At 71.8% G+C, this 112,537-nt stretch carries 103 protein-coding genes and 3 pseudogenes (2 of these 106 running past the window's edge); 58 read left to right on the top strand and 48 right to left on the bottom strand.

What is annotated here, in order from left to right; genetic code table 11:
• The 7 genes from AB0N16_RS06260 to rhaI form a co-directional block, all read right to left on the bottom strand.
• On the bottom strand, positions 1–786 hold the 5' portion of the coding sequence (locus AB0N16_RS06260) for a betaine/proline/choline family ABC transporter ATP-binding protein (protein ID WP_365793592.1). The gene continues 369 nt to the left of window position 1, outside the view; the window shows 786 of its 1,155 coding nt (coding positions 1–786); the start codon lies at positions 784–786; its stop codon lies beyond the left edge, outside the window.
• 166 nt (positions 787–952) lie between these two features.
• Positions 953–1,612: an LUD domain-containing protein gene (locus AB0N16_RS06265; protein ID WP_365793594.1), complete on the bottom strand. Its 660-nt coding sequence runs from the start codon at positions 1,610–1,612 to the stop codon at positions 953–955.
• Complete coding sequence (locus tag AB0N16_RS06270; protein WP_365793596.1) at positions 1,609–3,087, bottom strand: LutB/LldF family L-lactate oxidation iron-sulfur protein; 1,479 nt, start codon at positions 3,085–3,087, stop codon at positions 1,609–1,611. The genes AB0N16_RS06265 and AB0N16_RS06270 overlap by 4 nt, the downstream gene beginning before the upstream one ends.
• Positions 3,084–3,839 carry a (Fe-S)-binding protein gene (locus AB0N16_RS06275; protein ID WP_365793598.1) on the bottom strand — a complete coding sequence of 252 codons (756 nt, stop codon included), beginning with the start codon at positions 3,837–3,839 and terminating at the stop codon, positions 3,084–3,086. Before AB0N16_RS06275 ends, AB0N16_RS06270 begins: the two co-directional genes overlap by 4 nt.
• Positions 3,840–3,910: 71 nt before the next feature.
• The gene (locus tag AB0N16_RS06280; RefSeq protein WP_365793600.1) at positions 3,911–5,356 is read right to left on the bottom strand and encodes a rhamnulokinase family protein; all 1,446 of its coding nucleotides are present in this window, start codon (positions 5,354–5,356) and stop codon (positions 3,911–3,913) included.
• Positions 5,353–7,392: a bifunctional aldolase/short-chain dehydrogenase gene (locus tag AB0N16_RS06285; protein ID WP_365793602.1), complete on the bottom strand. Its 2,040-nt coding sequence runs from the start codon at positions 7,390–7,392 to the stop codon at positions 5,353–5,355. Before AB0N16_RS06285 ends, AB0N16_RS06280 begins: the two co-directional genes overlap by 4 nt.
• A 118-nt stretch (positions 7,393–7,510) precedes the next feature.
• Positions 7,511–8,680 (bottom strand): L-rhamnose isomerase, encoded by a 1,170-nt coding sequence (gene rhaI / locus AB0N16_RS06290; RefSeq protein ID WP_365793604.1) that lies wholly within the window; start codon positions 8,678–8,680, stop codon positions 7,511–7,513.
• Between the two features lie 255 nt (positions 8,681–8,935).
• Between rhaI and AB0N16_RS06295 the strand changes: the two genes are divergently transcribed.
• The 13 genes from AB0N16_RS06295 (at position 8,936) to AB0N16_RS06355 (ending at position 22,327) form a co-directional block, all read left to right on the top strand.
• On the top strand, positions 8,936–10,453 hold the full coding sequence (locus AB0N16_RS06295; protein WP_365793606.1) for a sugar ABC transporter ATP-binding protein: 1,518 nt from the start codon (positions 8,936–8,938) through the stop codon (positions 10,451–10,453).
• A gap of 28 nt (positions 10,454–10,481) precedes the next feature.
• The gene (locus tag AB0N16_RS06300) at positions 10,482–11,555 is read left to right on the top strand and encodes an ABC transporter permease (protein WP_365793608.1); all 1,074 of its coding nucleotides are present in this window, start codon (positions 10,482–10,484) and stop codon (positions 11,553–11,555) included.
• Positions 11,548–12,525 carry an ABC transporter permease gene (locus AB0N16_RS06305; protein ID WP_365793610.1) on the top strand — a complete coding sequence of 326 codons (978 nt, stop codon included), beginning with the start codon at positions 11,548–11,550 and terminating at the stop codon, positions 12,523–12,525. Before AB0N16_RS06300 ends, AB0N16_RS06305 begins: the two co-directional genes overlap by 8 nt.
• Positions 12,526–12,639: 114 nt before the next feature.
• Positions 12,640–13,722, top strand: a complete 1,083-nt coding sequence (gene rhaS / locus AB0N16_RS06310; protein ID WP_365793612.1) for a rhamnose ABC transporter substrate-binding protein — start codon at positions 12,640–12,642, stop codon at positions 13,720–13,722.
• Positions 13,723–13,739: 17 nt separating this feature from the next.
• Positions 13,740–14,060 (top strand): L-rhamnose mutarotase, encoded by a 321-nt coding sequence (locus AB0N16_RS06315; protein WP_365793614.1) that lies wholly within the window; start codon positions 13,740–13,742, stop codon positions 14,058–14,060.
• 29 nt (positions 14,061–14,089) lie between these two features.
• Positions 14,090–15,502, top strand: coding sequence for a BNR repeat-containing protein (locus AB0N16_RS06320; protein ID WP_365793616.1), 1,413 nt, complete (start codon positions 14,090–14,092; stop codon positions 15,500–15,502).
• 102 nt (positions 15,503–15,604) lie between these two features.
• Positions 15,605–16,630 carry a LacI family DNA-binding transcriptional regulator gene (locus tag AB0N16_RS06325; RefSeq protein WP_360493814.1) on the top strand — a complete coding sequence of 342 codons (1,026 nt, stop codon included), beginning with the start codon at positions 15,605–15,607 and terminating at the stop codon, positions 16,628–16,630.
• Between the two features lie 93 nt (positions 16,631–16,723).
• Entirely contained in the window at positions 16,724–18,025 is a 1,302-nt protein-coding gene (locus AB0N16_RS06330; protein ID WP_365793618.1) for an alpha/beta fold hydrolase, read from the top strand.
• A gap of 111 nt (positions 18,026–18,136) precedes the next feature.
• Positions 18,137–19,030 (top strand): RNA polymerase sigma factor SigJ, encoded by an 894-nt coding sequence (gene sigJ, locus AB0N16_RS06335; RefSeq protein WP_365793620.1) that lies wholly within the window; start codon positions 18,137–18,139, stop codon positions 19,028–19,030.
• A gap of 88 nt (positions 19,031–19,118) precedes the next feature.
• Positions 19,119–19,817, top strand: coding sequence for an NAD(P)H-binding protein (locus tag AB0N16_RS06340; RefSeq protein ID WP_365793622.1), 699 nt, complete (start codon positions 19,119–19,121; stop codon positions 19,815–19,817).
• A 47-nt stretch (positions 19,818–19,864) separates the two neighbouring features.
• Complete coding sequence (locus AB0N16_RS06345; RefSeq protein ID WP_365793624.1) at positions 19,865–20,329, top strand: cupin domain-containing protein; 465 nt, start codon at positions 19,865–19,867, stop codon at positions 20,327–20,329.
• A gap of 40 nt (positions 20,330–20,369) precedes the next feature.
• Entirely contained in the window at positions 20,370–21,380 is a 1,011-nt protein-coding gene (gene sigJ, locus AB0N16_RS06350) for an RNA polymerase sigma factor SigJ (protein ID WP_365793626.1), read from the top strand.
• Positions 21,381–21,493: 113 nt separating this feature from the next.
• Positions 21,494–22,327, top strand: coding sequence for a pentapeptide repeat-containing protein (locus AB0N16_RS06355; RefSeq protein WP_365793628.1), 834 nt, complete (start codon positions 21,494–21,496; stop codon positions 22,325–22,327).
• Here AB0N16_RS06355 and AB0N16_RS06360 read toward each other — a convergent pair.
• Complete coding sequence (locus AB0N16_RS06360) at positions 22,286–23,827, bottom strand: cytochrome P450 (RefSeq protein ID WP_365793630.1); 1,542 nt, start codon at positions 23,825–23,827, stop codon at positions 22,286–22,288. The two genes, AB0N16_RS06355 and AB0N16_RS06360, sit on opposite strands and share 42 nt — an antisense overlap.
• A 108-nt stretch (positions 23,828–23,935) precedes the next feature.
• Between AB0N16_RS06360 and AB0N16_RS06365 the strand changes: the two genes are divergently transcribed.
• Positions 23,936–24,541, top strand: a complete 606-nt coding sequence (locus tag AB0N16_RS06365; RefSeq protein WP_365793632.1) for a TetR/AcrR family transcriptional regulator — start codon at positions 23,936–23,938, stop codon at positions 24,539–24,541.
• 149 nt (positions 24,542–24,690) lie between these two features.
• A complete protein-coding gene (locus AB0N16_RS06370) occupies positions 24,691–25,419 on the top strand; it encodes a DUF2470 domain-containing protein (RefSeq protein ID WP_365793634.1) in 729 nt (242 codons plus the stop codon).
• On the opposite strand, the gene AB0N16_RS06375 is transcribed toward AB0N16_RS06370, so the two are convergent.
• The 3 genes from AB0N16_RS06375 to AB0N16_RS06385 all read right to left on the bottom strand — a co-directional run bounded on the left by AB0N16_RS06375 (position 25,387) and on the right by AB0N16_RS06385 (position 29,011).
• A complete protein-coding gene (locus tag AB0N16_RS06375; RefSeq protein ID WP_365793636.1) occupies positions 25,387–26,586 on the bottom strand; it encodes a lactonase family protein in 1,200 nt (399 codons plus the stop codon). The genes AB0N16_RS06370 and AB0N16_RS06375 overlap by 33 nt on opposite strands.
• A 107-nt stretch (positions 26,587–26,693) precedes the next feature.
• Positions 26,694–27,734, bottom strand: coding sequence for a hypothetical protein (locus tag AB0N16_RS06380; RefSeq protein ID WP_365793638.1), 1,041 nt, complete (start codon positions 27,732–27,734; stop codon positions 26,694–26,696).
• Positions 27,731–29,011, bottom strand: a complete 1,281-nt coding sequence (locus AB0N16_RS06385; RefSeq protein ID WP_365793640.1) for an FUSC family protein — start codon at positions 29,009–29,011, stop codon at positions 27,731–27,733. The genes AB0N16_RS06380 and AB0N16_RS06385 overlap by 4 nt, the downstream gene beginning before the upstream one ends.
• A 198-nt stretch (positions 29,012–29,209) precedes the next feature.
• Here AB0N16_RS06385 and AB0N16_RS06390 point away from each other — a divergent pair, with 198 nt between their 5' ends.
• Positions 29,210–29,431, top strand: coding sequence for a hypothetical protein (locus AB0N16_RS06390; protein ID WP_365793642.1), 222 nt, complete (start codon positions 29,210–29,212; stop codon positions 29,429–29,431).
• On the opposite strand, the pseudogene AB0N16_RS06395 reads toward AB0N16_RS06390, so the two are convergent.
• A pseudogene (locus tag AB0N16_RS06395) lies at positions 29,428–29,829 on the bottom strand (LuxR C-terminal-related transcriptional regulator); the annotation flags it as partial. The gene AB0N16_RS06390 and the pseudogene AB0N16_RS06395 overlap by 4 nt on opposite strands.
• Positions 29,830–29,832: 3 nt before the next feature.
• Between AB0N16_RS06395 and AB0N16_RS06400 the strand changes: the two are divergent.
• The 3 genes and pseudogenes from AB0N16_RS06400 to AB0N16_RS06410 form a co-directional block, all read left to right on the top strand.
• Positions 29,833–30,360: pseudogene (locus AB0N16_RS06400) on the top strand (reductase); the annotation flags it as partial.
• Positions 30,361–30,663: 303 nt separating this feature from the next.
• On the top strand, positions 30,664–31,953 hold the full coding sequence (locus AB0N16_RS06405; RefSeq protein ID WP_365793644.1) for an ROK family transcriptional regulator: 1,290 nt from the start codon (positions 30,664–30,666) through the stop codon (positions 31,951–31,953).
• Between the two features lie 117 nt (positions 31,954–32,070).
• Entirely contained in the window at positions 32,071–32,253 is a 183-nt protein-coding gene (locus tag AB0N16_RS06410) for a hypothetical protein (RefSeq protein ID WP_365794049.1), read from the top strand.
• A 151-nt stretch (positions 32,254–32,404) separates the two neighbouring features.
• Here AB0N16_RS06410 and AB0N16_RS06415 read toward each other — a convergent pair whose 3' ends face one another.
• Together AB0N16_RS06415 and AB0N16_RS06420 are read right to left on the bottom strand one after the other, a co-directional pair.
• Positions 32,405–33,367 carry an SDR family NAD(P)-dependent oxidoreductase gene (locus AB0N16_RS06415; RefSeq protein ID WP_365793646.1) on the bottom strand — a complete coding sequence of 321 codons (963 nt, stop codon included), beginning with the start codon at positions 33,365–33,367 and terminating at the stop codon, positions 32,405–32,407.
• A gap of 292 nt (positions 33,368–33,659) precedes the next feature.
• Complete coding sequence (locus tag AB0N16_RS06420) at positions 33,660–34,670, bottom strand: PHP domain-containing protein (RefSeq protein ID WP_365793648.1); 1,011 nt, start codon at positions 34,668–34,670, stop codon at positions 33,660–33,662.
• A gap of 67 nt (positions 34,671–34,737) precedes the next feature.
• Here AB0N16_RS06420 and AB0N16_RS06425 point away from each other — a divergent pair, with 67 nt between their 5' ends.
• On the top strand, positions 34,738–34,986 hold the full coding sequence (locus tag AB0N16_RS06425) for a hypothetical protein (RefSeq protein ID WP_365793650.1): 249 nt from the start codon (positions 34,738–34,740) through the stop codon (positions 34,984–34,986).
• A gap of 194 nt (positions 34,987–35,180) precedes the next feature.
• On the opposite strand, the gene AB0N16_RS06430 is transcribed toward AB0N16_RS06425, so the two are convergent.
• Both AB0N16_RS06430 and AB0N16_RS06435 read right to left on the bottom strand, forming a co-directional pair.
• The gene (locus AB0N16_RS06430; RefSeq protein WP_365793652.1) at positions 35,181–36,422 is read right to left on the bottom strand and encodes a family 16 glycosylhydrolase; all 1,242 of its coding nucleotides are present in this window, start codon (positions 36,420–36,422) and stop codon (positions 35,181–35,183) included.
• Positions 36,423–36,627: 205 nt separating this feature from the next.
• Positions 36,628–37,089 carry a VanZ family protein gene (locus AB0N16_RS06435; protein ID WP_365794051.1) on the bottom strand — a complete coding sequence of 154 codons (462 nt, stop codon included), beginning with the start codon at positions 37,087–37,089 and terminating at the stop codon, positions 36,628–36,630.
• A gap of 534 nt (positions 37,090–37,623) precedes the next feature.
• On the opposite strand from AB0N16_RS06435, the gene AB0N16_RS06440 reads away from it, so the two are divergent.
• From AB0N16_RS06440 to AB0N16_RS06465, 6 genes are read left to right on the top strand one after another with little or no spacing between them, the layout of a single operon-like run.
• Positions 37,624–37,806: a hypothetical protein gene (locus AB0N16_RS06440; RefSeq protein WP_365793654.1), complete on the top strand. Its 183-nt coding sequence runs from the start codon at positions 37,624–37,626 to the stop codon at positions 37,804–37,806.
• The gene (locus AB0N16_RS06445; RefSeq protein WP_365793656.1) at positions 37,803–38,255 is read left to right on the top strand and encodes a monovalent cation/H+ antiporter complex subunit F; all 453 of its coding nucleotides are present in this window, start codon (positions 37,803–37,805) and stop codon (positions 38,253–38,255) included. Before AB0N16_RS06440 ends, AB0N16_RS06445 begins: the two co-directional genes overlap by 4 nt.
• Positions 38,248–38,502 carry a hydrogenase subunit MbhD domain-containing protein gene (locus AB0N16_RS06450; protein WP_365793658.1) on the top strand — a complete coding sequence of 85 codons (255 nt, stop codon included), beginning with the start codon at positions 38,248–38,250 and terminating at the stop codon, positions 38,500–38,502. The genes AB0N16_RS06445 and AB0N16_RS06450 overlap by 8 nt, the downstream gene beginning before the upstream one ends.
• Positions 38,499–39,239 (top strand): hydrogen gas-evolving membrane-bound hydrogenase subunit E, encoded by a 741-nt coding sequence (gene mbhE, locus AB0N16_RS06455; protein ID WP_365793661.1) that lies wholly within the window; start codon positions 38,499–38,501, stop codon positions 39,237–39,239. Before AB0N16_RS06450 ends, mbhE begins: the two co-directional genes overlap by 4 nt.
• A 7-nt stretch (positions 39,240–39,246) precedes the next feature.
• Positions 39,247–39,597, top strand: a complete 351-nt coding sequence (locus AB0N16_RS06460; protein ID WP_351747717.1) for a sodium:proton antiporter — start codon at positions 39,247–39,249, stop codon at positions 39,595–39,597.
• On the top strand, positions 39,597–41,348 hold the full coding sequence (locus AB0N16_RS06465) for a proton-conducting transporter membrane subunit (protein WP_365793663.1): 1,752 nt from the start codon (positions 39,597–39,599) through the stop codon (positions 41,346–41,348). Before AB0N16_RS06460 ends, AB0N16_RS06465 begins: the two co-directional genes overlap by 1 nt.
• Before the next feature lie 14 nt (positions 41,349–41,362).
• Here AB0N16_RS06465 and AB0N16_RS06470 read toward each other — a convergent pair whose 3' ends face one another.
• Positions 41,363–41,995, bottom strand: a complete 633-nt coding sequence (locus AB0N16_RS06470) for a DUF4230 domain-containing protein (RefSeq protein ID WP_360494031.1) — start codon at positions 41,993–41,995, stop codon at positions 41,363–41,365.
• A 214-nt stretch (positions 41,996–42,209) separates the two neighbouring features.
• Here AB0N16_RS06470 and AB0N16_RS06475 point away from each other — a divergent pair, with 214 nt between their 5' ends.
• Complete coding sequence (locus tag AB0N16_RS06475) at positions 42,210–43,400, top strand: cytochrome P450 (protein ID WP_365793665.1); 1,191 nt, start codon at positions 42,210–42,212, stop codon at positions 43,398–43,400.
• 252 nt (positions 43,401–43,652) lie between these two features.
• On the opposite strand, the gene AB0N16_RS06480 is transcribed toward AB0N16_RS06475, so the two are convergent.
• The gene (locus AB0N16_RS06480) at positions 43,653–44,468 is read right to left on the bottom strand and encodes a helix-turn-helix transcriptional regulator (RefSeq protein WP_365793667.1); all 816 of its coding nucleotides are present in this window, start codon (positions 44,466–44,468) and stop codon (positions 43,653–43,655) included.
• 73 nt (positions 44,469–44,541) lie between these two features.
• Here AB0N16_RS06480 and AB0N16_RS06485 point away from each other — a divergent pair, with 73 nt between their 5' ends.
• From AB0N16_RS06485 to AB0N16_RS06495, 3 genes and pseudogenes are all read left to right on the top strand, one after another.
• Positions 44,542–45,258 (top strand): SDR family oxidoreductase, encoded by a 717-nt coding sequence (locus AB0N16_RS06485; protein ID WP_365793669.1) that lies wholly within the window; start codon positions 44,542–44,544, stop codon positions 45,256–45,258.
• Between the two features lie 59 nt (positions 45,259–45,317).
• On the top strand, positions 45,318–46,274 hold the full coding sequence (locus tag AB0N16_RS06490) for a ribose-phosphate pyrophosphokinase (protein WP_365793671.1): 957 nt from the start codon (positions 45,318–45,320) through the stop codon (positions 46,272–46,274).
• Between the two features lie 26 nt (positions 46,275–46,300).
• Positions 46,301–46,411, top strand: a pseudogene (locus tag AB0N16_RS06495) (hypothetical protein); the annotation flags it as partial.
• Positions 46,412–46,439: 28 nt separating this feature from the next.
• On the opposite strand, the gene AB0N16_RS06500 reads toward AB0N16_RS06495, so the two are convergent.
• The gene (locus AB0N16_RS06500; RefSeq protein WP_365793673.1) at positions 46,440–46,832 is read right to left on the bottom strand and encodes an anti-sigma factor antagonist; all 393 of its coding nucleotides are present in this window, start codon (positions 46,830–46,832) and stop codon (positions 46,440–46,442) included.
• A gap of 174 nt (positions 46,833–47,006) precedes the next feature.
• Positions 47,007–47,435, bottom strand: coding sequence for a MarR family transcriptional regulator (locus tag AB0N16_RS06505; protein ID WP_365793675.1), 429 nt, complete (start codon positions 47,433–47,435; stop codon positions 47,007–47,009).
• Between the two features lie 144 nt (positions 47,436–47,579).
• Between AB0N16_RS06505 and AB0N16_RS06510 the strand changes: the two genes are divergently transcribed.
• Complete coding sequence (locus AB0N16_RS06510) at positions 47,580–49,037, top strand: aldehyde dehydrogenase family protein (protein ID WP_365793678.1); 1,458 nt, start codon at positions 47,580–47,582, stop codon at positions 49,035–49,037.
• Positions 49,038–49,061: 24 nt separating this feature from the next.
• The gene (locus AB0N16_RS06515; protein WP_365793680.1) at positions 49,062–50,168 is read left to right on the top strand and encodes an NAD(P)-dependent alcohol dehydrogenase; all 1,107 of its coding nucleotides are present in this window, start codon (positions 49,062–49,064) and stop codon (positions 50,166–50,168) included.
• Between the two features lie 28 nt (positions 50,169–50,196).
• Here the strand turns inward: AB0N16_RS06515 and AB0N16_RS06520 are convergent, their stop codons facing one another.
• The 3 genes from AB0N16_RS06520 to AB0N16_RS06530 form a co-directional block, all read right to left on the bottom strand.
• A complete protein-coding gene (locus AB0N16_RS06520; protein WP_365793682.1) occupies positions 50,197–51,147 on the bottom strand; it encodes an NADP-dependent oxidoreductase in 951 nt (316 codons plus the stop codon).
• Positions 51,148–51,267: 120 nt separating this feature from the next.
• Complete coding sequence (locus tag AB0N16_RS06525) at positions 51,268–51,831, bottom strand: TetR/AcrR family transcriptional regulator (protein ID WP_365793684.1); 564 nt, start codon at positions 51,829–51,831, stop codon at positions 51,268–51,270.
• Positions 51,832–51,839: 8 nt separating this feature from the next.
• The gene (locus AB0N16_RS06530; RefSeq protein ID WP_365793686.1) at positions 51,840–52,202 is read right to left on the bottom strand and encodes a DUF1304 domain-containing protein; all 363 of its coding nucleotides are present in this window, start codon (positions 52,200–52,202) and stop codon (positions 51,840–51,842) included.
• Between the two features lie 343 nt (positions 52,203–52,545).
• Between AB0N16_RS06530 and AB0N16_RS06535 the strand changes: the two genes are divergently transcribed.
• Genes AB0N16_RS06535 through AB0N16_RS06555 form a run of 5 tightly spaced genes read left to right on the top strand, consistent with a single transcriptional unit; the run spans position 52,546 to position 57,016 of the window.
• Entirely contained in the window at positions 52,546–54,363 is a 1,818-nt protein-coding gene (locus AB0N16_RS06535; RefSeq protein WP_365793688.1) for an ATP-binding protein, read from the top strand.
• Positions 54,364–54,368: 5 nt separating this feature from the next.
• Positions 54,369–54,779: a roadblock/LC7 domain-containing protein gene (locus AB0N16_RS06540; protein WP_046733906.1), complete on the top strand. Its 411-nt coding sequence runs from the start codon at positions 54,369–54,371 to the stop codon at positions 54,777–54,779.
• On the top strand, positions 54,776–55,186 hold the full coding sequence (locus tag AB0N16_RS06545; RefSeq protein WP_365793691.1) for a DUF742 domain-containing protein: 411 nt from the start codon (positions 54,776–54,778) through the stop codon (positions 55,184–55,186). The genes AB0N16_RS06540 and AB0N16_RS06545 overlap by 4 nt, the downstream gene beginning before the upstream one ends.
• Positions 55,167–55,772 (top strand): ATP/GTP-binding protein, encoded by a 606-nt coding sequence (locus AB0N16_RS06550; RefSeq protein WP_365793693.1) that lies wholly within the window; start codon positions 55,167–55,169, stop codon positions 55,770–55,772. Before AB0N16_RS06545 ends, AB0N16_RS06550 begins: the two co-directional genes overlap by 20 nt.
• Entirely contained in the window at positions 55,769–57,016 is a 1,248-nt protein-coding gene (locus tag AB0N16_RS06555; protein ID WP_365793695.1) for a cytochrome P450, read from the top strand. Before AB0N16_RS06550 ends, AB0N16_RS06555 begins: the two co-directional genes overlap by 4 nt.
• A gap of 191 nt (positions 57,017–57,207) precedes the next feature.
• Here the strand turns inward: AB0N16_RS06555 and AB0N16_RS06560 are convergent, their stop codons facing one another.
• The 3 genes from AB0N16_RS06560 to AB0N16_RS06570 form a co-directional block, all read right to left on the bottom strand.
• Positions 57,208–58,935, bottom strand: a complete 1,728-nt coding sequence (locus AB0N16_RS06560; RefSeq protein WP_365793697.1) for a hypothetical protein — start codon at positions 58,933–58,935, stop codon at positions 57,208–57,210.
• 903 nt (positions 58,936–59,838) lie between these two features.
• A complete protein-coding gene (locus tag AB0N16_RS06565; protein ID WP_365793699.1) occupies positions 59,839–61,473 on the bottom strand; it encodes an amidohydrolase in 1,635 nt (544 codons plus the stop codon).
• Positions 61,474–61,485: 12 nt separating this feature from the next.
• Entirely contained in the window at positions 61,486–62,979 is a 1,494-nt protein-coding gene (locus AB0N16_RS06570) for an APC family permease (protein ID WP_365793701.1), read from the bottom strand.
• A gap of 126 nt (positions 62,980–63,105) precedes the next feature.
• On the opposite strand from AB0N16_RS06570, the gene AB0N16_RS06575 reads away from it, so the two are divergent.
• Both AB0N16_RS06575 and AB0N16_RS06580 read left to right on the top strand, forming a co-directional pair.
• Positions 63,106–63,831, top strand: coding sequence for a TetR/AcrR family transcriptional regulator (locus AB0N16_RS06575; protein ID WP_365793703.1), 726 nt, complete (start codon positions 63,106–63,108; stop codon positions 63,829–63,831).
• A gap of 81 nt (positions 63,832–63,912) precedes the next feature.
• A complete protein-coding gene (locus tag AB0N16_RS06580; protein ID WP_365793705.1) occupies positions 63,913–64,305 on the top strand; it encodes a VOC family protein in 393 nt (130 codons plus the stop codon).
• A gap of 6 nt (positions 64,306–64,311) precedes the next feature.
• On the opposite strand, the gene AB0N16_RS06585 is transcribed toward AB0N16_RS06580, so the two are convergent.
• Together AB0N16_RS06585 and AB0N16_RS06590 are read right to left on the bottom strand one after the other, a co-directional pair.
• Positions 64,312–64,617: a DUF4235 domain-containing protein gene (locus AB0N16_RS06585; protein WP_351697073.1), complete on the bottom strand. Its 306-nt coding sequence runs from the start codon at positions 64,615–64,617 to the stop codon at positions 64,312–64,314.
• A gap of 20 nt (positions 64,618–64,637) precedes the next feature.
• Positions 64,638–65,654: a glutathione S-transferase C-terminal domain-containing protein gene (locus tag AB0N16_RS06590; protein WP_365793707.1), complete on the bottom strand. Its 1,017-nt coding sequence runs from the start codon at positions 65,652–65,654 to the stop codon at positions 64,638–64,640.
• A 296-nt stretch (positions 65,655–65,950) separates the two neighbouring features.
• Between AB0N16_RS06590 and AB0N16_RS06595 the strand changes: the two genes are divergently transcribed.
• The gene (locus AB0N16_RS06595) at positions 65,951–66,868 is read left to right on the top strand and encodes a cation diffusion facilitator family transporter (protein WP_365794053.1); all 918 of its coding nucleotides are present in this window, start codon (positions 65,951–65,953) and stop codon (positions 66,866–66,868) included.
• Between the two features lie 104 nt (positions 66,869–66,972).
• Here the strand turns inward: AB0N16_RS06595 and AB0N16_RS06600 are convergent, their stop codons facing one another.
• The gene (locus AB0N16_RS06600) at positions 66,973–67,413 is read right to left on the bottom strand and encodes a nitroreductase family deazaflavin-dependent oxidoreductase (protein WP_365793709.1); all 441 of its coding nucleotides are present in this window, start codon (positions 67,411–67,413) and stop codon (positions 66,973–66,975) included.
• Between the two features lie 181 nt (positions 67,414–67,594).
• Between AB0N16_RS06600 and AB0N16_RS06605 the strand changes: the two genes are divergently transcribed.
• Positions 67,595–68,014 carry a nuclear transport factor 2 family protein gene (locus AB0N16_RS06605; RefSeq protein WP_365793712.1) on the top strand — a complete coding sequence of 140 codons (420 nt, stop codon included), beginning with the start codon at positions 67,595–67,597 and terminating at the stop codon, positions 68,012–68,014.
• Between the two features lie 15 nt (positions 68,015–68,029).
• Here AB0N16_RS06605 and AB0N16_RS06610 read toward each other — a convergent pair whose 3' ends face one another.
• Positions 68,030–68,662 (bottom strand): LysE family transporter, encoded by a 633-nt coding sequence (locus AB0N16_RS06610; protein WP_365793714.1) that lies wholly within the window; start codon positions 68,660–68,662, stop codon positions 68,030–68,032.
• Positions 68,663–68,955: 293 nt separating this feature from the next.
• Between AB0N16_RS06610 and AB0N16_RS06615 the strand changes: the two genes are divergently transcribed.
• Both AB0N16_RS06615 and AB0N16_RS06620 read left to right on the top strand, forming a co-directional pair.
• Positions 68,956–70,197, top strand: a complete 1,242-nt coding sequence (locus AB0N16_RS06615; RefSeq protein ID WP_365793716.1) for a cytochrome P450 — start codon at positions 68,956–68,958, stop codon at positions 70,195–70,197.
• 12 nt (positions 70,198–70,209) lie between these two features.
• Positions 70,210–70,410: a ferredoxin gene (locus tag AB0N16_RS06620; RefSeq protein ID WP_360493965.1), complete on the top strand. Its 201-nt coding sequence runs from the start codon at positions 70,210–70,212 to the stop codon at positions 70,408–70,410.
• 127 nt (positions 70,411–70,537) lie between these two features.
• Here AB0N16_RS06620 and AB0N16_RS06625 read toward each other — a convergent pair whose 3' ends face one another.
• Complete coding sequence (locus tag AB0N16_RS06625) at positions 70,538–71,089, bottom strand: TetR/AcrR family transcriptional regulator (RefSeq protein WP_365794055.1); 552 nt, start codon at positions 71,087–71,089, stop codon at positions 70,538–70,540.
• A gap of 94 nt (positions 71,090–71,183) precedes the next feature.
• On the opposite strand from AB0N16_RS06625, the gene AB0N16_RS06630 reads away from it, so the two are divergent.
• The 5 genes from AB0N16_RS06630 (at position 71,184) to AB0N16_RS06650 (ending at position 76,475) form a co-directional block, all read left to right on the top strand.
• Complete coding sequence (locus AB0N16_RS06630; RefSeq protein WP_365793718.1) at positions 71,184–71,642, top strand: nuclear transport factor 2 family protein; 459 nt, start codon at positions 71,184–71,186, stop codon at positions 71,640–71,642.
• 20 nt (positions 71,643–71,662) lie between these two features.
• Positions 71,663–72,196 carry a flavoprotein gene (locus AB0N16_RS06635; protein WP_365793720.1) on the top strand — a complete coding sequence of 178 codons (534 nt, stop codon included), beginning with the start codon at positions 71,663–71,665 and terminating at the stop codon, positions 72,194–72,196.
• A gap of 94 nt (positions 72,197–72,290) precedes the next feature.
• Entirely contained in the window at positions 72,291–73,259 is a 969-nt protein-coding gene (locus tag AB0N16_RS06640; RefSeq protein WP_351744784.1) for an aldo/keto reductase, read from the top strand.
• Between the two features lie 33 nt (positions 73,260–73,292).
• Positions 73,293–74,162: a helix-turn-helix domain-containing protein gene (locus tag AB0N16_RS06645; protein WP_365793721.1), complete on the top strand. Its 870-nt coding sequence runs from the start codon at positions 73,293–73,295 to the stop codon at positions 74,160–74,162.
• A 453-nt stretch (positions 74,163–74,615) separates the two neighbouring features.
• Positions 74,616–76,475, top strand: coding sequence for an RICIN domain-containing protein (locus AB0N16_RS06650; RefSeq protein ID WP_365793723.1), 1,860 nt, complete (start codon positions 74,616–74,618; stop codon positions 76,473–76,475).
• Between the two features lie 12 nt (positions 76,476–76,487).
• Here AB0N16_RS06650 and AB0N16_RS06655 read toward each other — a convergent pair whose 3' ends face one another.
• The 5 genes from AB0N16_RS06655 to AB0N16_RS06675 all read right to left on the bottom strand — a co-directional run bounded on the left by AB0N16_RS06655 (position 76,488) and on the right by AB0N16_RS06675 (position 82,024).
• Entirely contained in the window at positions 76,488–76,979 is a 492-nt protein-coding gene (locus AB0N16_RS06655; RefSeq protein WP_365794057.1) for a universal stress protein, read from the bottom strand.
• A gap of 16 nt (positions 76,980–76,995) precedes the next feature.
• Positions 76,996–78,255, bottom strand: a complete 1,260-nt coding sequence (locus AB0N16_RS06660; RefSeq protein ID WP_365794059.1) for an arsenic transporter — start codon at positions 78,253–78,255, stop codon at positions 76,996–76,998.
• Between the two features lie 58 nt (positions 78,256–78,313).
• Positions 78,314–79,567 carry a hypothetical protein gene (locus AB0N16_RS06665; RefSeq protein ID WP_365793725.1) on the bottom strand — a complete coding sequence of 418 codons (1,254 nt, stop codon included), beginning with the start codon at positions 79,565–79,567 and terminating at the stop codon, positions 78,314–78,316.
• Between the two features lie 222 nt (positions 79,568–79,789).
• Positions 79,790–80,500 carry a DUF4232 domain-containing protein gene (locus AB0N16_RS06670; RefSeq protein ID WP_365793727.1) on the bottom strand — a complete coding sequence of 237 codons (711 nt, stop codon included), beginning with the start codon at positions 80,498–80,500 and terminating at the stop codon, positions 79,790–79,792.
• 126 nt (positions 80,501–80,626) lie between these two features.
• On the bottom strand, positions 80,627–82,024 hold the full coding sequence (locus AB0N16_RS06675) for a serine/threonine-protein kinase (protein ID WP_365793729.1): 1,398 nt from the start codon (positions 82,022–82,024) through the stop codon (positions 80,627–80,629).
• A 46-nt stretch (positions 82,025–82,070) separates the two neighbouring features.
• On the opposite strand from AB0N16_RS06675, the gene AB0N16_RS06680 reads away from it, so the two are divergent.
• The 3 genes from AB0N16_RS06680 to helR all read left to right on the top strand — a co-directional run bounded on the left by AB0N16_RS06680 (position 82,071) and on the right by helR (position 86,715).
• Positions 82,071–82,619 (top strand): sigma-70 family RNA polymerase sigma factor, encoded by a 549-nt coding sequence (locus AB0N16_RS06680; protein WP_365793731.1) that lies wholly within the window; start codon positions 82,071–82,073, stop codon positions 82,617–82,619.
• Between the two features lie 199 nt (positions 82,620–82,818).
• Positions 82,819–84,042: a glycosyltransferase gene (locus AB0N16_RS06685; RefSeq protein ID WP_365793733.1), complete on the top strand. Its 1,224-nt coding sequence runs from the start codon at positions 82,819–82,821 to the stop codon at positions 84,040–84,042.
• A 498-nt stretch (positions 84,043–84,540) separates the two neighbouring features.
• Positions 84,541–86,715: an RNA polymerase recycling motor ATPase HelR gene (gene helR / locus AB0N16_RS06690; RefSeq protein WP_365793735.1), complete on the top strand. Its 2,175-nt coding sequence runs from the start codon at positions 84,541–84,543 to the stop codon at positions 86,713–86,715.
• On the opposite strand, the gene AB0N16_RS06695 is transcribed toward helR, so the two are convergent.
• Positions 86,712–89,093 (bottom strand): SpoIIE family protein phosphatase, encoded by a 2,382-nt coding sequence (locus AB0N16_RS06695; protein ID WP_365793737.1) that lies wholly within the window; start codon positions 89,091–89,093, stop codon positions 86,712–86,714. The two genes, helR and AB0N16_RS06695, sit on opposite strands and share 4 nt — an antisense overlap.
• 271 nt (positions 89,094–89,364) lie before the next feature.
• On the opposite strand from AB0N16_RS06695, the gene AB0N16_RS06700 reads away from it, so the two are divergent.
• The 4 genes from AB0N16_RS06700 to AB0N16_RS06715 all read left to right on the top strand — a co-directional run bounded on the left by AB0N16_RS06700 (position 89,365) and on the right by AB0N16_RS06715 (position 95,307).
• The gene (locus AB0N16_RS06700; protein ID WP_365793739.1) at positions 89,365–92,472 is read left to right on the top strand and encodes a glycoside hydrolase family 2 TIM barrel-domain containing protein; all 3,108 of its coding nucleotides are present in this window, start codon (positions 89,365–89,367) and stop codon (positions 92,470–92,472) included.
• A 115-nt stretch (positions 92,473–92,587) separates the two neighbouring features.
• A complete protein-coding gene (locus tag AB0N16_RS06705; protein WP_365793741.1) occupies positions 92,588–92,827 on the top strand; it encodes a hypothetical protein in 240 nt (79 codons plus the stop codon).
• A 3-nt stretch (positions 92,828–92,830) separates the two neighbouring features.
• Positions 92,831–93,208: a toxin Doc gene (locus tag AB0N16_RS06710; RefSeq protein ID WP_365793743.1), complete on the top strand. Its 378-nt coding sequence runs from the start codon at positions 92,831–92,833 to the stop codon at positions 93,206–93,208.
• A 467-nt stretch (positions 93,209–93,675) separates the two neighbouring features.
• Entirely contained in the window at positions 93,676–95,307 is a 1,632-nt protein-coding gene (locus AB0N16_RS06715; protein WP_365793745.1) for an RICIN domain-containing protein, read from the top strand.
• Positions 95,308–95,405: 98 nt separating this feature from the next.
• Here AB0N16_RS06715 and AB0N16_RS06720 read toward each other — a convergent pair whose 3' ends face one another.
• Positions 95,406–96,995, bottom strand: coding sequence for a cytosine permease (locus AB0N16_RS06720; protein ID WP_365793747.1), 1,590 nt, complete (start codon positions 96,993–96,995; stop codon positions 95,406–95,408).
• 206 nt (positions 96,996–97,201) lie between these two features.
• A complete protein-coding gene (locus AB0N16_RS06725) occupies positions 97,202–97,732 on the bottom strand; it encodes a hypothetical protein (protein WP_365793749.1) in 531 nt (176 codons plus the stop codon).
• Positions 97,733–98,055: 323 nt separating this feature from the next.
• Here AB0N16_RS06725 and AB0N16_RS06730 point away from each other — a divergent pair, with 323 nt between their 5' ends.
• Complete coding sequence (locus AB0N16_RS06730) at positions 98,056–98,478, top strand: subtilase-type protease inhibitor (protein ID WP_365793751.1); 423 nt, start codon at positions 98,056–98,058, stop codon at positions 98,476–98,478.
• Positions 98,479–98,611: 133 nt separating this feature from the next.
• Here AB0N16_RS06730 and AB0N16_RS06735 read toward each other — a convergent pair whose 3' ends face one another.
• The 4 genes from AB0N16_RS06735 to AB0N16_RS06750 all read right to left on the bottom strand — a co-directional run bounded on the left by AB0N16_RS06735 (position 98,612) and on the right by AB0N16_RS06750 (position 103,388).
• Positions 98,612–98,995: an STAS domain-containing protein gene (locus AB0N16_RS06735; protein WP_365793753.1), complete on the bottom strand. Its 384-nt coding sequence runs from the start codon at positions 98,993–98,995 to the stop codon at positions 98,612–98,614.
• Between the two features lie 214 nt (positions 98,996–99,209).
• Positions 99,210–100,712 (bottom strand): MFS transporter, encoded by a 1,503-nt coding sequence (locus AB0N16_RS06740; RefSeq protein WP_365793755.1) that lies wholly within the window; start codon positions 100,710–100,712, stop codon positions 99,210–99,212.
• Positions 100,713–101,045: 333 nt separating this feature from the next.
• Positions 101,046–102,575, bottom strand: coding sequence for a glycerol kinase GlpK (glpK, locus tag AB0N16_RS06745; RefSeq protein ID WP_365793757.1), 1,530 nt, complete (start codon positions 102,573–102,575; stop codon positions 101,046–101,048).
• A 45-nt stretch (positions 102,576–102,620) separates the two neighbouring features.
• Positions 102,621–103,388 (bottom strand): IclR family transcriptional regulator, encoded by a 768-nt coding sequence (locus AB0N16_RS06750; RefSeq protein ID WP_365793759.1) that lies wholly within the window; start codon positions 103,386–103,388, stop codon positions 102,621–102,623.
• 195 nt (positions 103,389–103,583) lie between these two features.
• Here AB0N16_RS06750 and AB0N16_RS06755 point away from each other — a divergent pair, with 195 nt between their 5' ends.
• On the top strand, positions 103,584–104,018 hold the full coding sequence (locus AB0N16_RS06755; protein ID WP_365793761.1) for an ATP-binding protein: 435 nt from the start codon (positions 103,584–103,586) through the stop codon (positions 104,016–104,018).
• Here AB0N16_RS06755 and AB0N16_RS06760 read toward each other — a convergent pair.
• On the bottom strand, positions 104,015–105,196 hold the full coding sequence (locus AB0N16_RS06760; RefSeq protein WP_365793763.1) for a PP2C family protein-serine/threonine phosphatase: 1,182 nt from the start codon (positions 105,194–105,196) through the stop codon (positions 104,015–104,017). The genes AB0N16_RS06755 and AB0N16_RS06760 overlap by 4 nt on opposite strands.
• Before the next feature lie 100 nt (positions 105,197–105,296).
• Positions 105,297–106,055: an IclR family transcriptional regulator C-terminal domain-containing protein gene (locus AB0N16_RS06765; RefSeq protein ID WP_365793765.1), complete on the bottom strand. Its 759-nt coding sequence runs from the start codon at positions 106,053–106,055 to the stop codon at positions 105,297–105,299.
• A 153-nt stretch (positions 106,056–106,208) separates the two neighbouring features.
• Between AB0N16_RS06765 and AB0N16_RS06770 the strand changes: the two genes are divergently transcribed.
• The gene (locus AB0N16_RS06770) at positions 106,209–106,739 is read left to right on the top strand and encodes an SRPBCC family protein (protein ID WP_365793767.1); all 531 of its coding nucleotides are present in this window, start codon (positions 106,209–106,211) and stop codon (positions 106,737–106,739) included.
• A 4-nt stretch (positions 106,740–106,743) separates the two neighbouring features.
• On the opposite strand, the gene AB0N16_RS06775 is transcribed toward AB0N16_RS06770, so the two are convergent.
• The 3 genes from AB0N16_RS06775 to AB0N16_RS06785 all read right to left on the bottom strand — a co-directional run.
• Positions 106,744–109,560 (bottom strand): NHLP bacteriocin export ABC transporter permease/ATPase subunit, encoded by a 2,817-nt coding sequence (locus tag AB0N16_RS06775; protein WP_365793769.1) that lies wholly within the window; start codon positions 109,558–109,560, stop codon positions 106,744–106,746.
• Position 109,561: 1 nt separating this feature from the next.
• Positions 109,562–111,727 carry an NHLP family bacteriocin export ABC transporter peptidase/permease/ATPase subunit gene (locus AB0N16_RS06780; protein ID WP_365794061.1) on the bottom strand — a complete coding sequence of 722 codons (2,166 nt, stop codon included), beginning with the start codon at positions 111,725–111,727 and terminating at the stop codon, positions 109,562–109,564.
• A 71-nt stretch (positions 111,728–111,798) separates the two neighbouring features.
• A protein-coding gene (locus tag AB0N16_RS06785) for an HlyD family efflux transporter periplasmic adaptor subunit (RefSeq protein ID WP_365793771.1) crosses the window boundary here: on the bottom strand, positions 111,799–112,537 show its 3' portion. Its footprint extends 68 nt past the window's final position; only the last 739 of its 807 coding nucleotides appear in the window; its start codon lies beyond the right edge, outside the window; the stop codon is at positions 111,799–111,801.

Raw genomic sequence — 112,537 nt, forward strand, 5'->3', positions numbered from 1 at the left:
GGCGACCGGCGGCTGCTCCAGGTCGTCCGGCTCGATCTCGGTCACCGACAGCCGCTTCAGCCCGCGGTCCGCGCCCACGAACCCGGCGACGTACGGCGTGGCGGGCGTCCCCAGCACCGCACCCGGCGTGTCGTACTGCTCGACGCGCCCCTGTCCGTACACCGCGATCCGGTCGCCGAGCCGCACCGCCTCCTCGATGTCGTGCGTGACCAGCAGCACCGTCTTGCGCACGGCGGCCTGCATCCTGAGGAACTCGTCCTGCAACTGCTCCCGCACCACGGGATCGACGGCGCCGAACGGCTCGTCCATCAGCAGCACAGGGGGATCGGCGGCGAGCGCGCGGGCCACCCCGACCCGCTGCCGCTGGCCGCCGGAGAGCTGGTCCGGGTAGCGCGGACCGAACGTCCCCGGGTCCAGGCCCACCAGGTCGAGCAGTTCGGCGGCGCGCTCGCGGGCCCTGGCCCGCTTCCAGCCGAGCAGGGCCGGGACGGTCGCGGTGTTGTCGAGGACCGTGCGGTGCGGGAACAGGCCCACCTGCTGGATGACATAGCCGATCCGGCGGCGCAGTTGCACGGGGTCGACCCGGGCGATGTCCTCGCCGTCGACGAGGATCCGCCCGGAGGTCGGTTCGATGAGCCGGTTGACCATCATCATCGTGGTGGTCTTGCCGCAGCCGGACGGGCCCACGAGCGTGACGAGTTCACCCTCCGCCACCTCGAAGGAGAGGCCGTCCACGGCGGTCGTCCCGTCCGGATACCGCTTGGTGACCTGCTCGAACCGGATCATTCCCTCACGCTAGCCGCGACCGTTCCCGACCGCCCCTCGACACCACCCCCTCGGTGCCGGCGCATCGCGCCCGCGCTTCGGCCGGCGCACCGCCTCCCCGGCGCGCGCCCGCCGCCGTACCGCATCCGGGCCACCCGCCCGCTTCACGGGCGGCGTCGCCGAGTGGCTACGGCTTGGCCTCGGCGCTCGGCCGGTCGGCGCTGACCAGCACCACCTCCAGGGTGCGGGGACCGTGCACCCCCTCGACCCGGTCCAGCTCGATGTCGCTGGTCGCGGACGGCCCGGAGATCCAGGTCAACGGGCGGGCCGGGTCGAGGCGTTCCAGAGCCTGGGGCACGGACGACACGACCTGGTCCGGGACCCGCACCACACAGATGTGATGGTCCGGGACCAGCGTGATACGGCGGCGTCCCTGGTCCGGGGCGCCGTCCAGCACGATCGTCCCGGTCTCGGCGATCGCCACCGCACACCCGGTGACCACACTGCCGACCCCGTCGAGCTGGTGCGGTGTGCTCTCGGCGCGGTCCGGGAGCACCTCGGCATCGGCCGCCGAGAGCCACCGCGGGTCCAGCCCCGCCGGTACGACCACCGTCCCGGCCCCGCGCTCGGCGACCAACCGGCCGATCAAGGCAGCGAGTTCACTCTCCGCACACCGATGCACGAGCGCCCGGTAGTCCGCCAGGTTCTCGGCGAGCAGCTCCACCGTCTCCGCGACGCTCCGCTCACCGTGTTCGCGCAGATACGCCCGATCGAGCGGCGCGTCCTCGCCCGGCACATCGGCCAGCGCGCGCCGCACCCGGCCCAGGATCCGGTCCCTGCTACTCACTTCGTACCATCCTGTCCGCCTTTGGTCCGCTGCCACCAGTCCCGGAACGGCTCCGCCGGTACGGCCGGCAGGTCCCGGGTCTCGCTCCACGCCCTGCCCGGACCCGGCAGGGTACGGGGGTGGAAGCGGCGGCTGCGGGAGGCGAACCGCTGGCCGGTGCGCAAGGCGGCCGGGTGCGAGAACGCCCAGCGGGCCGCCCGCATCGCCGCCCGCTCGGCCGCATGCCCCTTCGCCGGTTTGAGCAGCACCTTGTTGCCGTTGCGGACCGCCTCGCCGCCCTCCACGACCCGCTCCCGCAGGTGCACCAGCACCTCGGGGATGTCGATGGCGACCGGGCACACCTCGTAGCAGGCCCCGCACAGCGACGAGGCGTACGGCAGTGAGGCGTCGATCTCGCTCGCCGTGCCCCGCAGCATCGGGCTGAGGATCGCGCCGATCGGGCCCGGGTAGACCGAGCCGTAGGCGTGCCCGCCCGCCCGCTCGTACACCGGGCAGACGTTGAGACAGGCCGAGCAGCGGATGCAGCGCAGCGCCTGGCGGCCGACCTCGTCGGCGAGGGTGTCGGTGCGGCCGTTGTCGAGGAGCACCAGGTGGAAGGTCCGGGGGCCGTCCCCGTCGGTGGTGCCGGTCCACATCGAGGTGTACGGGTTCATCCGCTCGGCGGTCGACGAGCGGGGCAGGGTCTGCAGGAAGACCTCCAGGTCCCGCCAGGTCGGCACGATCTTCTCGATGCCGACGACCGAGATCAGCGTCTCGGGCAGGGTGAGGCACATCCGCCCGTTGCCCTCGGACTCGACCACGACCAGGGTGCCCGTCTCGGCGACCATGAAGTTGGCGCCGGAGATGCCGACCTTGGCACGCAGGAACTTCTCGCGGAGGTGCAGCCGGGCCGCCTCGGCGAGTTCGGCGGGGGTGTCGGTGAGGCCCTCGGGGGCGGGGCGTCCCCACTCGCCCATCTCGCGCCGGAAGATGTCCCGGATCTCCCCCCGGTTCCGGTGGATCGCCGGGACCAGGATGTGCGAGGGCCGGTCCTTGCCCAACTGCACGATCAGCTCGGCGAGATCGGTCTCGTAGGCCCGGATGCCCTCGGCCTCCAGAGCCTCGTTGAGCCCGATCTCCTGCGTGGCCATCGACTTGACCTTGACGACCTCCGACTCACCGGTCTCCTTGACCAGTTCGGTGACGATCCGGTTCGCCTCGTCGGCGTCGGCGGCCCAGTGGACCGTACCGCCCGCCGCCGTCACCGTCTCCTCCAACTGGACCAGATAGCGGTCGAGATGACGGAGCGTATGGTCCTTGATCTGTTTGCCGGCCTCGCGCAGCGGGGCCCAGTCGGACACCTCGGCGACCGCCTTCGCCCGCTTGGCCCGGATGGTGTGCGTGGCATGGCGCAGATTCCCGCGCAGGGTGGGGTTGTTGACTGCCTCGTGCGCGGCCTTCGGAAAGGCCGGCATCCCCAGATACGTCTCGCTCATACGGCCGGCTCCTCCTCCGTGCTCGCCAGGATCTCCGCGATGTGCACCGGCCGCATGCCGGTGCCGAGCCGGGTCATGGTGCCGCCGATGTGCATCAGGCAGGAGTTGTCGGCCGCGCACAGCACCTCCGCGCCCGTCGACTCGGCGTTGCGCACCTTGTCGGCCCCCATCGCCGCCGAGACGTCGGCGTTCTTCAGCGCGAACGTCCCCCCGAACCCGCAGCACTCGTCCGCCCCCGGCAGCTCCACCAACTCCAGTCCCTTCACGGCCTGCAGCAACCGGCGCGGCCGCTCGCCGAGCCCCAGGGCGCGCAGCCCGTGACAGGTCGGGTGATAGGTCACCGTGTGCGGGTAGTAGGCCCCCACGTCCGTCACCCCGAGCACGTCCACCAGGAACTCGGTCAGCTCGTACGTCTTCGGCACCACCGGCGCCAGCGCGATCGCGAGACCGCTCCCGCGCCCCTCCGCCTTGGCCCGCTCGCCCATCCTCGGATACAGCTCCCGCACCATCGCCCCGCACGACCCAGACGGCGTCACGATCGCCTCGTACCCTCCGAAGACATCGGAGAAATGGCGGGCCAGCGGTTCCGTCTCATGACGGTAGCCGGTGTTGTAGTGGGCCTGCCCGCAGCAGGTCTGGGCCATCGGGAAGTCGACCTCGACGCCCAGCCTGGTCAGGAGTTTCACCACGGCACGGCCCGTGTCCGGATAGAGCGTGTCGTTGACACAGGTCAGGAACAGGGCGACACGCATCGCGGCTCCTCGCGGTCGGTCATCGGATGAGTGCAGAGTAATGGGCCGGTGCGGTCAGCGGGAGCCCCGGTTCACCGTGTGGCGAGTCGCGCCTCGGCCGCCGCCCAGCGGGCGGTGCCGCCGCGCGGCGCGTACCGGGTGAGCGGCTGGGTGCGGGTGACCAGCCGCCGGATGCCGGCGAGGTCGCCGACCAGACCGTGCGCACGGGCCTGGACCAGCACGTTCCCTAGGGCCGCCGCCTCCGTCGGACCCGCCACCACCGGCAGCCCGCAGGCGTCGGCGGTGAGCTGGCAGAGCAGTGCGTTGCGGGTGCCACCGCCCACCACGTACACCGTGTCCACCGGGTGATCGGCGAGCCGCTGCGCGTCGGTGACGGCCCGACGGTGGGCGAGTGCCAGGGAGTCGAGAACGCACCGGGTGATCTCGCCGGGAGTCCGCGGCACCGGCTGCCCGGACGCCCGGCACGCCTCGGCGATCCGCTCCGGCATCCGGCCGGGGGCCAGGAACTCCGCGTCCCCCGCGTCCACCACCGAGCGCAGCGCCGGCACGCCGGCCGCCTCCCGCAGCAGCCCGCCCAGATCCGGGTCGCCCCAGGCCCGTACGGACTCCTGGAGCAGCCACAGCCCCATGATGTTGCGCAAATACCGGACCGTGCCGTCCAGCCCCAGCTCGTTGGTGAAGTTGGCGGCCCGGCTCTCCTCGGTCAGCACGGGCGCGGCCAGTTCGAGCCCGGCCAGCGACCAGGTGCCGGTGCAGATGTAGGCGAACCGCTCACCGACCGCCGGTACGGCGGCCACCGCCGACGCGGTGTCGTGCGAGCCGACGGCGGTCACCGGCACCGGCCCGGCGAGCCCGGTCTCCTCAAGGACCTCGGGCCGCAACTCCCCGGCCTTGTCCCCGGGCCGCCGCAGCGGCGCGAACAACCCGAGGTCGATCCCGACCCGGTCCGCCACCTCGTACGACCAGTCGCGCGTACGAGGGTCGATCAGCTGGGTGGTGGAGGCGTTGGTCAGCTCGGTGCCCTGCTCGCCGGTCAGCCAGTACGACAGCAGGTCGGGGATGAGCAACAGCCGCTCGGCACGGGCGAACTGGGCGCTCGAACGCGCCGCCACCAGCTGGTAGAGGGTGTTGAAGGGCGCGTGCTGGAGCCCGGTGCGGGCGTACAGCTCCGCCGCCGGCAGGGTCGCCCACACCTTCTCGGCGATCCCCTCCGTACGGGCGTCCCGGTAGTGCACGGGGTTGCCGAGCAGCGCCCCGTCGGCGTCCAACAGCCCGTAGTCCACGGCCCAGCTGTCGAGTCCGACGGAATCCACCTGCCCGGCCGCTCTGAGACCCTCCAACACCCCGGCGTACAGGGCGAGTACGTCCCAGCGCAGCCCCTCCGGCACCCGCACCGGCCGGTTCGCGAACCGGTGTGCCTCGGCCAGCTCCAGCGAGTCGGGGCCGACGCGGCCGACCATGACCCGCCCGCTGGACGCGCCGAGATCGACGGCGGAATAGGACCTGGGGCCGGTCATCGCAGGAACGCGGCCGCCACGCCCGCGTCCACGGGCACATGCAGCCCGGTGGTGTGGGTGAGCTCCCCGCCCGTCAGCGCGAACACGGCGTTCGCCACATGCTCGGGCAGCACCTCACGCTTGAGGATGGTCCGCTGCGCGTAGAACTCTCCAAGCTTCGACTCCTCCACCCCGTACACGGCGGCCCGCTGCGCCCCCCACCCCCCGGCGAAGATCCCGGACCCGCGCACCACACCATCGGGGTTCACCCCGTTGACCCGGATTCCGTGCTCGCCCAACTCGGCTGCCAGTAGCCGCACTTGATGGGCCTGGTCCGCCTTGGTGGCCGAGTAGGCGATGTTGTTGGGCCCCGCGAACACGGCGTTCTTGGAGGCGATATAGACGATGTCACCGCCGAGCCCCTGGGCGATCATCACCCGGGCCGCCTCCCGCGACACCAGGAACGAACCGCGGGCCATGATGTCGTGCTGGAGGTCCCAGTCCTTCGCCGACGTCTCCAGCAGGGGCTTGGAGATGGAGATCCCCGCGTTGTTGACGACGAGGTCGACCCCGCCGAAGGCCAGTGCGGCGGCCCGGAAGGCGGCGGCGATCTGCTCCTCGTCCGTCACGTCGACGGTGACGGCGACGGCCTTGTCCGGACCGCCGAGCTCCTCCGCGACGGTGGCGGCACCCTCGGCGTCGAGGTCGGCCACCACGACACAGGCCCCCTCGGCGACGAGCCGGCGCGCGATGGCCTTGCCGATCCCGCTGCCGGCCCCCGTCACCAGCGCCACCCGGGTCGCCAGCGCCTTCGGCCTCGGCATCCGCTGGAGCTTGGCCTCCTCCAGCGCCCAGTACTCGATCCGGAACTTCTCCGACTCCTCGATCGGCGCATACGCCGACACGGCCTCGGCCCCGCGCATCACATGGATCGCGTTGACGTAGAACTCGCCCGCGACCCGAGCCGTCTGCTTGTCCTTCCCGAAGCTGAACATGCCGACGCCGGGCACCAGCACGATCGCCGGGTCGGCACCGCGCATGGCGGGGGAGTCGGGCAGGGCATGCCGCCGGTAGTAGGCGGCGTACTCCTCGCGGTACGCCGCGTGCAGCTCCTTGAGCCGGGCGATGACGTCGTCGAGGGGCGCGGCGGGGGGCAGGTCAAGGACGAGCGGCCGTACCTTGGTGCGCAGGAAGTGGTCCGGGCACGACGTCCCCAGCGCCGCGAGCCGCGGATGCTCGGCCCGGGCCAGGAAGTCGAGGACCACGTCGGAGTCGGTGAAGTGCCCGACCTGTGCCCGGTCCCGGGAGGCGACGGCACGGACGTACGGTGCGATGGCGGCGGCCCGCTCCCGCCGTTCGGCCTCCGGCAGCGGACCGTACCCCTCGACGACGGGACCGAAGGGCTCCGCCCTGCCATGCTCGGCGAGGAAGGCCTCGGCGGTACGGATGATGTGCAGCGAGTTCCGCTCGCACTCCTCGGAGGTGCTACCCCAGGCGGTGATCCCGTGCCCGCCGAGGACGCATCCGACGGCCTGCGGGTTGGCGGCCTTGACGGCCGCGATGTCCAGCCCCAGCTGGAACCCCGGCCGCCGCCACGGCACCCACACCACCGAGTCTCCGAAACACTCGGCGGTCAGCTTCTCCCCGTCGGCGGCACAGGCCAGCGCGATCCCGGAGTCCGGGTGCAGATGATCGACATGCGGGGCGTCGACCAGCCCGTGCATGGCGGTGTCGATGGAGGGAGCGGCCCCGCCCCTGCCGTGCAGGCAGTAGTCGAACGCACCGACCATCTCGTCCTCGCGCCCGACGCCCGGATAGACACCGGCGAGCGCCCGGAGCCGGTCGATCCGCAGCACGGCGAGCCCGGATTCGGTGAGGGTGCCCAGGTCCCCACCGGACCCCTTCACCCACATCAGCTCGACATCACCCCCGGTGACGGGATCGGTGGCAGTGCCTTTGGCGGAGGCGTTCCCGCCGGCGTAGTTGGTGTTACGGGGATCAGCGCCGAGGCGATGGGAACGAGCGAGGAGAGCGGCGGCTTCGGGATGGCTGGTCATGAGAGTCCCTGATTTCTCGAGGCACGGGGGGAATGACGCGCCCCTTCAGGGGCGCGGGGAACTGCGCGACCAGCCACATCCGGCCCGCAGCCCGAGACGAAACAGTCGGAGCAGACGCTTACGCACCCCACCCCGCCTGCTGCCCCCCGACCCGCTCAGCGACAACCTTCTCGGCCCACCCGGACCGGGCGTACGAGGAGAGCGGCTCCGGGTCCAACCCCATCTCGGCCCGCACCTCCCGCAGCAGCGGCCGCACATCCGTGTCGTACGCGTCCATCAGCACGGCATTCGCACCGAGCACGTCCCCCGCGGCCTGCGCCGCGGCCAGCGCCCCCCGGTCCACCAGCAACGCCTTGGCCGTGGCCTCCTGCACGTTCATCACCGACCGGATGATCGCCGGGATCTTCGCCTCGATGTTGTGACACTGATCGAGCATGAAGGCCACCTCGGAAGTGAACCCACCCCCGCCCACGACCTCGCACATGATCCGGAACAGCTGGAACGGATCCGCGGCCCCGACCATGAGGTCGTCGTCCGCGTAGAACCGCGAGTTGAAGTCGAAGCCCCCGAGCTTCCCCTCCCGCAGCAGTGTGGCGACGATGAACTCGATGTTGGTACCCGGCGCGTGATGCCCGGTGTCGACCACGACCTGCGCCTTGGGCCCCAGCTTCAGGCAGTGGGCGTAGGCCGTGCCCCAGTCCGGTACGTCGGTCGTGTAGAAGGACGGCTCGAACAGTTTGTACTCCAGCAGCATCCGCTGCCCCTCGCCAAGCCGCGCGTACACCTCGGCCAGCCCCTCCGCGAGCCGGTCCTGGCGCGCCCGGATGTCGTCCTGCCCGGGGTAGTTGGTGCCGTCCGCGAACCACAGTTTCAGGTCGCGGGAGCCCGTCGCGTCCATGATGTCGATGCACTCCAGGAGATGACCGACGGCCTTGCGTCGCACCGCCGCGTCCGGATGGCAGATGCTGCCCAGCTTGTAGTCGTCGTCCTGGAAGGTGTTGGAGTTGATCGCCCCCAGCTTCAGCCCGCGCTTCTCGGCGTGTGCCGCCAGGTCTGCGTATCCATCGGAGCCGTCCACCCTGTCCCAGGGGATGTGCAACGCCACCGTCGGAGCGACCCCGGTCACCGCGTGGACCTGCGCCGCGTCGTCCAGCTTCTCTTTCACCGAGCGCGGCACGCCCTGCTGGGCGAACACCTTGAAACGGGTCCCCGAGTTTCCGTACGCCCATGACGGCGTCTCGACGGCCTGGGTCTTCAGCGCGGCCTTCACCGCGGCGAGGTCGGTCACTTCGGGGCTCCTGGGGTATGAACGTGAAACGATTCAGAACGGCAAAGTATGAGCCCCCCGAAGGGGTGTCAAGCACTCCGACCCACCTGGTTTTCCGTGACTCCGCCGTGACCTTTGGCTATCGAAATTTTTTCGATACGGACCCATTGACGTGACATGCCCGTGGTGCCTACGGTCCCGGCAATCCAGTTGAAACCTTTCACGACGCCGTGGAGCCGGGGCCGACCGTCTCGCCGGTGTCGTCGAGGAGCCCCCATGACCCACCCGTCCGACACGGGACCGGCCCCGGTGCTGGCGCTGAAGGACGTCTCCAAGTCCTTCGGTGCCGTCCGCGCCCTGCGGGACGTATCCCTGGAGCTGTTCCCCGGCGAGGTGCACGCCCTCGCCGGGGAGAACGGCGCGGGCAAGTCGACGCTGATCAAGACCCTCGCCGGGGTGCACCGACCGGACGCCGGTCAGGTGCTGCTCGACGGCGAACCCGTCGTCTTCCACGGCCCCGGCGACGCCCGCGACGCCGGAATCGCCGTGATCTACCAGGAGCCCACGCTCTTCCCCGACCTGTCGATCGCCGAGAACATCTTCATGGGCCGGCAGCCCCGGCGGGCGCTGGGCCGGATCGACCACAAGGCCACCCGCGCGGCCACGGCCGCCCTGATGAAACGGCTCGGCGTCGCCCTCGACCCCGACCGCCCCGCCCGCGGCCTGTCCATCGCGGACCAGCAGATCGTGGAGATCGCCAAGGCGCTCTCCTTCGACGCCCGGGTCCTGATCATGGACGAGCCGACGGCGGCCCTGACCGGCAGCGAGGTCGCCCGGCTCTTCGGTGTCGTCCGTGCGCTGCGCGACCAGGGCGCCGCCGTGCTGTTCATCTCGCACCGGCTCGAGGAGATCTTCCAGATCTGCCGGCGGGTCACGACCCTCCGGGACGGCGCCTGGATCGCCAGCGAGCCCGTCGACGGCATGACCGAGGACGACCTGGTCCGCCGGATGGTCGGTCGCGACCTGGACGAGCTGTACCCCAAACAGCACGTACCGACGGGTGAAGTCATCCTCTCCGTAAGGCGGTTGACCCGGGAGGGCGTCTTCACCGACGTCTCCTTCGAGGTGCGCTCCGGCGAGATCGTCGGCCTCGCCGGACTGGTCGGCGCGGGCCGGACCGAGGTCGCGCGGGCCGTGTTCGGCGTCGACCGCTGGGACGCGGGGGAGGTGGAGGTGCGGGGCCGCAGGCTCACCAACGGCGCCCCCTCCACGGCGATGGCCGCCGGGCTCGCCCTCGTCCCCGAGGACCGGCGCGCCCAGGGCCTGGTGATGGACATGTCCATCGAGCGCAACATCGGTCTGACCGGCCTGCGGACGACCGTCAGGGCCGGCCTGATGGACCGGGGCGCCGAGCGCAGCCGCTCCCTCGACTGGGCGGTGAAGCTCCAGGTGAAGTACGCCCGGATCGCCGACGCGGTCTCGACCCTGTCCGGCGGCAACCAGCAGAAGGTGGTCCTCGCCAAATGGCTGGCGACCGGACCGAAGGTGCTGATCGTCGACGAACCGACCCGGGGCATCGACGTCGGTACGAAAGCCGAAGTCCACCGGCTCCTCGGCGAGTTGGCCGCCGACGGGGTCGCCGTCCTGATGATCTCCTCCGACCTGCCCGAGATCCTCGGCATGGCCGACCGCGTGCTGGTGATGCACGAGGGCCGGATCACCGCCGAGATCCCGCGCTCCGACGCCACCGAGGAAACCGTGATGGCCGCAGCGACCGGGAGGGCCGCCGCATGACGACCACCCCCGTGGGGAGGGCCGCCGCATGACGGTGACCACCTCCGAACAGACCTCCGTCGCCGAGACGCCCGTGTCCGGCGGGACCCGGCTCGTCGACCGTGTCTTCAAGATGCGCGAACTCGCCATCCTGGTCGTCTTCCTGGTGATGATCGCCGTCACCCAGGCCGGCAACAGCCAGTTCCTCTCCCAGCAGGGCATCAAGGACCTGCTGCTCAACGCCACCATCCTGGTACTGGTCGCCACCGGCCAGTCCCTGGTGGTGATCACCAGGAACGTCGACCTGTCCGTCGGATCCACGCTCGGTATCACCGCCTTCGCCGCCGGCGACTACCTGCACGGCGGCGGCGACACGGTCGTCGCGATCGTGCTGGCCGTGCTGCTCGGCATCGGCTGCGGACTGCTCAACGGTCTTCTCGTCAGTCTCGGCCAGGTGCCCGCACTCGTCGTCACCCTCGGCACGCTGTACATCATCCGGGGCGTCGACTCCATCTGGGTCGGCTCCCGGCAGATCACGGCCGCGGATCTGCCCGGCGGGTTCAACGACTTTGGCTCGGGCGGGCTGTCGGCCGTCCCCTGGCTCGCGCTCATCGCCCTCGCGGTCCTGGTCGCCACCGCCTACTACCTCAAACACTTCGGCAGCGGACGGGAGTTGTACGCCCTCGGCTCCAACCCGGAGGCCGCCCGGCTGGCAGGTATCCCGGTGCGCAAGCGGATCCTCACCGCGTACACCTTCTGCGGCGGACTCGCCGGGCTGGCCGGGGCCATGTACCTGGCCCGCTTCGGCAACGTCGACTCCGGCACCGGCACCGGCTACGAACTCACCGTCGTGAGCGCCGTGGTGGTCGGCGGCGTGGTCTTCACCGGCGGCTCCGGGAGCGTGTACGGCGCCGCGCTGGGCGCGTTGCTGCTGACCTCGGTGAACAGCGTGCTGCCGGCCCTCGGGGTCAGCTCCGTCTGGGTCCTCGCCATCAACGGCTTCCTGCTGCTGCTCGCCATCGCCGTGGACCGGGTCGTGGCGCTGCGGGTGGCGGCCGCCCTGAAGAAGAAGTCGGCCCTCGAGAGGACCGCGACCAGCAAGGAGAGCACCAGCCATGCCTGAGTCCTTGACGCGTGCGATTCGCTGGGACACCGTCGTCGGCGCCCTGCTGGTCGTCCTGCTGCTGTTCTCCCTCGGCTTCGTGGACGGCTTCGGCAACTCGCTCAACCTGTCGTTCCTGATCGGCAACACGCTTCCGATCGCCCTGGTCGCGCTGCCGATGACACTGCTGGTGGTCGCCGGCGAGATCGACCTGTCGGTCGCCTCGACCGCCGGGCTCTCGGGCGCGGTCATGGGCAGGCTCTGGAACGAGGGCATGGCGATCGAGACGATCATCCCGCTGTGCCTGCTGCTGGGGGTCGTCTGCGGGCTGGTCAACGGGCTGTTGGTGACCCGGCTGGGCCTGCCGTCGCTGGCCGTCACCATCGGCACGCTCGCGGCCTACCGGGGCGTCGCGCAGATCGTGCTCGGCTCGGACGCGGTCACCGACTTCCCCACGCAGTACCTCGACTTCGCGGCCGGGCGGCTCGGCAGCACGTTCTTGCCGCGGGCCTTCCTGCCGTTCCTGGTGCTGCTCGTGATCGCCGTGGTGGTGCTGCACGCCACGCCGTTCGGGCGGTCGCTGTTCGCGGTCGGGGCGAGCGAGGAGGCGGCGCGGTTCGCGGGGATCCGGGTGAAGCGGAACAAGCTGATTCTGTTCGTGGCGACCGGCTTGATGGCGTCTTTGACGGGGATCTTCTGGGCCCTTCACTACGCGAGTGCGCGGTACGACAACGCGACGGGGCTCGAACTGAGCGTCGTGGCCGCGGTGTTGCTGGGCGGAATCGACTTCGACGGGGGCCGGGGCACGCTGGGCGGTGCGATCGCCGGGGTGTTCCTGCTCGGGGCGTTGCAGAACGTGATGAGCCTGCTGAATGTGTCCGCGCAGTCTCAGATTGTTGTCACCGGTGTGCTGCTGGTCGTCTCGGTGCTTGGGCCTCGGGTTGCCCGGCAGATCTCCTTGGCTCGGCACAGGGCGGCGAAGACCGTCTGATCACTGCGGGCCGTGTGTGGCTGGTCGCGCCCGCGCGGCGGAGCCGCACATCCAATTCAGCCCCGCGCCCCCAGGAGGGGGCGCCTCACGAACCCTCCGTCCAAAGGAACCCTCATGCGTAAGTCATCCCTCCGGCGTGCCTGCGTCGCGCTCGCCGCTGTCTCCTCCCTCGCTCTCGCCGCCACCGCCTGTGGTGGCACCACCAAGGACAACTCCGGCAGTGACAATTCGGCGGCGGCCACCTCCACCGCCAAGGCCGACCCGAACGCCGCCCTCAAGAAGGGCCTCACCGTCGGCTTCCTGCCCAAGCAGGTCAACAACCCCTACTTCACCTCCGCCGACAAGGGCGGCGAGAAGGCGCTCACCGAGCTGGGCTCCACGTACAAGGAGGTCGGGCCCTCCAGCGCCACCGACACCGCCGGGCAGGTCTCCTACGTCAACACCCTCACCCAGCAGCAGGTCAACGCCATGGCCGTGTCCGCCCAGGACCCCGGCGCCCTGTGCACCGCGCTCAAGCAGGCCATGAGCAACGGGATCAAGGTCGTCACCTACGACTCCGACACCAGCGCCGGCTGCCGCAACGCCTTCGTCTCGCAGGCCAGCGCCGAGGACCTCGGCCGTACCGAGGTGCAGCTGCTCGCCGAGCAGATCGGGTACAAGGGCGAGATCGCGATCCTGTCCGCCGCGCAGACCGCGACCAACCAGAACACCTGGATCGGGTTCATGAGGGAGGAGCTGAAGGACCCGAAGTACAAGAACGTCAAACTGGTCAAGGTCGCCTACGGCAACGACGACGCCCAGCAGTCCTTCCAGCAGACCCAGGGCCTGCTCCAGCAGTACCCGAACCTCAAGGGGATCATCTCCCCGACCACCGTCGGCATCAAGGCGGCCGCCCAGTACCTGGCCGGTTCCAAGTACAAGGGCAAGGTCAAGCTGACCGGGCTCGGCACGCCCAACGACATGCGGCAATACGTCAAGAACGGCACCGTCGACGCCTTCGAGCTGTGGGACCCCGCCAAGCTCGGCGACCTCGCCGCCCGCACCGCCGTCGCCCTGGCCTCCGGCCAGATCACCGGCAAGGAGGGCGAGACCTTCAAGGCCGGCTCCACCACGTACACCATCGGCAAGGACGGCGTGATCAACCTCGGCAAGCCGACCGTCTTCGACGCGAAGAACATCGGCCAGTTCAACTTCTAGGGACTCAAGGGGTGTTGATGCAGCGGGTCTGTTTCCTTCTCAAGGTCCGGCAGGACCGCGTCGCCGAGTACCGCGAACGCCATGCCGCCGTCTGGCCGGACATGCGCGCGGCGCTCTCCGCCACCGGCTGGCACAACTACTCACTCTTCCTGCGCGACGACGGCCTGCTGGTCGGCTACCTGGAGACCGAGGACTTCGAGGCCGCCCGCGCCGGCATGGCGGCCACCGAGGTCAACGCCCGCTGGCAGGCCGAGATGGGGCCGTTCTTCGAGTCGCCGGCCGGCACCCGGCCCGACGAGGCGATGAAGCCGCTCACCGAAGTGTTCCACCTCGCCTGACGACCCATCCCCTGGCCCAGGAGCCGCTCATGAGACGCCGTACCGTGCTCACCACCGCCATACTGGCCGGCGTGGCAACGCCGGGCACCGCACGGGCCGCCGACCCCGGCCCCTCCGTCACCAGGAAGAGCACCAGCCGACTCGACGCCCAGGCCGTCTACTTCGTCTCCTACGACGGCCTGGTCAACAACAACTCGTTCCAGAAGAACGGCCTGTTCACCTACCGGGGCTATCAGTACGCCGGCTGGTACACCTCGACCGGCGCCGCCGTGATCGGGCGCCGGGTGCTGGGCGTGTCGTCGTGGGCGACCGTCACCCTCGCCCACCGGCTCAAGTCGAGCGACTCCCACAACGTCATCTCCATGGGCGTCTCCAAGGTCGACGGCCGCCTCCACATCAACATGGACTCCCACAGCGACGGCTTCTTCTACGTGAAGTCGGTCGCCGGGCTGCTGGACAACCCCGGTTCCACGGCGTGGACGTCGGCCGTCTTCGGGGCCGTACAGACATCGCTGGACGGTGTGTCGCCGACCTCGCAGTTCACCTACCCGCAGTTCGTCTCCACGCCCGAGGGGAGGCTCCAGCTGAGCTATCGGGTGGGCATCTCCGGGAACGGCCGCAACGCCCTCGCCGAGTACGACGGTTCGCGTTGGACCGTCCTGGGGGAGTGGACCGGGTCCGGCGGGACGTACACGAGCGAGCACGGCTCGTCGACCGCCCGGAACATGTATCTGCACGGCATCGACTACGACGTGAAGGGGCGGCTGCACGCCTTCTTCACCTGGCGGGAGCAGAGCAGCGCCGTGATGTGCAACGGCGGCGGCATCACCAACCACGACACCGGCTACGTCTACTCCACCGACCGCGGCCGCACCTGGCGCAACGACGCCGGCGCCCTGGTCGCCACCACCGGCACATCGGACACGGTCTCCGTCACCGACCCGGGTCTCGTCGTCGACCCGCTCAACCCGGACCACTCCCTGATGAACCAGGAGAGCCAGTGGACCGACTCCGCCGGCCTTCCGCACGCGATCATCAGCTACGTGCCCGGCCGTTTCGGCCAGTGCACCACGAACTACGTCGGCGACCGCACCGCCAACGGCCGCGCCTTCCACCTCCGCAAGAACTCCTCCGGGACCTGGCAGAAGACCGAGATCCCGGTCGCCCTGAACTCCAGCCAGCGCACCAAGCTGGTCCTGGACAAGTACGACAACGCCTACGCGGTGTTCCCCTACGGCCGGATCGCCGGCGCGTCCAAGTCCTCCGGGTACACGGACTGGGCGCTGCTCCACGACGGCGGCGGGCTGAACGCCTTCGGCGAGGTCGTGGTCGACGAGATGCGGGTCGCGGCGGACCACGTCCTGTCGTTCATGTACCAGGAGACGTCGAGCGGTACGACCCCCTCGGCGCTCCATGTCGTCGACTTCGCCCTGCCCGGCTGACCCCGGGCCGGTGCCCGAGGCATGTCGTAATGTGAAGCCCTTCCGGATGTGCCCTTCCTCGCTGTGAAGGTGACGTCCACGGTTCCCTGGAGGTCTCGCCCGATGGCCCAGTCGGTGGGTATCAAGGACGTCGCCCGCGCCGCCGGAGTCTCGGTGGGCACGGTCTCCAACGTCATCAACCGCCCGGACACCGTCGCCGGCGAGACGCGGGCGCGGGTGCAGTCGGCGATCGACCGGCTCGGCTACGTCCGCAGCGAGTCCGCGCGTCAGCTGCGCGCGGGCCGCAGCCGGATCATGGGCCTGCTCGTCCTCGACATGGGCAACCCCTTCTTCGTGGACGTGGCCCGGGGCGCCGAGCGGGCGGCACGGCAGGCCGGGGTCGGTGTGATGGTCTGCAACAGTGCCCAGAACGCCGGTGAGGAGGCCGACTACCTCGCGCTCTTCGCCGAACAGCGGGTGCGCGGCGTCCTGCTCACGCCGGCGGACGCCACCGGCCGCAACATCGAGACCTTCCGCCGGCACGGCATCCCCTTCGTGCTGGTCGACCGGGTCGCGGAGGGCACCACCGAGTGCTCGGTCAGCGTCGACGACGTGGCGGGCGGGGCTCTCGCGGTCCGCCATCTCGTCGACGCGGGGCACCGGTCCATCGCCTACGTCAGTGGACCGCCCGGGCTCAACCAGGTCCGCGACCGGCGCACCGGTGCCCTGAACGCCCTCGCCGAGGCGGGCCTCGGCCCCGACGCGCTGCGCGAGCTGCCGACGGAGCGTCTCGACGTCGCGGCCGGACGGGACGCGGGGGCCCGGCTGCTCGGCCTCGCCGACCGGCCCACCGCCGTGTTCTGTGCCAACGACCTGCTCGCCCTCGGTGTCCTGCAGGCCATGTACGCGGCCGGGGTGGTCGTCCCGGACGACCTGGCGATCGTCGGCTACGACGACATCGAGTTCGCCGCCGCGGCCGCCGTACCGCTGACCTCCGTCCGCCAGCCGGCCGTCACCATGGGCGCCATGGCAGCCGACCTGCTTCTGGAGGAGACCGAGGAACGCGAGGGGCAGGCGGCCCACGAGCACCGCCGGGTGGTGCTCCAGCCGGAACTGGTGGTGCGCCGTTCCAGCCTCGCCGCCCGCTGATCGGTTATTCAGTAACGATTTCATGATCCCGGGGGCGAACGGGCCCCGGACGTGTGCTGAACTGGGTCGCGACCGTCCGTCCCGGGAGAAACGTTGAGCCTCAGCTACCGCCAGCCCGGCGTCGTCCTCACCGACCGCCACTTCACCGTCCCTCTGGACCACGCGGACCCGGGCGGCGAGACCATCGAGCTGTACGCCCGGGAGGCGGTCGCGAGCGACAAGACGGACGAGGAACTGCCCTGGCTGCTCTATCTGCAGGGTGGCCCGGGATTCGGGGCGAATCGTTTCGTCGGACGGCAGGCCTGGCTCGACCGGGCCCTGCGGGACTACCGCGTCCTGCTCCTCGACCAGCGCGGCACCGGCCGCTCCACCCCGGTCAACCGGCAGACGCTGCCGCTGCGCGGCGGCCCCGCCGCCCAGGCCGACCACCTGGCCCGCTTCCGCGCCGACTCGATCGTCCGGGACTGCGAGGCGATCCGCCCACAGGTCACCGGCGGCGCCCCCTGGACCACCCTCGGCCAGAGCTTCGGCGGCTTCTGCACGGTGACCTACCTGTCGTTCTTCCCGGAAGGCCTCAAGACCTCCCTCATCACCGGTGGCCTGCCGTCCCTGGACGCGCACGCCGACGAGGTCTACCGGGCCGCCTACCCGCGCATCGAACGCAAGGTCACCGCGCACTACGACCGCTACCCGATGGACGTCGGGCGGGTCCGGCGGATCGCCGAGCACCTCCTCGACCACCAGGTGGTCCTGCCGAACGGCTACCGTCTCACCGTCGAGGCCTTCCAGTCCCTCGGCCTGATGCTGGGCATGAGCGACGGCAGCCACCGCCTCCATTTCCTCCTGGAGGACGCCTTCGTCCGCACCCCGGCCGGCCCCGAACTCTCCGACGCCTTCCAGGAACAGGCCCAGGCCCTCCTGTCGTACGCGGGCAACCCGCTGTACGCCCTCCTCCACGAGCCGGTCTACGGCCAGGGCACCCGCCCCACCGCCTGGGCGGCCGAGCGGGTGCGCGCCGAGTACCCGCAGTTCGACGCGGCCAAGGCGCTCACCGACGACGCCCCGGTGCTGTTCACCGGCGAGACGGTCCACCCCTGGATGTTCGAGACCGACCCGTCCCTGCGCCCGCTGCGCGAGACCGCCGAACTGCTCGCCGCCCGCACCGACTGGCAGCCGCTGTACGATCCGGCCCGGCTCGCCGCGAACGAGGTCCCGGTCGCCGCCGCCGTCTACCACGACGACATGTACGTCGACGCCGGGCACTCGCTGCGGACCGCCCGAGCCGTCCGGGGGCTGCGCACCTGGGTCACCGACGAGTTCGAGCACGACGGAGTGCGCACCGGCGCCCCGCGGGTCCTGGACCGGCTCCTCGCCCTCGCCCGCGACGAGGTCTGAGCCCCCCGACGGAGAACGCGGACAGGGGGTGTCCGCACCTCCTGGTAAGACAGTGCCCGGGAAGGACGCTCGGCCACCGCCGCGCGCCCCGGCCGACGAACGGGGAGAAGGATGAACGACACGGAACTGCTGGCCCGCCGCTTCGAGCAGCACCGCGACCGGCTGCGCGCGGTGGCCTACCGGATGCTCGGCTCGCTAGCCGAGGCCGAGGACGCGGTCCAGGAGGCCTGGCTCAAGCTCGGACGCACCGACGCGGACGAGATCCGCAACCTCGGCGGCTGGCTGACCACGGTGGTCGGCCGGGTCTGCCTGGACATGCTGCGCTCCCGTACGGCCCGGCGCGAGCAGCCGATGGACGAGACGTTCGTCCCGGACCCGGTGGTCAGGCCGCTGTCGGAGGTGGACCCCGAGAAGGAGGCGGTGGAGGCCGACTCCGTGGGGATCGCCCTGCTGATCGTCCTGGAGACGCTGGAGCCCGCCGAGCGCCTGGCGTTCGTGCTGCACGACATGTTCGCGGTGCCCTTCGACGACATCGCGCCCATCGTGGAACGCGGTGCGGCGGCGACCCGGCAGCTGGCCAGCCGGGCCCGCCGCCGGGTGCAGGGGGCCACCCCGTCGGCCGACCCCGACCTCGGCCGGCAGCGCCAGGCACTGGAAGCCTTCCTCGCCGCCTCCCGCGGCGGTGACTTCGAGGCGCTGGTCGCGGTGCTCCACCCCGATGTGGTGCTGCGGGTGGACTCGGGCGCGCTGGTGCGCGGAGCGGCAGCCTCCAAGGTGCTGCGCGGGGCCCGGTCGGTGGCCGAAGGGGCGTTCACCTTCCGGCAGTTCTCGGTCTGGTCGCGGCTCGTGCTCGTCAACGGCACGGTCGGCGTGGTCACCATGCCCGAGGGACGCCCGTTGTCGGTCTCGGCCGTCACCGTCGTGGACGGCCGCATCACCGAGATGTACATCCTCGCCGACCCCGACCGGCTCGAACGCCTGGACCTGCCCGCCCTGGAGATGTGATCCACGTCCCACCCGGCGGCGCGATGTCACACTCGTCGCCCCCGGGCCCCTCCCAGATGGCAGAAGACCGCAGGAGAGGGGAAGACACGTGAATCTCGTCGTATTCGGGGCGAACGGACCGACCGGGCGGCAGGTCACCGCGCAGGCGATCGCCGAAGGCCACACGGTCACCGCCGTCACCCGCCGCCCCGGGGAGTTCCCGCTCAGGGACCCGCGGCTGCGGGTGGCCGGTGCGGACGTGTTCGACCCCGGCGCGGTGGAACGCGCCGTGGCCGGGCAGGACGCGGTGATCTCGACGCTCGGGGTGCCCTACAGCCGAAAGCCCGTCACCGTGTATTCCGAGGGCATCACCCGCGTCACCCAGGCCATGACGAAGCACGCTGTCCGGCGCCTGGTCTGTGTGAGTTCGACCGTGCTCTTCGGTGTGGCGGCACCCGGCGAGACCTTCCTCTTCCGGAAGGTGCTCGAACCCGCCATCGCGCGCACCGTCGGGCGCACCGTGTACGAGGACATGCGGCGCATGGAGGAGATCGTGCGGGACGGCGATCACCGGTGGACCGTCGTCCGGCCCGCCGGTCTCTTCGACACGGACGCCGTCAGCTCCTACCGGGTCGCCACCTCGCGCCTGCCCGGCCGGTTCACCTCCCGCGCGGATCTGGGCAACGCGCTGCTGCGTGAGGCGGTCGACGACCGTCATGTGCGCGCCTTCGTCGACGTCCGCACCTCGGAAGGTGTTCCGGGCATCCTCGACGTCATCCGCAAAGAGGCGTTCGGGGGCAAGAAATGAATCCGGATCCGACCGAGCCGCCCGAGCCGACCGAGGAGGCCACGCCCATGTCCCAGGACCGTTTCGTCCTGCTGGAGCCGGGTGCCGTAAGGCCGGGGCGGATCCCGCTGCCGCCCGCGTTCGCGGTCAAGGCGACGACCGACGACACCGAGGGGCGTCTCTCGGTGCTGGAGGTGACCCTGGCCCAGGACATCCCGCGCCATGTCCACCGGCACGCGGACGAATGCGTGTACGTGCTGGACGGCGTCCTGGAGATCGAGTTCGACGACCGTGGGCACCAGGCGCCCAGGGGAACCTTCGCACTGCTCCCGCGTGGCGTCCCGCATGCGCTCCGCGGCGCCTCCGACCCACCGCCCCGGGTCCTGCAGATCTCCTCGCCCGGCGGCTGGGAGAGGTATCTGGAGGACCTGATCGAGGCGGGGCCCGCCGTCTTCACGGAGGGGCGGCTGGACCCCGTCAAGGTCAACCCCATCGCGGCCACGTACCACATCGGCTACGAGGAACAGAGCTGAGCGCGACGGACAGGAGGTCAGGAAGACAGGAGGGCGACCCATGACAGCCGAATCCGGAGAGAACCCGGCGACGGGCGGAGCGGGACCGCCCCAGGACGTGCCGCCGAGCACGGGAGAGCGGCGGGACGGCCCTGCGGACGCCGCGACACGGCTCTTCGTCGACCACCGCGAGCTGTTGTTCTCCGTCGTTTACAACATGCTCGGCAGTGTCGCCGACACCGAGGACGTACTCCAGGAGACCTGGCTGTCCTGGTCCGGCAAGAATGGCCGGACGCCGTTGCGGGAGATCGGCAATCCGCGGGCCTATCTGGTCCGGATTGCGGTGAACCACGCGCTCGCCCGGCGGGCGGCCATCGCCTCCCGACGGGAGACCTACGTCGGTCCCTGGCTGCCCGAGCCCCTGGTCACCGACGCCACCGCCGGCCTCGCCCCGGACACCGCCGACCACACGGTCCGCTCCGACACGGTCTCCATGGCGTTGCTGGTGGTCCTGGAGACCCTCACCCCGCTGGAACGGGCGGTGTTCGTCCTCCACGAGGTGTTCGGCTATCCCCACACCGAGATCGCCGGCATGCTCGACCGCAGCCCCGCCTCGGTACGTCAGCTCGCCCACCGGGCCCGCGCCCATGTCCACGCCCGCCGCCCCCGCTACCGCGCCCATCCCCGCGTCCGGCGGGAGGCGACCGAGCGGTTTGTCTCGGCGGCCCTCGGCGGCGACATCCAGGCCCTCATGGAGATCCTGGCCCCGGACGTGACGGTCTGGATCGACGGCGGAGGCGCACGGCAGGCGGCCGGGCTGCGTCCGGTCCACGGCCGGGAGAAGGCCGCCCGCATGCTGGCCGGTTACGCCACCCGGCGCGCCGGGGACCTGGACGTGCACTACCGTCGGGTCAACGGCGACGACGCGGCGGTGCTGTTCACGGGCGACTCCCCGTACGCCGTGATGGTCATGGATCTCACCCCGGACGGCGACCAGGTCTCCGGCGTCTACGTCGTCACCAACCCGGCCAAGCTCACCCACGTACGACCGGACGAGGACCCGGTTCAGTAGCGCGCGGTGCCCGATGACCGCGGTCCGCTTTGGAGTCGGCGGGCGCGGCCGAGGGGGTCCGCCGGCGCCAGGCGAGCGTCTGAGGCGCGGTTCCAGGTCAGTACGCTGGACGGATGCCAGAACAGATATCCGAACGGTCGCGACTGCGCGGGGACTGCACACGGTGCTTCGGCCTGTGCTGTGTCGCTCTGCCGTTCACCGCCTCGGCCGACTTCGCGGTCAGCAAGCCCGCCGGTAAGCCCTGCCGGAACCTCGGCGGCGACCACCGCTGCGGCATCCACACCGAGCTGCGGCAGCGGGGGTTCACCGGCTGCACGGTCTACGACTGCTTCGGCGCCGGTCAGCGGGTCTCGCAGGGCACCTTCGGCGGGCAGGACTGGCGGACCGGGACCGAGGAGCGCGCCCGCCGGATGTTCGACGTGTTCCCCGTCGTACGGCAGCTGCACGAACTGCTCTGGTACCTCACCGAGGCGCTCGGCCTGCCCGCCGCCCGGCCGGTCCACGGCGAGTTGAGGCAGCTGCTGGACGCCACCGAGGAACTCGCCCTCGGCACTCCCGGGGAACTCGCCGACCTGGACGTGGCCGCCCACCGGCAGCGGGTCAACGTCCTGCTGCTGCGCACCAGCGAGCTGGCTCGCGCGGGTGTGGGGGGCCGGGCGAAGGACCGTCGGGGCGCGGACCTGATGGGTGCCCGGCTCAGGGGCGCCGACCTGCGCGGCGCGAGCCTGCGCGGGGCCTACCTGATCGCCGCCGACCTCACCGGAGCCGATCTGCGGGACACCGACCTGATCGGCGCCGACCTGCGCGACGCCGATCTCACCGGCGCGGACCTCACGGGCGCGTTCTTCCTGACCCAGCCGCAGCTCGACGCGGCCCGGGGGAGTGCCGGCACCCGGCTGCCGGCGTCAGTCACCCGCCCCGTGCACTGGGCAGCCGCCGCCCGCTGAGGCGGGCGTGTCGTCCGGCACGGTCACCGGGCCCGGGGCGGGGCGGCGCCGCTCCAGCCGAAGCCGCAGCCCGTCCGGCATCAGCGTCAGCCGCTCGGTCACCCGCAGCCGGTAGCCGGGGTCGGCTGTCAGGTCGTAGCGGCGCAACAGCAGACCGAGGACCAGGGTCGCCTCGTGCAGGGCGAACTGGCGGCCGATGCAGGCCCGGGCACCCGTGCCGAACGGTTTGAAGGTGTGCGGGGCCCGGCCGCGTGCCGCCTTCGCCTCGAAGCGGTCCGGGTCGAAGCTCTCGGCGTCCGGGCCCCACACCTCGGGGTCGCGGTGCAGCATCGGGGTCAGGACCAGGGCCCAGGCGCCCCGGCGCATCGGATGGTCCCCGGCGAGCACGGTGTCCTTGCGGGCCTCGCGGGCGAAGGCGGGGGCGGTGGGCCACAGCCGCAGTGACTCGTCGAGGACCCGGCGGACGTAACGGAGCTTGGCGACCTGGTCGTAGTCCGGCGCGGGCGTGTCGCCCCAGACGCGGTCGACCTCGGCGGCGGCCCTGGCGGCGATCTTTGGGTGCAGGGCGAGGTAGTGCAGGGCGAAGGAGAGTGCGCCCGAGGTGGTCTCGTGGCCGGCCACCAGGAAGGTGATCACCTGCCGCCGTACGTTCTCGACGGAGAGCCGCTCCCCGGTCTCCGGGTGGGCCGTATCCAGCATCCGGTCAAGGAGGTCGCCGTCCCCAGGGCCGGTCCTGCGGCGTTCGGCGACCAGGTCGTCGACCGTGCGGTTGAGGTGGTCGATGTCGGCCGCGTTGCGCCGCGCGGCCTGCCGCAGCAGCAGCGGGGCCAGCGGCGAGGGCACGCTGTTGAGGCGCTGGGCGTAGGTGAGGGTACCGATCATCGCCGTCACGAAGGGGTGCGGCCGGTCCCGCTCGAACGAGCCGAAGTCGTGCCCGAACCCGGTGCGGGCGATCGTCTCCAGGGTCAGCTTGGTCATGTCCCCGGGCACGTCGACCCAGTGGCCGGCCGCCAGTTCCCGGTCCCAGTGGCCGGTGAGCCGGACGGCCACCGACAGCATCATCGCGTGGTAGCCCTCCATCGCCTCCCGGCTGAAACCCGGGGCCAGGACGTCGTGCGCCAGCTGCCAGTTCGGCTCGTGGTTGTACGCCGTGAACAGGCCGTCCCCGGCGATCGGGCGCAGGTTGGCGACCCCCAGGCCGACATGCTTGGCGAACCGCGACTCGTCGGCCATGTCGGCGGCCAGTTCGGCGCCCCACACGAACACGAACTCGTTGCCGAACGCCCGGCGCCGGAAGATCGGGCCCAGCTGCCCGGCGAAGCGCATCGAGTCCTGGAGCGGCTTGCGCCGGTCGACGCCCAGGACGTCGCCGAGGAGGGGCAGCCGGCGCGGCGGGTGCGGTATTCGGTGCAGCTCGGGCCAGCCCTGCTCGGCGCCCCGGAACCCCTTCGGCAGCGGGCCGTCCGTCCCCGTCGCCGTCTGCGTGGCCGTCTCCGCCATGGCGCGATCTCCCTCGATGCTGCGGCAGGTTGAGCTAGTTGTACGTGGGTTCAATAGGCGGTTTCAGTCTCATCCCGTTGTTGAACCCACGTCAAGTAAAGTGCGGGCATGGTCGCGAACCAGGGTGAGCGCAGCCGCCGCAGACTCAGTACCGCGGAACGACGTGAGCAGCTCCTCTCGGTCGGGGCCAGGCTCTTCTCCGAGAGCCCTTACGACGAGGTGTGGATCGAGCAGGTCGCCGAGATCGCGGGCGTCTCCCGGGGCCTGCTGTACCACTATTTTCCGACCAAGCGTGATTTCTTCGCGGCGGTGGTGGAGCGGGAGAGTGAACGGATGCTGCGGATGACGGAGGCCGAGCCCGGCGTGCCCGCCCGGGAGCAGCTCACCGCGGGCCTCGACGTCTACCTCGACTACGTCCACACCCACGCACACGGCTTCCGCGCCTTCCATCGCGCCGAGGCCTCCGGCGACCAGGCCGTCCGCCGTGTCTACCGGCAGGCCCAGACCGCCCAGGAGCACCAGATCCTGGCCGCGCTCGCCGCCGACCCCGAGTTCGGCCCCGCCCTGGAGTCGCGTCCGGACACCAGGCTGGCGGTGCGCGGCTGGCTCGCCTTCACCACGCATGTCTGCCTGGAGTGGCTGCGTACTGAGGAGCTGACGCGGGAGCAGGTGCGGGACCTGTGCGCGCGGGCGCTGCTGGGCGTCCTCTCCTGAGCGTCGCGGCCCCTTTCCGCACCCTGTTCCCGCACGCTGTCCTTCACGTACGCCACGCACGCTGTCCTTCATGTACGCCACGCACGCTGTGCTTGGCGTACTCCCCGATCTTCGATAAGTTAGGTGAGGCTTACCTAAGGAGGTTCGAGATGGGTGACGAACAGGCGGCCTGGGCGGCCGGCCCCGGCGTGGCCGAACAGGCCCGGTCGGTGCCGGCCACGGCGTGGTCGTGCAGGGTGACCGCGGACGGCGGACGCGAGGAGTTCGTCGGCGCGCACACCGTCGCCGACGACGGCCGGGTGCTGCTGCACGTGCCCGAGGACAGCGCCCTGCTCGCGGCCGCGATCTGCGCCCCGCGCGGCGAGCCCTCCGCGGTGCTGGAGTTCGCCGACGTCGCGCCGGTCCCGGTGCGCCACCGGATCCGGGCCCGGCTGTGGATGGCCGGCTGGTTCGTGCCCTCCGACGAGCACCTCGTCTTCCAGCCCACCCGTGTGGTGCTGCGCCGGCCCTCCGGCGCGGTCGTCGTCGACCTCGACGAGTTCGCCGCCGCGCACCCCGACCCACTGGTCGGCGCCGAGGCCGAACTCCTCACCCACCTCGCCGACGCTCACCCCGACGCCGTCGAACGGCTCACCAGGCTCGTCGAGCCCGAGAGCCTGCACGCCGCGACCCGTGTCCAGCCTCTCGCCGTGGACCGGCACGGACTGACCCTGCGCATCGAACGCACCCGCGCCCACGGCGACGTACGGCTGGCCTTCCACGCGCCCGCCGACGACGTCGCCCAGCTCACCGAGCGCATGCACGTCCTGCTGGCCCAGGCCAGTGCCGCCGCCTGCCCGCGGACGCTACAGCGGCAGCGCGCAGACGGCGACGGGTGACGCGAACGGCTCGCCCGCGAGCCGGAGTCCACCGCTCTGTGTATCGACTACGAAGACGCTCACGGTGCCGGACCGCTGGGCGGCCGCGAACAGCAGCCGGCCGTCCGGCGAGAACGCGATCTGCCGGGGGAAGTCCCCCTCCACCGGCACCGTGTCCAGCAGCCGCAGCCGGGCCCCGTCGGCCTCGACCGCGTACCGCGCGAGCGTGTTGTCGCCCCGGTTGGCCAGGTAGGCGTAGGCGCCGTCGGCGGTGACCAGGATCTGGGCCGGGTAGTTGGTGGTGCCCGCCCTGCTGCCGGTGGACTGGGGTGGGCCGATCGAGAGCCGGCCGGCGGCCGGGTCGTAGCCGCACACCGCGATCGTGTCGTCCACCTCGTTGGCCAGGTACGCGTACCGTCCGCCCGGATGGAAGGTCAGATGGCGCGGGCCGGCCCCCGGCCTGGTGTGCGCCTGGGCGGCCTCGGTGAGCGTGCCCGTCGCGAGGTCCAGGCGGTAGCTGTAGACCGTGTCGGTGCCCAGGTCGACGGCGAGGACATGGCCGCCGTCCGGGCTGGTGACGAACTGGTGGGCGTGCGGGCCCTGTTGACCGGGGCCGGGCGCCGGACTGGAGTGCGTGACCAGGTCCGTGCGCTCGCCGAGGGCGCCCGTGGGGTCGATCGGGTGGACGGCCACGCTGCCCGAGGTGTAGTTGGCGCTCAGCAGCCAGCGGCCGCTCGGGTGCACCGAGAGATGACAGGGCCCGGCCCCGCCCGTGCTCCGGCTGCCGAGGATCTTACGGTCCGCCAGGCGTACGGCGGTCACCCCGCCGTCCTTGCGCTCGTTCACCGCGTACAGCGTCCGGCCGTCCGGGTGGACCGCCAGATACGACGGGTCGGTGACGCCGGCGATCGTGCCGGTGCCGGTGATCCGGCCACTGTCGGGGGCGTAGGTGGCCAGGCCGATGCCGGTGCCGCCGCCGTCCACGGAGGTGTAGGTGCCGAGGTAGAGCGGGCGCGGGCCGGCGGGTGGCTTCGTCGGGGACTCGGGGGCCGGGCGCCGTGCCGGGCGGGTCTCCTCGGGCGGTGCCGCCGGCGCCGGGACCGCCACCACCGCCGCCGCGCCCGCCAGAGCACCGACGAACCGGCGCCTGCTCCAGCCGCCGCGCGTCGCTTCCGTACCACTGCCCATGCCCGCACCTCAGGTCGTCGGTCGCCTCGGTCGCCACAGCCACCTTGGCGCGGGCCCCGGGACAAAGGCAAGACGGGCAACGGGCGTTGCGCAACTTGCAACGGATGTCACCAGTCGCCGTCCTCCACCGGGGTGCCCGGTGTGTCCTTCAGGGGGATCACCTGCCCCTGGGACGGCTGCTGCCAGGGCTCGAGGTCGTCGCCGAGCCAGTCGCCGACCGGCTGGACCGCCGCCAGGGCGTCCGTGGGGGCGAGATCCTCGGCGTCCTGGTCGTAGTAGTCGTACCAGGGCAGCCCGGCGCGGGTGTACGCCGCCCGGTCCACCGGCGACGGCGGGGGCGCCTCGCCCGTGATGCTGCGCCACTCAGGGGGCGTGACCAGGTGCACGAAGACCCGCCCGGCAGGGCTGTCGGCCCAGTCCCGTGGCGGCCGGTCGTCCTGGTAGACCTCCTGGCGCATCGCGCCGCCGACCCCGAGACCCATCCCGGCCGAGCGGGAGCGTGGGGCGGCGGCGGGCGCGGCCGCGGCGGGTGCCGAGGCCATCATCGGCAGTGCCGCGCCGTATCCGCCGAGCGGCCCCGGAGCGGGCGTCCGCTCCCGCCGCAGCCGTTCCTCGCGCCGCCACCGGGCGAGCGGCTCCTCCTTGAGCGCGAAGGACTGGAGCTGCACCCCGCCCCACACCTCCTCGCCGGTGACCTGCCCCTCCACCGTGGTGCCGAGACCGAGCGGCACCGCCACGAACTGGCGGACCGTACCCTTCCCGGAATTGATGCCGTCCAGCCAGGGCTGACGGGGCAGCGCCAGGTAGTTCTGCGGATCCCGGGACAGCCGGTCGCTCCACGGCTCGCCGGAGACCGCGCACACCTTGCCGACGCCGACCTGGAGGGCGGCCGGCTCCACCGTGCCCGCGAAGCTCAGCCACATCGCCTCGCGCAGATACACCGGCAGCATCACCCCGCCACGCGCCCGCCACCCGGCCGGGACCGTGTCCGGATAGTCGCTCACCCGTCGCACCGGGAACTCGCCGAGCCCCGGCGGCAGCGGATGCGTCCCCGTCTCCGGCAATCGCAGCGTCCGCACGAAGCGCACCGCCACCGCGCCCGGCAGCCGCAGCGTGTTCCCGTCGATCCGTACCGCCGTGTCCGTCACCGGTGTGCCCCCTTGTCCGTCCCGGACTGAGAACGCCCCGCACCATCCGTCCGGTTCCGCTGCAGTCGCTCCGGTACGCCGATCCGCTCCCGCAGCCAGGTCAGCCGGGGTCGCCGGGCGCGCTGTTCGCCGGAGACGCGGTCCAGCTCCTCCAGCAGCCGACGGGTGCGGTGCTCCGTGTTCAGCTCGTCGAGGAGCCGGTTGACCTCCGTCAGGACGGCACCCAGCAACTGCCAGTTCCGGTCGTCGTGGCGGACCTCGTCCCGGAGCAGCTCGGCGAGCTTGTCGCGGGTACCGGTCGCGGTGTGCAGCTCGGCGGAGAGCCGGGCCTCGGCCGACTCGGCGCTCTCGCTGATGCTGGTCGTCACCAGCACCGCGAAGCTCACCACGGCGTCGGCGATCTGGGACAGCAGCTGTTCCACGGCCACCCCCGCGTCCGAGGCGAACAGCATTTCGGGTTCGCGGGCTTTTGCCAGGTCGGTGAAGGTGCGGGCCAGCACGCGCAGCACGACCGTGCAGATCTCCAGGGTGTCCAGACCGGTGCGCAGCACCACCCGGTGCAGCAGGCCCTCCTTCACCCGCGGATTGAGCCGCAGGCTGTCCTCGGCCTGCCGCAGCGCGGCGTCCACCTCGACGATGGCGTGGTCGAGCCGGCGGGCCTCGTGCAGCCGCTCGGCCGCCCGCTGCCAGGGCGTCAGCCCCGACGCCTCCTCGCCCATGCGCAGCATCAACTGCCGCAGCCGGCGGGCCAGGCCCTCGATCGACTCCCCGGCCTCGTCCACCCACACCGGGGGAGGCAGCAGCAGATTGCAGGCCATGCCGACGACCGCGCCGATCAGTGTCTCCACGATCCGCGCCCACGCCGTACTGCTGATGGTGGTGACCCCGAGCACCAGCATGGCGCTGATCGCCACCTCGGGGATGTACTCGTCGACCCGGACCAGGTGCCCCACCGCCAGCGAGGCCACGATCAGCAGCGCCAGGCTCCACCAGGTCAGCCCCACCAGCTGGCTGAAGGCGATGGCGACCAGCACGCCGGCCACCACCGCGTTGACCCGGCGGAAACCGTTGGTGAGGGTCGCGTACAGGGTCACCTGCACGACCAGGAGCGCGGTCAGCGGAGCGGTCAGGGGCGCCGGTTCCGGGCTCAGCCGGAGCGCGACCACGTAGGCGATCGTGGCCGCGGCGGCCGACCGCAGCGTCTGGACGACCACCGGGTCCCGATGGCGCCGTAGCAGTTGCGGCAGACCCTTGGCCCACTTCCGTACGTCTTGCATCCCTTGGCCTGTTCCCACTCACGGGTCACATCGAACGTATTTTCCGCGGATCACTCGCGCGCCGGTGGCTGGCTGACCAGGGTGGACTACGGAGGGTTTCCGGGCGCGGTGTCCCGGCGCCCGCATCCGAACGCCAGGCCGACGCGTCTCCTGCTCCCGAGGTGTCGAACGGATGCGCGGGACGGAAGGGTTGGGACGTTGAACTTCGGCGCGGTGCTGTGCACGGTGGTGGGCCTCGGACTCCTCGGGTTCGCGGTGCGGGAGAGCGCGGTGGTGAGGCGCCTTCCTGGGCGTGGGGGTGTGCATCGCCCTGACGAGCTGACACCCCGCGTCCGCTTCGGCGCCCCGGAAGGAGCGGGTACGGCCTACTCCGCCGGCTCGGGTGGCCAGGTGCCGGGGGTCAGCACCCCCAAGGCCTAGGCCCGGGCGACCAGTTCGGTGCGGTTGGCCGCCGACCAGCGGGCCGACAGGCGGCGCAGGTGGTAGGTGACGCCATCCTTGGTGAGGCCCAGGTCCCGGGCGGCCTGGGCGGTGCCGGCGCCCCTGGCCAGCAGTGCCAGTACCCGCCCCTCGACCGGGGTGACCTTCGCCGGCTCCGCCGCGGGCGCCTCGCGCTCGCCGTCCATCCGCAACATCACCAGCAGCGACGGCGTCTCGCCCAAGGCCTCGCTGACCGGGTCCGCCGTCAGCTCCCCGTACCGCTCGGCCCCGCCGGGCGCCCGCCACCGTACCGACACCTGGTAGCGCGAGCGGTGCCGCAGCCGCAGCGCCTCGGCGATCCGCTCCACCTGCGCCTCCTCCTGCGGGCGGAACAGCTCCCGTTCACCGCCCGGCTGCGCACCGCCCTCCTCGAGCGCTACGGCGACCCGGACGCCACCCCGGCCGGACCGGAACCCACCGCCGCCTACGAGGTCCGCGCCCTGACCGGCGGAGCCCTCGACGCCCTCGCCGAGCGCCACGGACTCGTCCCGATGACGGTCACCGAGGCCCATGACCTCACCGCCCCCGGCCACCCCCGCATCAAGCGGTTCCTGCGCGTCGCCCCGCCCGACGGCGTCACCTACCGCACCGCCGACCACCTGACCGTGCTCCCCGCCAACGCCCCGGAGCTCGTCACCCGCGCGGCCACCGCACTCGGCGTCGACCTCGACACCGTCCTCGACATCCGCGCCATCCGCCCGCGCCGCGACGGCCTCGCCGTCGACCGTCCGCTGACGGTACGTCAACTATTCACCCACCACGTCGAGTTGCAGGAGCGTCAGAACGCCCGCCAGCTGTCCCTCCTGGCCGACGCCAACCCCTGCCCGCCGGAGAAGGCCGCGCTCGCCGCGCTGAGCGACGACCCGCGCGGCAGCAGGATGGCGCCGGGCGTCCGGGAGGCGTTCCGCACCCTGTACCGGGAACGGACGACCGGCGGGAACGTCGAAGAATGGCTGGACTCCCTGGTGTCGGAAGGCCGATACGTGGAGGATGTATACGCGGCCAACTGATCGACGCCCTCGCCGGTAGCGCCCCGTGAGGGGCGCTCCCCCGTCCTCGCCCCTTCTTGCCATCCCTTCACTCACAGCGTGAACTAAGGGTTGGGAAAATGTCGCTTCCCACCGCCCGAAGGAGTATGTTGCAGGTCGGGAAGGGTTCGTGAAGGGAGCCACATGGCGGGGCGGAACGGGCGCACGGTACGCGACCTCAGGAGGGCCAACCGCACGGCCGTGCTCCAGCGGCTCTATTTCGACGGCCCCCTCAGCCGCTTCGAGCTGGGCCCGGCCACCGGCCTGAGCTCCGGCTCGGTGAGCAACGTGGTCGCCGACCTGGTCGCCGACGGCCTGGTCGAGGAGGCCGGCAGCGTCGACTCCGACGGCGGCCGCCCCCGCACCCTGCTGCGCGTCGCCCCGGACAGCGGTCACATGATCGGCGTCGATGTCGGCGAGACCCGGGTCCGGGTCGAGCTGTTCGACCTCACGCTCACCGAACTCGCCCGTGTCGAGCGTCCGCTGGAACAGCAGGGCTACGACGTCGAAGTGATCGTCGGCCACATCCGGGACGGCATCGCGGAGGTCCTCGCGACCGAGGGGGCCTCTCCCGAGCTGCTGCTCGGCGTCGGTGTCGGCGTCCCCGGCATCGTCGAGCACACCGCCGACCGCGGTGCCCTGGTGCACGGCCAGACCATCGGCTGGGACGCCGTCCCGCTGGAGGAGCTGCTCCGTACCGGCTGCCAACTCCCGGAATCCGTGCGGTACTTCATCGACAACGGTGCCAAGACCCTGGGACAGGCCGAGATGTGGTTCGGCGCCGGGCGCGGCGCGGACAACGCCGTCGTGGTGCTGTTCGGCTCCGGCGTCGGCGCCTGCCTGGTCACCGCCGAGGTGGAGCACGGCCGGGCCGTCGAATGGGGCCATCTGACGGTACGGGTGCGGGGCCGACGCTGCCGCTGCGGTGCGCTCGGCTGCCTGGAGGCATACGCCGGCGCCGAGTCGTTGCTGGCCCGCTGGCGGGAGGAGGGCGGCCGGCCGGCCGAGGGCACCGACGAGGAGACCGCGCTCACCGCGATGCTCGCCGCCGCCTACCCGCCCGAGGGCACCGAGCCCGACCCGGTCGCGCTCGCCGTCCTGGAGGAGACCGCCGAGTACCTGGGCGCCGGGCTCTCCGACCTGATCAACCTCTTCCAGCCCGAGCGGATCCTGATCGGCGGCTGGGCCGGCCTTCAGCTCGGCGCCCGCTTCCTGCCCGCGGTACGCCGGTACGCGACCACGTACGCGCTGCGCCACCCCGCCGAGCAGGTCACCATCGACCTCGGCCGGCTCGGGCCGGACGCGGTCACTGTCGGGGCCGCGATCCTGCCCCTCGCCGACTTCTTCAGCCGCGGCGGGCGCCGCGCGGAACCGGCGACCGAGGACCGCCTGCCCGCCTGGCGCACGGCGCTGGAGGAGCGGACCCCGCGCTGAGCCGCCTGCGGTTTCACGGCTCCCGGGCGAGGTACCCGCGTAGTGCCCGGACCGATGTGACGTGTGAGGGGAGCAGCCGTGGGTGATCAGCAGGACAGTGGGCCCATACCCCGGGACATGCCGGACCAGCAGGCCCGGCCCGAAGGCCGTGACCCGTGGGAGGTGGCCGAGGGCGACCCGGACGCCCAGGAGGACGCCGGCCTCCCCGACACCGACGAGGCCGGGACGGGACTCCGGGGCGCACCGCGCCCGGGGGTGGTGAACCCCGAGGAGCCGCTGCCGGAGGAACCGTCGGCCTGAGCGGTGGTCGCGGCCCGGCCGAGCCCGGTGCGGGGCAGCTGCCCCGGCTCGCGGGAGCCTGCGCAGGGCACCGGGCGGTGCACGCCCCGTGCGGGGCAACTGCCCGCAGACGTCCGGGAGTTCGTCGACACCGGGAGTATGACGGCGGGTGTCAGGCGAACGCGTTCACGCCCGTCAGTTCCGCCGAGAGGTCCCAGAGCCGTGCGGCCTGGTCGGGGTCGATCGCCCATGCCTTGACCCCGGTCGGTTCGCCCTCCACGGCGGGCTCGGCGATGTCGCAGTCCTCCAGGTAGACCCCGCCCATGTCCGCGAGCTGCGGAGAGGTGGCCGCCCAGGTCTGGGTGGCCGCGCCCTGCGGCGGTGTCTTGAAGCCCTGCGGGTTCAGCGGGGTGCCCTGCTCGTCGACCCAGCCGCGCTCGATCATCTCCTCGCGGGGGATGTGGCGCTGGAGGGGGGTCATGATGCCGCCGGGGTGCAGCGCGAAGGCGCGCACGCCGGAGTCCTGGCCGAGCCGGTCGAGGTGCACGGCGAACAGCACGTTCGCGGTCTTGGCCTGGCCGTACGCCTGCCACTTGTCGTAGTCGTGCCGCCACTGGACGTCGTCCCAGCGCATCCCGGCGAAGTGGTGGGCGCGCGAGGAGACCGACACGACCCGCGCGCCGCCCGGTACGAGAGCCGGCCAGAGCCGGTTGACCAGGGCGAAGTGCCCCAGGTGGTTGGTGGCGAACTGGGCCTCCCAGCCGGGCCCGACCCGGGTCTCGGGACAAGCCATGATGCCCGCGTTGTCGATCATGAAGTCGACGGGCCGGCCGGAAGCCAGGAACCGGTCGGCGAAGCCGCGCACGCTGTCCAGATCGCCGAGGTCCAGCTCGTCCACCTCGACCCGGTCCAGGCCGGCCAGCGCCTCCCGGGCGGCCTCGGCGCGCCGGGCGGGGACGACGACGTGGGCGCCCGCCTTGGTCAGCGCCCTGGTGGTCTCCAGTCCGAGTCCGGAGTAGCCGCCGGTGACGATCGCGAGCCGGCCGTCGAGGTCGAGGCCCGCCAGGACCTCGTCGGCCGTGCTGTCCGCGCCGAATCCGGAACCGATCTTGTGCTGAGGAGTCGTAGTGCTCATGACTCGAACGCTACGAATTGGAGTGCGCTCGAAGTCAAGCCGGGATCCCGGGGCCCGTGAACAGCCCCCGGACAGCGGAAAGCCCCAGCCGCGACGGGGGATTCGCGGCCGGGGCGGCCAAGTGGTGGGCACGGATGGCGGTCGCCTCTCGGCGAAAGGCTCCACAGGGCTTCAGCCGAACGATCGTCCCTGTGGGCAAAAGGTGAGGCCCGGGGACACTGTCCCATCCGCACCCACGGGTGGTTCAACGGACAACCACCCCGGGCTGTTCCAGGCCCTGGCGTGATGAGCGTCACCCGGCCCCGGTCCAGGCCAGCAGCCGCTCCGCCGGCCAGGTGTTCACCACCCGCTCGGCGGGCGCCCCGCACTCCTCCGCCCGGGCACAGCCGAGAATCTGCCAGTCCAGCTGGCCGGGCGCGTGCGCGTCGGAGTCGACCGAGAACAGCACGCCCGCCTCGACGGCCCGGCGCAGCAGCCGCCGGGGCGGATCCAGGCGCTCGGGGCGGCTGTTGATCTCCACGGCCGTACCGGACCCGGCACACGCGGCGAACACCTCGTCCGCGTCGAACTCGGACTCCGGCCGCCCCCGGCCGGTGACCAGTCGCCCCGTGCAGTGGCCCAGGACGTCCGCGTGCGGATCGCGTACGGCGCGCACCAGGCGCCGGGTCATCGAGCGGGCGTCCATCCGCAGCTTGGAGTGGACCGAGACGACGACCACGTCCAGCCGCTCCAGCAGCTCCGGTTCCTGGTCCAGCGACCCGTCCTCCAGGATGTCGCACTCGATGCCGGTGAGCAGCCGGAACGGCGCCCAGGAGGCGTTGAGCTCCGCCACCACCGCCAGCTGGTCGCGCAGCCGCTCCGGGGACAGCCCGTGAGCCACCGTGAGCCGGGGCGAGTGGTCGGTGAGCACCGCCCACTCGTGGCCGAGCGCGGCCGCGGTGCGGCCCATCTCCTCGATCGGGCTGCCGCCGTCGGACCAGTCCGAGTGCAGATGGCAGTCCCCGCGCAGCAGCGCCCGCAGCCGGGACCCGCCGTCCACCGCGGGTTCGCCCGCGTCTTCCTCAAGCGTGCGCAAATATCCGGGCAAATCTCCCGCGAGCGATTCCCGGACCACCTGGGCCGTCTTCGGGCCCACGCCCCGTAGCGATTCGAGGGTGCCGGCCCGGGCCCGCTCGGCGATCTCACCGGCGGGCAGGGCGGCCAGAACCCGTGCGGCGGTGCGGAAGGCGCGCACCCGGTAGGCCGGTGCCAGGGATCGTTCCAGCAGGAAGGCGATCCGTTCCAGCGCCTCGACGGGTCCCATGGCCACCTCCACCGTCAGGGTGACTCAGGCAAGTCACTTCCGCCCGGGGAGATCTACCCTCGATTGCATGACCGAGATAGCGAGCCCGTTCATCTCCCGGCCGCGGATCCTGGTGCTCGGCGTCATGACCGGCAGGCCGGGCACCTTGCCCTTCCGCATCGTGGAGATCGACGGTGAGGTGGTCGGTGAGGCGAGGGACATCACCGAGGTGCTGGCGGTCGCCGCGACCCACGGGATCACGGTCCACGACCTGGACGACCCGGCCGTGGTCTGCTGGGTGGGCGGGGACAAGTTCACCTGGACGCCCCGTCGCTAATGCCGTGACCGGAAAGGTTCACCGGCTCGCGACGCCCGGCACGGCACCTCGCCGCGCTGTCGCACCGCCCGGGTACATCCAGTACGCGGGTGATGCTCCGCCTTGCGATGCACCGCACCGGACGCCGCGAGCTTCCCGGCAAACCATTCCGGTCCCAGCACCAGACAGCGACCACCGGCCGGCGAGTCCTGCTCTCAGCCGACGGTCCATTTCTGGTTGGCGCCGCCGGAGCAGGTCCAGATCTGCAGCCGGGTGCCGTTGGCCGAGTTGTTGCCGGTGACGTCCAGGCACTTGTTCGCCTGCGGGTTCACGATGTCGTGCGCCGCGGAGACGGCCCACTTCTGCGCGGCGCTGCCGTTGCAGTCGTAGAGCTGGACCGTCGTGCCGTCCGCGGTGCCGCCGCTGGTGACGTCGAGGCACTTGCCGAGCGCGCGGATGGTGCCGTCGCTGCCCACCGTCCACTGCTGGGCGGCGGAGCCGTTGCAGTCGTAGAGCTGGACGGGGGTGCCGTTGGCGGAGTTCGCCCCCGCCACGTCCACGCACTTGCCGGCCAGGCCCTTGATCGCGACGCCGGCCGCGGTGTCGCTCGTCGTCACCGACACCGAGTCCACGACCAGCTGCGCCGGGAACGCCGTGGAGCTGTTGGGGTCGCCCGGCCAGTAGCCACCGACGGCCAGGTTCAGGATCAGGAAGAACGGCTTGTTGAACGCCCAGGTGTTGCCGCCCACGTCGGCGGGGGTGCGGGTCTGGTAGGCGATTCCGTCGACCGACCAGGTGATCGAGTTGGGCGCCCAGTCGACCGCGAAGGTGTGGAAGGCGTCCGCGAAGGCCTGGCCGTTCGGCAGCGTGTAGCCGGCGCCTATCCCGGCCGAGCCGGAGTAGCCGGGGCCGTGGATGGTGCCGTGGATGGTCGAGGGCTCGAACCCGACGTTCTCCATCACGTCGATCTCACCGGAGTTCGGCCAGCCGACCGACCCGATGTCGGTGCCGAGCATCCAGAACGCCGGCCACATGCCCTGCCCGCGCGGGATCTTCATCCGGGCCTCGACATGTCCGTACTGCGCGCTGAACTTGCCGGAGGTGTTCAGGCGGGCCGAGGTGTACTGACAGGTGCCGTACCAGCACTGGTAGTTGGCGGGATTCTCCTTCTTGGCCGTGATGACCAGGTGGCCCTGGCCGTCGAGGGCCGCGTTGTTGGTGCCGGAGGTGTAGTACTCCCGTTCGTGGTTGTTGACGTTGTCGCCGGTCTCCAGGGTCCACTTCGAGGAGTTGACCGCCGAACCGGCGGCGCCGTCGAAGGTGTCGGAGAAGGTCACGGCGGCCGCGGCGGCGTCGGCGGCGTCGGCCCGATGTGCGGGACCGACCGCGACCGACCCGAGGAGGGCGGCGGACAGGGCGGCGAACAGGCATCTGCGGATAAGGCGCGGGGAGGCCACGGCTCGTCCTTCCGTACGGCGGCCGGGTGCGGGGAGGCATCCGGCCGGGGTGGGGGGTGAAGGCGTCGCCTCTTGATTTAAGAGATGAGATAAGTGGCGCGTCAATACCTTGGTACGGACCAGTGTCGGACGATCGCGACGATCGCACGGTGACCATCCCGGGCCCCCGCATGGGGCGGCCGCGGGGTGGGTCATGCCTTCGCCGTCAGACCTTCGCCTTCTTCGGCTTGCGCGCGTGGACCGCCCGGCCGAGCCTGCGGCCCAGCAGCACCCAGCCGATCAGCGCCCCCGAGGTGTTGAGGATGACGTCGTCCACGTCGAAGGCGCGCCCTTCGACCAGCAGGCCCTGAGCCGTCTCGACCATCAGCATCACGAACGCGGTGAGCAGCAGCACCCCGAAAAAGCCCCGGGCGCGCGGCACGAGGACCGGCACGATGATCCCGAACGGCACGCCGAGCAGGATGTTCCCGCCGATCTGCTTGACCGCGTCCCGCAGGGCGGGCTGGTCCAGATAGATCTTGAGGGAGCGGCCGGGATGCAGATTGGTGTGCGCGATCGACACGGACGCCGGCGAGGGATCCAGCGTCAGCCGGGCCAGCACGACGGCGAACGCCACCATCACCGCGAACGCGCACAGCATGGCCAGCACCCGCAACGGCAGCGGCAGCGGACGGCGTTCGGTACCGGTGGCCCCGGCGGTGCGGCTGGCCCTGCCGGTGCCGCCGGCCTTCCCGTCGCCGCTTGTCCTGCCGGTACGCCCCGCCTTGCCGATGCGGCCCTTCTTCCCGGTGTCGGCGGTCTTTCCGGTGCCGGCCTTCGTGGTGGCGGCCGGCTCGGTGCGGCGGACGCCGACAGCGCGGGCGACCTTGGTCAGTACCCCGGGCCGCTTGCCGGTGTCCTTGTCCGTGTTCGTCCCGTCGTTCTTCTCGGCCCTGGTCGTGCGCAGACGCGAGACGGCACTGGCCATGAGGTCCTCCACTTGTCAACAGTCCGGCGTGCTGACCCAGTTACCCAGGAACCGCCCGGAGATGCCCTCGCCCATGGCGGCGGCCGGAGCGCATCCGAGGTTTCCGTCCGCGCTCGCCGGGCACTTCGGTACCCGTTCCCCGCGTGCCGCCGCTCCCCGCGACGGACGCGGTGCTTGGATGCCGGAAGCGGCGAAACGGGCATAGCGCCGCAAGGCGACCCAAGGAGGCGGCGGATGACCGGACGCACGGCGCTCGTCGCCGCGGCCGAGTTCCTGACCTGGTGGGCCGGACTGGCCCTGCTCTGGCTGGTGTTCATCGGCCCCGTCGACACCCTGGAGCGGATCGTCGGCGCGACCGCGGCGGCCGGCGGCGCCCTCGCCGCCCGGGTCGGCCGACGGGCGGTGACCTGGCGGTGAACGGCTGGATCCTTGCCGCGACCGTGCTGCTGGCCGGGGGAGTGGGCACCGCCCTGTGGGCGGTCGCCACCGGCCCGCTCGGCCGCCGGGTGGTCGGCCAGAACCTCGCCACCTCCGCGGCCTGCCCCAGCCTGCTGCTGCTCGCCCAGGGCTACGGCCGTACGTCCTACGTCGATCTCGCGCTGCTCCTCGCGCTGCTGGGCCCGGTCGGCACCCTGGTCTTCGCCCGGCTGCTCGCCGACGACCTGGCGGACGAACGGCCCGCCGCCTGGGGCCTGACCTGGACGGCGGCCGCGGTCGGCGCGGTGGTCGTGCTGGTGCTCTGCGCGGTGACCGGACCGGGTCGGGCGACGGTGAAACTGCTGGTGATCGGGGCGCTGCTGATCGGCGGGAACGTGGTCGCCTCACGGGCGCTGTCCGGCGGGTTCCGGGGGGTGCGCGGTGGCTGACGCGGTGATCGTCGTCGCGCTGCTGCTGACGGCCGCCTCGGCGACCGCGGCCGTGGCGACCCGTGACCCGGCCCGTCAGGCCCTGGTCCTGTCCCTGCTCGGTCTGGTCCTCGGTGCCCTGTTCACCGTGCTCCAGGCCCCCGACGTCGGCCTCTCCCAGCTCGCCGTCGGCTCCGCGCTCACCCCGTTGCTGATCATGCTGTCGGTCCGCAAGGTGAAGCGGCGCGGAGAGGCGGACGACAGGTGACCCGGCGCCTGCGGCTGTGGTTGCTGGCCGTCGGCGGCGCGGGCCTCGCCGCCCTGCTGGTCGCCGCCTGCCTCGACCTGCCGTCCTTCGGCGGCCGCAGCCACCCCTACGGCGACCGCGCCGTCCGGGTCTCCCTGGCCCGGCACACCGCCAACGTCATCTCCTCCGTCAACTTCGACCAGCGCGCCTACGACACCCTCGGCGAGATGAGCATCCTCTTCGCCGCCGTCCTCGGCTGTGTGGTCCTGCTGCGCCAGACCCGCGACGAGCACCGGGCCCGTCCACGGCCCGCCGAAGTCGCCCGGGCCGTCCGCCGGTACGCCCTGCTGGTGCTCCCCGTCGCCCTGGTCACCGGCCTGTACGTCATCGCACACGGCCAGCTCAGCCCCGGCGGCGGCTTCCAGGGCGGGGTCGTCGCCGCGACCGCACTGCACCTGCTGTACCTCGGCGCCGACTACCACGCCCTGGAACGCGTCCGCCCGATCGGCGTCTTCGAGGTCGCCGACTCCCTGGCCGCCTGCGCCTACCTGGTGCTGGGCCTCTCCGGGCTGCTGGCCGGCACCGCGTTCCTCGCCAACACACTGCTGCCGTACGGGACGTTCAACACGCTGTCCTCCGGCGGCCTGGTCCCCCTGCTGAACGCGGCCATCGGCATGGAGGTGGCGAGCGCGGTCGTCGTCCTGCTCGCCGGCTTCCTCGACCAGGCCGTGGAGATCGAGGACGAGAACGGGAGTTGAGCCGCCGATGATGCACGTATTCCCCTATCTGGTCGCCGTCTGGATCTTCCTGACGGGCTGTTACGGCCTTGCCACCAGCCGGAACCTGATCCACGCGGTCGGCTGCCTGGCCGTCGTCCAGTCGTCGACGTACGTCCTGCTGCTCGCGGTCGGCTACCGCGACGGTGGCACCGCCCCCGTCTTCTCCGATCTCAGGCCCGGCACCCGGCCGCTGGTCGACCCGGTGGTGCAGGCCCTCGCCCTGACCGACGTGGTGGTCGGCGCGACCGTCACCGCGCTGCTGCTCGCGCTGGTCCTGCAGATCGCCAAGCGGCACGGCACGGTCGATCCCGACGAACTGACGGAGCTGCGCGGCTGATGCACCACCTGCTGCCGCTGCTCGTGGCCGTCCCGCTGCTCGGCGCCACCCTGCTGGTGGCCGGTGGCCGCCGGCTGCACCGGGTCCTCGCCGAGAGCTTCGCCTGCGCGGTGTGCGCGGGCACCTGCGCCCTCGCGTTGATCCTGCTGCTCAACTCCTCGCCCCCGCTGGTCGAGTGGGCCGGCGGCTGGCGGCCGGTCGGCGGGGAGAGCGTCGGGATCGTGCTGACCGGGGACGGCCCCGCGCTCGGCATGGCCGCCCTCGCCTCGCTGCTGACCCTGGCCGCGCTGGTCTACTCCTGGCACTACTTCGCGGAGCCGCCGCGCCAGCACGCGGGCTCCTTCCCGGCGCTGATCCTGGTCTTCCAGGCCGGGATGTGCGGCTTCGTGCTCGCGGGCGACCTGTTCAACGCGTTCGTCTTCTTCGAGCTGATGAGCGTCGTCGCCTACGCGCTGACCGGCTACCGCATCGACGAGGCGAAGGCGGTGCAGGGGGCCCTGACCTTCGGCGTGGTCAACTCCCTCGGCGCGTACGCCATGCTGACGGGTATCGCCCTGCTGTACGCCCGCACCGGCGAACTGGGCATGGCGAAGATCGGTCGCGGTCTGGACGCGCGCGGCCACCCCGACGCGCTGGTCCTGGCCGCTTTCGTGCTGGTGCTCACCGCTCTGCTGGTCAAGGCCGCCGCCGTGCCCTTCCACTTCTGGCTCCCGGACGCCCATGCCGTCGCCCCCACCCCGGTCTGCATGCTCCTCTCCGGAGTCATGGTCGAGCTCGGCGCCTACGGTGTGTGGCGGGTGTACGGCACGGTCTTCGCCGGACCCGGCGGCATCCCGGCCGCCGACCTGGAACGGGCACTGGTCGTCCTCGGCACGCTCACGGCCGTGCTGGGCGCGTTCATGTGCTGGCACCAGCGGCACATCAAGCGGCTGCTGGCCAACTCCACGATCGCCCACACCGGGCTGTTCCTCGTCGGCCTCGGCGTCCTGACTCCGGCGGCCGACTCCGGGATCGCCCTGTACCTGGTCGGGCACGCCGGGGTGAAGGCCGCCCTCTTCGCCTGCGCGGGGATCCTCCTGGACCGCTACGGCAACGTCGACGAACGCGCGCTGCACGGCCGGGCCCGGGAACTGCGCACCGTCGGCGTCCTGTTCACCCTCGGGGCGCTGGCCCTCGCGGGGTTGCCGCCGTTCGGCACCGCGCTCGGCAAGTCGGTCGCCGAGGAGGCGGTGGGCACTCCGCTGACCGTGCTCTACGTCGTCGTGTCGGCGGTGACGGCGGGGGCGGTGCTGCGGGTCGCCGCCCGGGTCTTCCTCGGCCTCGGGGACCGGCCGCCCAAAGGCGTCGCGTACGAGACCACCGGGGACGACGAGGAGCCCGAGACCGAGGGCCGGCTCGGGCGGATCCCGGGCACGATGACCGCCGTCCCCGCCGCGCTGCTGGCCGGCGCCCTCGCCGTCGGCATCGTCCCCGGCTTCCCGGCGGCGCTGGCCCACGCCGTGGACAGGGGCAGGACCCCGGCCCTCGTCCACTGGACGTCCACCGGGGTCCTGCTGGGCTGCCTCTCCACCCTCCTGGCCGTCGGCCTGGCCGCCCTCGCGGTCTTCCGACCCGGCCTCCTGGCGGCCCGGGGCCAGGCACTGCCGCTGCGCCGCCTGCAGTCCGGGCACGTCGGGGACTACGTGGCCTGGCTGCTGGTCGGCGCCGCGACGCTCGGGGCGCTGGCCCTGCCGGGTGTGCTGGGTGGCTGATCACACGGTCCGGGTCAGACCGTGCCGTAGGACACGTGCACCTCCGTGAACCCGAGGGAGTGCAGCAGACCCTCCAGCATGTCGGTGGTGTTGGTCTCGGCCCGGGTGGTCAGACCGCTGGTCTTCGCCGCGTCCGAGATGTGCTTCACGGCCAGCTTCTGCACCGCCTGCTCGCTGTTGGGGTTGTCCGAGAAGAGGTCGCCGAGCCGGTCCAGCAGACCGCGCTGCTTGGAGACGGCGTAGGAGTGGTCGGCGTCCAGGGTGGCCTTGCCGAGCTGCGCGTGCGGCAGCCGGATGGTGGCCTCGGTGCGGTCGTCGTTGACCGTCACGTCCTTCTCGCCGATCTTTCCGAGGTCGACATAGGAATCGACGTTGCCCGCTCCGACATACAGGGTGCGGGTGCCGCGGATCGCGCTCGGCAGGTACTTGGCGTCCTTCTCCAGGTCCACGACGACCTGGAAGTTGCCGGACGCGGCGTCGTAACGGCTCATGTCCTGGATGGACTTGAGCAGCGCGGGACCCGTGTTGTCCCTGGTCTCCGTGCCGAACAGGTCCTTGATGCCCGGTAGCACCGCCAGCTTGATCCCGGCGAACAGCACCACGAGCACCAGCACGAACGCGGTGAGCAGCTTCGCCCAACCGGGCATACGCCGGGGCCGGGCCTTGACCGGAGTCTCCTTCTCGGAGGTCTCCTTGCTCTCCTTGGTGGAACTCGCCATGTGACGGTCCTCCTTTCCAACGAGACGAATGCCCGCCGAACGCCTTGCCAGACCGTGTTGTTGGCCGATTGAGACAGCTGACGCAGGACTGGTACACGCTTTAGCGTGGAGTGACCTCCCGTCGGCGTGCCAGGAGCCCCGGATGACCGCAGAAAGCACTTCCCGGCCCCTTTGCCCGATGCACCGTTTGACGTTTCCCGAGTCCGGACCGCCCCGGCTCACCACACTGGCGACCGGCACCCCGGTTTGGCTCGTGACCCGGTACCACGACGTCCGTCAGGTGCTCATGGACCAGCGCTTCGACCGCGGTTCCCTGTACGCCGACGACGCTCCGCCGCTCCTCGTCGTACCGAACCTGCTCAGCGACCCCGACGGGCTGGTGAACCAGGACGGTCCGGGCCATCAGCGGCTGCGCGGCACGGTGCAGCGGGCGTTCACCCCGCGATCCGTCGCCCGCTGGCGGCCCTGGGTGGCGTCGGTGGTCGAGTCCCTCCTCGACGAACTCGCCGCCACCCCACGCCCCGCCGACATCGTCGAGGGGTTCACCCGCCGTCTTCCCGTGTCGGTGATCTGCCGGCTGATGGGGCTCGACCACATCGACCGCGAGCGCATCCGGCAGTGGGCCGACCACGCGCTGTCCGGAGGTGCGCACAGCGCCGAGGAGGTCGCGTGCGCCATGCGGGAGTTCGCGGCCTTCGGGGCCGAACTGGTGGCGCAGCGCCGGGGCCGGCCCGGCCACGACCTGGTCAGCGGGCTGGTCACGGCGGGGGACTCGCTCGGCATCGGGGAACGCCAACTCGTCCGGCTGGTCTGCGGTTTGGTGGTCGCCGGACACGAGACCACGATGTCCGCGCTCGGCAACATCGTCGTTTACCTCCTCACCGACGGGCATGCCGACTGGCCGTCTCTCGCGGTGGACGAGGAGGCCGCGGCGACGGCGGCCGAGCAGCTGCTGCGAACCGTGCCGCTCAGCGAGGGCCGGGTGCTGCCCGGGCTGCTGCGCAGGGCCGTCGAGGACGCCGTGGTCGGCGGCGTCCCCATCCCGGCGGGCAGTGTCGTCGCCGTCCAGACCAACGCGGCGGGCCGCGACCCGGACGTCCATCCGCCCGGCCCGCCCGACCTCACCGCACCCCTGCCCGTGCCGAGCGTCGTCTTCGGCGCGGGCCCCCACCACTGCCTGGGCGCCTGGCTGGCCCGCCTGGAGATCACTCTCGCGCTGCACCGGCTCGCGGTCCGCTTCCCGGGCCTGCGCGCCGAGTTCACCCCCACGACGATCGACTGGCGCGAGGGCCAGATGACCCGCAGCCCGAGGCACCTGCCCGTGTCCTGGTGAGCCCCGACGCCGGCCGCCCGATCGGCGCCGGGCAGCCCACCGTGTACCGGCGCACGACGGGCGCGCTTCCTGGCCGCTGGTGCTGTGACCGGAGAGCTTCACCGGCTCGCGATGTCCGGCACGGCACCTCGCCGCGTTGTCGCACCACCCGAGTACATCCAGTACGCGGGTGATGCTCCGCCTTGCGATGCGCCGCGCGGGACGCCGCGCGGGACGCCGCGAGCTTCCCGGCAGACCTTCCTGGTCACAGCACTAGACCCGCGCCGCGAGCTCCGCGATCCGGCGTGCCGACACCGAGCCCGGATCCGCTGTCACGAGGACGACCTCCTGGTCGTCCTCCGGCACCAGCAGGACATCGCAGTTCAGCCGCAGCCGCCCCAGCTCCGGATGGTCGAGGACCTTCGTGCGATGCCCCGGGGCGTGCACCGGATGGGTCGCCCAGATGTGCCGGAACGCCGCGCTTCCCGCGTGCAACTCGCCCAGCAGGGCGGCGAGTCGCACGTCGTGCGGATACCGCTCGGCGGCCCGCCGCAGCCGGGCCACCACGATGTGACCGAATTCCCCGGCGCCGGAGCTCGGGTACATCCGGCCCTGCCCCAGGAAGCGCCGCCGCGCCAGGTTGGTCGTGCCGTGTCCCAGGTCCCCGCCGAACAGCAGCTGGGCCAGGGGGTTCCAGGCCACCAGGCCGTAGGAGGCGTCGGTGACGATCGCCGCGGTCTCGGGCAGCCGCTCCAGCATCCCGGCCACATGCGGGCGCACCCGCCGGACCGCCGCGGCGGCGGGCGGCGCCGCGGCCGAACCGGCCAGCCGAAAGAGATGGCTGCGCTCGGCGGGGGCCAGCCGCAGCGCCCCGGCCAGGGCGTCCAGGACGCGCGGGGAGGGCCGGGGACCGCGGGCCTGCTCCAGACGGGTGTAGTAGTCGACGGACATGTGGGCCAGCTCCGCGACCTCCTCGCGGCGCAGGCCGGGCGTACGGCGCGGGACGGTGCCCGGCGCGAGTCCCACCGTCTGCGGGCGCAGTCCGGCCCGGCGCTCCCGCAGGAAGCGGGCCAGTTCCTGTCTCGCCATACCGCCGCCTCCCGGCCCGCCTGGTACAGGTGGTCCCTGGCAGGACGGACGCGGCCGGGGAACCGTGGCTGTCATGAACGATCGCACAGCACTCGTCACCGGTGCCAACAAGGGCATCGGCTTCCATACCGCCCGGCTCCTCGTCGAGGCGGGCTTCAGCGTCCACGTGGGCTCCCGGGACATCGAGCACGGCGAGCGGGCCGTGGCGGAGATCGGCGGCGACGCACGGCTCCTGGTCCTCGACGTCACCGATCCCTGCAGCATCGAGCGCGCCGCCGCCCGCGTCGACCGCCTGGACGTCCTGGTCAACAACGCAGGCGTCCAGCCGGTCACCGGCCCGCCCACCGAGACCGGTGTCGACGACCTCCGGCGGACCTACGAGACGAACGTCTTCGGTGTCGTCGCGGTCACCAATGCCTTCCTTCCCGTCCTGCGCCGCTCCGCCCACCCGCGCGTCGTGAACGTCTCCAGCGGCACCGCGTCCCTCACCTGGAGTACCCACCCCAATCCGCAGTTCGCCCACGGCAGCCCCCGGTCCGCCGCCTACCGCTCCTCGAAGGCCGCGCTCAACGCGCTGACCGTGTTCTACGCCCAGGAGCTGGCCGAGGACGGCATCAAGGTGAACGCCCTCGCGCCGGGGCGGCGGGCCACCGACCTGGTCCCCGGGGCGGCCGCGGGGGGCGGCGATCCGGCCGAGGGGGCACGAGGGGCCGTACGGCTGGCGCTGCTGCCGGGCGACGGGCCGTCCGGCGGGTTCTTCTCCTGGGACGGCACACCCGTGCCGTGGTGAGAGCGCGACGGTCCGTAGCATGAGCGCGTAGCCCGTATTGATCAGGCGAGGAGCGGATCGTGCGAGACATCTCCGTCTTCAGCGGCAGCGCCCATCCCGAGCTGGCCGAGGAGGTCTGCGCGCACCTCGGGGTGCCGCTCAGCCCGACGCGGGTCAGCCGGTTCGCCAACGACTGTCTGGAGGTACAGCTCCAGGCGAACTGCCGGGAGCGGGACGTCTTCCTGATCCAGCCCCTGGTCCGGCCGGTGCAGGAGCACCTGGTGGAGCTGCTGCTGATGTGCGACGCGGCCCGCGGTGCCTCCGCGGGCCGGATCACCGTCGTCATGCCGCACTACTCCTACGCCCGCTCCGACAAGAAGGACGCCCCGCGCATCTCGCTCGGCGGCCGCCTCGTCGCCGACCTGCTGGTGGCCGCCGGTGCGAGCCGGGTCCTCGCCATGACCCTGCACGCCCCGCAGGTGCACGGGTTCTTCTCGGTGCCGGTCGACCATCTGCACGCGCTGCGGGAGCTGGCCGCGCACTTCCGGCGGTACGACCTGACGCGCACCACCGTCGTCTCGCCCGACCTCGGCAACGCCAAGGAGGCCGCCGCCTTCGCCCGGCTGATCGGCGCCCAGGTGGCGGCCGGCGCCAAGCAGCGGTTCGCCGATGACCGGGTCGTCATCAGCTCCGTCATCGGCGACGTGGCCGACCGGGACGTCATCGTGCTCGACGACGAGATCGCCAAGGGCAGCACGGTGATCGAACTGCTCGAACGGCTGCGGGAGTTGGGGCCGCCTCGCTCGATCCGGATCGCGTGCACGCACGGGCTGTTCGCGGCCGGGGCGCTCAAGCGGCTGAGCGATCAGCCCGACGTGCTGGAGATCGTGTGCACCAACACCGTGCCGGTACCCGTGGAGGAGTACACGGACAAGCTGCGGATCCTGTCCATCGCCCCGGCACTGGCCGAGGCCGTACGCCGTATTCACAACGGTGAGTCCGTGAGCGCCCTGTTCGACGAGCCGCGCAACCTCTAGACGGGAAGGAGGAGTTGTAGCGCCGACTGCACGTCCAGCTGGTCCAGTCGATCGCGATGGAGGAGGGATCGAAGTTCGCGATCCGCGAGGGCGGCCGGACGGTCGGCGCCGGTCAGGTGACCAGAATCCTCAAGTAGCCGCCACGGCACCTCGTCCGAGGTGACGTCATAACGACCCGGACGTGGCCTCCGGCTGGCCGAGGGCCGCGTCCAGGGTCGGTAGCGGCGGCAGTAGCTGCGACAGTCCCGTCACCTTCAGCACGCGCACCGTCAGCGGGTGTGTGCACACCAGCTGGAGCTGTCCGCCGCGCTCCAGCACCCGGCCGCGTGCCCGGTAGAGCAGCCGCAGCCCGGAGCAGTCGAAGAAGTCGACGTGCAGCAGGTCGATCACCACCCGGGTGCTCTCCCGCGCGGTCACCCGGTCCAGATAGGGCGCGATCTCGGTCGCCGCCGCGATGTCGATCTCGCCCCGGAACTCCAGCACCGTGTGACCGCGGTCCTGGTGGATGCGCAGGTGCCGGGTGAGCGGCGCGGGATCCTGCCGGGGTTCCTGGCGCACGACGGCATCACCTCCCACCCCATCCGGTCCAATTCCGTTCCCCGCCTTGCAAGTTACCCTCGATGGAGGGAATTTGAGCATGTTCGATTGACATATGTCTGCTGCTTTGGTGCGCCAATTTCTGTGGTGTGCGCGACAGTCGGGGAACGGGCACGTCGGAGCGTTGCCGCACCGCTACGAAAGCGCGTGCCAGGCCTTGCCCAGCGCCTGGCGGAACTGCTCCTCCTGGTGCCCGGTGAGCTCGCGGACCATCCGCTCCTCCAGCTCCCGCACCGGCCCGGCGACCCGGGCGAGCAGCTCGCGCCCGGCGTCCGTGAGCAGAATCAGCAGCTCACGCCGGCTGCGCGGATTGCGCTCCCGCCGGATCAGCCCACGGCTCTCCAGTGACCGTACGAGGTCGGACATCGACTGGGCGGTGACGAACGAGTCGCGCGCCAACTGGGCGGCCGAAAGCCCGTCATGGCGCTCCAGGACGGTCAGCGCCGTGTACTGCAGCGCGGTGATCCCGGCGGGCTTGACCAGCTCGTCGAGGTGTGAGCGCACCACGAGCTCCAGCTGCTTGACCATGTACAGCAGCGAGGGGCGTGTCTGTGTACCGACCATGCGTGCACCCTAGACCATTGACAGGAATCCTGTCTGTAATCAGACTGCCGACCATACGCGGGACCAACAGGAATCCTGTTTGTTGAAATCTTGGTGATCAAGGCGGCCGGCGCCGGCCGCGCCATCGACGCTGGGGAGTGGGCCATGACGACCACCTTCGAGACCGGACCGGGGCAGCTGTTCATCGGCGGACAGTGGCGGGAAGCCGCCGCAGGCGCCCGCACGGAGGTGACCGACCCGGCCACCGGCGAGGTGATCACCACGGTCGCGGAGGCGGGCGCAGGTGACGTCGACGCCGCCGTGCGCGCCGCCCGGGAGGCCTTCGACACGGGGGAGTGGCCGGGGCTCAGCGGCCGGGAGCGCGGCCGGGTGCTGCACCGGATCGCCGAGCTGATCCGGGAGAACGCCGAGGACATCGCCGCCCTGGAGAGCCTGGACGTCGGCAAGCCGATCACGCTGGCCGGAGCCGTCGACGTCACCAACGCGGCCAACGACTACGAGCACTTCGCGGCCCTCGCCCACTCCCTGGACGGCGCCGTCCGCGACACCCCGCTGCACGCCCTCGCCTACACCCGACGCGAGCCGATCGGCGTCGTCGCCGCCATCACCCCGTTCAACTTCCCACTCATCCTCGCCGGTTCGAAGATCGGCCCGGCCCTCGCGGCCGGCAACACGGTCGTCCACAAGCCGGCCGACGAGACCCCGCTCAGCGCCCTGTACATGGCGCGCCTGTTCAAGGAGGCGGGCGTCCCCGACGGTGTCGTCAACGTCGTCACCGGCGCCGGACCGGTCGCCGGCGAGACCCTGCTGCGCCACCCGGGAGTCGACAAGGTCGCCTTCACCGGCTCCACCGCCGTCGGCCGGCATGTGGCGAGCACCGCCGGGGAGGCGCTCAAGCCGGTTACCATGGAACTCGGCGGCAACGCGGCCCACCTCGTCTTCGAGGACGCCGACCTGGAGAAGGCGGTCGGCGCGGTCATCAAGGCGTTCGTCTTCAACACCGGCCAGTTCTGCATGGGCGGCCCCCGGCTCCTTGTCGCCCGCCCCGTCTACGCCACCTTGCTCGGCATACTCGCCGACGCCGTCCCGGGCGTCCCGGTCGGCGACCCGCGCGACCCGGCCACCGTGGTCGGCCCGATGGCGGGGGAGAAGCACCTGCGCAAGGTCGAGGAGTACGTCGAGACAGCCCGCAAGGAGGGCGGCCGCATCGTGTGCGGCGGCGAACGCCTCGACCTGAACGGCGGCTTCTACTACAAGCCGACCGTCATCGCCGACCTGCCGAACGACTCCCGGGTGATCCAGGACGAGATCTTCGGCCCCGTCCTCACCGTGCAGCCCTTCGACTCCGAGGACGAGGCCGTCACCCTCGCCAACTCCACGCCCTACGGCCTGGCTTCGGGCATCCAGACCGGCAACCTCACCCGCGCCCACCGGGTCGCCGCCCGCCTCCAGGCCGGGATCGTCTGGATCAACGACTGGGCGATGCTCGACCCCGCCGTCCCCTTCGGCGGCGTCAAGGCCTCCGGCTTCGGCCGCGAGTACGGCCCCGAATCCCTCGCCGCCTACACGAAGGTCAAGTCCGTCGTCGTCTCGCTCGACTGAGCCCGCCCACCAGGAGTCCGTACGATGCCCATCACCACCCGAGCCGCCGTGGTCGAGTCCGGTGGCGCGCCCTTCACCCTCAGCGAGGTCGAACTCGACGAGCCGGGACCGTACGAGGCGGTCGTGCGCATGGTGGCCACCGGCCTGTGCCACACCGACCTCAGCGTGGCGAGCGGTGCCCTTCCGTTCCCGCTGCCCGGGGTCCTGGGCCACGAGGGCGCCGGAGTCGTCGAGGCCGTCGGCTCCGCCGTCACCGCCGTGGCCCCCGGCGACCATGTCGTGCTGTCCTTCACCTCCTGCGGCAACTGCCGCAACTGCCACGGCGGCCACCCCGCCTACTGCGCCACTTGGCTGCCGCTGAACCTGATCGGCGGCCGCCGCGCCGACGGCACCGGCACCGTCGTCCGCGACGGCGAGCCGCTCGGCGGCCACTTCTTCGGCCAGTCCTCCTTCGCCGAAAGGGCGTTGGTGGACGAACGCAGCCTGGTCAAGGTCGACCCCGAGGTCCCGCTGGAGACGATCGCCCCGCTCGGCTGCGGGGTGCAGACCGGCGTCGGCGCCGTGTGGAACGTACTGGAGCCGGCCACCGGCAGCACGATCGTCGTCCTCGGCGCCGGCGCGGTGGGACTGTCGGCGGTCATGGCGGCCGCGCTCACCCCGGCCACCACGGTCATCGCCGTCGACCGGATCGCCGAACGCCTCGAACTGGCACGGGAGGTGGGCGCCACCCACACCGTCGACGCGACCCGGGAGAGTGTGCCGGAAGCCGTCCGGCGTCTCTCCGGGGGCCACGGCGCCGACGGCGTCGTGGAGACGACCGGCAGCGTCGCCGTGCTCCGCCAGGGCGTCGACGCACTGGCCGCCCGGGGCACCCTGGTCGTCGTCGGCGCCCCGCCCTTCGGCACCGAAGTGCCCCTGGACGTCAACGGATTGCTCGCGGGCAAGCGGATCGTCGGCCTGACCCTCGGCGACAGCGAGACCCAGGCCTTCATCCCGGCCCTGGTCCGGCTGGTCCGCGAGGGGCGCCTCCCGCTGCACCGACTGATCAGCACCTACCCGTTCGCCGAGATCGAACGGGCGGTGCGGGACATGAGCACGGGCAAGGCGATCAAGCCCGTGCTCACCTTCTGACCTACGGGGCCTCCGCGGCCCCTGGGGGTCACTCCACCACCAGAACCAGCTTCCCCGTGGTCCGGCCGGTGCCGCCCAGCTCATGCGCCTTGGCGGCATCGGCCAGTGAGAAGGTCCCGGCGACGGTGGCCCGCAGCTTCCCCTCCGTCACCAGGTCGGCGACCGCCCGCATGCCGGCCCGGTCGGCGTCCACCAGCATCCGCACCGCCCGCACCCCGAGCCGCTCGGCCTCCTCGTACAGCTCCGCGGAGCCCACCGGCAGGATCGACACCAGGATCCCGCCCGGCCGCAGCACCCGCAGCGAATCGACGGAGGTGTCACCACCGATCGTGTCGAGCACGACGTCGACGTCCCGCACCGCCTCCGTGACGTCCACGGACCGGTAGTCCACCGGCTCGTCCACGCCGATCTCGCGCAGGAAGTCGTGCTTGGCGGCGCTCGCCGTGCCGATCACGTAGGCGCCGTGCGCCTTGGCGATCTGCACCGCCACATGCCCGACCCCGCCGGCGGCCGCGTGGATCAGCACCCGCTGCCCCGGCCGTACCTCGGCGTTCTCCACCAGCGCCTGCCAGGCCGTCAGCGACACCAGCGGCAGCGCACCCGCCTGGACGTGGTCGATCCCGGCCGGCTTCGGCACCAGGGCGCGGGCGGGGACGATCGCGTACTCGGCGTGCGTGCCGTGGCCGAACGGGTAGGACACCATGCCGAAGACCTCGTCACCGGGCTTGAAGGCGGCGACACCGATCCCGGTCTCCTCGACCGTGCCGGAGACGTCCCAGCCGAGGACGAAGGGCGGCTTGCCCAGGAAGCCGCCGGTCTCCCGGTGCTTCCAGTCGGTGGGGTTGAGCCCGGCGGCCCGCACCCGGACCAGTACCTCGTTGGCGCGCGGCTGCGGCCGGGCCACGTCGATCACCTTGAGTACCTCGGGGCCGCCGAGGACGTCCTGACTGACCACACGCATCGTGTTCACATTGCTCATGGTCACCCAGCCTGCCGGGATGCGCCCGTGCGGGAAATGGCACGATGGCCAAGCTTCGATGGAATCGTGCCAGTCCTGTGCGGCCATGGCGGTGGGCCACCCGCGCCCGCGCCGGAAGCCTCAGCGGCTCCTGTGCAGGGCGACCAGCAGTTGCCAGACCTGGTCGGCCACGTCGTCGGGGCCGGCGTCCAGCAAGCCGTGCAGCCAGTCCGCCAGTACCCCGGCGAAGGTGGCGGCCACCGCCGAGGCCACCAGCGGGGCGTCCGCCGCGCCGGCCAGCTCGCGCTCGGCCAGGCTGCGGGCCCGCAGGTCCCGGTGCAGCACCCGGCCCAGCGGACCCCCGCCGCCCGGCGCGAGCAACTCCCGGTACAGGGCCGTGTGCGGAACCAGCCCCGCGAAGAACTCCAGCAGCGCCGGCGGCGCGTGCACCGGATCGGGCTGGCCCCGCCAGGCGTGCAGCGCGTCCACGGCGTCCCGTACGACGTCCGCACAGGTGTCGACCGCCAGCGCCTCCAGCCCGTCGTAGTGGACGTAGAACGTGGCCCGGCCCACCCCGGCGCGGCGCACCAGCGCGGCCACCCCCACCTCCGCCAGCGGCCGCTCGGCGCACTCCGCCAGCAGGGCCGCCCGCAGCCGCGCCCGGGTGCGGGCGGCGCGCGGGTCCTCGACCGCGGGGCGGGGCACCGGGCCGGTCACCGGGCGGCGAGGACGGCGGCCAGGGCGAGGGCGCCGGGCAGCGCCTGCGCGACCAGGATCCGCCGGTTGGCGGTGACCGCGCCGTACACCCCCGCGACCACCACGCACGACAGGAAGAACACCTGGGCCCTGAAGCCCGTCGGGTCGGCCGCCGCCAGCCCCCACACCAGGCCGGCCGCCAGGAAACCGTTGTACAGGCCCTGGTTGGCGGCCAGCGGCGCGGTCCGCCGGGCCAGTTCCGCGTCGAAGCCGTGGAAGCGCATGCCAGGCCCCTTCTGCCACAGGAACATCTCCATCACCAGGATGTACACGTGCAGCGCGGCTATCAGGCCGACCAGCACATTCGCCAGGATTCCCATGACCGACGGACCCTCCCACTCACTTGGACAGGTGTCCACTATAGCTGGACAGATGTCCAAGAGTGTCCCGGCCGCCCAGGGCCGGGTCTGGGGAACCTCGGCAAGTCGCGGACAGGAATGGGTATTTGTTGATTTGCCACCAACTGGCGGAGCGTGACGGAACCCTCACTTCCTCTGCTCGCCGAGGTTGATCCTCTCGGGTTCAAACCCGATAAGCTCCCTTCCGTCACAGCGAGTTGACGCACCCCGCGGTGGGTCCGTCCCGCCGTGTGTACTCATGAGTGCCGCTTCGCGCACTGCCCCTGTTCGCTGTTGTTCGATTGTGTTGCTTCTAAGGATGCAGATGGAACTCGCCACTCCGCCGCCGGCGGCGCGGGCCCCTGTCGCCTGGTACAGCTGGTGGCTGATGCCGCTGGCCTTAGGGGGAGGGACTGTCGCCGCCACGTTCATGAGCTCTGAGCGAATAACCGAGGCCGTCGCAGGTGCCGCGGCCACCGTGGCGAGCACCGTGTGCGTGCGGCTGCTGATCCGCTCGCAGCGCCAACTGCGCAGCGCTGAGGGGTCGTTCCGTGCCTCGCAGACCGAGCACTCCCAGCAGTGGCAGCAGCATGTCGCGGGCCTGGAGCGCAAGTTCTCCGCCGAGCGCGCCACGTTGGAGGGCCGGCTCAATGAGCAGTCGGCCGCGTTCGATGCTCAGCTCGGTGAGCAGGCGTCCGCCTTCGAGGCCCGGCTCGCCGACCGGACCGCCCACTACGACGCCCAACTGGCCGAGCAGGCACGGGCGTACGAGGAGCGGCTCGCCGACCAGCTGAAGTCCTCCGAGGCACAGCTCGCCGACCAGGCCGAGGTCTGGCAGGAGCAGCTCACGCACCAGCGGGCCGCGATCTCCCGGCTCGCCGACGAGCAGCTGCCCGACGCGCTGAAGCGGCTGCGTGAGGGCGAGGCCATCGACGACCTGCTGCCCGTCACCGAGCAGTGCGCCAAGGTCGACAAGGACGTCCGCGCCGACCTGCGCCGCATCCTGCGCACGTCGCTGATCGGTGTGGAGGAGGAGTTCAACCGCTCCACCTCCGCCGAGCAGGCCGTGATCAGCATCGGCAACCGCATCCACGTCCTGACCAGCAAGCTGCGCGGCAGGCTGCACGAGATGCAGGGGGAGCACGGCCGGCTGCCCGCCGTGGCCCGCGGTCTCATGGAGCTCGACCAGGAGCTCGGCCCCGCCGACTCGCTCGCCGGCAGCATCGGCGTGCTGGGCGGCTCGGACCGTCCCGGCCGCCAGTGGCAGGAGCCTCAGCGCCTGCTCAGCGTGGTGCGCGGCGGCATCGGCCGGATCAAGGACTTCCACCGCGTCGAGGTCCGGCATCTGCCCGAACTCGGCGTCGACGGCGGTCTGGTGGACCACCTCACGCTGATCTTCGCCCACCTGCTGGACAACGCGGCCCGCTACTCGCCGCCCACCGAGCCGGTCCTCGTCTCCGGCAAGGAGGTGCCCAACGGCGTCGGCATCGAGATCCAGGACTCCGGCAAGGGCCTGAGCGAGGAGAAGAAGCGCGAGGCCGAGCACTCCCTGGCGGGCACCGAGGCCGGACCCGGTATCGGGGGCATCTCCGAGGACGCCAACATCGGCCTGCGGGTCGTCGGCATCCTCGCCCGCCGCTACGGGATCCGGGTCACCTTCGCGGACTCGCCCTGGCTCGGTACCTCGGTGGTCGTCGTGGTCCCCCACAAGTACTTCAGCCCGCTGCCCGCGGCCCCCGCCGCCCCGGCCCCCGTGACGGCCGCCCCCGCCGCCGCGTCCCCGGTGCAGGCGCACGGCCCGGTCGCCGTCGAAACCGTCACTCAGCCGGAGTCCGGTGAGGCCCTGGACACCACCCCGGGCGGACTGCCCCGGCGGCGCAGCCGGCGCCGCGAGGAGGAGCAGCCCGAGGAGCGCACCGCCCGCACGGAGGGCGCCGCGTTCCCCGCGGTCCCACCGGAGGAGTCCTTCGCGGGCCTGGCCGCCTTCGCCACCGCGGGCCGCGCGCCCGCCGTGGCCGAAGACGCGGACAGCGAGGCCGAGTTGACCGGAGAAGAAGACGTCGTGGCCCCCGCGAGCCCGGCCGGCGCCGATGACGCCGCCGGACGCGAGGCCGCGGAGCACCACACTGAAGAGAGCGACTAGTCCACATGACGCAACAGGGAACCGACGTGAGCTGGGCGCTCCGTGATCTGGTGGAGAGCATCCCGGAGATCCGTTTCGCCCTCGTGGCCTCCAGCGACGGCAAGGCCATCACCTCCTTTGGTGCCGAGGACCCCGACGACGTGGACCGCTTCGCGGCCGTGGTGGCGGGGCTGCAGGCCCTGGCCCAGCCGGTCGCCGAGCAGTTCCCCAAGTACGCGGGGCAGCTGCGGCTGGCGATGATCGAGGTCGACGGCGGCCACCTCTTCGTCGTACGGGCCGGTGTGGAGACGTATCTCGGGGTCCTGGCCCGCGAGGGACTCGACCAGGGGCTGCTCGGGCACCAGATGAGGGACCTGTCGCGGCGGATGGGCGAGCTGCTCGGCACCTCTCCGCGTCTGGAGGAGCACTCTGGATGAGTGCTCCCCGTCGGCCAACGGACCCTCCCCCGGGCTCTCGGCTTCGCTCGAGCTGGGGGGACCCCCAAGGTCTAGAGCGTTATTACGTCCTCACCGGGGGGCGCAGCGGACCGGGCGGGTCGGCGTCGAGCCTCGACGTGGCGACCCTCGTCGTCTCCCGCACCGCCCCGGTCCCGGGGATGCAGCACGAGTACGAGGAGATAGTCCGGCGTTGCCGCGATCCGCTGTCGGTGGCCGAACTCACCGCCCATCTCGGATTGCCCTTCAACATTCTCGCGGTGCTGTTGGCGGATCTGCTGGACGCAGGCCGTATTGAAGCCCGTGATCCCATTCCGGCGCACCACGCCGGACGCGGGCCCGACCTCGCGCTCCTCCAGGAGGTACTCAGTGGACTTGAAAGGCTTTGACCATCCCGGCGACCCCGGTGCCGGGGGGACCCGCTCGGTCAAGGTGATGATCGCCGGGGGATTCGGCACCGGGAAGACCACCATGGTCCGCTCCGTCAGCGACATCAAGCCGCTCACCACCGAGGAGACCCTGACCCAGGCGACCGTCGGCGTCGACAACCTCATCGGCGTCGCGGACAAGGCCGAGACCACGGTCAGCCTCGACTTCGGCAAGATCAGCCTCAACGAGGGCCTGATGCTGTACCTGTTCGGCACCCCCGGACAGGAACGGTTCTGGTTCCTGTGGAACGGCCTGTTCAAAGGCGCGCTCGGGGCGATCGTCCTGGTGGACACGCGCCGGCTGGCCTCCAGCTTCCGGGCGATCGAGGAGATGGAGCGGCAGAACGTGCCCTTCGTCATCGCCCTGAACGTCTTCCCGGACTGCAAGGAACACCCCATCGAGGAGATCCGGGACGCCCTCGACATCTCCCCGCAGACCCCGATCGTGGCCTGTGACGCCCGCGACCGGGCCTCCAGCCGTGACGTGCTGATCGCCCTGATACGTCATTTGAAGGAACGCTCCGCCGTCGCACTGGAGCCCCGATGAACGATCAGAGCCTCGACAGCCCCGACGCACCCCGCGGCTGCCCGGTGGCGCACGGTTCGCCCGAGCTGGCCCGGCTGTACGGGCCCGAGGCGGCGACCGACCCGCACGGCATCTACGAGCGGCTGCGCAAGGAGCACGGCTCCGTCGCGCCGGTGCTGCTGGAGGGCGACATCAACGCCTGGCTGGTGCTGGGCTACCGGGACAGCCGGCGGGTGCTCGACAATCCCAGCCAGTTCCCCCGGGACGCCCGGACCTGGCGGGACTACCGGGAGGGACGGATCGCGGAGACCTCCGCGCTGATTCCGATGCTCGGCTGGCGTCCTGACTGTGTGTCCCAGGACGGCGAGCCGCACCGCAGGCTGCGCGGTGCCGTCAACGACGTGCTGCAGGCCGCCGTCGGCCGCGGTATCCGGCGCCACGCCACGCACTTCGCCAACAAACTGATCGACGGGTTCGCGGGCAGCGGCCGTGCCGATCTGGTGGCGGACTACGCGGACTATGTTCCGATGCTCGTGATGTCCCGCATTCTGGGGCTGGCCGAGGCGGAGGGGCGCCGGCTGGTCGAGTCCTGCGCCCAGGTGCTCAAGGGCGGCGAGGACGCCGTGGTGCACGACGGCAGGATCAGGGAGATCTTCGGTGAACTCGTCGAGCGCAGGCGGTCCGAACCCGGCTCCGACCTCACCACGGACCTGCTGGCGCATCACGCGGCTCTCGACCACGACGAGGTCGTCCACCACCTGCGCGTGGTGCTGATCGCCGCGGCCGTCACGACCAACCTGCTGGCCCGGGTGCTGCGGCTGGTCCTGACCGACGCCTCCCGGCTCTCCGGGCTGATCAGCGGTCAGCTGAACATCTCGGCGGTGGTGGAGGAGGCCATGTGGAACTCTCCGCCGCTGACCGTCCTGCCGGGGCGCTTCGCCGCCAGCGACGTCGAACTGGGCGGGCACCTCATCGAGGCGGGCGACCTGCTCGTCCTCGGTCTCGCCCCGGGCAACCTCGACCCCGAGGTGCGGCCTGACCCGGGTGTCTCGGTGGAGGGCAACCACGCGCACCTGGCGTTCGGCGCGGGCCCTCACGAGTGCCCCGGGCAGAGCATCGGGCAGTCCATGATCGAGATCGCGGTGGACGTCCTGCTGCACCGGCTGCCGGGCCTGCGGCTGGCCGTGCCGGCGGACGAGCTCACCTCGACCGCCTCCACCTGGGAGTCCCGGCTGGACAGGCTGCCGGTCGAGTTCCCGGTGTGAGTACGCTGCTGCCCGGCCGGAAACCCGGCCGGGCAGCAGCGTCGTCTCACACGACCGGACGGTCATCCGTCGCACTCCGGTCGGCTCGGGTGCGACCGCCGGGCCTTCCATCACCGCCGTGTACCGGCCCGAGACCGGCGGTGCGGACGGCCTCACCACCATCCACCGGGATTCCGGACAGGATTGAGGCGTCAGCCGTCGAGCCAGTCGCCTGTGACGCCCGTGGGGCGGTATCCCGTGGCGTTCCAGATGAAATGCGGGTGGGCGCAGCCGAACATGTAGGCGATCAGCGCGGTGTCCTCCCTCCCGGTGTGCGGGTCGTACATGGTGTAGAAGTACTCGGACCCGACCGCGCCGGCGTCTTGTTGGATCTGACGAGCGCGGTCCGGGGACGGTGCGGCCATGGATGCCTCCACGGCGGCGATGTAGGTGCGGCGCAGGATCTCCCATGTCCTGTCGGTGTCGCCGTGCCAGGGGCCGTGCAGTGCTTCGAAGGCATGGAGCTCGGCGTCGAAGAGGGGCCATGCTTGGGGGTACTGGGCTCGGCAGCGTGCGGACAGCTCGGCGGTCCGGGTGCTCAGCGCCGGTGCGGTGGGCCGTGGGCTGATGGTGAGGGTGGTGCCCTGGGTGAGGATGCCGGTGCATGCGTGGGGCTGCAGGTCGCAGAGCGGGCACTCCTCGGCCGGGGGGAGGCCCTGGGTGATGCCGTCGAACCACAGGGCGTGGCGGCCCGTGAGCCCCATCCAGACGATGGTGCTGGTCATCAGCCAGGTGTTCCACATCGTGGAATGCGCCTCGGGCATGCAGCCGTACTTGATGAGGGCGATGGTGCAGGCAGCGTAGAGGGCCTTGGTGTGGGTGGGTATGTCGGCGAGCCAGAAGTTGCTGATCTCGCCGGTGAGGGAGTCCACTCGTACGTCGGCCATGTCGTCGATGACGCGGCACAGCAGCAGGGAGGCGAGGTGTTCTTCCTGCCAGAGTTCGGTGTCGGGTGAGACGTGCCAGAACAGGCAGTCCAGCATCTGCAGGGCCGAGTAGGTGCTCTGGTCGAGCGGGTTGGTCTGGGGGAGCGCGACGTTGCCCGCGTGGTGCTGTTGGAGCCAGTACTCGTCCACGGATCGCTTGTGGGCCGCGTAGAGTCCGCAGACCAGGGCGCGTGCGCTGTTGGTGCTGAAACTCTCGGCCAGGCGGCCTTCGACGAGTTGGGTGACGTGCGTGGTGTCGATCGTGTCGATCACGCGCTTGTACTCGTGGAAGACGAGGATGTCGTCTTCGAAGCGGTGGCGGAGGCCGAGGTCTCGTTCGAGGTCGTTCATCTGCCGGACCACGGACCATCCACCGGTCAGGACGCTGTCGAATTCCTCGCGGTACGGCCAGGTCTTGACCGTGAGGGGACGGCCGGCGCTCTGCCGCCAACTGTAGTCACCCAGCGTGCGTGCGGGGGGTGTGGGCAGCCGACGGCACAGCGGGCAGGTGCAGGCGGTCGCGGGCTCCTCTTCGCGCGGTGTGTTGAGTGCCCGGCTCCGCCAGGCCCCTTCCAGCATCGCGCAGGTCAGTCGGCAGATCTCGATATCGGTGCTGACCTGGGGGAAGGCTGCTTCGATCATGCGCAGGCTGGTGTCGAGCCGTTTCAACCTGGCGTAGCCCTCCTCGTCGGGCGGCAGGAACGCGCGGGGCGCCAGTCGGAGGGCTCCCGCCACATGCAGCGTGGTGCCGGCGTGGGGGGATCCGAGTGCGTCCAGCCGCTGCTGAGCGGCGTCCTGGGACCTCCGGTGCTGCTCCGTGCTCCCGTTGATGCGTCTCGCGAGGAGGCCGGTCAGGGTGTTCGCCGCCGCGGGCTGTAACGGGGCGCTTGGCAGCGCCGGGAGCAGGCTGTCGGCGGACGCCTTCGGAACAGCACCTACGCCTTGGGATGTCACACCGGTCTCCTTCAAGCTGGGGTCATGGCAACGGAATCGACCGACGCTGGTCGTCGGCCGGTCGTGTCCGAGAAACTTCTGTTCCTTCCGCGACGGCCTCGCCGGACAGCCGGAACCACGCGACGGCCTCCGGCTTCTGCTGCGAACGATCGCGAGGGGCACGACTGCCGCGGTGACGGCCCAGGAAGTGGACCGGCTCGCCCATCGGCCCTGCGAGGACGAACCGCCCTGTCCCTGCCGGCGTTCTCCGACACGGCGAGCCGCTCGGCCACGGCAGATTCACCTTCGACACCGCGGGCCTGCCAGGAGCGGCCCGCCCTGGTCGTGCGCCGTGAGCGGCGAGGCTCTGCGAGCCGGGCCTCGCTCGAAGCACTCTTGCCACAGGACGAGTACCTGCATCGCCGCCTCAGCTGGGTCGATCAGGAAGCACCCGCTGCCCGTCAGGTGTGGGGGCGACCCCAGGGTCCGAGGTGCGTGGCCGCTCCGGGGAGGCCAGAGGATCCGGCGCCGGCCGCCCCGTAGGGCCGATCAGCGCTCGCCTTGCTTCGATCGGGCAGGGCACCCACGGCCGGCGGCAGGTCCCACGACGTGTACTCCGCGACCCCGGCTCTGCCGTTCACCGGGTCCATGTCGTGGATTCCGCACGGATGTTGGGCGCGCGCGCACTCCGGTTGCTCACTGACGGGGGTCTCGAAGGGCAGGTCGAAGGTGACGTCCTGAGGCATGTGTTTCCTTTCGGGCGACAGTGCGCAGAGTCCCCCCGTCCCTGCGAACGGGTGGCCTGTCGGCCACCCGTGCACTCGAACTGGCCTTCGTGGCTCGAAAGTTGAGCCGTGAGGCGTTACGAGGCTGCCCAGAGCGTAAATGATCTACGCGTGACCTGACCGTGACGTGTGTTACTGCTCATGCCTCCTGAGCTGAGTACACTCGCGCGCCCGCCACGTACGTATGCGCGACCCGTGTGTCCGCGATGCGCCCGGGGTCCCCGGCGAACGGATCGCGGTCCAGGACCACCAGGTCCGCCAGCGCCCCGACCGCCACCCGCCCGGTGTCGTCGAGGTGGTTCACATAGGCCGATCCGGCCGTGTACGCCCTGATCGCGTCCCTGAGCCCGAGCCGCTCCCCGGGCAGGAACACCGGCGCGTCGCCGCCCGGTTCGACCCGGTTCACCGCTACATGGATGCCCTGGAGCGGGTCGGGGCTGCTCACCGGCCAGTCGCTGCCGGCCGCCAGCCGCGCCCCGGCGCGCAGCAGCGATCCGAACGGGTACTGCCGTCCGGCCCGTTCCGAGCCCAGGAAGGGGATCGTCAGCTCGTCCATCTGCGGTTCGTGCGCGGCCCACAGCGCCTGGATGTTCGCGGTCGCGCCGAGCCGGGCGAAACGCGGAACGTCGGCGGGGTGCACGACCTGGAGATGCGCCAGGTGGGGCCGCGTGTCGCTGGGACCGTTGGCGGCCCGCGCCGCCTCGACGGCGTCCAGTGCGTCCCGCACCGCCCGGTCGCCCAGCGCGTGGAAGTGGCACTGGAAGCCGAGCGCGTCCAGCTCGGTCACGTACCCGGGAAGCCGCGCCGGGTCGATGAAGCTCTTGCCCCGGTTGGCCGTGGCGCAGCCGCACTTGTCGAGGTACGGGTCGAGGAGCGCGGCCGTGCCGTTCTCGGCCACCCCGTCCAGCATCAGCTTGACCGTGCCCGCCCGGAACCGACCGTGGCTCAACGCGGCCCGCTTCTCGACGAGTTCGGGGATCTGCTCGGCGCCGCGTTCCCGGTCCCACCACAGCGCGCCGATCACCCGCGCGGTCAGCGAACCGTCCCGGGCCGCCGCCAGGTACGCCTGCGACGGGTCGTCCATACCGAGGAAGTCCCCGACCAGCGCGTCCTGCCAGGCCGTGACGCCCAGCGCGTGCAGATACCGCTGGGCGTGCAGCAGGGCCGCGAGCCGGTCCGCCGGAGTGGCGGGCGGCGCGAGCCGGCCGACCAGTTGCATCGCCCCCTCCTGGAGTGTGCCGCTCGGCACGCCCGACGCGTCGCGCTCGATCCGCCCGTCGGCCGGGTCGGGCGTGTCGCGGTCGATGCCGGCCAGTTCCAGGGCCCGGCTGTTGACCCAGGCCCCGTGGTGATCCCGGTTGGGCAGATACACCGGCCGGTCCGGCACGACGGAGTCCAGCAGCTCCCGCGTCGGCGTACCGCCCTCGAACGCCTCCATGGACCAGCCGCCGCCCAGGATCCACTCCCGATCCGGATGAGCCTCGGCGTAGGCGCGTACGGCGGCCACGGACTCCGCGGCGGTTCGCAGTCCCGTCAGGTCGCACTGGCTCAACTCGAGCCCGGCCGGCACCGGATGGACGTGCGCGTCCTGGAAACCGGGCAGCAGCAGCCGCCCGGCGAGATCGACCACCTCGGTGCGCGGCCCGGCCAGCTCCCGCAGTTCCCCTGCGGAGCCGACGGCGGTGACGCGCTCCCCGGTGACCGCGACGGCGGTGGCCGTCGGTCCTTCGGGGGTGAGGACGGGGCCACCGGTGAAGAGCAGATCTGCGTGCATCGTTCCTGTTCCTTAGTTGGGGGTAGTGAGCAGCTGGGGTGCGTCGGCGTCCGTGCCCTCGCCGGTGCGGAAGTACGCCGAGCGGCGCACGTACTTCGCCCATCCGGCCGCGACGAACCCGGAGGCGATCATCACCAGCGGAGTGGTCAGCAGGAACCAGCCGTTGTCCGCGCTGACCTCGAAGTGGTCGGTCGAGGTGGAGAAGGACCAGCCGAGGTAGCCGCCCAGCCCCAGCAGCGCGCAGGCGCTCAGCGCCGGGAGCACCACCGCCCGGACGCCCTGCCGCCAGTCCTCGCGCAGCAGCGCCCGGAAGCGCACCGCGGCGGCCAGCGCGGTGAGCGCGTAGGACAGGGCGACGACAATGCCGACCGCGTTCACCGTCGCCATGATCATGTCGGCCAGCCTCGGGATCACCAGGGCGAGCGCGGCGACCGCCGTGGCCAGCGCCCCGATCAGCAGCGTCCCGGCCGCCGGGGTGCCGTACCGGGGACTGACTCTCGCCCACACCGGCCCGAGGGTACGGTCCCGGCTCATCGCGAACATGCCCCGCGCCGTCGGGATCACCCCGGCCTGGAGCGAGGCCATCGCCGAGAACAGCAGGGCCACCAGGGGCAGCGCGGCCCACGGCTGGGCGGCGAGCCGGTCGCCGAAGAACGCCAGCCCCTCGGCCCCGTGCCCGGCCAACTCCGGCTCGGACAGCACCCGTTGGAAGGCCACCGAGCCCAGCAGGAACAGCCCCAGCATGGTCACCAGAGTGATCAGCCCGGCCCGGGAGGCGTCCCGCGGTTCGCGCACCTCCTCGTTGACGCTGAACGCGGCCTCGAAACCCCAGTAGCAGAACACCGAAAGGAGCAGGCCCTGGGCGAGTGCGGTGGGCGAGGGGATCGCGAACGGATCGAACCAGCTCAGGCTGAAGGGGTGCGGGCCGGTGACGATGCCGTAGCCGCAGAACCCGAGCAGCACCACGTACTCGAAGACCAGCAGCCCGGTCTGGAACCGGGCGGCGGTGCGGATTCCGGTCACCGCCGTGAGGGTGACGGCGACCAGGACGACGATGCCGACGGCCGTGGTCTGCGCCGTCGAACCCGGGTCCAGGGCGAGCCCGCCGACGCGGTGCACCCCCGCCTCGCCCGCCAGTTGCAGCATCGCCGACCCGGTGACCGCCGTGGTGTACGCGAGAAAGGCCACCGTCGCCACGACGTTCACCCAGCCGACCATGAACCCGAGCCACGGATTGAGCGAACGGCCCACCCACACGTAGCCGTTTCCCGCGTTCGGCTCCACCCGGTTCAGCCGGGAGTAGGCGCCGGCGATACCGAGCACCGGCAGGAACGCCAGCAGCATGATGGCCGGCAGATGCAGCCCGACCACCCCGGCCGTCACCCCCAGACCGATGCCGATGCTGGTGGTCGCGGCCGTACTGGAGGCGGCGACCGCGACGCCGTCGAGGACGCCGAGGGATCTGCGCAACTCAGGAGGGTCGACTGTGTAGGGCGTGTCGGTCATGGCCAGTACTCCGCTCGCACCTGGGGGCCGGACCTGGTCGGCCCCGGTGACCGCACATGAAACTGCCGGTGCGCTTCACAGGTCAACGGTGTTGTCATAAGGTGCGCGACCAGAAAGGGAGGCCCCATGAGCGAACGAGTCGTCCCGGCCGCCGACCGGCGGCGCAGACGCCCCACCAAACAGGGCGTGGTCCTCTCCGAGGAGCTGATCGTCGAGACCGCGCTGCGGCTGATCGAGGAGCACGGCGCAGAGGCCCTGTCGGTGCGCCGCCTCGGCCGTGCCCTGGGCGCCGACCCCAGCTCCCTCTACCGCTACTTCCGGCACACCGACGACCTGATGCTGGCCGTCGCCGACGAGCTGATCGGCCGTACCCTGCGCGTCTGGCGGCCCACCGGCGACTGGCGCGCCGATCTGCGCGACCTGGGCCTGCGCATGCACGCCGGCGCACTCGCCCATCCCCGGGCGGCGGTGCTCAGTGCCCACCGGGTGACCGGGCGGAGGTACGAGATCCAGGCCGTCGAGACCATCCTCGGGGTGGTGCGGGGCGCGGGTTTCCCGGACGCGGAGGCGGTCCGCGTCTATCACGCCTTCGTCGACCAGGCCCTCGCCTACGGCGCCCTCGACTCCGCCAACACCGCCCTGCCCAGGCCCGCCCGCGAGGCCGAGGCGGACGTGTGGCAGGCGACCTACGCCCGGTTGCCCGCCGCCGCCCACCCGAACATCGCGGCCACCGCCCGCCACCTCGTGGCCTCGATGCGGGGCAGCTCCTACCCGGCCGCCCTGGACCTGCTGCTCACGGCGGCCGAGGCCCGGCTCGCGCAGATCCGTGCGGCCGATGAGACACGACGATGACCTGACGGGAAGCGGCCGGCGGCCGACTGAATCCGGTGATGGGGGACAGACGGACGGGAAGGACCTTCCCAGGGAGGAAGCATGGCACTGGTGACCGCGGCGGTCGTGATGCTCGACTGCGCCGAACCCGAGAAACTCGCCTATTTCTACCGACAGTTGCTGGAAGGCGAGGAGAGCGAGGTATCCGCCGACCTCGTCGAGGTGCGTGCCGCCGACGGCGGCCGGATCGCCTTCAGGCGCGACGTCAACGCCACCCCGCCCAGCTGGCCGCGCCCGGAGAACTCGCTCCAGGCCCACCTCGTGTTCCTCGTCGAGGACCTGGACGAGACCGAGCGCCGGGTGGTCGGGCTCGGCGGGCGGCCGATCGAGGCACGGGACCCGGCCGGGCCCTTCGAGGAACGGGGGTACGCGGACCCGGCCGGACACTCCTTCACCCTGCGCCTGGTGCCCCCCGTGGCACCCAAGCTGGGCTGAGACCGCTCAGTCCCGGCCGCCCTTGCGGGTCGCCGGCCATGTCCCGGTGGAGCGCTCGATGGCGGTGGCGCCGGTGCGGTCCACGGCACTGCGCACCACCGCGAAGACGGCGCCCTGGAGGGCCGCGGCCAGCAGCACCTCGCCCCAGCCGCGGTCCCGGTCCAGGGCGTCCGGCGCGTCCTCCTCGCCACGCAGGGCCATCCAGGTCCGGCGGAAGGCCAGCGCGCCCAACGCCCCGCCGGCCCAGCTCAGCAGAAAGCCGAGCGGTGCGTAGACGAGAGGGAGCTTCTGCTTCTTCCTGCGCTTGGCCATGCCTGCCTCCGCGTTGTTTTTCAGGGTCGCCCCGCGACCGGGACCTTCTCGGCCGCCGGCACCGGGCCGGGCGGTGTCCCGTCCCCGAAGGGCCGGCCGCCCAGCTGCTCCCGGTGATGGGGCGTCAGCCACCCCGCGGGATCCGGGCCGAGGGGAACGATACGGGTGGGGTTGATGCCGGTGTGCACCTGGTAGTAGTGCCGCTTGATGTGGTCGAAGTCGACGGTGTCACCGAATCCCGGCGTCTGGTAGAGGTCCCTGACGTACGCCCACAGCACCGGGTTCTCCGTCAGCTTCCACCGGTTGCACTTGAAGTGGCCGTGGTAGACGGCATCGAACCGCACCAGCGTGGTGAACAGCCTGATGTCGGCCTCGGTGATCGTGTCCCCGACCAGATAGCGCTGCCCGGCCAGCCGCTCGGCGAGCAGGCCGAGCCGCCGGAACACCGCCGCGCACGCCTCCTCGTACACCTTCTGCTCGTGCGCGAACCCGGCCCGGTAGACACCGTTGTTGACGTCCTCGTAGACCTCGGCCATCACCGTGTCGATCTCGTCCCGGTGCTCGGCCGGGTACAGATCCGGCGCCCCGTCCCGGTGCAGTGCCGTCCACTCGGTGGCCAGGTCCAGGGTCAGCTGCTGGTAGTCGTTGGTGACCAGCCGCCCGCTCGGTACGTCCACGATCGCGGGCACGCTCACCCCGCCCGGGTAACCGGTCTCCCGGCGGTCGTAGGCCTCGCTGAGGAACCGGATGCCGAGCACCGGGTCACGGTCGTCGGGGTCGAGGGTGAAGCGCCAGCTGCGGTCGTCCTGGATCGGGTCGGTGACGGCCAGCGACAGGGCGTCCTCCAGACCGAGCAGCCGCCGTGACACCAGCGCCCGGCTCGCCCATGGACAGGCACGGCTGACCACCAGACGGTAACGGCCGGCCGCCACCGGCCAGCCGTCCCGCCCGTCCGCCGTGATCCGGTCCGCGAAGTGACTGGTGGACCGTTTGAACTCCTTGTGCCCGAGCGAGGTGTTGCCGCTGTGACCGCTCATGGTGCCTCCTTGCCGATACGCGCCCGATGGACGTGTTCCCCGATGCTGCCCGATTCGCTCCTCCCGTACGGTGTGATCAGCCCGTGCCGGGGCAGTCGGCCGTCGTGAGTGGGACTTCGTCGCAAGGACAGTCGCGAGACCAGCCGAAAGAACAGTGGCGAGAACAGCCGGAAGGGCAATTGGAAGAGAAACGGGAAGAGATGCCGGACGAGCAGCCGGAAGGGAAGCCTGATGAGCGGCCGGAGGCGCAGTCGCAAGGGCATTCGGAGCGGTCGAACGCAGATCGCAGGACACGGCTGACCGTGTTCGTGGCGCTCGCCGCCAATCTGGTGATCGCCGCGGCCAAGGCCGTCGGCGGTGTCGTCGCCGGCTCGCCCGCCCTGCTGTCCGAGGCCGCGCACTCCGTGGCCGACAGCCTCAACGAGGTTTTCCTGCTGGCCGCCCTGCGCCGCAGCCGCCGCCCGCCCGACGAACGGCATCCCTTCGGCTACGGCAAGGAGCGCTTCTTCTGGTCGCTGCTCGCGGCCGTCGGGATCTTCGTCATGGGCGGCTGCTTCTCCGTCTTCCAGGGCGTCGAGGCGCTGCGCAACGGCGCGGAGGAGAAGCTCAGCGGCTATGTGGCGGGCCTGATCGTGCTGGGCGTCGCCCTGCTCGCCGAGGGCGCCTCACTGGTCCGGGCGCTGCGCCAGGCCCACCGGGAGGACCGAGGGCTGCGGGATCCGGCGCTGCGTACGGTCGTCGCGGAGGACGGCACCGCGGTGCTCGGGGTGCTGCTCGCGATGGCCGGCATGGTGCTGCACATGATCACCGGACAGGTCGCGTGGGAGGCCTCCGCCTCACTGGCCATCGGTGTCCTGCTGGTGTACGTGGCCTACCGGCTGGGCGCCGACGCCCGCGCCCAGCTGATCGGGGAGGCCGCGGACCCGGAGCTGAGCCGCACGATCCGGGAGCGGCTGACGGAGGAGCCCGAGATCGACAGCGTGGAAGCGCTGTTCACGATGAAGCTGGGCCTCGACTCCACCCTGGTCGCGGCGCGGATCGACCTGGTGCCCGGCCTGGACAGCGAAGAGGTCGAGGAGATCCTGGTGCGCATCAAGCGGTCCCTGGACCGGGAGTTCGGCGAGACCGACCAGATCTTCCTGGACGTGACCGACCGTTCCGCGCGGGAGGCAGCGGAAAGCCCCGCCGCGACGGGGGAACGCGGCGGGGCCTGACATTCGGCTGCCCGACTCGAAGCCTGTTCATGCCTCCGGGAAACAGATTTTTCTAAATTCCGACGTTCCCCGGCCGGAAAGGATTCCCGGAACCGTCACTTCCCCTACTGCGGCTCCAGCACGAACACCGGGATCTCCCGCTCGGTCTTCTTCTGGTAGTCGGCGTACGGCGGAAACGCGGCGACCGCCCGCTCCCACCACTCGGCCTTCTCCGCGCCGGTGATCTCACGGGCGGTCATGTCCTGCTTGACCGGCCCGTCCTGGAGCTCGACATGCGGTTGCGCCTTGATGTTGAAGTACCAGACCGGGTGCGTGGGCGCGCCGCCCTGCGAGGCGACCACGGCGTACTTCCCGTCGTGCTCCACCCGCATCAGCGGCGTCTTGCGGATCTTCCCGCTCTTCGCCCCCACGGTGGTCAGCAGGATGACGGGCATCCCGGTGTCCATCAGGGTCGTGCCCTTCGTCCCGCCGGAGCTCTCGTACAGCTCGACCTGCTCGCGCACCCAGGCTGTCGGGCTGGGCTCGTACTCGCCCTCAAGAGGCATGTGAGGTCCGTCCCCTCATCGATTCCAAGACTGACGCCACGATTCAACACCGCGGGCGCCCCGGATCATCCTCACGACACCGGGCCCTCCTTACCTCACGGGTAATCGCACGTACCGCACGCCGCGGGCACAGTCGTGGATACCCCCCATTCGGCCGACACCCGAGGCAGAGGTCACGACCATGTCCCACACCCACGCCGTCGTCGAGGAACTGCTCCGCCGGATCGGCGCCGGCGACCCCGAGCGGATCGCCGAGCTGTACGCCGAGGACGCGGACTGGCGGCTGAACTGGCCGCGGGAGGAGCACGACCGCCCGGACACCCCGTGGATCACCCACCGCACCGGCCGCGCCGGAGCCGCCGCGCACTACCGGGACCTCGCCGCGCACCACGTCCCCGAGCGGGCGGACACCCGGATCGAGCGGGTGCTGGTCGACGGCGACGACGCGGTGGTGCTGGGCGAGATCCGGCAGACCGCCAAACCGACGGGGCGCTCGTATCACGCCAGGTTCGCCCTGCACCTCACCGTCCGGGACGGTCTGGTCGTACGGCACCACGTCTACGAGGACAGCCTAGCCGTCGCCCGTGCCTTCGCGCCCTGACCGCGCCCGGGGGCCTCAGCCGGGCGACAGCACCATCCGGGCCGCCAGCCCGAGCATCACGCAGCTCGACAGCAGCGCCGTGACCAGGCGTCCCCGATGGCCGGTCAGGCCCCGGCCGAGCAGCGCGCCGCCGCCCGCCAGCAACAGCTGCCAGCTCGCGGAGGCCGCGAAGGCGGCGAGGACGAAGACGCCCTGTTCCAGCGGCCGTACCGGCTCGGGGGAACGCGTGCCGACCACCAGGGCCGCGAAGTAGATCACCGTCGTGGGGTTGAGCAGCGTGATCCCGAGCAGGCCGAGATACGCCCGCCCGGGGCCGGGTACCGGCCGCTCGGGCCGGGCCGAGAGCCGCCGCTCCCGGTACTGGCGCAGCGCCACCGCCGCACCGCGTACCGCGAGGCCCACCAGGACCAGGGCCGAGAGCAGGCGCAGCGGCCCGAGCACCGGCAGCAGCGCCGTCGCCAGCGCGGCGCCGCCGACCGCGGCGAGCAGGGCGTAGAGGCCGTCCGCGCTCGCGACGCCCAGCGCGGCACAGGCGCCGGTCCGCAGTGACGTGCGGGCTGTGAGGGACACTAGATATGTGCCGACCGCGCCGACCGGGACGGCGATCCCGTACCCGGCGAGCAGGCCGGCGACGAGCGCGGCCGTCACGGGCGTGCGGGCTCGGGCCTCCAGGGGCGCCTCGGCTGCTGCTGGACCCGCCCCCGACCGACGGTCGCGAAGGTCAGCGGCACCACGGCGTCAGGAGTGTTCATGCGCAGATCGTGGGGCCCGCCTCGTCGTCCCGGCAAGCGAATTTCGGCCCGGAATCGTCCCCCGACCGCGCGGGGTTCGGCCAGATCACCCGATTCACCGATCTGGCTGAACTTGCGGTCGCCCCATAGGTGCCCCGGGCATCTAATGAAGATCGGCACGACGTACGACATTCGTCTGCGAGGTCTTCCATGAACGAACTGACGGACCTGACGGAACACACTGCTCCTGTCCACCGGGCCGACCCTGTGGCCTGGCCGCAGGACCGCACGTGCCCCTACCACCCGCCCACCGGCTACGACCCACTGCGTGACGGAACCCCGCTGTCCCGTGTCACGCTCTACGACGGCCGCACCGCCTGGGCGGTCACCGGCCACGGCACGGCCCGGGCGCTGCTCGCCGACCCCCGGCTCTCCAGCGACCGCCGACGGGACGACTTCCCGATGCCGAACGCCCGGTTCGCGGCGGCCCGGGAGCGCCGCCAGGTCGCCCTGCTCGGCCTCGACGACCCCGCGCACCAGACCCAGCGCCGGATGCTGATCCCGGACTTCACCCTCAAGCGGGCGACCGGGATGCGGCCGGCCATCCAGCGGATCGTCGACGAGCTGCTCGACCGGATGATCGCCCAGGGGCCGCCGGCCGACCTGGTGAGCGCCTTCGCCCTGCCCGTGCCGTCCATGGTCATCTGCGACCTGCTCGGTGTGCCGTACGCCGACCACGAGTTCTTCGAGGCGCAGTCCCGGCGGCTGCTGCGCGGTCCGGAGGCCGCCGACTCCCTGGACGCGCGCGACAGGCTGGAGGCCTATCTGGGCGACCTGGCCGACCGCAAGAGCCGGGACGAGGTGCCCGGCGAAGGCGTCCTCGACGACCTCGTCCACGAGCGGCTGCGCGAGGGCGCCCTGGACCGCGACGAGGTCGTCGCGCTGGCCCTCATCTTGCTGGTCGCCGGGCACGAGACCACCGCCAACATGATCTCGCTCGGCACCTTCACCCTGCTCCAGCAGCCCGAGCGGCTCGCCGAACTGCGCGCCGACCCCGCGCTGGTGCCCGCCGCCGTCGAGGAACTGATGCGGATGCTGTCCATCGCCGACGGGCTGCTGCGCGTCGCCCTGGAGGACATCGAGGTGGCCGGTACCACCATCCGCAAGGGCGACGGCGTGCTCTTCGCGACCTCGGTCATCAACCGCGACGAGTCCGTGTACGACGACCCCGACACCATCGACTGGCACCGCCCGGCCCGCCACCACGTGGCCTTCGGCTTCGGCATCCACCAGTGCCTGGGCCAGAACCTGGCCCGCGCCGAGTTGGAGATCGCCCTGCGCACCCTCTGGGAGCGGCTCCCGGAGCTGCGGCTCGCCGCACCTCCCGAGGAAATCCCCTTCAAACCCGGCGACACGATCCAGGGGATGCTGGAACTCCCCGTGACCTGGTAAGAGGCTCCTGCCATGCACATCGAGATCGATACGGACGTCTGCATCGGAGCCGGCCAGTGCGCCATGACGGCGCCGAACGTCTTCACCCAGGACGACGACGGCTTCAGCACCCTGCTCCCCGGCATGGAGGACGGCGGCGGTGATCCCCTGGTCCGGGAGGCGGCCCGGGCCTGCCCGGTGCACGCCATCACCGTCAAGGAACCGACGGGCTAGCGTCGACCGGCGGTGCCGCCGGCACCGACCGTGCCGGCCCGCGCCCGGGTCACCGCTCCGGGCGGCGGCCAACCGGCTCGTTCGCGCGGGTCCGGGCCGCGCTGTCGGTGCTCGCCGCGGCCGGACCTCACCGGTCGCGCAGCAGTGCCCGGGCCGCCTCGCGGGCCTCGGTCGCGGGCTCCGTGCTCCCGGTGATGCCCGCGGTCACCATCGCCCCCTCGGCCAGCAGGAACAGCGGGCCGGTGAGCGCGGCGTCCAGACCGGCGCCCGCCACCAGGCCCGCGAGATAGTCCCGGAAGGCCTGTTTGTGGCCCCGCACCTGAGCCACCACCCGCTCGGAGGTGGCACCCAGCTCGCCGTACGCGTTGATCCACGCGCACCCCCGGAAGTCCTCCTCGCCGAACCACCCCGCCAGCCAGTCGAAGACGGCGAGCAGCCGCTCCCGGGGGTCCGGCTGCCGCTCGACATGCGCGGCCAGCCGCTGCCGGCAGCGCACGTCCCGGCGCTCCAGATAGGCCACCACGAGCTGTTCCTTCGCGGGGAAGAGCTGGTAGAGCCGTTTGAGGGAGACCCCGGAGGCGCCGCGTATGTCGTCCATGCCGACGGACTGCACCCCCCGCCCGTAGAACAGCCGCTCGGCGGCGTCCAGGGCCTGCTCCCGTGCGACCGCGCTGTCCATGACCACTTCCGAGGGCTCCTTGACGAGAGAACGTGCGTTCTCCTACGTTAGCAGCGACCGGGAGAACGTGCGTTCTCCACCTGAGGAGGAGGCCATGGCCGACCGTCCGCCCCTGCCACCCTTCACCCGCGGGACCGCCGTCCAGAAAGTCCAGGCCGCCGAGGACGCCTGGAACACCCGCGACCCGCAGCGGGTGGCGCTCGCGTACTCCGAGGACTCGGTGTGGCGCAATCGCGGCACCTTCGTCACCGGCCGCGCGGAGATCGTCGAGTTCCTCACCGCCAAATGGGACCGGGAACTCGACTACGCGCTCCGCAAGGACCTGTGGGCCTTCGACGGCAACCGCATCGCGGTCCGCTTCCAGTACGAGTGCCACGACGCGGCCGGCCAGTGGTGGCGGTCGTACGGCAACGAACTCTGGGAGTTCGACGAGCACGGGCTGATGACCCGGCGCGAGGCCAGCATCAACGACGTCCCGATCGAGGAACACGAACGCCGTCTCCACGGGCCGCGCCCGGAGTCCGAGCGGGGCCTGTCGTTCCCGCTCCGGTGACACCCGCATAGGGTTCTTGGATGACCCATGCGCCCTCGAAGCCCTTTCTCTACCTCGTCGTCTGCGGGGCCGGCATCGCCGCGGGCGTCGGCAAGCTGATCACCGCGGCCCACGAACGCGGCTGGGAGGTCGGGGTCATCGCCACACCGGTCGCCATGAACGGGTTCTTCGACACCGCCGAGGCAGAGGCACGCACCGGCCGCCCCGTCCGGTCGGCCTGGCGCCGCCCCTCCGACCCGCGCCCCTTTCCGGCGCCGGACGCGGTGATCGTCGCCCCCGCCACGTTCAACACCGTCAACAAATGGGCCGCCGGGCTCGCCGACACCCTCGCCGTCGGCACCCTCTGCGAGGCCCTGGGCCTGGGCGTCCCGATAGCCGTCCTGCCCTGCGTCGCCGACGCACTGGCCGCCCACCCCGCCTACCGGGAGAGCCTGACCCGGCTGCGCGGGCTGGGCGTCCGCTTCGGCGACCCGCACACCGGCGGAGCCGAAGCGGACGGCCGGCGCCCCGAGTTCGCCTGGGAACGGGCGCTGGACCTGCTGGAGCAGGGCTGACGCGTCCGATTACCGCCCTCGTCACGCGAGACCGGACGACGGGCCGACGTACGCTCGGCTCTGTACGACGTGATCTCGAATGTGGGAGACAACGATGGAGTACGTGAAGCTCGGCCGCACCGGTCTGGACGTGTCCCGGATCTGCCTCGGCTGCATGACCTACGGCCTGCCCGACCGCGGCACCCACGAGTGGACCCTCGACGAGGAGGCGTCCCGCCCGCTGATCCGGCAGGCGCTGGAGGCGGGCATCAACTTCTTCGACACCGCCAACGTCTACTCGGACGGCACCAGCGAGGAGATCGTCGGCAAGGCGCTGCGCGACTTCGCCCAGCGCGACGAGATCGTCCTCGCCACCAAGGTGCACGGCCGGATGCGCCCCGGGCCCAACGGCGGCGGTCTGTCGCGCAAGGCGATCCTCACGGAGATCGACCACAGCCTCAGCCGCCTCGGCACCGACTACGTCGACCTCTACCAGATCCACCGCTTCGACCACGACACGCCGATCGAGGAGACGATGGAGGCGCTGCACGACGTCGTCAAGGCGGGCAAGGCGCGCTACATCGGGGCCAGTTCGATGTACGCCTGGGAGTTCTCCAAGGCCCAGTACACGGCCGAGCGGAACGGCTGGACCAAGTTCGTCTCCATGCAGAACCACTACAACCTCCTCTACCGCGAGGAGGAGCGCGAGATGCTGCCGCTCTGCGCCGACCAGGGTGTGGGCGTGCTGCCGTGGAGCCCGCTGGCCCGGGGCCGCCTCACCCGCGACTGGGGCACGGTCACCGAGCGCAGCACCACCGACAACTTCGGCAACCGCCTCTACCAGGACGGCGACCGCGCGATCGTCGAGGCGGTCACCCGCATCGCCGGCGACCGGGGCGTCCCCCGAGCCCAGGTGGCCCTGTCCTGGCTCCTCCACCAGAACACGGTGACGGCCCCGATCATCGGAGCATCGAAGCCGAACCACATCGAGGACGCGGTGGCGGCCGTGGAGTTGGAGCTGAGCGACAAGGAACTGGAGGAGCTGGAGGAGCCCTACGGCCCCCATCCGATCTCCGGCCACTGAGGCGCTTCTTGTGGCTTTCAGGGGCGCGGGGCTGTGTCAGTGTGCGGCTCCGCCGCGTGGGCGCGAGCGACCACATCGCACCCGCACCCGAATCACAACCGCTCGGTCCCGCAAGGACCGCCCCCCTGGCTGTTCACCTGGACCACGGACGGCCGCGGCCTGCTCCGGCAGGGCACCGCACAGGCCTGGGCGCGCCCCGGCGAACTGGTCGTCCTCGCCCCCGGCGTCCCGCACCACTACACGGTGGCGCCCGGCGCGAGCCGCTGGGGGTTCTGGTGGACCCACTGCCAGGCCCTCCCCGGCTGGGCGCAGTGGCTGGGCCGGTGCGCCGTGGGCGACGGCGTGTACGCCGTCGGCGCGCCGGACGACACACACGCCCGGATCGAGGCCGCGTTCCACCGTCTGCTGGCCGACTCCCGCTGGACCGGCAGCGGCGCGCCGCCCGCGGCCGTACCCGGCGAAGCGCCCGTCGCCGTCGCGTACGGCAGCGCCGCACGCGAACTGGCCCTGTGCGCGCTGGAGGAGGTGGTCCTGCTCGCGACGGCCGGCGCGCACCGGGCGCCACCCGGTCCGGACGCCCGGGACGGGCGCGTGCGCCGCGCCGGGGAACTGATCACCGCCGACCCGGGCGCCCCCCACACCGTCGACTCGCTCGCCGCGCGTGTCGCGCTGTCGCCGTCCCGGTTCGCCCACCTCTTCACCCGGGAGACCGGCGTGCCCCCGATGCGCGCGTTGCGCGAGGCGCGGCTGCGACACGCCGTCCGGCTGCTGGAGAGCACCGACCTCACGGTCGAGCGGGTGGCCGCCGCGTCCGGATTTCCCAGCCCGTTCCATTTCAACCGGGTTTTCCGTGAAAGATACGGTGTCCCGCCCGGCGCCTACCGTTCCGGTGAACGTCCGTAATGCCTGCGGCCATTGGTTCGCGGACGCTCGCCGACCGGAGGGCCTGCGCAGGTCGGACCGTGGTTCAATGGTTGGTGCGGATGCCGGGACGGTCGGCCCCGAATCCTCGCGCCAATTACGATGTCGATACAACGACAAAGCGCGAACGTACTCATTGACGATTCGTCAAATCAGCGCAAGCTCCGGGCAATGCGGAAAACCCTGAGATCCCTTGTTCTGCCCTGCTGGCCTGTGCAAAGGTGTGCCGTGTCGGCATGCGGACAATTGTTTCCCCCCGCATGCGCGAGGCCGCTCCCGTACGCCCCCCACGCTTCAAAAGAGCTGCCGACGGCGGACGTTCGAGCGCCGAACCCCAACAGGCCCATCCGATCATGGCGTCGGCCGGGTCGCATACCGGTCACATACCCGACGGTATGGACTGAATTCCGCGTTGCGTCTGGAAGGAATGCCGCCGTGAATGACGCAGGCCTGGGGAATTCCCCTACCCCCGCCCGGCCGTTCGACGTCACCGACGAGCAGCTCAGCGCCGAGCTCAAGCAATGGACGGGCGCCGCGCCCGCGCTGCACCCCGTCGGTGAACTCCTCGACCGGCACTGGGAAGCGGCCTTCGCCTACGCCCGACTGTGCACCGACGGCTCCCGCGGCGCTGGAATGCTCACCACCGCCGCATTCACCCGGCTTTTCGGTGAATCCCTCCGCCAGAGCGGCCCCACCGCCGCCTGGCGTCCCCAACTCCTTGTCACCGTCCGCCGTATCGCCGCCGAATGGGACAACGACGGCCGCAGCGAACTCCTGCACCCCGAACTGCGCGTCGGCGAGGGGGAGCGGGCCGCCTCCCGGCTGCTCCCGCCCGCGAACCGGCGGCTGCTCTCCCGCGCCTTCCAGCGCCTGACCCAGTCCTCACGGGCCGTGCTGTGGCACACCGAGGTCGAGTCGGAGCCGCTGTCGACCCCCGCCGGGCTGCTGGGCCTCGACGAACAGGACACGCGGGTCGAACTGCGCCGGGCCCGCGAGCGGCTGCGCGAGGAGTGCCTCCAGGTGCACCGCGAACTCGCCCACGAGGACGAGTGCCAGCGGTACGTCCGGATGATCGACGTGACCTTCCGGCGTGGCGGCGTCGACCTCGACCGGGACCTCCAGCAGCACCTCAACGGCTGCAGTCACTGCCGGCACACCGCCGACCAGCTCCACCAGTTCAACGGCGGCCGCAGCCTCGGCCTCGCCCTGGCCGAGGCCGTGCTCGGCTGGGGCGCCCGCGCCTATCTGGAGTCGCGGGCCGGCCGCACCGGGGAGCCCGCCGAGCAGGAGGCCACGCCCGTCGGCCGCCCCGCGGTCGGTGAGGACTTCGCACCGGCGGCCGGGCCGGGCAAGGACCTGGTGGTGCACCCCGCCCTCTCCCGCCGCGCCAAGCAGCGGGCCGCCCGCCGGGTGCGCCGCCGCAACCTCGCCGTGGCCGTGGGCACGGTGAGCGGTCTGGTCGTGCTGCCGCTGGTGCTGTGGGCGGTGCTCGGCTCCGGCGACGACGCCGGCTCGACGGCCGCGGGCAAGCCCTCCGCCACGCCCGGCAAGGGCACCGCCAGCTCGGGCCCGTCCTGGATCGGCACCAGCCAGACCACCCAGGGCACCTTGCGCGGACGCCTGCACAACATCGCCTCCGGCCTGTGCATCGGCGTGGTCGGCAAGAAGCCCGCCAAGGGCGCCGAGACCGGGCTCGCCGAGTGCTCCTCGGACGCCGGCCAGCAGTGGACGTACGAGAACGACGGGCTGCTGCGCAACGGCGCCGACCCCGGTCTGTGCCTCGACTCGCACCTCGGCTACTCCGTCCGGCTCGCCCCGTGCTCGGCCGCCGCCTCCGGCACCGGCGGCCGGAGCATCCGCTACGACTTCACCCTCCAGGGCGCCCTGGTGCCCCGCTGGGACCAGGACCTGGCGCTCGCCCCGGCCGCCACCGACGGCGGCGGCTCCCTGGTGGTCAAGACCCGGGCGAACGTCGCCGCCCAGCGCTGGGTGATGGACACCTCCCAGCCCGACCTGCAGATGCAGATCGTCAACTGGGACGCCGAGACCACCCCGACGCCGACCCCCGCCCCGTCGGCCACCCCCGCACCCAAGGCCGCGAAGACCCCCACCCCGGCACCCTCTCCGTCGGCGTCGCGGACGACAGCCCAGCCCACGCCGTCGAGCAGCGCCCCCAGGTACAACCCGTGCGAGGAATACCCGGGCTACTGCTACGGCGGCGGCCAGTACGGCGACGGCGGGGGTTACGGCGGCGGTGGCGGCTACGGTGGCGGAGGCGGTCACCGCGGCCACTGAGCCGCTACGGGCTCAGGGGTGGTGCGGCGGCGGGGGCGGCATCGTCGTCAGATCCGGCGCCCCCTCCGGCCACACCAGCAGCACCGGGCAGGGCGCGTGGTCGACGGTGAACCGCACCGCCTTGCCCAGGCTGTGCGGTCCCAGCCGGGACCGGTCGCCGTCCCGGGCCACGATCAGCAGACCGGCGCCCTCGGCGGCGGCCACCACCTCCCGCTCGACGCGCCCGGTCCGCTCCAGCCGGGTGCACGGCCGTCCCAGCCGTGCCTCGGCCGCGTCCAGCAGTTCCGCCGCCGACGTGCCGCCGAGCGCCACCAGCCGCTGCTCCGGGTCCGGTTCCGAACCCGCCCGGCCCAGCAGCCCCGCGAACGCGCCGTGCGCCAGGCCGGCCACCCCCGGCTCGGTCACGTGCAGCAGCACCACCTCGGACGCGTCCCGCGCGTAGCCCCGCGCCGCGTCCACACAGGCGGGCCAGGTCCCCTCGACCAGCCAGACGATCACCCGCATGTCCATGGCCTCCCGTCTACATCCCGACCACCTGGAGCGCCCCCCACAGTGCCACCACCGCACCGGCCAGCGCGGTCGGCACGGCGAGCAGCCCCAGCCGGGTGAACTCCCCGAGGTCCACCCCGTGGTCGTGCTGGTGCACGATCCTGCGCCACAGCAGCGTGGCGAGCGAACCGGCGTAGGTCAGGTTCGGGCCGATGTTCACCCCGAGCAGCACCGCCAGCACCGCGCCGGGCCCGGTCTGCGCGGCCAGCGGCAGCAGCACCAGCACCGCCGGCAGGTTGTTGACGACGTTCGCCAGCACGGCGGCCAGCGCGGCGATGCCGAGCAGGGCCGGCAGCCCGGTCCCGCCGGGCAGGACATGCCCGAGCGCGTCGGACAGCCCGTTGTCGACGACCGCCCGCACCACGATCCCGAGCGCGAGCACGAACGCCAGGAACGCCGGAGCCGCCGCCTTCACGACCGACAGCGGGGTTGCCTGCCGCCGTACCAGCGCCCGCCCGGCGAGCACCAGCGCGCCGGCGAACGCGGCCCACGCGGGGTCGACCCCGAACGCGGAGGTGACCACGAACCCGGCGAGGGTGCAGGCCACCGTCACCACCGCGAACACCGGCAGCCGGGGCGGCTCGCCGGTGTCCTTCGCCCCCGGGGCCGCCGAGGACAGGTCCCGGGCGAAGAACCGCCGGAACACCAGGTACTCGGCGCCGATCGCCACCAGCCAGGGCAGCACCATCAGCGCCGCGAACCGGGTGAAGCTCAGCCCGCTCGCCGCGAACGCCAGCAGGTTCGTCAGATTCGACACCGGCAGCAGCAGCGAGGCGGTGTTCGACAGATGAGTGCACGCGTAGACGTGCGGCTTGGCCCGCACTCCGGACCGGGCCGCCGTCGCGAACACCACCGGCGTCAGCAGCACCACCGTCGCGTCCAGGCTCAGTACGGCGGTGATCACCGAGGCCAGCGCGAACACCGCGGTCAGCAGCCGCACCGGCCGCCCGTCCGCCCAGCGGGCCATCCACGCCCCGCAGGCCTGGAACAGCCCCTCCACGTCGCAGAAGTGGGCGAGCACCAGGACGGCGGCGAGGAAACCGACGACGGGGCCGAGCCGTTCGGCCTCCTCCCGGGCGTGGTCCAGCGAGATCGCCCCGGTGGCGATCACCACCCCCGCAGCGGGTACCGCGAGCACCGCCTCCGGCCAGCCGCGGGGCCGGATCACGGCCCAGGCGAGGACGGCGGCGAGCAGCAGGACGGACAGGGTCTCGGCGAGCGGGGTGTTCAGGGCGTGTTCCTCTGGGCGTGATCAGGTGCGGCCCGCCCATGAAAGCAGACGGACCCGTTTACGAGGACCGGGTACCCGCCGTACCCAGGAACTCAGCCCATCCTCCGGTCGGTTCCTGGCCCGGGTTCAGGGTGCGCAGGGTGCGCAGCACCCCCGGGTCCTGCGCCTCCAGCCACGCCACCAGCTGCTTGAAGGACACGAACCGCACGTCGTCGTACTCGGCCATCTTGCCGATGGCCTCCTCGACGGCGTCCATGTAGATGCCGCCGTTCCAGCGTTCGAAGTGGTTGCCGATGAAGAACGGCGCCCGGTTGGTGGTGTACGCCCGCTGGAAGCCCGCCAGGTAGGTGTCGCGGGCCTGGGTGCGCCAGGCGTCGTACTGGGACTTGTCGCCCAGCGGGTTGCCGGCCGACTGGTTGAACATCATGTTGTAGTCCATCGACAGGACCTGGAAGGAGTGCCCGGAGAACGGTATGGACTGCAGCGGGAAGTCCCAGATGCGGTTGCCCTGCACCTTGCCCGGCCAGATCTGCAGGCCGCCGGGGGAGCTGGCGTCGTACTTCCAGCCGAGCGCGGCCGCCGTGGGCAGCAGGTTGGTCTGGCCCTCCAGGCACGGGGTACGACCGCCGATCAGCTCCTTGCGGTAGTCGAAGGGCAGCGGGTCCAGGTCGGTGAAGCCGGTGTTGGTCTTCCACTTGGTGACGAAGCCGATCGCCTGGTCGATCTCGCTGCGCCACTCCGCCGGGGACCAGTTGCGCACGCCGTCGCTGCCGCAGAAGTGCCCGTTGAAGTGGGTGCCGATCTCGTGCCCCTCCAGCCACGCCGCGCGCACCTGCTGGAGCGTGTTGTGGATGTGCCGGTCGGAGAGGTAGCCGATCGCGGAGGCGCCGACCTCGTGCTGCGGCGGCCGGTAGAGGTCCTTCTTGGACTCCGGCAGCGTGTAGATGCCGGACAGGAAGAACGTCATCTTCGCGCCGTGGTCCGCGGCGACCTTGCGGAAGCGGGAGAACAGCTGGTTGCTGAGCTCGCCGGCGCCGTCCCAGGAGAACACCACGAACTGCGGCGGCTTGGCGCCGGCCGCCAGGCGCGTCGCCTTCGGCTGGTGCGGCTGGGCGCCGGTGTCGGCGGTGGACCCGTCCCCGATGAGCTTCAGCGGCTTGGCCGGTACGCCGCTGCTCTTGCCGTTGTCGGCGGAACCGCCGCCGCCCACCGTCCACTGGCCGTTCGAGCACCCCGACACCGCGCCCAGTGCACCCAGGGCGCCCGCCGTCGCGCCCGCCGTCAGGATCCGCCTGCGGGAGATGCCGCTCATGTCCGTCCCCGATTCCGTCGTCCCGGCCCCTCGCGGGGCCTTCTTCCTGTGTGGTCGACGGGTTCGATGGGCGGGCAGGCGGAAAAGATCGGAGCCGGGGGCGCGTGTTGCACGCCTGTGACAGTCGTGGCCCGGACATGACGGACCCCGCTGCCCGGGGGAGGGGGCAGCGGGGTCCGGGTGCGGGGTGAGGGGAAAGCGGGCGGCCGGTGTTTCGGCCGGTCAGGCGCCGGTGCCGGCGCTGAGCACGGTCAGCCGTACCGAGGAGGAGTTCCCGGACACCGGGACCGTGCCGCCCTTCCAGGTGACCTTCAGCGAGTCACGCTCGTCCGGCGGAGTGACCTCCAGCGCGGCCGGGGTCGCCGTCTTGGCGCCGCTGATCTCCGGGTTGGAGAAGGTCAGCCCCGCCCAGGCGCTCCGGCCGGGCTTGAGGGTGACCGTCGCGGGGGTGCTGCCGGACTCCCGCTTCGGGTCCGGGCCGAGCTGGGTGCCGGCGGCGTTCACGAAGGCGGCGCCGGGGAAGCCGCGGACGGTGCAGGTGCGGCCCGACTTGTTGGTGAACACGATCGGGAAGTTCTCCTGACCGGCCCCCGGGTCGTTGCCGCCCACCGAGGCGGTCAGCTCCGAGGTGTGACAGCGACTGCTGGACGCGGTGCCGGCGGTCGTCGTGCCGCCGCCCGTCGAGGAGCCGCCGCCCGTCGACGAGCCGGTGCTCGGGGACGCCGGCGAGGACCCCGTGCCGGACGGCGCGGAGCCGCTGTCCGACGCGCTCGAACCCGCCGAGTCGCCGGTCGCGGGCGCGGCCGTGCCCGACACCGACTCCGGCGACTTGCCCGGGCTGTCGTCGCCACAGGCGGTCAGGAGGCCCAGGGCGGCGACCGTGCTCGCGAGCAGGACCGCCCCGCGCCGCAAGGACTGGGACGTGTGCGCCATGTCTCTCCACACTCCTGGATGTTCGCGGCACGCCGCGAGGCGTGCCCGAGGCGCTCCGTGCGCCGTCACTCCCATCCGATGCGAGAAACGGCGGAAAAGTTCGGGGGCACGCCGTGGTTCATCGGGTCAGGTGACCCGGATCGACCGGAGTATGCCCTCCGTGGCGGTGTGGTCGGCCGCTCCCTTCTGCCGTACCTGTACGTACACCTGGGGCTGGTCGTCCCCGTCGGCCGGGGCGAGAGCCGCCTCCTGGACCGAGCCGCCGGCGCCCGAACAGCCGCTCCAGGTGCGGACCCGGCCCTTCCAGGTGCTGCTCGTGAAGGCGCGGCTGCCGTCGTAGTGGCACTGCGAGTGGGACAGGGCGTTCACCTTCGCGGTGGCGTCACCGTGCAGGCTCAGGCCGATGAACACGCCGTTCACCGCGGTCGTCAGGTCCTGCCACTCCGACACGTCGTCGGCGACCTCCAGCCCCGGCTCGTGCCCCGAGGCCAGCCCGAGCGCCCGGGGATTCCAGCCGGAGTTCCGCAGTTCGCCCGCCCACCCGGACGGCACCTCCGCCACCACCCGCCCGGTGGAGTCGGCGACCTTCGTCTCGTCGCCCGCCGAACCGCTCCGGTCGACCAGCGTGACCGCGAGGGCCGTACCCCCGGCCGCGAGCACCGCGGCGACCGTCAGCGTGATGGCGTTGAGCCGTCTGCGGACGCCGTCCAGGTGCCGCGGCCGACGCGCCGCGGCGGCCGCCGCCAGCCGGTCCAGCTCGTCCGCGAAGGCCTGCGCGGACGGCCAGCGCCGCTGCCGGTCCGGCTCCAGGGCCCGCATCAGCGCCCGCTGGACGTCCTCCCCGAGGTCCGGCCGCAGCCGGTCCGGCCGCACCACCTTCCCGGGCGCCGCCGGCACCGTCCCGGTGACCAGCTCGTAGCCCACCGCGCCCAGCGCGTACACGTCGGCGCGCGCGTCGATGCCCTCGCCGGGCTGGGCCTGCTCGGGAGGCTGGTAGCCCGCCGAACCGGCGGCGAGGGTCAGCCCCGACGCCTGCGCCAGGCTCTTCGCCAGCCCCAGGTCGGCCAGCAGCACCCGCCGGGTGCCGTCCTGCGCGGTGCGCAGCAGCACATTGGTCGGCTTGATGTCCCGGTGCACGATCCCCGCCCCGTGCAGGTCCGCCGCGCCGCGTGCCGCCAGCGCGGTCAGCAGCAGCGCGTCGGGGATCGGCAGCGGGCCCGCCCCGAGCAGGTCGGCGAGGGTGCCCGCGTCGGCGTACTCCATCACGAAGTACGGCCGCCCGTCCGGGAGTTCGCCGATGTCGTAGACCTGTACCACCCGCTTCGAGTCGGCCCGGCGCAGCAGCCGTGCCTCGGACAGGAAGCGGTCGTGGATGTCGAGACGGTGGGACCAGTTGTCGGCGAGCACCTTCACCGCGACCGAGGCGTCCAACTGGTCGTCGTGGGCGAGCCAGACCGTCCCGAAGGCACCGGTGCCCAGGCGCCGTTCGAGGCGATAGCGGCCGATCCGCTCCAGGGGTTGCATACGACTATCATGCCTGCCCTGAGATCGACTTCGAGGGGGACCTCCCGTGCCGGACGCCGCGCTGACCGAAGACCTCGCCCGGCGGGCCGCCGCCGGCGACCAGCTGGCCCTGAACCAGCTGCTGACTGAGGTCTGGCCCGACGTCGTACGACGCTGCGGACGGTTCCTGCCGTGCCGGGAGGACGCCGAGGAGGCGGCCCAGGACGTGCTGCTCCAGATCTCCCGGAAGATCACCACCTTCGAGGGCCGCAGCCGCTTCAGCACCTGGCTGTACACGGTCGTCGCCAACTGCTCCCGGCAGAAGTACCGGGACCTGAAGCGGCGGTCGGCGGAGCAGCCGGCGGACATCGAACCGGCCGAGCATGTTGACCCGCGCACCACCAGCGTGATCGCCGGTTCCCGGATCGATCTGCTGGAGGCGCTGGACCGGCTGGAGCGGGAGCATCCGCAGCTGGTGGCGCCGCTGGTCTACCGGGACATCTGCCAGCTGGACTACGCCGAGGTCGCCGAGCGAGTGGGGATCCCCCTGGGGACGCTGAAGTCGCGGCTGCACGAGGCGCGCAAGCAGGTCCGGCCCTGGCTGAGCGCGCCGTGACGGGAACGGCAGGCGCGCCGTGACGGCAACGGCAACGGCAACGGCAAAAAAATAGGGCAAGGAGTTCAACCGCTCCTCGCCACTCTTAACTTATAGCGCACAGGGGGGCTTGCGGCAAGGCCCCCCTCGTCCCGCAAAATCGCAGGCCGAAGCCGGCAGCAGCGGTATTTGGGGGATTCGTCACGTGCATGTGTTGTTGATGGGATACGGGTCGCGCGGGGACGTCGAACCGCTGGCGGGACTCGGGCTGGCGCTGCGGGAACTCGGCGCCGAGGTGCGGGTGTGCGCCCCTCCGGACCAGGAGTTCGCGGAACTGCTGGCGCGGGCGGGCGTGGCGCATGTGCCGTTCGGGCCGTCGGTGCGCTCGGTGGTGACCAGGCCGGATCCGCAGCCGTCGGACGCGTTCCGGCTCGCCGCCGCCCTGGTCGCCGCGCACTTCGACGCGGTCGCCGCGGCGGCCGAGGGATGCGACGTGGTGGTGGCGACCGGCCTGATGCCGGCCGGGGTGCGGTCCGTGACCGAGAAGCTGGGCATCCGCTACGTGTTCGCGTGCCCGCACCCGTTCGGGATGCCGTCCTCGCACTTCCCGCCGTCGGGCCGCCCGGGCCGCCCGGCCCCGCCGGACGCCGACCTGCGGACGCTGTGGAAGGTGGACGCCGAGCGGGTGGACGCGCTGTACGGCGAGGCCCTGAACACCCATCGGGCGGCGATCGGGCTGCCTGCGGTGGACGACGTCCGCGCCCACGTCCTCACCGACCGGCCGTGGCTGGCGGCGGACCCGGTCCTGGGACCGTGGCAGGACCTGACGGATTTCGACCTGGTGCAGACGGGCGCGTGGCTGCTGCCGGACGAACGCCCGTTCCCGGACGAGCTGGCGGCCTTCCTGGCGGCCGGTGAGCCGCCGGTGTACGTCGGCTTCGGCAGTATGGCGATGCGCGGCGCGCCGGACGCCGCCCGGGCGGCCGTCGAGGCGGTGCGCGCCCAGGGCCGCCGGTTGCTCGTCGGACGCGGCTGGGCCGACCTCGCCCCCATCGACGGGCGGCCGGACTGCCTCGCGATCGGCGAGGTCAACCACCAGGCGCTGTTCCGGCGAGTCGCCGCCGTCGTGCACCACGGCGGCGCGGGCACCACGACGACCGCCGCCCTGGCCGGCGTGCCCCAGGTGGTCGTCCCCCAGATCGTGGACCAGCCGCACTGGGCCGCCCGGGTGGCCGAGCTGGGCATCGGCGCGGCCCACGACGGTCCGACCCCGACCGCCGACTCCCTCTCCGCCGCGCTCACGACCGCCCTGGCCCCGGGGACCCGCGCCCGCGCGGCTGCCGTGGCCGCCGACATCCGACCCGACGGGGCGACGGTCGCCGCGCGCCTCCTGCTCGACGGCGCCGACAGGCCTGACGGGGAGTCGCCGCCCGTCTCCGCGTGAACCGTGCGGAAGCAGAGCCGCTCCCACCCGCGCCCGGCACCACCGGACGGGGCAGGCCGCGCCGCACCGCCCGTCCTCGTAGGGACGACAGGAAACCAGAGCCGCCCCACCTGTCACCGGACTCGGCACCCGTCAAGGAAGCGGAGCCGCCCGCGGCTGCCGCCGGGTCCGGCACCTCCCAGGGAGGCGGAGCCGCCCGCGCCAGGGGTGCGCCCCCCTCCCTCGAAGAACCAGAACCGCCCCGCCTGCCGCCGGGTCCGGCTCGCAGGGAGGCGGAGCCGCCCGCGCCAGAGGTGCGCCCCCCTCCCTCGAAGAACCAGAACCGCCCCGCCTGCCGCCGAGCCCGGCACCTCGCAGGGAAGCGGTGCGGCCCGCACCAGCGGTTGTTTCCCCGTCCGTCAAAGAACCAGAGCCGTCCCCACCGTCGCCGAACCCGGCACCCCGCAAGCGGAGTCAGCCGCATCCGGCGGGTGCCGGCACCTCAACGGAGCTGATGCAGTGAACCCCCTGACCACCCGCGCCTTCGACCTCCCCGAACGGCTCTCCGCCAAGGCCGCACCGGCCCTGATCGCCGACGACGAGCAGCACTTCGCGGCCATCGCGCGCTGCCTCGACGAGACGACCGCCGAACTGTCCGACCGCCTCGACACCGCACTCAAGGCCCCGGGCGGCACCGGCCGGGCCGCGATGGACCGGGACATCGAGGTCCACCGGCTGACCGGCCGGCTGCGCATCCTGCGCCGCTTCGGCCTGGACCTGTGCCTGGGGCGCATGGTCGCCGCGGACGACCCCGAGCCCGTGTACATCGGCCGGCTCGGCCTCACCGACAGCGAGGGCCGCCGACTGCTGCTCGACTGGCGGTCCCCCGCGGCCGAGCCGTTCTTCGCGGCGACCCACGCCGACCCGACGGGGCTGCGCAGCCGCCGCCGATACCGCTGGACGGACGGCCGGATCAGCGACTACTGGGACGAGGTGTTCACCGCCGACGGGCTCGAAGGGCACGCCGCGCTCGACGACCAGTCCGCCTTCATCGCGAGCCTCGGCGCCGACCGGTCGGAGCGGATGCGGGACGTGCTCGCCACCATCCAGGCCGACCAGGACGCCATCATCCGCGCGGGATCCCGGGGCGCCCTCGTCGTCGACGGCGGTCCGGGCACCGGCAAGACGGTCGTCGCCCTGCACCGCACCGCGCACCTGCTGTACTCCGACCCGCGCCTCGGGCACCGGCGGGGCGGCGTGCTGTTCGTGGGCCCGCACCGGCCCTACCTGAACTACGTCTCCGACGTGCTGCCCAGCCTCGGCGAGGAGGGCGTGCAGACCTGCGTGCTGGCCGACCTCGTGGACGAGGGAGCCGCGGCGACACCCGAGGCCGATCCCGAGGTGGCCCGCCTGAAGTCGTCCGCGGCCATGGTGCGGGCGATCGAGACGGCCGTCCGCTTCTACGAGGAACCGCCCGCCACGGGCATGACGGTCGCCACCGACTGGGGCGACCTGTGGCTGAGCGCCGACGACTGGGCCGACGCGTTCCGGGCGCCGGGGCCGGGCACACCGCACAACGAGGGCCGTGACCAGATCTGGGAGGAACTCGCCACCATCCTGCTGGACAAGCACACCGGCGACGACGTCCCGCCCGAGCGGTTCCGCAGGTCGCTCCAGCAGGACAGGGAGCTGGTCGACACCCTGAACGGGGCCTGGCCGCTGCTGGAGGCCGGCGACCTGGTCGGCGACCTGTGGTCGGTGCCGGCCTATCTGCGGATGTGCGCCCCCTGGCTCGGCCGAGACGACGTACGGCTGCTCCAGCGTGCCGACCCCCAGGCCTGGACGGTGTCCGACCTGCCGCTCCTGGACGCGGCCCGGCAGCGGCTCGGCGACCCGGAGGCGGCCCGGCGCAGGCAGCGGCAGGAGGCCGCACTCGCCGCCCAGCGCGAGCGCATGGCCCAGGTCGTCGACAACCTGATCGGGGCCGCCGTCGACTCCGGCGCCGACGGTGACGACGGCGAGGGTCTGGTGCGGATGCTGCGCGGCGAGGACGCCAAGGTCAGCCTGGTCGACGAGTCCGAACTGCCCACCCTCACCCCGGACCTGCTGGCCGGCCCGTTCGCGCACATCGTCGTCGACGAGGCCCAGGAACTGACCGACGCCGAATGGCAGATGCTGTTGCTGCGCTGCCCGTCCCGGAGCTTCACCATCGTCGGGGACCGGGCCCAGGCCAGGCACGGGTTCGCGGAGTCGTGGCGGGAGCGCCTGGAGCGGGTCGGATTCGACCGGATCACCCTGGCCTCGCTCGGCATCAACTACCGCACACCGGAGGAGATCATGGTGGAGGCCGAGCCGGTCATCCGGTCCGTGCTCCCGGACGCCAACGTGCCGACCTCGATCCGCGCCAGCGGCCTGCCCGTCGTCCACGGATCCGCCGACCGGCTGGCCCCGATCCTCGACGGCTGGCTCGCCGCCCACGCCGAGGGCGTCGCCTGCGTGATCGGCGATCCCGCCTTCACCGCGACATCCCGGGTCCGCTCGCTCACCCCGGAACTGTCGAAGGGGCTCGAGTTCGACCTGGTCGTCCTCGTCGACCCGGAGGACTTCGGTACGGGCGTCGAGGGCGCCGTCGACCGCTATGTCGCCATGACCCGGGCGACCCGCCAGCTGGTCGTCCTGACGCGCACTCCCTAGGGGAGGTCCTCCGGGAACAGGGACAGCTCGGCCCAGATCGTCTTGCCCTCGCCGGTGTGCCGGGTGCCCCAGCGCTGGGTCAGCTGTGCCACCAGCAGCAGGCCCCGGCCGCCCTCGTCCCAGGTCTTGGCCCGGCGCAGGTGCGGAGCGGTGTGACTAGTGTCGGACACCTCGCAGATCAGCCTGGTCGTGTCGTGGATCAGGCGGAGCCGGATGGGGTGGGAGCCGTAGCGGATGGCGTTGGTGACCAGTTCGCTGACCACCAGCTCCGCCGTGAAGGCGGCCATGGTCAGGTCCCACACCTCCAGCTGCCGCACGACCTGCTTGCGGATCGGCGCGACCAGGGCGGGGTCTGCGGGGATGTCCCAGGTCGCCACCCAGGACGGCGGCAGGCCCTGGGTGCGTGCCAGCAGCAGGGCGACGTCGTCGGCCGCGCCGCCCGGCGGCAGCAGGGCGTGCAGGATCCGGTCGCAGGTCTCGTCCAGCGAGTCGCTGTACGCCCCCAGCGCCTCGTGCAGGAGCCGGCGACCGGTGTCCGGGTCCCGGTGCGGGGAGTTGATCAGGCCGTCCGTGAACATGGCCAGCACGGTGCCCTCGGGCAGCTCGATCTCGGTGGACTCGAACGGCAGCCCGCCCAGGCCCAGTGGGGGACCGGCGGGCAGGTCCACCTCGTGGAGGCGATGGCCCGGGCGCAGTACGACGGGGAGCGGATGACCGGCGCGGGCCAGCGTGCAGTGCCGGGACACCGGGTCGTAGACCGCGTACAGGCAGGTGGCGCCGACCTCGCCGGGGCTGCCCTCGCCGCCGTGCTCCTCCGAGAGCCGGACCACCAGGTCGTCGAGGTGGGTGAGCAGCTCGTCCGGGGCCAGGTCGATGTCGGCCAGGGTGCGTACCGCGGTGCGCAGCCGGCCCATGGTCGCCGAGGCCTGCACACCGTGGCCGACGACGTCCCCGACGACCATGGCGACCCGCAGCCCGGACAGCGGGATCACGTCGAACCAGTCGCCGCCCACCCCGGCCCGGGCGGCCGGCAGATAGCGGGAGGCGGCCTGCAGGGCCGCGGTGTGCGGCAGCGTCCGGGGCAGCAGGCTGCGCTGCAGGGCCAGGGCGGTCTCCCGCTCGCGGGAGTAGCGGCGGGCGTTGTCGATGCAGACGGCGGCCCGGGCCGTGATCTCCTCGGCCAGCAGCACGTCGTCCGGGCCGAACGGGCCGGCCCGGCGGTGCCGGGTCAGCACCGCGACTCCCAGGGTCGTGCCGCGCGCCTGGATCGGCACGGCCATCGAGGAGTGGACGCCGAACTCGCGCACCCGCTCCCCGCGCGTCTTGTGCCAGGTCAGCCACTGCGTCATCTCGCCGGACGCCACCTGGGCCACGATGGTGTGCCCCGCGATCAGCGAGTCGGCCTGCGGGGAGGAGGCCGGGTAGGACTCGCTGTGACCGGGCTTGAGCACCGCCTCGGGGACGCCGGGCAGTACGGACTGGTGCGCGACACGGCGCAGCGTGACCGGCACCGTCAGCCGGGTCGGGAGGTCGCCGTCGTTCTCCGGCGGGTCCAGCAGGTCGACGGTGACGAAGTCGGCGAGGGCCGGCACGCAGACGTCCACCAGTTCCTGCGCCGTACGGGTGACGTCCAGGGTCGTGCCGATGCGCACGCTCGCCTCGTTGACCAGCTGGAGCCGTTCCCTGGCGAGGTAGTTCTCGGTGATGTCGTGGGCGGCCAGGCTCACCCCCAGCACGCGTCCAGCGGCGTCGGTGACCGGTGCCATCCGGGCCAGCCAGGCGTGCGCCCGCTCCTCGCCGCCGGTGCGCATATAGGTCTGGACGTCCAGCGGGCGTCCGGTGGTCAGCACCCGGAGCATGTTCCGCTCCAGCTCCTCGCTCTCCGGCTTGCCGCCGATCTCGGTGATCCGGAGCCCCTGGATCCGCTCCTCGGCCAGACCGATGACCTCGGCCATCGCGTCGTTCACCCGGCGCAGCCGCAGTTGCCCGTCGTAGACCGCGATCGCGCACGGCGACTGGATCAGCGCGGCCGTGGCCAGCGGATCGTCCGGGGTGGGTGGGGCGCCGCCGGTCACCGGGGAGAAGACGAGCCACCCTCCGGCACGCTCGTCGTATGCCGTGCGGTGGTGGGCGACCAGCCAGACCGGGACCGTACGGCCGTCCCGGTGGCGGAGTTCCAGGGTGCCGTCCCAGCGGATGCCCACGGGCACGGGAGGCGGGTCCCCGGCCAGCAGCAGCGCCGCGGGCCGGCCCACGACATCCTCGGCCGGGTGGCCGAGGAGCCGCCGTGCGCCCTCGTTCCACTCGACCAGTGTGCCGTCCTCGTCGATGACAGCCCGGGCCGTCGCCGCATCGTCGAACGGATAGACCCGGCTCATCTCGCCACTCCCAAGCGCACACTCACAGTCAACAGGTGCACCACAGGTGTTCAGCCTAGTGCGTCGGGACCGCCCGTGGCCGCCAGGCACCGGCGGCCGTTCGGGCAGGACCGGCCCTGTCCGGGGGGTCGAACGGGGATCGGTCGACGGGACGGAAGCCAGGGCCGAACGCTTCCGGGCCCTTGACTATCGCGAGTGGCGCATCGTCAGAATCTGTTTGTTCGCGATCAGTTGTGAGTAGTTCTGGGCCCTGATGAGGGAGAGCCGCACCATGACGGTCACTCGCAGATCGGTTCTGGCAGCCGCCACGGCAGCCCCGACGGCCGGCGCCCTGGTGGGCGCCCCGGGCGCCTGGGCGGCCCCGGAGGCGGATACGGCCACGCATGTCACCGGGCGCCGCACGGTCGCCCTGCGCGACGGCTGGCGGTTCGCGCTCGTCGACCCCGGCGGGATCACCGACCCGACCGGCGCCTACGCGGGCGCCGCCGACCCCGGGTACGACGACTCGGCCTGGCGCCAGGTCGCCGTACCGCACGACTGGAGCATCGAGCAGACCCCCACCACCGACCACGGCACCACCAGCGGCACCGGCTTCTTCCCGGGCGGCCTCGGCTGGTACCGGCTCGCCTTCACCCTGCCGCCCGGCTACGCCGGCAAGCGGATCTCGGTGGAGTTCGACGGCGTCTACATGGACTCGTACGTCTACTGCAACGGCACCGAGGTCGGCCGTCACCCCTACGGGTACACCGGCTTCGCCTTCGACCTCACCGGGCTGCTGCACACCGACGGCAGCACCCAGAACGTCCTCGCGGTCAAGGTGCAGAACCAGCTGCCCAGCAGCCGCTGGTACTCGGGCAGCGGCATCTACCGCGAGGCCCGCCTGGTGGTGACCGACCCCGTGCACGTGGCGCGCTGGGGGACGTATGTCACCACACCGGACATCACCGCCGAGCGGGCCGTGGTGCGGGTGCGGACGGCGGTCGTCGACGAGTCCGGGGAGGGCGCGGACGTCACGGTCGTCTCCCGGATCGTCGGCCCCGACGGCCGTACGGTCGCCCGTACGTCCTCCACGGTCACCGGCTCCGGCTCCGGCTCCGGTGAGACCGTCGAGACCCATGAACTGACCGTCGCAAGACCGAAGTTGTGGTCCATCGAGGCCCCCCACCGCTACACCCTGCACACCGAACTCCGGGTCGGCGGCACCACCACCGACACCTACCGCACGGTCTTCGGCATCCGTGGCTACCGCTTCGACCCCGACGAGGGCTTCTCCCTCAACGGCGTGCCCGCCAAGCTCAAGGGCGTCGACCTCCACCACGACCAGGGCGCCCTCGGCGCGGCGATCAGCGCCGACGCGGTGCGCCGGCAGATGACCATCATGAAGTCGATGGGCGTCAACGCCTTCCGTACCTCCCACAACCCGCCCTCGCCGCAGATGATCGAGGTCTGCGAGGAACTGGGCATCGTGATGATGGTGGAGGCCTTCGACTGCTGGCGGACCGGCAAGACCAAGTACGACTACGGCCGGTTCTTCGACGAGTGGTGTGAGAGCGACGCCACCGAGATGGTCCTCGCGGCCCGCAACTCGCCCGCCGTCGTCCTGTGGTCCATCGGCAACGAGATCCCCGACTCCACCTCCACCGCCGGCCTCGCCATGGCCGACCGGATCATCGCCGCCGTAAAGGCCGCCGACGACACCCGCCCGCTGGTCATCGGCTCCGACAAGTACCGCGGTGTGCCGAAGCAGGGCTCCGCCGCCGACCTGATGCTCGCCAAGCTCGACGGACTGGGCCTCAACTACAACACCGCCAAGTCCGTGGACGCGCTGCACGCGGCCTACCCGCACCTCTTCCTCTTCGAGTCCGAGTCCTCCTCGGAGACCTCGACCCGCGGCGCGTACCAGGAGCCGGAACACCTCAACACGGGGGAGAACCACACGCCCGGCCGCCGTGCGACCTCGTCGTACGACAACAACCTGGCCTCCTGGACGATGAGCGGCGAGTACGGCCACAAGAAGGACCGGGACCGGAAGTGGTTCGCGGGCCAGTTCCTGTGGTCGGGCATCGACTACATCGGCGAACCGACGCCGTACAACGTGTTCCCGGTCAAGGCGTCCTTCTTCGGCGCGGTCGACACGGCCGGTTTCCCGAAGGACATGTACCACCTCTTCCGGAGCCAGTGGGTGAGCGAGCCCATGGTGCATCTGGTGCCGATGAGCTGGAACCACGAGGCGGGGGACACGGTCGAGGTGTGGGCGTACGCCAATGTGCCCTCCGTCGAACTGTTCCTGAACGGCCAATCCCTGGGGGAGCGCGCGTTCGACACCAAGGCGACGACGGACGGCCGTACCTACCTGGAGACCACCGAGGCCACCGGCGACGACAAGACCTTCACCACCGGCGCCTATCCCGGCAGTTACACCAGCCCGAACGGCAGCGCGGGCAAACTGCACCTGACCTGGAACGTCCCGTACCAGCCGGGCGAGTTGAAAGCCGTGGCCCGCCGGGACGGCAAGGTGGTCGCGACCGACGTCCTGCGCACCGCCGGCGCCCCGCACGCCATTCGCCTCGCCGCCGACCGCACGGCCACGGCCGCCGACGGGCGTTCACTGGTCTTCGTGACCGCCGAGATCGTCGACGCGCACGGGGTGGTGGTGCCCGACGCCGAGCACCTCGTCTCCTTCGCCGTCTCCGGCGGCTCGCTCGCCGGGCTCGACAACGGCCGGGAGGAGAGCGCCGAGCGCTACCAGGCCAGCACCCGGACCGCTTTCCACGGCAAGGCGCTCGCCATCGTCCGTGCCGGCACGCAGCCGGGCACCCTCAGGGTGACCGGACGAGCAGACGGACTGCGCGGGGGCACCGTCACCGTCCGTGCCACCCCTGCCCGCGCGGTGGCCGGCACCCCCGCCCCCGACTTCGGCCCGGACCATCCGGCCCCGCCGAACCACCCCTACGCGGACGCCAGTTACTCGGGACGTCCGGACACCCTGCCGGCCGCCATGCTCGACGGCGACGCGGCCACCGGCTGGTCCAACGCCTTCGTCAAAGCGGCCACCACCCTGCTGCCCGCGTTCAGCGGCGCCCGGACCGAGGACTGGGTGTCGGTCGACTTCGGACGCACCCGCACGTTCGACCGGGTGGACGTCTCCTTCACCGTGGACACGACCCACGCGCTGCCCGCGACGGTCGGGGTGGCGGTCTGGGACGGCACGGCGTACCGGGCGGTGGAGGGTGCGACGGTGGAGTGGGCCGGCGCCTCGGACACCCCGACCGTCATCACCTTCCCCCGGGTACGCGGCTCCCGGCTCCGACTGACCCTGACCAGCGCCCACCCGGGGGAGACCTCGGGGGCGCTGCGGATCAGCAGGCTCGAGATCTGACCCGACGGGCGCGGTTCGGACGCCCGGCCGCCGAGCCGCGCCCGGAGGTACCGCTGGATTCTGCTCTGACCAGCGGGTATTTACGGGTGAGTACCCGCGCGGTACCGTGAAGGGCATGCCAGCTCTCAACGTGGAGTTCAGCGACCGCGAGCTAGAGGACCTGAGGCAGATAGCCAAGGAGCGCGGTACGTCCATGAAGGCCCTCGTCCGTGAGGCGGCCGCCGCCGACATCGCCCGGCACCGGGCGTTGCAGGAGGGGGCGGAGGAGTTCCGCCGGTTCTTCGCCGCGCACGCCGCCGAGTTCGCGGCCGCGTTCCCCGACGACGAGCCGCCCGTGAAGGGCGAGGCCGCCTGAGCCATGCCGCCGGTCATCCACATCGACGTGCCCTGGCTGCTCCAGCGCCATGAGGAAGTCATGCCGGAGCAGCCCACCATCAACGACTTCTCCGCGCTGGTCGCCGCGGTCGCCCGGCACCGGGTCGATCCGCCCCGGCTCGGCGTGGACTCCGACCCGGCCTGGCGGGCCGCCGCCCTGCTGCACACCCTCGCCCTGCTCAAGCCGCTGCCCGCGGCCAACGCCCGGTTCGCCTGCGCGACCGCCGTGGCCTACATGTTCGTCAGCGGTGTGGGCATCGACCCGCCCTACGGCGCCCTCGCCGACCTCGCCCGCGACCTGATGGACGGCAAGACCGACGTCTACGGGGCGGCGGACCGGCTCCGTTCCTGGCAGCTCTGACCCGCCCGGACCTGCGGGTATAGCTGCCTCCGGCGCCTCGGGGGCCGCCGGCCACGGGCGGGAGGAACGGGGCCGGCGACCTGTTTCGCGCAGAAGAGCCGCCGTTCTGCGCGGGGCCGTACGAGGAGGGCCGGTCACCAGTGGACTACCCGCACGGGTGGGCCGGGAGCGTGCGCGCGGGACCGGAGTGGGCGCACCGTTCACACGGGGTGTGCGTAAAGGTGAATACGGCCGTGACAGGACAATGGCCGCGGCCGTCTTTCTGACATGCTGTCAATGCTGTCGATGTTGTACAGGTGCCTTGTTGCTTGTGTGAGACTTGTGCGAGGGTGAATCATCCCCGCGGGGGGTAATGGCCAGGAACTATTCCGCAGTTGGGGAACGCGACCGAAGCCATACCGGTCAATTCCCGCTCCCCGTACGCGCACCGAAGAGGTACGCACCACCGCACCAAAGGAATCCGCTCAGTGCCCACCCCCCACCCGCCTCGACCTCCCTATCCGCCGCCGGGCGGTGGTTCAGGGGAGTCCGACGAGTCCCTCGCCGCTCCGCTGCGCGCCGGATCCGACATCGAGGCCTCCCGATCCGCCGCGCTGCTCATGGCCCGGCACTGGCGTCCGGTACAGGAATACGCGGTCGTCTGCCTGGCCGCCTCCGGGCCCGTCGCCCACATGGTCGCGGCCGCCGCCTTCCACCAGGTCCTCGACCGGGTGGCCCTGGGGGAGACCGCCGACGCGCTCCGGCCCCGGCTGCTGGTCTCCGTCCGCGACACGGTCGCCAACTGGTCGGCCGAGGACCGAATAGCGGAGGTTCTTCCGGACCTCGGGAAACCGGCAGGCGGCCGCGGCATGCGCGCCACGAAGTCCATGACACCGGAAAACCGCACCCTCGCGGAGCGTTCATTCCTGGGGCTTCCGGCGCTCGCCCAGAGTCTGCTGTGGCACATCGAGGTCGAGGCGGAACCGATAACCGTACCGGCCGGTCTGTTGGGCATGGACACGGCAACTGCGGGCGCCGCTCTCGAAGACGCCCGGGAGAAATTCCGCGAGGGGTGTGTCCGCGCCCACCGGGAACTCGCCCCGTCCCAGGAGTGCCGCTACTACAACCGGCTGCTGGACGTCCCGCTGCGCCGCGGCGGCGCTCTGCTGCCGGATGTCCAGGAACATCTCGCGCAGTGCCCGTACTGCCGGGCCGCCGCCGAACAACTCGGCCAGGTCGAGGGCGGCCTGGGGGCGCTGCTCGTCGAAGCGGTGCTCGGCTGGGGAGCCCGCCGCTACCTCGACTCGCGTCCGGGACGCAAGGGCGGCGAGGTCGAGCCCCGTACCCGTTCCGCCTCCCGGCGTTCCGGGGGCGGCCGCCGCCGCGCGACGGCGCGGAACCGGATCCTGGCCCGCATCACCGTGCCGGTGCGCCGTCCGCCGGGGTCCTGGTCGTCGAAGACACTGCTGACCAGCGTCGGCGTCGCCGGGGCGGGGCTGCTGGCCTCCGTCCTCGCCGTCAGTGCGCTGTCGGGCGGCGGCGACGGCAGCGACGCCGTGGCCTCCGCCGGCCTGGTGCCCGGCGATTCCGATCCCGAGGCGACGCCCACCTCCGGTACGGCCGCCGGGCTGCCGGCCGCCGACCACGAGACCCGGCTGCGCAATGTCGCCGCCCAGCTGTGCCTGGACATCAACGGCGAGCCGAAGGCCGGGGCGAGTGTCGTCCTGGCGGTGTGCTCCTCGTCCTCGACCCAGGAGTGGACGTACGAGAGCGACGGTGAGCTGCGCAGCGTGGCCGACCGCGGGCTGTGCCTGGACTCGCACGCGGACGGCGGGGTGGTCATCCTCGGCACCTGCGCGGACGCCGGTACCGAGCGCGGTGAGGATGTGCGGTACGACCTCACCGTCCAGGGCGAGTTGCTGCCCCGTTGGGACCAGACCCTCGCCCTCGCCACGGCGGGTGTGGACGCGGGCGCCGACGTCGTCGTGAAGGTCCGGGACCGCTCCAGCGCCCAGCGCTGGCTGACCGACCCGCCGGCCCCGTCCCAGAGCTCCAGCTCCCTCTCCATCGCCGGAACCGGCGGTCCTTCGGCCCAGCCGGCGGAGCTGACCGGCCACTAGCGCTTCACTCAAGGCGCCGGGCCGGGGCGGTGGTCGCTCCGTGCGGCCGCGCCGCCACCCGGCCCATGGCGACCACGGACCCGGCACTGGCGGCCGCGTCAGCTCGCGGCGGTCGCCGCGGGCCGGGTGGTGTCCGGTGCGCTGCCGGGGCCGGTGATCGGGGGCACCGGGACCTCGACGGTCGGGACCAGCCGGGGTCCCTGGGGGCCGTGGACCGCGCGCGGCTCGGGGAACAGCCGCAGCAGCGTCAGGAAGAGTACGGCGGCCACCGCGAGGGACAGCGGCAGGCTGATGTCGACCCCGCTGGCGAGGTCGCCCAGCGGGCCGACGAACTGGCCGGGGATGTTGGTGAACAGCACACCGATCACCGCCGAGACCCACCAGGCCGTCATCCCGCGCCAGTTCCAGCCGTGGGAGAACCAGTAACGGCCGCCGCGCTGGCGGCGGTTGAAGACCTGGAGGGCGTCCGGGTCGTACCAGCCGCGCCGGGTCCAGAAGCCCAGCATCATCACCACCATCCACGGCGTCGTGCAGGTGATGATCATCGTGGCGAAGGTCGAGATCGACTGCACCAGGTCCAGGCCGAACCGGCCGATGAAGATGAACGCGATGGACAGCACGCCGACGAGCACGGTCGCCTGGACGCGCGACAGCCTCGGGAACACGGAGGAGAAGTCCAGGCCGGTGCCGTACAGCGAGGTCGTGCCCGTCGACATGCCGCCGATCAGCGCGAGCAGACACACGGGCAGGAAGAACCAGCCGGGGGAGATGGCCAGCAGCCCGCCGACGAAGTCCGGGGCCGCCGGGTCGACGTACTTCGGCGCCTTCGTGGCGATGATGCTCGCGGTGGCCAGACCGAAGACGAACGGCAGCAGGGTCGCGATCTGGGAGAGGAAGGCCGCCCCGACCACGCGCCGGCGCGGCGCGTCGGCCGGGATGTAGCGCGACCAGTCACCGAGGAACGCCCCGAAGGACACCGGGTTGGACAGCACGATCAGCGCGGCGCCGATGAACGACGGCCAGAACATCCCCTTCGTCGCCGCGTCCGCCGTGTCCGTGAACACACCGGCGTAGGACGGGTCGAAGTCTCCGGCGAACGCGATCGCGCCGAGCACGAACAGCACGCTCGCCGAGGCCACCGCGACCTTGTTGACGAACAGCATGAACCGGAAGCCGTACACGCACACCGCGAGGACCAGCACCGCGAAGAGCGCGTACGCGACGACGTACGAGAGTGTGGAGCGTTCCAGGCCGAACAGCCGGTGTGCGCCGCCGACCAGGGCGTCGCCGGAACTCCACACCGAGATGGAGAAGAACGCGATCGCCGTCAGGAGGGACAGGAACGAGCCGACCACGCGGCCGTGCACGCCGAGGTGGGCGGAGGACGAGACGGCGTTGTTGGTGCCGTTGACCGGGCCGAACACCGCCATCGGGCACAGGATCAGCGCGCCCGCGACCACCCCGAGCAGGGTGGCGGCGAGGCCCTGCCAGAAGGACAGGCCGAACAGGATCGGGAACGCGCCGAGCACACAGGTCGAGAAGGTGTTGGCCCCGCCGAAGGCGAGCCGGAACAGGTCGAGCGGGGTCGCGGTGCGGTCCGCGTCGGGGATCCGCTCGACACCGTGGGCCTCTACTTCGGTGAGGGACGGCGCGGGGGCGGGGGCAGGCTGCGAGTGCTGCGAGGACAAGGGGGCTCCAGCGGGGGACGGCGGTGGAGCGCGGGGTGGCGCGGCGACGGGCGGACGGCCGTCGGTGTCGCGGGGTGTGCGACGGACCGGTGGCCGTCCCCGAGGGGGTTCTGCCGACGCTAGAGCCCGGGGCAAGCCGGTGGCCAGAGGACTTTTCATCCAGCTTTCGCAGCGACAGTGGATGATTCGGCCATCGCCGGACGGTCTCAGTCCTGCTCGGCGTCCGGCCCTTGAGCCCGGACCCGCTCGACATGCTCCAGCGAGTCGCGCAGTTCGGCCAGCCAGTCGTCGGTGTGTTTCTGGACCAGCCGCACGCACCAGGCCAGCGCCTCGCTGCGGCTGCGTGCCACGCCTCCGGCGATCAGCGTGTCCAGCACCTGGCGCTCGGGCTGACGCAGCCGGGTCATCACCGGCGCGGCCACATGCGTGAACAGCGCCCGCTGCCCGGCGCACTCCACGCCCCAGGACACCTTGCGCCGGAACTGGTGCTCCGCCTCCCGGGCCACCCCGACCCGGGTCTCCCGGGTGCGCTCCCGGAACTCCTGGATCCGGCCCTCCACGGCGGCCTCCCGCTCGGCCTCCGAGACGCCCTCCGCCAGCTTGGGCCCGGGGATGCGCCCGACGACGGTGATCTCTTCGCGGTCCACCGTCACCTCGACCAGTTCCTCGAAAAGGTCGTCGGGCAGCCGGCCGGCGAACCAGCCGCGCAGCTTCTCTCGTTGCTCTTGAGTAATCATGTAATGACGATTACTCCGTTGCAGTTCAAAGGCAAGGGCTTGCGGCGAAGTCCGCCGACAGCGGAAGCGGAATGTTTCAGGACGATTAACGAGGTGATGAGATTCGGCCATCCGACCGTTTCGAGCGATCAAGAACCGCTCTGTTGTGCGGTCGACGCGTGTGAATTCCGTGACTTCACGCCACTGATTCAATACGCAAGGTTACTGAAACCTGTGGGTTCGATGTGTGTTTCGACGGCGGACTCGGCAGAGTGGCGCCCGCCGCCCCGGCACCCACCGGGCCGTGGGCGGCACCCGTCGAATCAAGCGGAAGGATGCACACAATGCGAACCACCGCGCGCTGGGCAGCGACCCTCGGCCTCACGGCCGTCGCCGTCTGCGGACCCCTGACCGGGGCCGCCGTCGCCGCCCCGAGCTCGCTCTACGCGCCCTCGGCCCTGGTGCTCACCACCGGCCACGGCACCGACGCGGCCACCGCCACGCCCGAGCGCGCCGTCACCCTGAACTGTGCCCCGGCGGCGTCCGGCACCCACCCGGCGGCCGCCCAGGCCTGCGCCGAACTCAAGGGCGCCGGCGGCGACTTCGACGCCCTGGCGCCCAGAACCGACGTGTGGTGCACCAAGCTCTACGACCCCGTCGTGGTCACGGTCGAGGGCGTCTGGCAGGGCAAGCGCGTCTCCTACGAGCGCACCTTCGGCAACCAGTGCATGAGGGACGCCTACGGGGTCAGCGTCTTCTCCTTCTGAGCCCGGGATCGCACGGTCCTCGTGACTGCCGGAACAGGTCCGCAACTGGGGAGTGCGGCCCCTGGAACGGGGAACCTGCGATCTCGCGCCGAGGGCCGGCGGGTGGTGTGGGGCTGCCCGCCGACCCTCGGCATCACCGCCGCTCCCCGGCGCTCCCGTCCCGGGGAAACCCGGGGAGCGGCGGAAACCGCCCCAGCAGACCCGCGGCCCTGAGCAGCCGCGGAACGCGGGGCCCTGCGCACACCAGCCGCAGCCGCCCGCCCCGCTCCCTGGCCCGCGCCTCGGCCCGGCACAGCACCCGCAGCCCCGAGCAGTCGAGGAAGTCCAGCTGCCGCAGATCGACGAGCACGTCCGGCTCGGCCCCGGCGGTGGCCGCGAGCAGATGCTCCGCGACCAGGTCCTCGGTGGCGATGTCCACCTCGCCGAAGACCTCGACGACGAGATACGTCCCGCACCGGCGGGTCCGCGCGCAGGAGTTGGCGGCGGGCGGCCCGGGTTGGTCCGTTTCCGGCGTCATCTCTGCTCCCCCTGGTGCAGGGCGCGTACGGGACCGGTTGGTACCCGCCGGGAGCACCTGCCATCCCTGCAGCGGGCGGCGCAAGATCAGGTTCACTCGAGTCGGTGAATTTCTCTCAAGTGGCTTGACTTGAAGCGCTTTGTGAACGGCGAAGGGCCGCCGTCTCCCTGCTGACGGCGACCCCTCGGTCTTCGGCGGCTCTCCGAAGCTCACCTCACATGTGAACGACCGGCGCCGCGTCCGCGTCCTGCTGCGGAACTCCCTTGCGGAACAGCAGGAAGGCGATCACCGCACCCGCCGCGAACATACCGGCCGACCACCAGAACGCGGTCGTGTAGCTCTCGATCGTCGCCTGGGCCTGCACCAGCTTGCTGGTCGCGTCCCGCCCGGTCAGGTAGTCCGTCGCCGCGCTCGCCGCGAGCGTGTTGAGCAGCGCCGTACCGATCGAACCGCCCACCTGCTGCATGGCGTTGACCGTCGCGGAGGCGACGCCCGCCTCGTCGGCCGTCACCCCGCCCGTGGCCAGCTGCATGGCCGCCGGCATGACCAGGCCGAGGCCGAGGCCGGTGATGACCAGCTGCGGGAGCACCGCGCTGACGTAGCTGGAGCCGACGCCGATGTCGGTCAGCCAGGCCATGCCGACCGCGGAGACCGCGAAGCCCAGCGGGACGACCGCCTTCGGGCCGATCCGCGGGACCAGGACCTGGGTGCCGATCTGTGCCGTCACCATCAGGGCGCCGATCATCGGCAGGAACGCGAGGCCGGTCTTCGTCGGGCTGAAGCCGAGGTTGAGCTGCAGGTAGTAGGTGAGGAAGAGGAACACGCCGAACATGCCGCCCGCGGAGATCAGCACGGCGAGGAACGAGGCGGCCCGGTTGCGCTCCAGCAGGATGCCCAGCGGCAGCAGCGGGTACTTGGCCTTGGTCTGCCACCAGGCGAAGGCCGCGAGGAGCACGACACCGGCGAGCAGGAAGCCCCAGGTCAGCGGCGAGCCCCAGTCGTGCGTCTCGGCGTTGGAGAAGCCGTAGACCAGCGAGAACAGACCGGCTGCGACCAGGACCGTGCCCGGCACGTCCAGCTTCGCGTTCTGGGCGTCGCGGTGGTTGTGCAGCAGCGCCATACCGCCCGCGAAGGCGACGACGGCGATCGCGACGTTCACGTACAGCGTCGAGCGCCAGTCGAACGTGTCGGTCAGGACGCCACCGAGCAGCAGGCCCACCGCACCGCCGGCGCCGGCGATGGCGCCGTAGACGCTGAACGCGCGGGCCCGCTCACGGGCGTCGGTGAACGTGGTGTTGAGCAGCGAGAGCGCGGTCGGGGCGAGCAGTGCGCCGAAGGCACCCTGCAAGGCGCGCGCGGTCACCAGCATCCCGAAGCCGTTCGCGGCACCGCCCAGCGCCGACACGGCGGCGAAGCCGACGACTCCTACGAGGAAGGCGGTCTTGCGGCCGAACAGGTCGGCGATCCGGCCGCCGAGCAGCAGCAGGGAGGCGAAGGAGAGGGCGTACGCGGTGACGATCCACTGCCGGTTGCCGTCGGAGAATCCAAGGTCGGCCTGGGCGGACGGCAGGGCGATGTTCACGATGGTGGCGTCGAGTACCACCATCAGCTGGGCCACGGCGATGACCGCGAGGATCCACCACCGCTTGGAGGAGGCGGCCGGCGGTGCCTCCGTGGCGCCGACGTGGACGTCGTCGGTCAGGGTCTTCTCAGACATGGGGGAACCACTCCAGGGAAGTCGTTCGGGATTCCCGAGAAGCCGCGTCGGGTACGACGGCCTTGCCCGGATGCGAACGAAACGGTTTCGTACACATCGAGCGTAGAGCACTTTCAGCGAAACGGCAACGTTTCGCAGTGACGTAGGTTGACCATGGGCATCGGCAGGCTCGCGGTGGACGGCGCGGAGGCCCCTGTCGCCCCTGACCCCGCTCGGTCGGTGCCGGGCTCCTCGTTTGGGTTGGGGGTCAGGTGTCTCCGACATCGCGCCGGGCGAGGCCGGTGACCCCGTACGTCGCCGTCGGCGGCGCTGCGGAACCCGCAGGCCCGGCGGTCACGGTGGGCCCGAGTCGGTGGCTCGCGGCGGGCGGGCCCATCCCAGGGACCGTTCGACGGCCCGCAGCCAGTCGGCGTACTCCGCCTCCCGCCGCTCGGGGTCCATGTCGGGCAGCCACTGCGCGGCCCGGTGCCAGTTGTGGCGCAGCACTTCCAGGTCCGGCCAGTAGCCCGCGGCGAGCCCCGCCGCGTAGGCCGCTCCGAGGGAGACCGTCTCGGCGACCATGGGCCTCACCACGGGCACGTCGAGCACGTCCGCCACGAACTGCATGAGCAGGTTGTCCGCGGTCATGCCTCCGTCCACCTTGAGCTGCCGGAGAGGGACCGGGAAGTCGGCGTTCATGGCATCGACGACCTCACGTGTCTGCCATCCGGTGGCCTCCAGGACGGCGCGCGCCAGGTGTCCCTTGGTGATGTACGAGGTGAGTCCGACGATGACCCCGCGCGCGTCGCTGCGCCAGTGCGGTGCGAACAGACCTGAGAAGGCGGGGACGATGTAGCAGCCGCCGTTGTCCTCGACCGTCCGTGCCAGGGTCTCTATCTCCGGAGCGCTGCTGATCAGACCCAGGCGGTCCCGGAACCACTGGACCAGTGCTCCGGTGACGGCGATCGACCCTTCCAGAGCGTAGGCCGGCCGCTGGTCGTCGATCTTGTAGGCGACGGTGGTGAGGAGTCCGTGCCGGGACCGCACGATGTCACCGCCGGTGTTGAGAAGCAGGAAGCTGCCCGTTCCGTACGTGCACTTCGCCTCGCCCGGGGAGAAGCAGGTCTGGCCGAAGAGCGCGGCCTGCTGGTCGCCGAGCGTGGCCGTGATGGCGACGCCCGGGAAGAGCGCGCGGGCGTCGCCGTAGGTCTCGGCGGAGGACCTGATCTCGGGCAGCATCGAGCGGGGCACCCCGAAGAAGGCCAGCAACTCGTCGTCCCAGGTGAGCGTGCGGATGTTCATCAGCATCGTGCGGCTGGCATTGGTGACGTCGGTGATGTGCAGGCCGCCGTCGGCCCCTCCGGTGAGGTTCCAGATCAGCCAGCTCTCCATCGTTCCGAACAGCACCTCGCCGTCCGCGGCGCGCTGCCGCAGGCCCTTGACGTGGTCGAACAGCCAGCGGATGCGCAGCGCGGAGAAGTAGGTCGACGGCGGCAGACCGCACCTTTCCAGGAAGAACTCCTCGCCGGGGCGCTGCCTCAGCTCCTCGACCAGCGGCGCCGTGCGGGTGTCCTGCCAGACGATCGCCCGGCCGAGCGGAGCCCCGGTCCGCCGCTCCCAGAGCACGGTCGTCTCGCGCTGGTTGGCCAGGCCGATGGCGGCGATCTGTCCCGTGTCGACCCCCGCGCCGCCCAGCGCCTCGGGCCCGACGCGCCGTAGGTTCTGCCAGATCTCGACGGCGTCGTGCTCGACCCAGCCGGGCCTGGGGAAGTGCTGCCTGTGCTCCCTCTGCGCGACCGAGACCAGTCGGCCGCGGTGGTCGAACAGAATGCATCGGGTCGAGTTGGTGCCCTGATCAATGGACATTACATACCGTTCAGCCATGATCGGGTCTGCCTTCCGACGGGTCGATGTGGCGGCCGGCCAGGTCTACCAGCGAGCGGCTCCCAGATCTCTGGAGATCGCCCGCGCGGCCTCACGGGTCAGGGTGATCAGACTCGGCCGGGGCCGGCCCTGGCTGTCGCAGATCCGCTCGACCGGCCCGGACAGCCCGATGGCGCCGACGACGAGGCCGCCGTGCCCTCGGATCGGCGCGGCGAGCCCGGCCTCGCCCATGGTCATCTCCTGGATCTCCGCGGCCCAGCCGAGTTCCCGGACCTCGGCGAGAGCGCGGCCGAGCTGTTCGCGATCGGCCAGGGTGTGCCGGGTGTAGGTCTCCAGTCCCGGAAGCCGGTCGGACTCGAGCGTCGCGGTCCCGTAGGCCAGCAGTACCTTGCCGAGCGAGGAGGCGTGCAGGGGCAGCAGCGAGCCCACATCCAGGGTCTGGAAGGTGTCGTCCGGCCGGAACACGTGGTGGACGACGAGCACGCTGCCTTCCAGGGGTGTCCCCAGCCGAACCGATTCCCCGCTGCGGGCGGCGAGGGCATCGGCCCAGTTGAGGGAGCGGGAGCGCAGCTCGTTGACGTCCAGGTAGCTGGTGCCGAGGTGCAGCAGGGCGGCTCCCAGCTGGTATTTCCCGGTCGCCGCGTCCTGCTCGACGAAGTCCACGTGCTGGAGCGTACGCAGGATGCCGTGCGCTGTGCCCTTGGCCAGTCCGAGCGAGGCCGCCACCTCCCCGAGCCCCAGTCGGCGGGGCCCACCGGCGAGCAGGCGCAGAATCGCCGCCGCCCGTTCGATCGACTGGACTGGGCCGGTCATGAAGCGAGCCTATTACCGTCACGGAGGCTTCGCTTCACGTGTGGATGGCCGCCGCGGAGGCATCGGGAAGATCCACGTTCGGTAATGCCGACCGCCGTTCATTGACCGCCCTGATTTGAGTCCATAACTTGCAAAGAGGCCGGAATGCGTGGACACGTGACGCCGTACCGGTAGCAGAGATCACCGGGAGAGACCATGGCGGTACAGCTCAAGACGCTCCTTCGGCCGGTATACGAACATGTGTGTCCGGTACCGCCCGTCGCCGGGGCCGTGTCGACCGTGCGCCGACGGGCGGCAGCCGTCCTCGCGGACTGGAACGTGTCTGCCGAGATCGTCGAGGACGCGCTGCTCGTGGTGTCGGAGCTGGTGACCAACGCGATCATTCACGCCCGCCCACCGGCCGTGCTACGGCTGTCCTGGGTACCCCGTGACGGCGCCCGCACCCTGCGTATCGAGGTCTCCGACGCGGGGCCCGAGCACTCTTCGGGGTGGTGCCCCGCCGGGATCGACCCGGACGAGCACGGCCGCGGCGAGACGATCGTCCACGCCCTGGCGACACGTCATGGGATACATGTCCACCTGGGCGGGGTCACCCGGTGGGCCGATCTGACCCCGGGACAGCACCTCTAGAGCGCGGCCTCTGCCGGGGCCGGCACGGGTACCTGCCCGTCCGCGGTCTGCCTGCGGAGCAGGAGCAGGGCGGCGTCGTCGTGCAGCCGGCCGCCCACGTGGGTCAGCAGCTCGTCGTGGAGCGCGGTGAGCGTGTGCGCCGGGTCGTCCGACACATGGCGGGCCACGCTCTCGACCAGCGGATAGAACTCGCGGGCGTGATCGCGGGCCTCGGTGACCCCGTCGGTGTAGAGCAGCAGCTGGTCTCCCACCGTGAAGGACAGGTGCTGGAGGTGGGGCACCTGGCCCGAAAGCGCGCGCAGCCCGAGGGGCGGCGCGGGATGAGCGGATTCCACCGCCGTGACCTCTCCCGAGGCCGATATCAGCAGCGGAGGAGCGTGTCCGCAGTTGACGACCTCCAGGTGGCCCGACCGGTGGCATCCGGCGACCACGGCGGTGACGAAGTCGTCCGGGCCGAGATTGCGGGCCAGGCTGCGCTCGATCCTGCTGACGACGTCCACCAGGTCGGGCTCGTCGTAGGCGGCCTCGCGGAACACCCCGAGCACGAGTGCGGCGGTTCCCACGGCGGGCAGTCCCTTGCCGCGCACGTCGCCGACGATCAGCCTGACGCCGTGCGGGGTGGGCACCAGGGCGTAGAGGTCCCCGCCGATCCGGGCCTCCGCCGCCGCGGCGCTGTAACGGACGGCCACCTGGAACGGGCCGACGGTCTCCGGGACGGGCTGGAGCACCGCGTGCTGGGCGGCTTCGGCGACCGAGCGTACGGCGGCCAGGACGCGCTCCCGACGACGACGCAGCCCGCTGGCCAGGGTGCTCGCCGCGGTGACGGCCAGCAGGGCGGACAGGACGGCCACCAGTTCACCCGCCGGAACAGCCTGGCCGGTGCCCAGCGTCGCGCCCAGTGCCGCGGCCAGAAGTCCGACGCCGAGTACCCCACGCGGCCCGTTGGTGGCGGCGGCCAGCGCGGGGCCCGCCGCCAGCAGGGGCAGCCAGATCGTCCCCGCCCCTCCGGTGCTGTCGAGGAAGACCACGACGGCGACGACCAGAACCGGCAGCAGGGACAGTGCCGGGGCCGGCTGTCCGGTGGCACGCCGACGCCCCGGTCCCCGTGCACCGGCCATACGGTTCCCGAACAGCCGCATCCACGCGTGGTCGCCGTCGTGATGGGGGGCCTGGCTCATGTTTGCGTCCGCAGTCCTCGCCTGTACGGAGATGTACACCCGGAATGTCCGTTTCATCAAGCAAACGGGTTGGGCGTGGGCAGCCACAAGGAGCGGAATTTCAGATAGTGAGCGAGAGACTTCTGGTCACACGGCTCGCGATCGGGAGCAGGCGCGCCGGGATCCCCTGCAACTGGCCCTCCCGTTCCACCGGCAGAGAGACTCCGAGCGAGCCCAGTATGTCCCCGCTGTAGACGGGCACGGCGACGCAGACCGTGCCCAGCGCGTACTCCTCGAGGTCCGTGACGGCGGGCGCCGAAGGGGACGACTCGATCCTGCGCAGCAGCTCCGGAACACTGGTGATCGTGCGCGGTGTGAGATCGGGGAGGTGGTGCCTGGACAGATAGTCCCGACGGGCATCCGCGTCCAGCTCGCGCAGCACGGACTTGCCCAGGGCGGTGGCATGTCCGGCGTCCTCGAACCCCACCCACAGATCCACCCGCGGAGTCCGGGGGCCGTCAACGATCTCGGCGACCCGGATCTCACCGTCCTCGTAGAACGTGAGGTAGGCGGCAGCGGACAGCTCGTCCCGCAGGGCGGCGAGCGCCGGACGGACACGGCTCAGCAGCGTCTGTGTGTGACCCGCCGAGTACAGGGACTCCACCTTGTCGCCCAGGATGAATCCGCCGTCAGCCAGTTTCCGTATGTACCCGTCGTGCACCAGCGTGCGCAGCAGGTGGTAGGCGGTGGCCAGGGGCAGCTCGGTCTCGCGTGCCAGCTGTTTCGCCGGCGCGCCGTTCTCGTGCGCACTCACCGCCTCCAGCAGGCGCAAGGCTCGCTGCACGGACGCGATGAGAGTGGGGCCTTCGTGAGCGCCCATGGGACCAGCCTGCGCCCGGCACGTACCACGGGCAAGGCAGGGATCGCCACGCGATGACGGCAAGGCCCCGTACGCGGTCCGCGCCGGGGTGTTACCCGCAGGTCAGAGCGGGAATACGGTAGCGACCGCACACTCCCCGAAGGACTGATCCCCATGGCCGCCGAACTCACCGGCACCTATGTCACCCTCGACGACGGCCGCTCCGCCGTCCGGTTCAACCGTACCTACGACCACCCCGCCGAGCGCGTCTGGCAGTTCGTGACCGGTCCGGACGAGTCGGCCCACTGGTTTCCGTCGCGGCTCGACATCGAGCCGCGCGACGGCGGCACCGTCCGGTTCAGCGGCGACCCCCGTCAGGCGAACGCCACCGGCACGGTGCTCGCCGTCGACGAACCGCGGCACCTGTCCTTCACCTGGGGCGGCGACGAACTGCGCTTCGACCTGGAGGCGCTGGACGAGAAGCGCACCCGCTTCACCCTGACCCAGGTGCTGGCCGAGGAGAACGCGGCCGCCCGCAACGGCGCCGGCTGGGAGGTCTGCCTGCTCGCCCTCGACGCCCTGGCCCGCGGCGAGGGACACGCGGGCCCGCACTCCGAGGACGCCGCCGACTGGCGGGAGTTCTACGACGCCTGTCTGGCCGCCGGGTTCCCCTCCGGCGCCCCCATCCCCGGCCTGGACGCCTGACCGGTCACGCCAGCTGCCGTCGCACCAGCTCGTGCAGGCGCCCGCCGGTGTCGGCGAGCAGCTGGGCCGGCGGGCCCTGCTGGGCGACCTTGCCGTCCTCCATCACGACCACCCGGTCGGCGTCCATGACCGTCGACAACCGGTGGGCGATCACGATCCGGGTGGCGTTCAGCTTGCGGGTGCTCTCGATGACCGTGCGCTGGGTGTCGTTGTCCAGGGCGCTGGTGGCCTCGTCGAAGAACAGGATGCGCGGCCGCCGGATCAGCGCCTGGGCGATCATCAGCCGCTGCCGCTGGCCGCCCGAGACCGCGCCGCTCCCGGCGACGATCGTGTGCAGCCCCATCGGCATCCGCTTGATGTCCTCGGCGAGGCCCGCCATCTCGGCCGCCGCCATCGCCTCCTCGGGCGTGTACGGCTCGGTGCCGCAGATGACGTCCAGGATCGAGCCGGTGAACGGCTGCGCGTGCTGGAGCACCACCCCGCACTGCCGGCGCACCGCGGACTGGTCGAGCGCGCCCAGGTCCTGGCCGTCGTACAGCACGCTCCCCGAGACCGGCTTGTCGAAGCCGATCAGCAGCCGCAGCAGCGTCGACTTGCCGCAGCCGCTGGGGCCGACGATCGCCACGAACTCGCCCGGCCGCACCTCGAAGGAGACGTCATCGAGGACGAGGGGACCGTCGTCGGCGTACCGGAAGGAGAGACGGCGGGCCTCGATGCCGCCGGACAGCGGGCCGGGGCGGGTGCTGGCGGTGCGCACCTCGGGGGCGGCCTCCAGGACCGGCCTGATCTCCTCGAACAGCGGCAGCGCGGCCACCGCCGACACGAAGGAACCGGTCAGCTGGGTGACCGAGGTGAGCAGCATCGTCACCGACGTGTTGAAGGTGAGGAAGGCCGCCGCGTCCATGGCGCCCTTGGCCGGGCCCGCCAGCAGCATGAACATCAACAGGGTGCAGACCGGGAGATAGACCGAACCCAGCACGGTGGTGAGGTTCTTGATCCGGCCCACCTTCTGCTGGAGTTCACGGCTGCGCGCGAACTCGCCCGCCCAGGCCGCGTACGCGTAGTTCTCGGCCGCCGCCACCCGCAGCTTGGGCAGACCCCGCAGGGTCTGGAAGGCCTGGTTGTTCAGCTTGTTGCCGAGCACCACGAGGCGGCGCTGCCAGCGCACCTGCCACAGCCCGAGCCCCAGGAAGAGGGCGCCGATGACGACGAGCATGCCCAGTGCCGCCAGAGCCATCGGGACGCTGTACCAGAACAGCAGGCCCAGGTTCATCGCCCCGACGGTCACCGACTGGGCGACCACCGGGCCGACGCCCGCCAGCAGCCGGCGGATCGCGCTGATGCCCATGGCCGCGCTCGCCAGCTCACCGGTCGAGCGCTGGGTGAAGAACTTCGTGGGCAGCCGCAGCAGCCGGTCCCACACGGCCGGCTGGAGGGTCGCCTCGATCCGGCCCTCCAGGCGGAGGATGATGAGGTTCTCCAGAAGCGTGAACGCGGCCGACACCACCGCGCTGATCATCACCGCCAGGCAGACCTGCGCGATCAGGTTCGTCTGGGCCTTCGGCACGTACTCGCCCAGCACCTTGCCGGTCGCGATCGGCACCAGTGAGCCGATCGCGACGGTCACCAGCCCGGCGACGAGCAGACTGCCGAGGTCGCCGCGGGTGCCGCGCAGACTGAACCGGAGCAGGCCGAGCGGGGTGAGCGCCTTGTCGGGCAGCGGGCGGTAGAACATCACCGCGCGCGGCTCGAACTCCTCGGCGTTCGCCTTCTCGATCGGCGTCTCCCGGCCGGTCGCCGGATGGACGGCGACATAGCCGCCGCGCCGCCACAGCAGCGCGACCGGAGCGCCGGACAGGGCCCGGTGTCCGACGAGCGGTCCTACGTTGTCCCGCCACCAACGGCCGTCCAGGCGTACCGCCCGGATCCGCACCCGGGACGCCAGGGCCACCCGTTCGACCGGGTCGATGCGGTCGCTCTCGGTGCCGCTCTGCGCGGGCTCGGCGAGGGTGATGCCGGCCGCCTGGGCGACCAGTTTGCAGGCCGCGTAGGAGGCGTCGGCGTCGGCGGCCGTGGTGCGCTTGGCCGCCTTGCCGATGGAGGCGAGCAGGGTGCGGTCGGCCTGGGCGCGGACCGCCTCACCGGCCTTGATGCCGGCCGCGGTACGGGTCTCGTGGGTGTGCTCCAGCTGCTCGATCCACCGGTCCAGCGTGGTGAGCAGCCGGTACTGCTGGTCGACCATGCTCTGCCACAGCGCCGGGTCCATCAGCAGGTCGGCGGCCGCCTCGGCGCCGTACAGCGAGCCGTACTGCGCGCTGCCAGGCGGCACCTGCATCCAGAAGACGTCGTCGTCGGTGGGGGCCGCGGCCCGCTCACTGGCGGCCATCGGGGCCTGGAAGAGGATCGACAGGCCGCGGCCGACGCCGAGTGCGAGCGCGTATTCCAGGGGGCTGGTGGTCGGCGGCACGTACTGTGGGTTGCCGTACTCGTCGTAGGACCAGGTCTGGGTGGAGGCGGGCTGGTACAGCTCGCGCAGGCCGATGCGGTGGACCACGCAGTCCCGCAGCGGGCGGGCCACCAGGGTGTGCTGGGGTCCGGCGACCGGGCCGAGCAGGAGGGCACCTGCCTCCAGCCGGCCCAGATGGTGCCAGTGACCCTGCTGTTCGGCGTCCACCGCGAACAGGTCCAGGGCACCGGAGACCACCAGCCACAGCACCTGCGGCCCTTCGAGGTCCAGGCGGTTGAAACCGGTGCAGTCGATCCGGGCGCCCAGTGAGCCGAGCGCGCCGAGAACGAGGTCGCCGTCGTCTGCGGTCGTCATCTCATCGCTCCCTGACCAGCGCGGCGTACGCCCCGCCGTGTGCCACCAGCGCGTCGTGCCGCCCGCGCTCCACGATCGTGCCGTGCTGGAGCACGACGATCTCGTCGCTGTCGCGGACCGTGCTCAGCCGGTGCGCGATCACCACGCAGGCACAGCCGCGCCGGCGCAGGTTGTCCATGACGGTCAGCTCGGTCTCGGCGTCCAGCGCGCTGGTCACTTCGTCGAGCACGAGGATGCTCGGTCTGCGCACCAGCGCCCGCGCGATCTCCAGACGCTGGCGCTGGCCGCCGGAGAAGTTGCGGCCGTCCTGCTCGACCCTGCTGTGGATGCCGCCGGGCCTGCGCGTCACCACGTCGTACAGGGCCGCGTCCCGCAGCGCCTCCACCACCGCCTCGTCCGGGATCGACGGGTCCCACAGCGCCACGTTGTCGCGTACCGAGCCCTCGAAGAGGAAGACGTCCTGGTCGACGAAGGAGACGGAGGCGGCCAGCGCGCCGCGCGGGATGTCCTCCAGACGCTGCCCGTCGATGCGGATCACGCCCTCCCAGGGGGCGTACAGGCCCGAGATCAGCCGGGAGACCGTCGACTTGCCGCTGCCCGAGCCGCCCACCAGGGCCACCTGGCGGCCCGGCCCGACGGTCAGGTCGAAGCCGGTGAGCAGCGGCTTGTCGAGCGGGCTGTAGCCGAAGGTGATGTTCTCCAGCTCGACATGGCCGTGCAGCCGCCGGGTGGACTCGCCGGAGCCGGGGCGGGCGTAGATGGGGTCGGCCTGGAAGTTCTCCACGTCCTTCAGACGGGCCACGTCGGCCGCGAAGTCCTGGATCCGGCCCGCGACGCCGTTGAGCCGGGTGAGCGGGGCGGTGAAGCGGGTGACCAGGGACTGGAAGGCGACCAGGAGGCCGACCGAGATACCGCCCTCGACGGCCCGCATCCCGCCGATCCACAGGATCAGCGCACTGTTCAGGGTGGCGAGCGTCGGGGCCACCACCCCGAGCCAGGCACTGGGCACCCCGAGCCGCTGCTGTTCCTCCAGCGTGCTCGCGTGCTGCCCGGCCCACTTGCGGAAGTAGCCGTCCTCGCCGCCGGTCGCCTTCATCGTCTCGATCAGCTGGAGGCCGGTGTAGGAGGTGTTGGTGAGCCGGGCGGTGTCCGCGCGCAGCTTGGCGGTCCGGGTCGCGCGCAGCCGTACGACGAACCGCATCGCCACGATGTTCAGCAGCGCCACGCCGATGCCGAGGAAGGTGAGCTGTGTGTCGTAGGTGTAGAGGAGCACCGCGTAGAGGACCACGACCACCGCGTCCACGCCGGCCGCCGCGAGGTCGCGGGCCAGGGTCTCGGCGACCTGGTCGTTGGACTGCAGGCGCTGCACCAGGTCGGCCGGGCTGCGCTGGGAGAAGAAGGTCACCGGCAGTCGCAGCAGATGGCGCAGGAAGCGGGCGCTGGACAAGGTGGAGGAGACGATCCGGCCGTGCAGCAGGTTCGCCTGTTGCAGCCAGGTCAGGGCCACGGTCAGCAGTACGCAGGTGCCCATCGCGGTGAACAGCACGCCGAGCAGCGAGGTCTGGCCGCCGATGAGGAACATGTCGATGTACTGGCGGCTGAGCGCGGGCACCGCCGCGCCCACGAGCACCAGCAGCAGGCTGGCCAGCACCGCCGCCGGCATGGTCCCCGCGGTGCCGCGCAGCCGGGCCGGCATCGCGCCGAGGACACCGGGCTTGCGGCCGCCCCGCTCGAAGCCGTCACCCGGCTCCAGGACCAGCACGACGCCGGTGAAGCTGCCGTCGAACTCCTCCATGGGCACGAACCGGCGGCCCTTGGCGGGGTCGTTGACGAAGACGCCGCGGCGACCGAAGCGGCGGCCCATGCCGTCGTAGACGACGTAGTGGTTGAACTCCCAGAACAGGATCGCCGGGGCCTGCACGTCGGCGAGGGCGGCCAGGTCCATCTGCATGCCCTTGGCGGTGAGGCCGTAACTGCGGGCCGCCTTCAGCAGGTTGCTGGCGCGCGAGCCGTCGCGGGAGACACCGCAGGCGATGCGCAGCTCCTCCAGCGGGACATGGCGGCCGTAGTGGCCGAGGACCATGGCGAGAGAGGCGGCGCCGCACTCGACGGCCTCCATCTGGAGCACGCTGGGGGTGCGGACCGTGCGGCCGCGGCCCTTGGGCACCGGTCGCTTGGGCGGCGCGGCGCGCCGGCGGCCGCGGGTCTCCTGGGTCTCCTGGGTCTCCTGGGCGGTGGTCACGGGAGCAGCCAATCGACGGGGTGCTGGTCGGCCAGCCGGATCGCACCCGAGGCCAGGGTCATGGAGTCGAGCGTGAACGGCGGTCCGTCCGCCGAGGACCACTGGTAGCCGCTCTTCGTCTTCCTCGACGGGTCCAGCCGGACCAGGACCGCCACCGGGCGGCCCTTCTTGGTGAACTGCTCGCCGAGCTGGCTGTCCCCGAGGAACGCGGAGATCGACTGGGCCGACTGGGCGGCTCGGTCCACCGACTTCACATGGCCGCGCAGCACTCCGTACTCCTGTGTCGACACCGACGACACGGTCAGGTCGACCGGGGCGTTCGCGGGGATGGCGGAGGCGTTCTCGGCGGGGACGTAGACCGTCGCGTAGAGCGGGTCCGAGGCGTGCGCGATCTTCTCCACGGCGGCGACGTTCGCACCGGTCTGGATGATCTGCCCGATGGTGGCGGCGAGCGCGCTGATCCGGCCCGCGGCGACCGTGCGCACCACCGAGTCGCCCTGGCCGGTGTGCACCTTCAGAACGGGGGCGTTGGCCGGCAGCCGTTCACCCTGCTCGGCGAGGACGGCCGTGACCTGCCCCGCCACCGGGCTCTGCAGGATGTAACTGCCCTGCCCGTGAGTCAGGATGGCCTGCGCGCTCACCGTGGAGGCGACCGAACCGGTCACCGCCCACACCGAGGCCGCCGCCATCACGACGACCGAGACGGACAGCGCGAGCCAGCCCTGCGGACGCGCG

It is taken from the genome of Streptomyces sp. NPDC051105, assembly GCF_040682795.1.
Classification (GTDB): Bacteria; Actinomycetota; Actinomycetes; order Streptomycetales; family Streptomycetaceae; genus Streptomyces.

What these genes read in the sequence shown, in the direction of transcription:
- AB0N16_RS06270 (WP_365793596.1), bottom strand. Translation starts at nt 3,087, where the DNA reads ATGAGCGAGACGTATCTGGGGATGCCGGCCTTTCCGAAGGCCGCGCAC.
- AB0N16_RS06275 (WP_365793598.1), bottom strand. Translation starts at nt 3,839, where the DNA reads ATGCGTGTCGCCCTGTTCCTGACCTGTGTCAACGACACGCTCTATCCG.
- AB0N16_RS06280 (WP_365793600.1), bottom strand. Translation starts at nt 5,356, where the DNA reads ATGACCGGCCCCAGGTCCTATTCCGCCGTCGATCTCGGCGCGTCCAGC.
- AB0N16_RS06285 (WP_365793602.1), bottom strand. Translation starts at nt 7,392, where the DNA reads ATGACCAGCCATCCCGAAGCCGCCGCTCTCCTCGCTCGTTCCCATCGC.
- AB0N16_RS06295 (WP_365793606.1), top strand. Translation starts at nt 8,936, where the DNA reads ATGACCCACCCGTCCGACACGGGACCGGCCCCGGTGCTGGCGCTGAAG.
- AB0N16_RS06300 (WP_365793608.1), top strand. Translation starts at nt 10,482, where the DNA reads ATGACGGTGACCACCTCCGAACAGACCTCCGTCGCCGAGACGCCCGTG.
- AB0N16_RS06305 (WP_365793610.1), top strand. Translation starts at nt 11,548, where the DNA reads ATGCCTGAGTCCTTGACGCGTGCGATTCGCTGGGACACCGTCGTCGGC.
- rhaS (WP_365793612.1), top strand. Translation starts at nt 12,640, where the DNA reads ATGCGTAAGTCATCCCTCCGGCGTGCCTGCGTCGCGCTCGCCGCTGTC.
- AB0N16_RS06315 (WP_365793614.1), top strand. Translation starts at nt 13,740, where the DNA reads ATGCAGCGGGTCTGTTTCCTTCTCAAGGTCCGGCAGGACCGCGTCGCC.
- AB0N16_RS06320 (WP_365793616.1), top strand. Translation starts at nt 14,090, where the DNA reads ATGAGACGCCGTACCGTGCTCACCACCGCCATACTGGCCGGCGTGGCA.
- AB0N16_RS06325 (WP_360493814.1), top strand. Translation starts at nt 15,605, where the DNA reads ATGGCCCAGTCGGTGGGTATCAAGGACGTCGCCCGCGCCGCCGGAGTC.
- sigJ (WP_365793620.1), top strand. Translation starts at nt 18,137, where the DNA reads ATGAACGACACGGAACTGCTGGCCCGCCGCTTCGAGCAGCACCGCGAC.
- AB0N16_RS06345 (WP_365793624.1), top strand. Translation starts at nt 19,865, where the DNA reads ATGTCCCAGGACCGTTTCGTCCTGCTGGAGCCGGGTGCCGTAAGGCCG.
- sigJ (WP_365793626.1), top strand. Translation starts at nt 20,370, where the DNA reads ATGACAGCCGAATCCGGAGAGAACCCGGCGACGGGCGGAGCGGGACCG.
- AB0N16_RS06355 (WP_365793628.1), top strand. Translation starts at nt 21,494, where the DNA reads ATGCCAGAACAGATATCCGAACGGTCGCGACTGCGCGGGGACTGCACA.
- AB0N16_RS06360 (WP_365793630.1), bottom strand. Translation starts at nt 23,827, where the DNA reads ATGGCGGAGACGGCCACGCAGACGGCGACGGGGACGGACGGCCCGCTG.
- AB0N16_RS06365 (WP_365793632.1), top strand. Translation starts at nt 23,936, where the DNA reads ATGGTCGCGAACCAGGGTGAGCGCAGCCGCCGCAGACTCAGTACCGCG.
- AB0N16_RS06370 (WP_365793634.1), top strand. Translation starts at nt 24,691, where the DNA reads ATGGGTGACGAACAGGCGGCCTGGGCGGCCGGCCCCGGCGTGGCCGAA.
- AB0N16_RS06375 (WP_365793636.1), bottom strand. Translation starts at nt 26,586, where the DNA reads ATGGGCAGTGGTACGGAAGCGACGCGCGGCGGCTGGAGCAGGCGCCGG.
- AB0N16_RS06385 (WP_365793640.1), bottom strand. Translation starts at nt 29,011, where the DNA reads ATGCAAGACGTACGGAAGTGGGCCAAGGGTCTGCCGCAACTGCTACGG.
- AB0N16_RS06405 (WP_365793644.1), top strand. Translation starts at nt 30,664, where the DNA reads ATGGCGGGGCGGAACGGGCGCACGGTACGCGACCTCAGGAGGGCCAAC.
- AB0N16_RS06410 (WP_365794049.1), top strand. Translation starts at nt 32,071, where the DNA reads ATGCCGGACCAGCAGGCCCGGCCCGAAGGCCGTGACCCGTGGGAGGTG.
- AB0N16_RS06415 (WP_365793646.1), bottom strand. Translation starts at nt 33,367, where the DNA reads ATGAGCACTACGACTCCTCAGCACAAGATCGGTTCCGGATTCGGCGCG.
- AB0N16_RS06420 (WP_365793648.1), bottom strand. Translation starts at nt 34,670, where the DNA reads ATGGGACCCGTCGAGGCGCTGGAACGGATCGCCTTCCTGCTGGAACGA.
- AB0N16_RS06425 (WP_365793650.1), top strand. Translation starts at nt 34,738, where the DNA reads ATGACCGAGATAGCGAGCCCGTTCATCTCCCGGCCGCGGATCCTGGTG.
- AB0N16_RS06440 (WP_365793654.1), top strand. Translation starts at nt 37,624, where the DNA reads ATGACCGGACGCACGGCGCTCGTCGCCGCGGCCGAGTTCCTGACCTGG.
- AB0N16_RS06460 (WP_351747717.1), top strand. Translation starts at nt 39,247, where the DNA reads ATGATGCACGTATTCCCCTATCTGGTCGCCGTCTGGATCTTCCTGACG.
- AB0N16_RS06465 (WP_365793663.1), top strand. Translation starts at nt 39,597, where the DNA reads ATGCACCACCTGCTGCCGCTGCTCGTGGCCGTCCCGCTGCTCGGCGCC.
- AB0N16_RS06470 (WP_360494031.1), bottom strand. Translation starts at nt 41,995, where the DNA reads ATGCCCGGTTGGGCGAAGCTGCTCACCGCGTTCGTGCTGGTGCTCGTG.
- AB0N16_RS06475 (WP_365793665.1), top strand. Translation starts at nt 42,210, where the DNA reads ATGACCGCAGAAAGCACTTCCCGGCCCCTTTGCCCGATGCACCGTTTG.
- AB0N16_RS06480 (WP_365793667.1), bottom strand. Translation starts at nt 44,468, where the DNA reads ATGGCGAGACAGGAACTGGCCCGCTTCCTGCGGGAGCGCCGGGCCGGA.
- AB0N16_RS06485 (WP_365793669.1), top strand. Translation starts at nt 44,542, where the DNA reads ATGAACGATCGCACAGCACTCGTCACCGGTGCCAACAAGGGCATCGGC.
- AB0N16_RS06505 (WP_365793675.1), bottom strand. Translation starts at nt 47,435, where the DNA reads ATGGTCGGTACACAGACACGCCCCTCGCTGCTGTACATGGTCAAGCAG.
- AB0N16_RS06510 (WP_365793678.1), top strand. Translation starts at nt 47,580, where the DNA reads ATGACGACCACCTTCGAGACCGGACCGGGGCAGCTGTTCATCGGCGGA.
- AB0N16_RS06515 (WP_365793680.1), top strand. Translation starts at nt 49,062, where the DNA reads ATGCCCATCACCACCCGAGCCGCCGTGGTCGAGTCCGGTGGCGCGCCC.
- AB0N16_RS06520 (WP_365793682.1), bottom strand. Translation starts at nt 51,147, where the DNA reads ATGAGCAATGTGAACACGATGCGTGTGGTCAGTCAGGACGTCCTCGGC.
- AB0N16_RS06530 (WP_365793686.1), bottom strand. Translation starts at nt 52,202, where the DNA reads ATGGGAATCCTGGCGAATGTGCTGGTCGGCCTGATAGCCGCGCTGCAC.
- AB0N16_RS06535 (WP_365793688.1), top strand. Translation starts at nt 52,546, where the DNA reads ATGGAACTCGCCACTCCGCCGCCGGCGGCGCGGGCCCCTGTCGCCTGG.
- AB0N16_RS06540 (WP_046733906.1), top strand. Translation starts at nt 54,369, where the DNA reads ATGACGCAACAGGGAACCGACGTGAGCTGGGCGCTCCGTGATCTGGTG.
- AB0N16_RS06545 (WP_365793691.1), top strand. Translation starts at nt 54,776, where the DNA reads ATGAGTGCTCCCCGTCGGCCAACGGACCCTCCCCCGGGCTCTCGGCTT.
- AB0N16_RS06555 (WP_365793695.1), top strand. Translation starts at nt 55,769, where the DNA reads ATGAACGATCAGAGCCTCGACAGCCCCGACGCACCCCGCGGCTGCCCG.
- AB0N16_RS06565 (WP_365793699.1), bottom strand. Translation starts at nt 61,473, where the DNA reads ATGCACGCAGATCTGCTCTTCACCGGTGGCCCCGTCCTCACCCCCGAA.
- AB0N16_RS06570 (WP_365793701.1), bottom strand. Translation starts at nt 62,979, where the DNA reads ATGACCGACACGCCCTACACAGTCGACCCTCCTGAGTTGCGCAGATCC.
- AB0N16_RS06575 (WP_365793703.1), top strand. Translation starts at nt 63,106, where the DNA reads ATGAGCGAACGAGTCGTCCCGGCCGCCGACCGGCGGCGCAGACGCCCC.
- AB0N16_RS06580 (WP_365793705.1), top strand. Translation starts at nt 63,913, where the DNA reads ATGGCACTGGTGACCGCGGCGGTCGTGATGCTCGACTGCGCCGAACCC.
- AB0N16_RS06585 (WP_351697073.1), bottom strand. Translation starts at nt 64,617, where the DNA reads ATGGCCAAGCGCAGGAAGAAGCAGAAGCTCCCTCTCGTCTACGCACCG.
- AB0N16_RS06590 (WP_365793707.1), bottom strand. Translation starts at nt 65,654, where the DNA reads ATGAGCGGTCACAGCGGCAACACCTCGCTCGGGCACAAGGAGTTCAAA.
- AB0N16_RS06600 (WP_365793709.1), bottom strand. Translation starts at nt 67,413, where the DNA reads ATGCCTCTTGAGGGCGAGTACGAGCCCAGCCCGACAGCCTGGGTGCGC.
- AB0N16_RS06605 (WP_365793712.1), top strand. Translation starts at nt 67,595, where the DNA reads ATGTCCCACACCCACGCCGTCGTCGAGGAACTGCTCCGCCGGATCGGC.
- AB0N16_RS06615 (WP_365793716.1), top strand. Translation starts at nt 68,956, where the DNA reads ATGAACGAACTGACGGACCTGACGGAACACACTGCTCCTGTCCACCGG.
- AB0N16_RS06620 (WP_360493965.1), top strand. Translation starts at nt 70,210, where the DNA reads ATGCACATCGAGATCGATACGGACGTCTGCATCGGAGCCGGCCAGTGC.
- AB0N16_RS06625 (WP_365794055.1), bottom strand. Translation starts at nt 71,089, where the DNA reads ATGGACAGCGCGGTCGCACGGGAGCAGGCCCTGGACGCCGCCGAGCGG.
- AB0N16_RS06630 (WP_365793718.1), top strand. Translation starts at nt 71,184, where the DNA reads ATGGCCGACCGTCCGCCCCTGCCACCCTTCACCCGCGGGACCGCCGTC.
- AB0N16_RS06635 (WP_365793720.1), top strand. Translation starts at nt 71,663, where the DNA reads ATGACCCATGCGCCCTCGAAGCCCTTTCTCTACCTCGTCGTCTGCGGG.
- AB0N16_RS06640 (WP_351744784.1), top strand. Translation starts at nt 72,291, where the DNA reads ATGGAGTACGTGAAGCTCGGCCGCACCGGTCTGGACGTGTCCCGGATC.
- AB0N16_RS06655 (WP_365794057.1), bottom strand. Translation starts at nt 76,979, where the DNA reads ATGCGGGTGATCGTCTGGCTGGTCGAGGGGACCTGGCCCGCCTGTGTG.
- AB0N16_RS06665 (WP_365793725.1), bottom strand. Translation starts at nt 79,567, where the DNA reads ATGAGCGGCATCTCCCGCAGGCGGATCCTGACGGCGGGCGCGACGGCG.
- AB0N16_RS06670 (WP_365793727.1), bottom strand. Translation starts at nt 80,500, where the DNA reads ATGGCGCACACGTCCCAGTCCTTGCGGCGCGGGGCGGTCCTGCTCGCG.
- AB0N16_RS06675 (WP_365793729.1), bottom strand. Translation starts at nt 82,024, where the DNA reads ATGCAACCCCTGGAGCGGATCGGCCGCTATCGCCTCGAACGGCGCCTG.
- AB0N16_RS06685 (WP_365793733.1), top strand. Translation starts at nt 82,819, where the DNA reads ATGGGATACGGGTCGCGCGGGGACGTCGAACCGCTGGCGGGACTCGGG.
- AB0N16_RS06695 (WP_365793737.1), bottom strand. Translation starts at nt 89,093, where the DNA reads ATGAGCCGGGTCTATCCGTTCGACGATGCGGCGACGGCCCGGGCTGTC.
- AB0N16_RS06700 (WP_365793739.1), top strand. Translation starts at nt 89,365, where the DNA reads ATGACGGTCACTCGCAGATCGGTTCTGGCAGCCGCCACGGCAGCCCCG.
- AB0N16_RS06705 (WP_365793741.1), top strand. Translation starts at nt 92,588, where the DNA reads ATGCCAGCTCTCAACGTGGAGTTCAGCGACCGCGAGCTAGAGGACCTG.
- AB0N16_RS06710 (WP_365793743.1), top strand. Translation starts at nt 92,831, where the DNA reads ATGCCGCCGGTCATCCACATCGACGTGCCCTGGCTGCTCCAGCGCCAT.
- AB0N16_RS06725 (WP_365793749.1), bottom strand. Translation starts at nt 97,732, where the DNA reads ATGATTACTCAAGAGCAACGAGAGAAGCTGCGCGGCTGGTTCGCCGGC.
- AB0N16_RS06730 (WP_365793751.1), top strand. Translation starts at nt 98,056, where the DNA reads ATGCGAACCACCGCGCGCTGGGCAGCGACCCTCGGCCTCACGGCCGTC.
- AB0N16_RS06735 (WP_365793753.1), bottom strand. Translation starts at nt 98,995, where the DNA reads ATGACGCCGGAAACGGACCAACCCGGGCCGCCCGCCGCCAACTCCTGC.
- AB0N16_RS06740 (WP_365793755.1), bottom strand. Translation starts at nt 100,712, where the DNA reads ATGTCTGAGAAGACCCTGACCGACGACGTCCACGTCGGCGCCACGGAG.
- glpK (WP_365793757.1), bottom strand. Translation starts at nt 102,575, where the DNA reads ATGGCTGAACGGTATGTAATGTCCATTGATCAGGGCACCAACTCGACC.
- AB0N16_RS06750 (WP_365793759.1), bottom strand. Translation starts at nt 103,388, where the DNA reads ATGACCGGCCCAGTCCAGTCGATCGAACGGGCGGCGGCGATTCTGCGC.
- AB0N16_RS06755 (WP_365793761.1), top strand. Translation starts at nt 103,584, where the DNA reads ATGGCGGTACAGCTCAAGACGCTCCTTCGGCCGGTATACGAACATGTG.
- AB0N16_RS06760 (WP_365793763.1), bottom strand. Translation starts at nt 105,196, where the DNA reads ATGAGCCAGGCCCCCCATCACGACGGCGACCACGCGTGGATGCGGCTG.
- AB0N16_RS06765 (WP_365793765.1), bottom strand. Translation starts at nt 106,055, where the DNA reads ATGGGCGCTCACGAAGGCCCCACTCTCATCGCGTCCGTGCAGCGAGCC.
- AB0N16_RS06770 (WP_365793767.1), top strand. Translation starts at nt 106,209, where the DNA reads ATGGCCGCCGAACTCACCGGCACCTATGTCACCCTCGACGACGGCCGC.
- AB0N16_RS06775 (WP_365793769.1), bottom strand. Translation starts at nt 109,560, where the DNA reads ATGACGACCGCAGACGACGGCGACCTCGTTCTCGGCGCGCTCGGCTCA.